This is a genomic window from Chitinophaga sp. SVR4-12A (assembly GCF_056754765.1).
Genome location: NZ_JBPGWP010000001.1, coordinates 5282154 through 5397496 on the forward strand (window position 1 = coordinate 5282154; position 115343 = coordinate 5397496).

General features: G+C 48.0%; 96 protein-coding genes and 1 tRNA gene (1 of these 97 only partly in view). 64 read left to right on the plus strand and 33 right to left on the minus strand.

Annotated features, from left to right (window positions below):
* Nucleotides 1-42: 42 nt before the first annotated feature.
* The 3 genes from ACR9Y8_RS21470 (at nucleotide 43) to ACR9Y8_RS21480 (ending at nucleotide 3739) form a co-directional block, all read left to right on the plus strand.
* Nucleotides 43-2040, plus strand: a complete 1998-nt coding sequence (locus ACR9Y8_RS21470; protein WP_481215307.1) for a beta-L-arabinofuranosidase domain-containing protein — start codon at nucleotides 43-45, stop codon at nucleotides 2038-2040.
* A gap of 45 nt (nucleotides 2041-2085) precedes the next feature.
* Nucleotides 2086-2910 carry a hypothetical protein gene (locus tag ACR9Y8_RS21475; protein WP_481215308.1) on the plus strand — a complete coding sequence of 275 codons (825 nt, stop codon included), beginning with the start codon at nucleotides 2086-2088 and terminating at the stop codon, nucleotides 2908-2910.
* An 85-nt stretch (nucleotides 2911-2995) separates the two neighbouring features.
* The gene (locus tag ACR9Y8_RS21480) at nucleotides 2996-3739 is read left to right on the plus strand and encodes a hypothetical protein (protein WP_481215309.1); all 744 of its coding nucleotides are present in this window, start codon (nucleotides 2996-2998) and stop codon (nucleotides 3737-3739) included.
* 20 nt (nucleotides 3740-3759) lie between these two features.
* Here ACR9Y8_RS21480 and ACR9Y8_RS21485 read toward each other — a convergent pair whose 3' ends face one another.
* Complete coding sequence (locus tag ACR9Y8_RS21485; protein ID WP_481215310.1) at nucleotides 3760-4731, minus strand: aldo/keto reductase; 972 nt, start codon at nucleotides 4729-4731, stop codon at nucleotides 3760-3762.
* Between the two features lie 214 nt (nucleotides 4732-4945).
* Between ACR9Y8_RS21485 and ACR9Y8_RS21490 the strand changes: the two genes are divergently transcribed.
* Nucleotides 4946-5638, plus strand: coding sequence for an outer membrane beta-barrel protein (locus ACR9Y8_RS21490; protein ID WP_481215311.1), 693 nt, complete (start codon nucleotides 4946-4948; stop codon nucleotides 5636-5638).
* Between the two features lie 3 nt (nucleotides 5639-5641).
* On the opposite strand, the gene ACR9Y8_RS21495 is transcribed toward ACR9Y8_RS21490, so the two are convergent.
* Nucleotides 5642-6406, minus strand: a complete 765-nt coding sequence (locus ACR9Y8_RS21495; protein WP_481215312.1) for a DeoR/GlpR family DNA-binding transcription regulator — start codon at nucleotides 6404-6406, stop codon at nucleotides 5642-5644.
* A 402-nt stretch (nucleotides 6407-6808) separates the two neighbouring features.
* Between ACR9Y8_RS21495 and ACR9Y8_RS21500 the strand changes: the two genes are divergently transcribed.
* From ACR9Y8_RS21500 to ACR9Y8_RS21535, 8 genes are read left to right on the plus strand one after another with little or no spacing between them, the layout of a single operon-like run.
* Nucleotides 6809-10039 carry a SusC/RagA family TonB-linked outer membrane protein gene (locus ACR9Y8_RS21500; RefSeq protein WP_481215313.1) on the plus strand — a complete coding sequence of 1077 codons (3231 nt, stop codon included), beginning with the start codon at nucleotides 6809-6811 and terminating at the stop codon, nucleotides 10037-10039.
* Between the two features lie 7 nt (nucleotides 10040-10046).
* Nucleotides 10047-11783: a RagB/SusD family nutrient uptake outer membrane protein gene (locus ACR9Y8_RS21505; RefSeq protein WP_481215314.1), complete on the plus strand. Its 1737-nt coding sequence runs from the start codon at nucleotides 10047-10049 to the stop codon at nucleotides 11781-11783.
* A 30-nt stretch (nucleotides 11784-11813) separates the two neighbouring features.
* Nucleotides 11814-13106 carry an MFS transporter gene (locus ACR9Y8_RS21510; RefSeq protein ID WP_481215315.1) on the plus strand — a complete coding sequence of 431 codons (1293 nt, stop codon included), beginning with the start codon at nucleotides 11814-11816 and terminating at the stop codon, nucleotides 13104-13106.
* Nucleotides 13075-14079: a 2-hydroxyacid dehydrogenase gene (locus ACR9Y8_RS21515; protein WP_481215316.1), complete on the plus strand. Its 1005-nt coding sequence runs from the start codon at nucleotides 13075-13077 to the stop codon at nucleotides 14077-14079. Before ACR9Y8_RS21510 ends, ACR9Y8_RS21515 begins: the two co-directional genes overlap by 32 nt.
* Nucleotides 14076-15521, plus strand: coding sequence for an FGGY-family carbohydrate kinase (locus ACR9Y8_RS21520; RefSeq protein WP_481215317.1), 1446 nt, complete (start codon nucleotides 14076-14078; stop codon nucleotides 15519-15521). The genes ACR9Y8_RS21515 and ACR9Y8_RS21520 overlap by 4 nt, the downstream gene beginning before the upstream one ends.
* 19 nt (nucleotides 15522-15540) lie before the next feature.
* Nucleotides 15541-17004, plus strand: coding sequence for an FGGY-family carbohydrate kinase (locus ACR9Y8_RS21525; RefSeq protein WP_481215318.1), 1464 nt, complete (start codon nucleotides 15541-15543; stop codon nucleotides 17002-17004).
* Entirely contained in the window at nucleotides 16997-17593 is a 597-nt protein-coding gene (locus tag ACR9Y8_RS21530; protein ID WP_481215319.1) for a histidine phosphatase family protein, read from the plus strand. The genes ACR9Y8_RS21525 and ACR9Y8_RS21530 overlap by 8 nt, the downstream gene beginning before the upstream one ends.
* A gap of 1 nt (nucleotide 17594) precedes the next feature.
* Complete coding sequence (locus ACR9Y8_RS21535) at nucleotides 17595-18530, plus strand: glycerophosphodiester phosphodiesterase family protein (protein ID WP_481215320.1); 936 nt, start codon at nucleotides 17595-17597, stop codon at nucleotides 18528-18530.
* 10 nt (nucleotides 18531-18540) lie between these two features.
* On the opposite strand, the gene ACR9Y8_RS21540 is transcribed toward ACR9Y8_RS21535, so the two are convergent.
* Both ACR9Y8_RS21540 and ACR9Y8_RS21545 read right to left on the minus strand, forming a co-directional pair.
* A complete protein-coding gene (locus ACR9Y8_RS21540; RefSeq protein WP_481215321.1) occupies nucleotides 18541-18975 on the minus strand; it encodes an OsmC family protein in 435 nt (144 codons plus the stop codon).
* A 10-nt stretch (nucleotides 18976-18985) separates the two neighbouring features.
* Nucleotides 18986-20008: a zinc-dependent alcohol dehydrogenase family protein gene (locus tag ACR9Y8_RS21545; protein ID WP_481215322.1), complete on the minus strand. Its 1023-nt coding sequence runs from the start codon at nucleotides 20006-20008 to the stop codon at nucleotides 18986-18988.
* A gap of 65 nt (nucleotides 20009-20073) precedes the next feature.
* Here ACR9Y8_RS21545 and ACR9Y8_RS21550 point away from each other — a divergent pair, with 65 nt between their 5' ends.
* Both ACR9Y8_RS21550 and ACR9Y8_RS21555 read left to right on the plus strand, forming a co-directional pair.
* Entirely contained in the window at nucleotides 20074-21036 is a 963-nt protein-coding gene (locus ACR9Y8_RS21550; protein WP_481215323.1) for a helix-turn-helix domain-containing protein, read from the plus strand.
* A 93-nt stretch (nucleotides 21037-21129) separates the two neighbouring features.
* Nucleotides 21130-22197 carry a fatty acid desaturase family protein gene (locus ACR9Y8_RS21555; RefSeq protein ID WP_481215324.1) on the plus strand — a complete coding sequence of 356 codons (1068 nt, stop codon included), beginning with the start codon at nucleotides 21130-21132 and terminating at the stop codon, nucleotides 22195-22197.
* Nucleotides 22198-22228: 31 nt separating this feature from the next.
* On the opposite strand, the gene ACR9Y8_RS21560 is transcribed toward ACR9Y8_RS21555, so the two are convergent.
* Nucleotides 22229-23374, minus strand: coding sequence for a GNAT family N-acetyltransferase (locus ACR9Y8_RS21560; RefSeq protein ID WP_481215325.1), 1146 nt, complete (start codon nucleotides 23372-23374; stop codon nucleotides 22229-22231).
* Between the two features lie 214 nt (nucleotides 23375-23588).
* Between ACR9Y8_RS21560 and ACR9Y8_RS21565 the strand changes: the two genes are divergently transcribed.
* The 6 genes from ACR9Y8_RS21565 (at nucleotide 23589) to ACR9Y8_RS21590 (ending at nucleotide 33445) form a co-directional block, all read left to right on the plus strand.
* Complete coding sequence (locus tag ACR9Y8_RS21565) at nucleotides 23589-24158, plus strand: RNA polymerase sigma factor (protein ID WP_481215326.1); 570 nt, start codon at nucleotides 23589-23591, stop codon at nucleotides 24156-24158.
* Between the two features lie 66 nt (nucleotides 24159-24224).
* The gene (locus ACR9Y8_RS21570) at nucleotides 24225-25184 is read left to right on the plus strand and encodes a FecR family protein (protein WP_481215327.1); all 960 of its coding nucleotides are present in this window, start codon (nucleotides 24225-24227) and stop codon (nucleotides 25182-25184) included.
* Nucleotides 25185-25294: 110 nt separating this feature from the next.
* Nucleotides 25295-28813 (plus strand): SusC/RagA family TonB-linked outer membrane protein, encoded by a 3519-nt coding sequence (locus ACR9Y8_RS21575; protein ID WP_481215328.1) that lies wholly within the window; start codon nucleotides 25295-25297, stop codon nucleotides 28811-28813.
* Nucleotides 28814-28822: 9 nt separating this feature from the next.
* Entirely contained in the window at nucleotides 28823-30337 is a 1515-nt protein-coding gene (locus ACR9Y8_RS21580) for a SusD/RagB family nutrient-binding outer membrane lipoprotein (RefSeq protein WP_481215329.1), read from the plus strand.
* Between the two features lie 24 nt (nucleotides 30338-30361).
* Nucleotides 30362-31885: a DUF5689 domain-containing protein gene (locus ACR9Y8_RS21585; protein WP_481215330.1), complete on the plus strand. Its 1524-nt coding sequence runs from the start codon at nucleotides 30362-30364 to the stop codon at nucleotides 31883-31885.
* Between the two features lie 72 nt (nucleotides 31886-31957).
* Nucleotides 31958-33445 carry a calcineurin-like phosphoesterase C-terminal domain-containing protein gene (locus ACR9Y8_RS21590; RefSeq protein ID WP_481215331.1) on the plus strand — a complete coding sequence of 496 codons (1488 nt, stop codon included), beginning with the start codon at nucleotides 31958-31960 and terminating at the stop codon, nucleotides 33443-33445.
* Nucleotides 33446-33489: 44 nt separating this feature from the next.
* Here ACR9Y8_RS21590 and ACR9Y8_RS21595 read toward each other — a convergent pair whose 3' ends face one another.
* The 10 genes from ACR9Y8_RS21595 to ACR9Y8_RS21640 all read right to left on the minus strand — a co-directional run bounded on the left by ACR9Y8_RS21595 (nucleotide 33490) and on the right by ACR9Y8_RS21640 (nucleotide 47705).
* Nucleotides 33490-34017, minus strand: coding sequence for a DUF5063 domain-containing protein (locus ACR9Y8_RS21595; RefSeq protein ID WP_481215332.1), 528 nt, complete (start codon nucleotides 34015-34017; stop codon nucleotides 33490-33492).
* Between the two features lie 694 nt (nucleotides 34018-34711).
* The gene (locus ACR9Y8_RS21600) at nucleotides 34712-35014 is read right to left on the minus strand and encodes an immunity 53 family protein (protein WP_481215333.1); all 303 of its coding nucleotides are present in this window, start codon (nucleotides 35012-35014) and stop codon (nucleotides 34712-34714) included.
* 10 nt (nucleotides 35015-35024) lie between these two features.
* Nucleotides 35025-39527: a DUF6443 domain-containing protein gene (locus ACR9Y8_RS21605; protein ID WP_481215334.1), complete on the minus strand. Its 4503-nt coding sequence runs from the start codon at nucleotides 39525-39527 to the stop codon at nucleotides 35025-35027.
* Between the two features lie 5 nt (nucleotides 39528-39532).
* Nucleotides 39533-41890 (minus strand): RHS repeat domain-containing protein, encoded by a 2358-nt coding sequence (locus tag ACR9Y8_RS21610; RefSeq protein WP_481215335.1) that lies wholly within the window; start codon nucleotides 41888-41890, stop codon nucleotides 39533-39535.
* A gap of 387 nt (nucleotides 41891-42277) precedes the next feature.
* A complete protein-coding gene (locus ACR9Y8_RS21615; RefSeq protein ID WP_481215336.1) occupies nucleotides 42278-43030 on the minus strand; it encodes a hypothetical protein in 753 nt (250 codons plus the stop codon).
* A 15-nt stretch (nucleotides 43031-43045) separates the two neighbouring features.
* The gene (locus tag ACR9Y8_RS21620) at nucleotides 43046-43987 is read right to left on the minus strand and encodes a hypothetical protein (protein ID WP_481215337.1); all 942 of its coding nucleotides are present in this window, start codon (nucleotides 43985-43987) and stop codon (nucleotides 43046-43048) included.
* 109 nt (nucleotides 43988-44096) lie between these two features.
* Nucleotides 44097-45554: a hypothetical protein gene (locus ACR9Y8_RS21625; protein WP_481215338.1), complete on the minus strand. Its 1458-nt coding sequence runs from the start codon at nucleotides 45552-45554 to the stop codon at nucleotides 44097-44099.
* A 596-nt stretch (nucleotides 45555-46150) separates the two neighbouring features.
* Nucleotides 46151-46336: a hypothetical protein gene (locus ACR9Y8_RS21630; RefSeq protein WP_481215339.1), complete on the minus strand. Its 186-nt coding sequence runs from the start codon at nucleotides 46334-46336 to the stop codon at nucleotides 46151-46153.
* Nucleotides 46337-46508: 172 nt separating this feature from the next.
* Nucleotides 46509-46808 carry a hypothetical protein gene (locus ACR9Y8_RS21635; protein WP_481215340.1) on the minus strand — a complete coding sequence of 100 codons (300 nt, stop codon included), beginning with the start codon at nucleotides 46806-46808 and terminating at the stop codon, nucleotides 46509-46511.
* 6 nt (nucleotides 46809-46814) lie between these two features.
* Nucleotides 46815-47705 (minus strand): hypothetical protein, encoded by an 891-nt coding sequence (locus ACR9Y8_RS21640; protein WP_481215341.1) that lies wholly within the window; start codon nucleotides 47703-47705, stop codon nucleotides 46815-46817.
* A 208-nt stretch (nucleotides 47706-47913) separates the two neighbouring features.
* Here ACR9Y8_RS21640 and ACR9Y8_RS21645 point away from each other — a divergent pair, with 208 nt between their 5' ends.
* Together ACR9Y8_RS21645 and ACR9Y8_RS21650 are read left to right on the plus strand one after the other, a co-directional pair.
* Nucleotides 47914-50316, plus strand: a complete 2403-nt coding sequence (locus ACR9Y8_RS21645) for an ABC transporter permease (RefSeq protein ID WP_481215342.1) — start codon at nucleotides 47914-47916, stop codon at nucleotides 50314-50316.
* A gap of 679 nt (nucleotides 50317-50995) precedes the next feature.
* Nucleotides 50996-51475, plus strand: a complete 480-nt coding sequence (locus ACR9Y8_RS21650; protein ID WP_481215343.1) for a hypothetical protein — start codon at nucleotides 50996-50998, stop codon at nucleotides 51473-51475.
* On the opposite strand, the gene ACR9Y8_RS21655 is transcribed toward ACR9Y8_RS21650, so the two are convergent.
* The 3 genes from ACR9Y8_RS21655 to ACR9Y8_RS21665 form a co-directional block, all read right to left on the minus strand.
* A complete protein-coding gene (locus ACR9Y8_RS21655; protein WP_481215344.1) occupies nucleotides 51472-52701 on the minus strand; it encodes an RNA polymerase sigma factor in 1230 nt (409 codons plus the stop codon). The genes ACR9Y8_RS21650 and ACR9Y8_RS21655 overlap by 4 nt on opposite strands.
* On the minus strand, nucleotides 52702-53061 hold the full coding sequence (locus tag ACR9Y8_RS21660) for a YciI family protein (protein ID WP_481215345.1): 360 nt from the start codon (nucleotides 53059-53061) through the stop codon (nucleotides 52702-52704).
* 92 nt (nucleotides 53062-53153) lie between these two features.
* Complete coding sequence (locus tag ACR9Y8_RS21665; RefSeq protein WP_481215346.1) at nucleotides 53154-53705, minus strand: carboxymuconolactone decarboxylase family protein; 552 nt, start codon at nucleotides 53703-53705, stop codon at nucleotides 53154-53156.
* Nucleotides 53706-54121: 416 nt separating this feature from the next.
* Here ACR9Y8_RS21665 and ACR9Y8_RS21670 point away from each other — a divergent pair, with 416 nt between their 5' ends.
* Together ACR9Y8_RS21670 and ACR9Y8_RS21675 are read left to right on the plus strand one after the other, a co-directional pair.
* Nucleotides 54122-54361, plus strand: a complete 240-nt coding sequence (locus tag ACR9Y8_RS21670; protein WP_481215347.1) for a hypothetical protein — start codon at nucleotides 54122-54124, stop codon at nucleotides 54359-54361.
* On the plus strand, nucleotides 54358-54792 hold the full coding sequence (locus ACR9Y8_RS21675; protein WP_481215348.1) for a hypothetical protein: 435 nt from the start codon (nucleotides 54358-54360) through the stop codon (nucleotides 54790-54792). Before ACR9Y8_RS21670 ends, ACR9Y8_RS21675 begins: the two co-directional genes overlap by 4 nt.
* Here the strand turns inward: ACR9Y8_RS21675 and ACR9Y8_RS21680 are convergent.
* Both ACR9Y8_RS21680 and ACR9Y8_RS21685 read right to left on the minus strand, forming a co-directional pair.
* Nucleotides 54760-55326, minus strand: coding sequence for a hypothetical protein (locus ACR9Y8_RS21680; RefSeq protein WP_481215349.1), 567 nt, complete (start codon nucleotides 55324-55326; stop codon nucleotides 54760-54762). The genes ACR9Y8_RS21675 and ACR9Y8_RS21680 overlap by 33 nt on opposite strands.
* Nucleotides 55327-55690: 364 nt before the next feature.
* Entirely contained in the window at nucleotides 55691-56206 is a 516-nt protein-coding gene (locus ACR9Y8_RS21685) for an OsmC family protein (RefSeq protein WP_481215350.1), read from the minus strand.
* 112 nt (nucleotides 56207-56318) lie between these two features.
* Here ACR9Y8_RS21685 and ACR9Y8_RS21690 point away from each other — a divergent pair, with 112 nt between their 5' ends.
* The 7 genes from ACR9Y8_RS21690 (at nucleotide 56319) to ACR9Y8_RS21720 (ending at nucleotide 62908) form a co-directional block, all read left to right on the plus strand.
* Nucleotides 56319-56777, plus strand: a complete 459-nt coding sequence (locus ACR9Y8_RS21690; RefSeq protein WP_481215351.1) for a hypothetical protein — start codon at nucleotides 56319-56321, stop codon at nucleotides 56775-56777.
* A gap of 96 nt (nucleotides 56778-56873) precedes the next feature.
* Nucleotides 56874-57122, plus strand: coding sequence for a hypothetical protein (locus tag ACR9Y8_RS21695; RefSeq protein WP_481215352.1), 249 nt, complete (start codon nucleotides 56874-56876; stop codon nucleotides 57120-57122).
* 14 nt (nucleotides 57123-57136) lie between these two features.
* Nucleotides 57137-58003 carry a hypothetical protein gene (locus ACR9Y8_RS21700; RefSeq protein ID WP_481215353.1) on the plus strand — a complete coding sequence of 289 codons (867 nt, stop codon included), beginning with the start codon at nucleotides 57137-57139 and terminating at the stop codon, nucleotides 58001-58003.
* A gap of 22 nt (nucleotides 58004-58025) precedes the next feature.
* The gene (locus ACR9Y8_RS21705) at nucleotides 58026-58703 is read left to right on the plus strand and encodes a response regulator transcription factor (RefSeq protein ID WP_481215354.1); all 678 of its coding nucleotides are present in this window, start codon (nucleotides 58026-58028) and stop codon (nucleotides 58701-58703) included.
* Between the two features lie 2 nt (nucleotides 58704-58705).
* Nucleotides 58706-60058, plus strand: coding sequence for a sensor histidine kinase (locus ACR9Y8_RS21710; protein WP_481215355.1), 1353 nt, complete (start codon nucleotides 58706-58708; stop codon nucleotides 60056-60058).
* 67 nt (nucleotides 60059-60125) lie between these two features.
* Nucleotides 60126-60611: a (2Fe-2S)-binding protein gene (locus ACR9Y8_RS21715; protein ID WP_481215356.1), complete on the plus strand. Its 486-nt coding sequence runs from the start codon at nucleotides 60126-60128 to the stop codon at nucleotides 60609-60611.
* A complete protein-coding gene (locus tag ACR9Y8_RS21720) occupies nucleotides 60608-62908 on the plus strand; it encodes a xanthine dehydrogenase family protein molybdopterin-binding subunit (RefSeq protein WP_481215357.1) in 2301 nt (766 codons plus the stop codon). Before ACR9Y8_RS21715 ends, ACR9Y8_RS21720 begins: the two co-directional genes overlap by 4 nt.
* Before the next feature lie 50 nt (nucleotides 62909-62958).
* Here ACR9Y8_RS21720 and ACR9Y8_RS21725 read toward each other — a convergent pair whose 3' ends face one another.
* A complete protein-coding gene (locus ACR9Y8_RS21725; RefSeq protein WP_481215358.1) occupies nucleotides 62959-63825 on the minus strand; it encodes a sugar phosphate isomerase/epimerase family protein in 867 nt (288 codons plus the stop codon).
* Between the two features lie 17 nt (nucleotides 63826-63842).
* Nucleotides 63843-65339 carry a Gfo/Idh/MocA family oxidoreductase gene (locus ACR9Y8_RS21730; RefSeq protein ID WP_481215359.1) on the minus strand — a complete coding sequence of 499 codons (1497 nt, stop codon included), beginning with the start codon at nucleotides 65337-65339 and terminating at the stop codon, nucleotides 63843-63845.
* Between the two features lie 87 nt (nucleotides 65340-65426).
* Here ACR9Y8_RS21730 and ACR9Y8_RS21735 point away from each other — a divergent pair, with 87 nt between their 5' ends.
* From ACR9Y8_RS21735 to ACR9Y8_RS21755, 5 genes are all read left to right on the plus strand, one after another.
* On the plus strand, nucleotides 65427-66251 hold the full coding sequence (locus ACR9Y8_RS21735; RefSeq protein WP_481215360.1) for an MOSC domain-containing protein: 825 nt from the start codon (nucleotides 65427-65429) through the stop codon (nucleotides 66249-66251).
* A gap of 205 nt (nucleotides 66252-66456) precedes the next feature.
* Nucleotides 66457-67212, plus strand: coding sequence for a M57 family metalloprotease (locus ACR9Y8_RS21740; protein WP_481215361.1), 756 nt, complete (start codon nucleotides 66457-66459; stop codon nucleotides 67210-67212).
* A 137-nt stretch (nucleotides 67213-67349) separates the two neighbouring features.
* Nucleotides 67350-67646, plus strand: a complete 297-nt coding sequence (locus tag ACR9Y8_RS21745) for an ArsR/SmtB family transcription factor (RefSeq protein ID WP_481215362.1) — start codon at nucleotides 67350-67352, stop codon at nucleotides 67644-67646.
* Between the two features lie 12 nt (nucleotides 67647-67658).
* Nucleotides 67659-68075, plus strand: a complete 417-nt coding sequence (locus tag ACR9Y8_RS21750) for an ester cyclase (protein ID WP_481215363.1) — start codon at nucleotides 67659-67661, stop codon at nucleotides 68073-68075.
* Nucleotides 68076-68368: 293 nt separating this feature from the next.
* Nucleotides 68369-68998 carry a hypothetical protein gene (locus ACR9Y8_RS21755; RefSeq protein ID WP_481215364.1) on the plus strand — a complete coding sequence of 210 codons (630 nt, stop codon included), beginning with the start codon at nucleotides 68369-68371 and terminating at the stop codon, nucleotides 68996-68998.
* Between the two features lie 4 nt (nucleotides 68999-69002).
* Here ACR9Y8_RS21755 and ACR9Y8_RS21760 read toward each other — a convergent pair whose 3' ends face one another.
* The gene (locus tag ACR9Y8_RS21760; RefSeq protein WP_481215365.1) at nucleotides 69003-69848 is read right to left on the minus strand and encodes an NAD(P)-dependent oxidoreductase; all 846 of its coding nucleotides are present in this window, start codon (nucleotides 69846-69848) and stop codon (nucleotides 69003-69005) included.
* A 146-nt stretch (nucleotides 69849-69994) separates the two neighbouring features.
* Between ACR9Y8_RS21760 and ACR9Y8_RS21765 the strand changes: the two genes are divergently transcribed.
* Together ACR9Y8_RS21765 and ACR9Y8_RS21770 are read left to right on the plus strand one after the other, a co-directional pair.
* Nucleotides 69995-71014, plus strand: a complete 1020-nt coding sequence (locus ACR9Y8_RS21765; RefSeq protein ID WP_481215366.1) for an SDR family NAD(P)-dependent oxidoreductase — start codon at nucleotides 69995-69997, stop codon at nucleotides 71012-71014.
* Between the two features lie 34 nt (nucleotides 71015-71048).
* Nucleotides 71049-71852: a helix-turn-helix domain-containing protein gene (locus ACR9Y8_RS21770; protein ID WP_481215367.1), complete on the plus strand. Its 804-nt coding sequence runs from the start codon at nucleotides 71049-71051 to the stop codon at nucleotides 71850-71852.
* Between the two features lie 6 nt (nucleotides 71853-71858).
* Here ACR9Y8_RS21770 and ACR9Y8_RS21775 read toward each other — a convergent pair whose 3' ends face one another.
* Together ACR9Y8_RS21775 and ACR9Y8_RS21780 are read right to left on the minus strand one after the other, a co-directional pair.
* Nucleotides 71859-72914, minus strand: coding sequence for an alpha/beta fold hydrolase (locus ACR9Y8_RS21775; protein ID WP_481215368.1), 1056 nt, complete (start codon nucleotides 72912-72914; stop codon nucleotides 71859-71861).
* Between the two features lie 23 nt (nucleotides 72915-72937).
* Nucleotides 72938-73351, minus strand: a complete 414-nt coding sequence (locus ACR9Y8_RS21780; protein ID WP_481215369.1) for a DoxX family protein — start codon at nucleotides 73349-73351, stop codon at nucleotides 72938-72940.
* Nucleotides 73352-73528: 177 nt separating this feature from the next.
* On the opposite strand from ACR9Y8_RS21780, the gene ACR9Y8_RS21785 reads away from it, so the two are divergent.
* The 8 genes from ACR9Y8_RS21785 (at nucleotide 73529) to ACR9Y8_RS21820 (ending at nucleotide 82172) form a co-directional block, all read left to right on the plus strand.
* A complete protein-coding gene (locus tag ACR9Y8_RS21785; RefSeq protein ID WP_481215370.1) occupies nucleotides 73529-74092 on the plus strand; it encodes a Crp/Fnr family transcriptional regulator in 564 nt (187 codons plus the stop codon).
* Nucleotides 74093-74193: 101 nt separating this feature from the next.
* The gene (locus ACR9Y8_RS21790; protein WP_481215371.1) at nucleotides 74194-74583 is read left to right on the plus strand and encodes a RidA family protein; all 390 of its coding nucleotides are present in this window, start codon (nucleotides 74194-74196) and stop codon (nucleotides 74581-74583) included.
* Nucleotides 74584-74696: 113 nt separating this feature from the next.
* Nucleotides 74697-76715, plus strand: coding sequence for a serine hydrolase (locus ACR9Y8_RS21795; protein ID WP_481215372.1), 2019 nt, complete (start codon nucleotides 74697-74699; stop codon nucleotides 76713-76715).
* A gap of 674 nt (nucleotides 76716-77389) precedes the next feature.
* The gene (locus ACR9Y8_RS21800; protein WP_481215373.1) at nucleotides 77390-78466 is read left to right on the plus strand and encodes an AAA family ATPase; all 1077 of its coding nucleotides are present in this window, start codon (nucleotides 77390-77392) and stop codon (nucleotides 78464-78466) included.
* A 41-nt stretch (nucleotides 78467-78507) separates the two neighbouring features.
* Nucleotides 78508-80325, plus strand: coding sequence for a glycoside hydrolase family 2 protein (locus ACR9Y8_RS21805; RefSeq protein WP_481215374.1), 1818 nt, complete (start codon nucleotides 78508-78510; stop codon nucleotides 80323-80325).
* Between the two features lie 104 nt (nucleotides 80326-80429).
* Entirely contained in the window at nucleotides 80430-80612 is a 183-nt protein-coding gene (locus ACR9Y8_RS21810; protein ID WP_481215375.1) for a hypothetical protein, read from the plus strand.
* Nucleotides 80613-80974: 362 nt separating this feature from the next.
* Nucleotides 80975-81496 carry an RNA polymerase sigma factor gene (locus ACR9Y8_RS21815; RefSeq protein WP_481215376.1) on the plus strand — a complete coding sequence of 174 codons (522 nt, stop codon included), beginning with the start codon at nucleotides 80975-80977 and terminating at the stop codon, nucleotides 81494-81496.
* Nucleotides 81483-82172 carry a hypothetical protein gene (locus tag ACR9Y8_RS21820; RefSeq protein WP_481215377.1) on the plus strand — a complete coding sequence of 230 codons (690 nt, stop codon included), beginning with the start codon at nucleotides 81483-81485 and terminating at the stop codon, nucleotides 82170-82172. The genes ACR9Y8_RS21815 and ACR9Y8_RS21820 overlap by 14 nt, the downstream gene beginning before the upstream one ends.
* Nucleotides 82173-82356: 184 nt before the next feature.
* Here the strand turns inward: ACR9Y8_RS21820 and ACR9Y8_RS21825 are convergent.
* Nucleotides 82357-82429: transfer RNA gene (locus ACR9Y8_RS21825), tRNA-Lys, on the minus strand.
* A 121-nt stretch (nucleotides 82430-82550) separates the two neighbouring features.
* Between ACR9Y8_RS21825 and ACR9Y8_RS21830 the strand changes: the two genes are divergently transcribed.
* The gene (locus tag ACR9Y8_RS21830) at nucleotides 82551-83729 is read left to right on the plus strand and encodes a thiolase family protein (protein ID WP_481215378.1); all 1179 of its coding nucleotides are present in this window, start codon (nucleotides 82551-82553) and stop codon (nucleotides 83727-83729) included.
* A 254-nt stretch (nucleotides 83730-83983) separates the two neighbouring features.
* Here the strand turns inward: ACR9Y8_RS21830 and ACR9Y8_RS21835 are convergent, their stop codons facing one another.
* A complete protein-coding gene (locus ACR9Y8_RS21835) occupies nucleotides 83984-84835 on the minus strand; it encodes an MBL fold metallo-hydrolase (RefSeq protein ID WP_481215379.1) in 852 nt (283 codons plus the stop codon).
* 133 nt (nucleotides 84836-84968) lie between these two features.
* Here ACR9Y8_RS21835 and ACR9Y8_RS21840 point away from each other — a divergent pair, with 133 nt between their 5' ends.
* Nucleotides 84969-85346, plus strand: coding sequence for a winged helix-turn-helix transcriptional regulator (locus ACR9Y8_RS21840; RefSeq protein WP_481215380.1), 378 nt, complete (start codon nucleotides 84969-84971; stop codon nucleotides 85344-85346).
* Nucleotides 85347-85358: 12 nt separating this feature from the next.
* On the opposite strand, the gene ACR9Y8_RS21845 is transcribed toward ACR9Y8_RS21840, so the two are convergent.
* A complete protein-coding gene (locus tag ACR9Y8_RS21845; protein WP_481215381.1) occupies nucleotides 85359-86120 on the minus strand; it encodes an SGNH/GDSL hydrolase family protein in 762 nt (253 codons plus the stop codon).
* A 197-nt stretch (nucleotides 86121-86317) separates the two neighbouring features.
* Here ACR9Y8_RS21845 and ACR9Y8_RS21850 point away from each other — a divergent pair, with 197 nt between their 5' ends.
* The 4 genes from ACR9Y8_RS21850 to ACR9Y8_RS21865 all read left to right on the plus strand — a co-directional run bounded on the left by ACR9Y8_RS21850 (nucleotide 86318) and on the right by ACR9Y8_RS21865 (nucleotide 94480).
* On the plus strand, nucleotides 86318-88783 hold the full coding sequence (locus tag ACR9Y8_RS21850; RefSeq protein ID WP_481215382.1) for an ABC transporter permease: 2466 nt from the start codon (nucleotides 86318-86320) through the stop codon (nucleotides 88781-88783).
* 229 nt (nucleotides 88784-89012) lie between these two features.
* Nucleotides 89013-89462 carry a DinB family protein gene (locus ACR9Y8_RS21855; protein ID WP_481215383.1) on the plus strand — a complete coding sequence of 150 codons (450 nt, stop codon included), beginning with the start codon at nucleotides 89013-89015 and terminating at the stop codon, nucleotides 89460-89462.
* Between the two features lie 222 nt (nucleotides 89463-89684).
* Nucleotides 89685-92699, plus strand: coding sequence for a SusC/RagA family TonB-linked outer membrane protein (locus ACR9Y8_RS21860; RefSeq protein ID WP_481215384.1), 3015 nt, complete (start codon nucleotides 89685-89687; stop codon nucleotides 92697-92699).
* An 11-nt stretch (nucleotides 92700-92710) separates the two neighbouring features.
* Nucleotides 92711-94480, plus strand: coding sequence for a RagB/SusD family nutrient uptake outer membrane protein (locus ACR9Y8_RS21865; RefSeq protein ID WP_481215385.1), 1770 nt, complete (start codon nucleotides 92711-92713; stop codon nucleotides 94478-94480).
* Nucleotides 94481-94570: 90 nt separating this feature from the next.
* On the opposite strand, the gene ACR9Y8_RS21870 is transcribed toward ACR9Y8_RS21865, so the two are convergent.
* The 3 genes from ACR9Y8_RS21870 to ACR9Y8_RS21880 all read right to left on the minus strand — a co-directional run bounded on the left by ACR9Y8_RS21870 (nucleotide 94571) and on the right by ACR9Y8_RS21880 (nucleotide 97075).
* Complete coding sequence (locus ACR9Y8_RS21870; RefSeq protein WP_481215386.1) at nucleotides 94571-95524, minus strand: nucleotidyl transferase AbiEii/AbiGii toxin family protein; 954 nt, start codon at nucleotides 95522-95524, stop codon at nucleotides 94571-94573.
* A 15-nt stretch (nucleotides 95525-95539) separates the two neighbouring features.
* Nucleotides 95540-96112: a DUF6088 family protein gene (locus ACR9Y8_RS21875; protein ID WP_481215387.1), complete on the minus strand. Its 573-nt coding sequence runs from the start codon at nucleotides 96110-96112 to the stop codon at nucleotides 95540-95542.
* A gap of 246 nt (nucleotides 96113-96358) precedes the next feature.
* Entirely contained in the window at nucleotides 96359-97075 is a 717-nt protein-coding gene (locus ACR9Y8_RS21880) for a hypothetical protein (protein WP_481215388.1), read from the minus strand.
* Nucleotides 97076-97855: 780 nt separating this feature from the next.
* On the opposite strand from ACR9Y8_RS21880, the gene ACR9Y8_RS21885 reads away from it, so the two are divergent.
* The 5 genes from ACR9Y8_RS21885 to ACR9Y8_RS21905 all read left to right on the plus strand — a co-directional run bounded on the left by ACR9Y8_RS21885 (nucleotide 97856) and on the right by ACR9Y8_RS21905 (nucleotide 106213).
* On the plus strand, nucleotides 97856-99517 hold the full coding sequence (locus ACR9Y8_RS21885; RefSeq protein WP_481215389.1) for a DUF1800 domain-containing protein: 1662 nt from the start codon (nucleotides 97856-97858) through the stop codon (nucleotides 99515-99517).
* A 21-nt stretch (nucleotides 99518-99538) separates the two neighbouring features.
* Entirely contained in the window at nucleotides 99539-101128 is a 1590-nt protein-coding gene (locus ACR9Y8_RS21890; protein WP_481215390.1) for a DUF1501 domain-containing protein, read from the plus strand.
* A gap of 88 nt (nucleotides 101129-101216) precedes the next feature.
* Nucleotides 101217-101534: a hypothetical protein gene (locus ACR9Y8_RS21895; RefSeq protein ID WP_481215391.1), complete on the plus strand. Its 318-nt coding sequence runs from the start codon at nucleotides 101217-101219 to the stop codon at nucleotides 101532-101534.
* Between the two features lie 85 nt (nucleotides 101535-101619).
* Nucleotides 101620-104070 (plus strand): TonB-dependent receptor, encoded by a 2451-nt coding sequence (locus ACR9Y8_RS21900; protein WP_481215392.1) that lies wholly within the window; start codon nucleotides 101620-101622, stop codon nucleotides 104068-104070.
* 253 nt (nucleotides 104071-104323) lie between these two features.
* Nucleotides 104324-106213: a beta-N-acetylhexosaminidase gene (locus ACR9Y8_RS21905; RefSeq protein ID WP_481215393.1), complete on the plus strand. Its 1890-nt coding sequence runs from the start codon at nucleotides 104324-104326 to the stop codon at nucleotides 106211-106213.
* Between the two features lie 50 nt (nucleotides 106214-106263).
* Here the strand turns inward: ACR9Y8_RS21905 and ACR9Y8_RS21910 are convergent, their stop codons facing one another.
* Complete coding sequence (locus ACR9Y8_RS21910) at nucleotides 106264-106710, minus strand: DUF983 domain-containing protein (RefSeq protein WP_481215394.1); 447 nt, start codon at nucleotides 106708-106710, stop codon at nucleotides 106264-106266.
* Between the two features lie 101 nt (nucleotides 106711-106811).
* Nucleotides 106812-108602 carry an ABC transporter ATP-binding protein gene (locus tag ACR9Y8_RS21915; protein ID WP_481215395.1) on the minus strand — a complete coding sequence of 597 codons (1791 nt, stop codon included), beginning with the start codon at nucleotides 108600-108602 and terminating at the stop codon, nucleotides 106812-106814.
* A 276-nt stretch (nucleotides 108603-108878) separates the two neighbouring features.
* Between ACR9Y8_RS21915 and ACR9Y8_RS21920 the strand changes: the two genes are divergently transcribed.
* The 7 genes from ACR9Y8_RS21920 to ACR9Y8_RS21950 all read left to right on the plus strand — a co-directional run.
* Entirely contained in the window at nucleotides 108879-111008 is a 2130-nt protein-coding gene (locus ACR9Y8_RS21920) for an elongation factor G (RefSeq protein WP_481215396.1), read from the plus strand.
* 166 nt (nucleotides 111009-111174) lie between these two features.
* On the plus strand, nucleotides 111175-111723 hold the full coding sequence (locus tag ACR9Y8_RS21925) for a hypothetical protein (protein ID WP_481215397.1): 549 nt from the start codon (nucleotides 111175-111177) through the stop codon (nucleotides 111721-111723).
* Between the two features lie 14 nt (nucleotides 111724-111737).
* Complete coding sequence (locus tag ACR9Y8_RS21930) at nucleotides 111738-112217, plus strand: hypothetical protein (protein ID WP_481215398.1); 480 nt, start codon at nucleotides 111738-111740, stop codon at nucleotides 112215-112217.
* 205 nt (nucleotides 112218-112422) lie between these two features.
* Nucleotides 112423-112818 carry a DUF4377 domain-containing protein gene (locus ACR9Y8_RS21935; protein ID WP_481215399.1) on the plus strand — a complete coding sequence of 132 codons (396 nt, stop codon included), beginning with the start codon at nucleotides 112423-112425 and terminating at the stop codon, nucleotides 112816-112818.
* A gap of 106 nt (nucleotides 112819-112924) precedes the next feature.
* Entirely contained in the window at nucleotides 112925-114034 is a 1110-nt protein-coding gene (locus ACR9Y8_RS21940) for a M12 family metallopeptidase (RefSeq protein WP_481215400.1), read from the plus strand.
* Nucleotides 114035-114106: 72 nt separating this feature from the next.
* Nucleotides 114107-114985 (plus strand): hypothetical protein, encoded by an 879-nt coding sequence (locus tag ACR9Y8_RS21945; protein WP_481215401.1) that lies wholly within the window; start codon nucleotides 114107-114109, stop codon nucleotides 114983-114985.
* Between the two features lie 61 nt (nucleotides 114986-115046).
* Nucleotides 115047-115343 carry the start of a helix-turn-helix domain-containing protein gene (locus ACR9Y8_RS21950; protein WP_481215402.1) on the plus strand. Its footprint extends 654 nt past the window's final position, so 297 of the gene's 951 nt are visible here — the first part of the coding sequence; its start codon is at nucleotides 115047-115049; its stop codon lies beyond the right edge, outside the window.

The window sequence follows — 115343 nt, forward strand, 5'->3', positions numbered from 1 at the left end:
TAATATCATTTATTATCTTGTCTGATCATATTGCTAAATTCCATGAAAAAATTATCTGTACTCCCAGCGCTCCTGCTATGCTTTGCCGTTCACGTTCATGCACAAACCCAAACAGCTGCCCGCACATCGCAGCACCAGCATCCTTACAGCCAGCTTCCCTTAGGCGCCATTCAGCCCCAGGGCTGGCTGCGCGAAATGCTCATCCGCCAGAAGAACGGCGCCACCGGCCACCTGGACGAGCTCTACCCCCTGGTGATGAACCAGCGCAACGGCTGGTTAGGCGGCGATGGCGACCAGTGGGAGCGTGGTCCCTACTGGATAGACGGCCTGCTGCCACTGGCCTATATTCTTCATGACACGGCGCTCATCGCCAAGGTGAAGCCCTGGGTGGAATGGACGATCAACAGCCAGCAACCCGACGGCTACTTTGGCCCCTCAAAAGATTATAGTCCCGAACCTGGCGTGCAACGCGATAACAGCCACGATTGGTGGCCCAAGATGGTGATGCTGAAAGTGCTGCAGCAATACTACTCCGCCACGGGCGACAAACGCGTGATCAGCCTCCTCACCAATTACTTCCGTTATCAGCTGAAAGAGTTGCCCGCCAAACCACTCGACCACTGGAGCTTCTGGGCGCGTTACCGCGCTGGCGATAACCTCCTGGTAGTATACTGGCTGTACAACATTACGCATGAGCCCTTCCTCCTGCAGCTGGGCGATCTGCTGCACAAACAGACCTTCGACTTCACCAACGCCTTTTTACATTCAGATATGTTGTCTACCGCAGGCAGCATCCACGCCGTAAACCTGGCGCAGGGAATGAAAGAACCCGCTATCTATTACCAGCATCATCCCGATAAGAAATACCTGGATGCCACCAGAAAGGGCTTTGAAGACCTGCGGAAATTCAACGGTATGGCCCATGGTATGTATGGCGGAGATGAAGCCCTGCACGGTAATAACCCTACGCAGGGATCAGAGTTCTGTTCTGCCGTTGAGATGATGTACACGCTAGAAAATGTACTGGAGATCACTGGCGATGTATCCTATGCAGACCAGCTGGAAAAGATCGCCTTTAATGCCCTGCCCACACAAGCCACCGATGATTTCATGGGCAGGCAGTATTTCCAGCAGGCTAACCAGGTTATGATCTCGAGGCACCAACGCAACTTTGATGTCAACCACCACGGCACGGATGTATGTTACGGACTGCTCACCGGCTATCCTTGCTGTACGTCCAATATGCACCAGGGCTGGCCTAAATTCACACAGAACCTGTGGTATGCCACGCCTGATAAAGGACTGGCTGCACTGGTCTACGCGCCCAGCGAAATAAAAGCAACGGTTGCCAACGGCGTTCCTGTGTCTTTCAAAGAAGAAACCAATTATCCCTTCGAAGAAAGCATCCGCTTTACCCTGAGCGCGGATAAAAAAGCGGCTTTCCCCCTTCACCTGCGCATTCCCGCCTGGTGTAAAAAAGGCATTGTGAAGATCAATGGTAAAGTATGGCAGGAACCTTCCGCTGGCGCTATCGTTAAGATCAGCCGCGAATGGCAGCCCGGCGATGTAGTAGAACTGACATTGCCCATGCATATCTTCCGTAACAGCTGGTATGAGAATTCCGTATCAGTAGAACGCGGGCCCCTCACATATGCCCTGAAGATAGGAGAGACCTCCAAAATGATAAAGAACGACAAAGACCCTATTGACTACGGCGATAGCTACGAGGAAATATATCCCACCACTCCCTGGAACTACGGCCTGATGGAAATGCCGGAAAATGAACTGGCCGGGAATTTCCAGGTAGAGAAGAAGGAGACAGTGGCCGCCTATCCCTGGAATCCTGAAAATGCGCCGGTCATTATAAAGACAAAGGCTAAACGAATTCCTTCCTGGGGCTTGTATAACGAGATGGCCGGGCCCATTCCCTTTAGCTACACCTTCCAGCTGGAAGTGGCAGAAAAGGAAGAGGAAGTTATCTTGATACCATATGGATGCAGTAATCTAAGGATCTCGCAATTTCCGGTAATAAGAAGGTAGAGTTATACTTTTTTCGTACCTTGCGGCCCATTTTTAACATTACCTATGCAAAGATCTATTAGTTTACTCCTGCTGGTATTCACGGCAGGTGTGGTAAAGGGACAGAATATCTACAGCGCCCTGCAATTAAATGAGGAAACACAATACAAAACGAAGCGCCCTAAACAGATCGCCGAAACCAAGACCTTCTATGGCCTGGAAGCTCAGAAGATAGAGAAGTCTGTCAAGGTTTTCGACGCTGCCGGAATGCTGCTGACAGAAGAACGTTTCGATGAGAATGGCAACCGTACTGCCAGGCTGACTCACAAAAATGATACTGTTAACCGGCGATGCCTGGAAAGAACCTTTGAAAGATGGGGCAAAACAGGAAATGGCAAGGAAACAACGATCTACACCTATGATGCCAGTCATTTTCTGACCCGTGTAACAGACCAGGATGCGAATGGAGCCACCATGCTGATCTCAAAGATCACAAATGATGAAAAGGGACATCCTGTTGCGCTGTCATTGGAAGATGGACAGGGAAACGCAATCGGTAAAGAAACCGCTACCTATTTGTATGATCGTAACAGCGTTGTTACAACGGTGCTGGATAACGAGGGGAACAAGGTTTCAACTGATACGCTGAAGATCAGCTTTAAAGATGCCCGCTTACACCCGGCAGAAGGAACTGTTTACAATGAGCAGGGCGATGTGGTAAAATGGACCAGCAAACAGGCCAACGGCCCCCTGGACGTTTTTGAAGCAGAGTATCTATACGATGCTTCAGGCAATTGCATTGATGAAACTATCTACAAGGTAGAGGTTAAAGGCGCCGCTAAACCAAAAAAGAGACGGGAAAAGCGTTTCGAACGGCAATACACTTATTAAAATACGATACGTATACTATGGTGATGAGCGCGAAGAAAACTATATCTTCGCGCTCTCCTTTTATCCAATAAACCCATAGCGCTATATGAGAACAACACCCGCCATTTCAACCATGTTTGTGGCCGCTTTTTATTGTTTATTTTCCCTGTCCTGTAAAAAGGATAACGACAACAAAGGACCGGATGATGACGGCTACGGCACTGAAAACTACTCTCCCGCCTCCACGCTCACGGCAGAACGGCCGGTGATGTATACTGGTACAGACACCATCAGGGACACGCGTCGGATCACCGAGTACTTAACCCGAAGGAACATACTGGACAAGTTTACTTTTATATCTCCTGTTCCGGGAGACAACTTTAGTTCCTTTTCCATGCACTTTAAAGAAGGAAATAAGATCCAGCTGGGCTTCAGGAACGCCGAGATCATAGAAAAGTCCGCCTCCCAATTGCTGATCGCCGAAATAGATTCGTCTGTCAGCCAGCCTGTCGGTGACGGGAAAGCCAAACGGCTGATGAGCCTCGTGCCGCTGCACAGCCCAAGAACAGTATGTTCAGATTTTTATAACACGCCCTGCAAATATCGTGAGCTGACCCCCGTAATGGTGGCAGATGGTAAATATTCCATCCCTTATGTGGTAGCTTATGTATCGGTAGATGAAATGGTCCCTACGCCATTTGGAATGGCCAATTCAACTACCTATAGTTCAACACAAGGTATCATGCTCTTTAACAAGGCGATGATCTCCGAACTGGATGCTGATGGCGGTATTAATCGCCATGATACACTGGTGGTGCAGGTATTGAAACGTGCAATGGTAAAACAGTAAAAAATATTTATTCTTTTTACTTATTGCGACCATTTTGTAGGTGTTCTATCCCAACGATGGCCTTTCAGCTCTTTCAGTAGCTCCGCCGGCAGCCCTTTGCCATCACTGCAATTCATATTCGATTCCACATTCCTTATCTTCCTCATACCCGGTATGGTGGTCGCAATATCAGGATTGCTGAGGATAAAGCGTATAGCCATTTCCGCCATGGTCATCCCTGCAGGGATCAGTGGTTTCAGCGCATCAGCATGTTCAACGCTGGAATTGAGATTTTCCGGAACAAAGTAAGTAGCCCTCCAGTCGCCCTGGGGGAAAGTGGTTTCCTTGGTAAAGGTACCTGTCAGTGTGCCTTCATCAAAAGGTACCCTGGCAATTACGCCAATATTCTTTTCGCGGCACAGTGGCAGCAGGTTATCTTCGGGGTTCTGGTCAAAGATGTTGTAGATCACCTGTACGGCGTCTATGAGCCCCGTCTTTAATGTATTCAGGCAGTTATCCGGTTCCCAGCGGTTTACGCTGATGCCCCAGGCCTGTACTTTTCCTGCTTTGGTTAATTGGGTAATTGCTTCCTTCCACTCATCCAGCTGGGCCCAGTTGTCTTCCCATACATGGAACTGCTGCAGGTCAATAGTTTCAACACCCAGGTTCTTCAGGCTCTTCTCCGTGTATTCCACAATATGATCTGCCGGGAATACCTCTTCCAGTTTGAATTCCGGTTTAGAAGGCCATGTAAAGTTCTTCGGCGGTATCTTGGTGGCTACGTATAAGCGTTTACCGGGATGCCTTTTGATAGTGTTATTCAATATCTGCTCACTAAGGCCTTCCCCATACCCCCAGGCAGTGTCAAAAAAGTTGCAGCCTAATTCAATGGACCTGTCCAGTGCATCGTTCACTTCCTTTTCTTCCGAGCCTGTCCAACCAGCCATTCCCCACATGCCATAGCCTACTTCACTCACTTTCCAGCCAGTTCTGCCAAATGTTCTGTATTGCATAAAAAATCTGGTTTTGTAATGTGGAATTTAAAGATATCCTGCATCTAAAGTAAACATAGTTTACGGAATTGCTGCCTGCTATGTTTTAACATAGTATATAATTAATTATATATCTTTGCGACAATTAAGCGTCGAAGTTGAAAGCTGACCCCGTGGCAACCAGACAAGATTAGTACAACACAAGAGCATGTCCCTATAAAACCAATGAAATAATATGAAACAAATTTTTATTGCAGCAATTTTCCTGGTAACATGTATTACCTCCGTGCAGGCCCAGCACAAAGATGACGATCTTCCGCGCTTCCGCGTCTCCTTCCAGGGGGGATGGAGCTACCGCTTAGGCAAAACAGCTGATGTAGGAGAAGCTTATCTCAAAGAGTATATCAAAGGATTGAAGTCCGGCATTCACCTGGGTGTGGACGGCGCTTACTTCTTTAGCCAGAATTACGGCGCTGGTCTGAAGTACGCGTACTTTCATGCAAAAAATGAAATAGACAATGTAACCGTTACCACCACCAGCGGGCAAACGAAGACGGGTTTGATGCAGGACAAGATCAATATTCATTACTTCGCGCCGGAGTTCTGGTCAAGGCAAGCCTTTGCCGATAATAAGCTCGTTTTAGTTGGCGGGATTTCCATCGGCTACCTGCGCTATGTTGACAACGGAGTGCTCGTAGACCCGCTCACCATTACTGGTGGAACGGTTGGTTTTGGATTTGACCTAGGCCTGGATTATATGATTACCCCGCATTTTGGCATTGGTGCCAACCTGGGCCTTATAGGAGGATCGCTCAGCAGCATGAAGTATAATGATGGTACCGGTGAAACAGAAGTGAACCTGGAAGACAACCAGCGCGAAACCCTTACCAGGCTGGATGTATCCGCTGGCGTAAGATGGTGCTTTTGATAGCTAATCTGAAATGATCACCTTCACACCACGGTCGGTCACCATTTTTACCGTATCGGGCGATACCAGGTTATCAGTAATGATATAATCCACCTGTTCCAGGCTGCAGATGCGGCCAATGCCCCTCCGGTCAAACTTGGAGCTGTCAGCCATTACCACTACCGTTTGTGCGAGGGTGATCATTTTCATTATAAGACTGGCCTCCGCCAGGTTGGAAATAGATAAGCCAAATTCAGGATCAATCCCATCTACCCCTATAAATAATACCCCACAGGATATATCATCCAATAACCTTTCTGCAAAAGACCCCGCGGCAGAAGAAGAGCTTTGATGAATAAGGCCCCCTATCTGCAATACATCCACATGCGGGCGGTTGCAAAGTTCCAGCGCCACTTTCAGCGCAGGGGTGATCACCGTAATATGTTTGGAAGGATACAGCGCGCGGGCCAGCTCAAATGTAGTGGTGCCTGAGCCTACAATAATAGAATCATTCATCCCGATCAGGTTCATGGCAGCCTTTGCTATCTTCTTCTTTTCCTCCGTTTTAATAAACTCCTTTTCATTGATCGGCTTCTCGATCGTATACGGGTTTTGAGTAGAGCCACCACCTTTGGTACGGAACAGCAGCTTCTTTTCTTCCAACAGCTTCAGGTCTTTCCGGATGGTCACACCGGATACCTGCAGGGAGTCGCTCAGCTCCTGGATATCTACTCTTCCATTCTCCTGCAGCTTCTGTAAAATAAGCTGATGCCTGTCTGTAATATTCATAAAGGATCCGTGGTCTTATTTATGTTAAAAAAACTTTCACCAAATATAAAGATTTTATAAGCAGAAAAAGGGATTATTCTCTTTCATTCCCCAGCAGTAAGCCTATCCCGGTAGAGATAACAGCTGATGGGTGGGGTAGATAGCCCCTTTACCACTGAAAGAAAAAATATTTAATAAACTTTACTTTTATTAAAACTATTACTTAACTTTAATTTAATTTACTTTAATAAACTTTAAACTCTACTTTCGCACCAACGCTTTAAAGTAGTTCAATTAGTACTGTATGGATTCCACGACTGATAGGAAATAACAGCCGGAGGCCCTGGTGTACACAGGCCCTGACTGAAATGCTATCATACCTTAAAAACGATCAGAAAAACACACAACAAACCAGTTTAAAACATGAACAATCATAGCTGCACTAACATGCGCCTCAGGCACGTGCTGGGACTACTGCTGCTTGTACTGCCGTCTGTACTGTTCGGACAAACGCAGCGAACCGTGCGGGGATTGGTAACCAATGATAAGGGGGAACAACTCATTGGTGTGAACATAAGAGTAAAAGGCACCAGCACCGGCGCTGTATCCGGCATAAATGGACAATACCAGCTTACCGTACCCGGTAACGACGCCATCCTTGTATTTTCTTTTGTAGGCTTCGCCGAAACGGAAACACCCGTAGGCGAACGCAATACCATCAACATTCAGCTGAAACCCAGCGCCCGTAACCTGGACGACATCGTAGTGGTAGGCTACGGCACCCAGAAAAAGGTAAATCTCACCGGTGCAGTAGACCAGGTAGGCAGCGAAGTATTCGAGAACCGCCCGCTTACCAACGTCACCCGCGGCCTGCAGGGCGTTATACCCAACCTTAATATCCGCATGACGGATGGTAAACCTACCAGGGGCGCAGAGTATAACGTGCGCGGCACAACGTCGATCGGAGCTGGGGGCAGCGCATTGATATTAATAGATGGCGTTCCCGGAGACCCTAACCTGGTAAACCCGAACGACATCGCCAGCGTTACCGTGCTGAAAGATGCCGCGGCAGCAGCTATCTACGGCGCCCGCGGTACCTTCGGCGTGATCCTCATCACCACTAAAAGCCCTGCAAAGGATAAGACAGTAGTCAACTATTCAGGCAACTTCTCCCTCAACGAACGTACCATCAAACCTAAGATGGTCACCAACGGCTATCAGTGGGCCAAAACATTCGACGACGCCTTCACTTCCTGGAACGACTACACCGCCCATGCCCAGAAGGTGAACTCCGTGTTTCCCTTCTCCCTGGATTACCTGGATGAGCTCAAGCGCCGGAATGACGATCCCAGCTTGCCTAAAACAGATATCAATCCCGCCACCGGCGATTATGTATACTACGGCAATACAGATTGGCTGAAAGAGCTCTATGCAGATAACAATCCTTCCATGGAGCATAACCTGAGCGTATCCGGCAGCAGCAAGAATGTAGGATACTATCTCTCCGGCAGGTATATGTCGCAGCAAGGCATCTTCCGTTATAATCCTGATAACTTTAAAACCTACAACCTGCGGGCACGGGGCTCCGTACAGGCCTTTCCCTGGTTAAAGATTGAGAATGACCTGAGCTTTACACAAACCAATTACTTTTATCCTATCCTGAACCATCCCGGCAATACACCGGTATGGAGAAGGGTATCCGACGAAGCCTTCCCGATCGCCATGCTGCGCAATCCTGATGGCACGCTTACTGAGAACGCCTCCATCGTATTCGGTAGCTTCATCAGCGGTAACAACCAGTCAGAACTGAGCAGGATGCAGATCCGCAATACTTCCCGTTTCACGGCAGGCCTGTTTAAGAACAGGATCCACCTGAATGGAGACTTTACTTTCTGGCGCCTCAATGATGTGGAGAAACGTATATACACCCCCGTTCCCTACAGCAAAAAGCCCGGCGCCATGCTGGAGCGTGGCGAAAGCAAGCTGAATGAGGATGACGATAAGACCAATTACCTGGCGGCCAACCTCTATGCAGATTATGAGCAAACCATCCGCAAACATTATTTCAAAGCGATGGTGGGCTATAACTACGAGAACTCCAAGCTCACCAGCAGGTACATACAGCGCGATGGCATCATCAATAATGAGCTCCCTGATTTCTCCCTCACCAACGGCCTTAACTTCACCTTACGTGGTGGTGGCAATGAGTGGAGAACGATCGGCGGCTTCTTTCGCCTGAACTATGTATTTGATGAACGTTACCTCCTGGAAGTGAACGGCCGTTACGACGGTACTTCCAAGTTCCCGCAAAACCAGCAATGGGGCTTCTTTCCCTCTGCTTCCGCGGGTTGGCGTGTATCTAAAGAAAAGTTCTGGACCTTGCCCTACAAAATCTTCTCCGATCTTAAGCTCCGCGCTTCCTATGGTACACTGGGCAACGGTAACGTAGATCCATACCAGTTCCTGGAATCGATGGGGGTAAGCCAGGCCGCGCGTATCGTTAACGGCATCCGTCCTGACTATACACAGCATCCCAATGTGATCCCCGATGGTCTTACCTGGGAAAAGGCCACTACCCTGAACTTTGGGGCGGATATGGTGTTCCTGGACGATCGTTTGACGACCACATTTGACTGGTATACCCGCAAAACAAAAGATATGTTCACTGATGGTTTGCCCCTGCCTGGCGTATTCGGCGCAGCCGAGCCTAAAGGCAACTATGCAGACCTCGATACAAAAGGCTGGGAGCTCTCTATCGGATGGCGTAACAAGCCGAAAGACCGGAATGCCTTCAGCTACGATCTTCGCTTCGTGCTGTCGGATAATCAAAGCACCATCACCCGTTTTAACAATCCCCTGGGCCTGATCAACACTTACTACGCAGGCCAGAAGGTGGGCGACATCTGGGGCTTTGTAACAGATGGATATTATAAAGACCAGCACGAGATCGATACCCGCGGTATCGACCAGAGCTTTATCCGCGTATCTGCCCTTAACAAGCCGCTGCCCGGCGATATCAAGTTTGCAGACCTCAACGGCGACGGAAAGATCGATGAAGGTGCAGGCTCCTTGTCCAACCCCGGCGACCGCAGGGTGATCGGCAATACCACACCGCGTTATACCTATGGCTTTAACTCCAACATGGAGTGGAAAGGTTTCTTCCTGTCCCTCTTCCTGCAGGGCGTAGGCAAGCGCGATTTCTGGCCCGGTACCGATAACTCCCTGATCTGGGGACCTTACAACCGCCCTTACAGCTGGCAGCCGGAAGATGTAGTGAACAACATGTGGTCTGAACAGCACCCGGATGCCTACTTCCCCCGCCTGCGTGGCTATACAGCGCTGAACTCACGTGCAGAGCTCACGGTGCCGCAAACAAAGTACCTGCAGAACGTAGCCTATATCCGGCTTAAAAACGTAAGCCTGGGATACAACCTGCCTGCACGTTTGATCTCAAGGGCAGGTATGTCTAACGTGCGCGTATATCTCAGCGGACAAAACCTTTGGGTATGGAGCCCCATGTATAAGCATATCAAAACAATGGACCCTGAAGTGATAGAAGGCGCCGATCCGGAGCTCGCTTCCGGCGCCGGAAACGGGATGAGCTACCCGATGCTGAAAACCTATACGTTTGGGATCAATGTCACATTCAAATAAAATGAACATGCAACGTCTTTTATATATACTCATCGCGATGGTCATGCTCACCGCCTGTGATCATAACCTGGACCTGAAACCGGTGGATAAGCTCTCACCAGAGAACGCATTCAACACCGAGAAGGATCTGCAGCTGTATGCCAATTCCTTCTACCTCGATCTGCCCGATGGCAACGATATTGTAAGGGGAGATGAGCTCAGTGATTACCTGGTAGGCAGAACGCCTTCCACTTACATCTACGGCAGCTTTGGCGCCACACAAGCTACTGGCTGGAGCTGGAGCGCTTTACGGAAAGTGAATTATTTCCTGGAGCATGCGCCTCATGCCAAAATAACGGCAGAAGCCATGAATCACTACCTGGGCCTGGCCCGCTTTTTCCGCGCCTGGTTCTACTTCGATAAAGTAAAGCAGTTTGGCGATGTGCCCTGGTATGGCAGAGCCCTCGAGGTCAATGATCCTGAATTGTTCAAGCCCCGCGATCCGCGTACCCTGGTGCTGGACAGCATCCTGGCCGACCTGGATTTTGCCTGCGCCAACCTTCGCAGCACGAAAGACAAAGATGCCTCCACCGTAACCCGTTGGGTGGCCCTGGCTTTCAAATCCCGTGTATGTTTGTTTGAGGGTACCTTCCGCAAATATCAAACGCAGCTGGGATTAGCCGCTACCGCCAATAAATGGCTGGATGAATCTATCAAAGCAGCAGACGACCTGATGAAAAGCAACCAGTATAAACTGCTGACCGGCGCTCCCGATAAGAACTACCGCGACCTCTTCACCCTGGAAGTGCCCAACACCACAGAAGTGCTGCTGGCCGCCGTGAACAGCAAAAGCCTCCGCGTGTTCAACGATGCCAACTGGTACTGGACCAGCGCCACCTATGGCGGCCGCTTTAGCTTCATCAAAAAGTTCATCAACACCTATTTAAAGATAGACGGTACTCCGTTTACCGCACAGGCAGGCTATAATAACATTCCCTTCAACGAAGAAGTAAAGAACCGCGATCTCCGCCTGAAGCAATCCATCCGCATGGGCAACTATACCCGCGACGGCGCCATCGCTCCACCTGATTTTACCTATACCTACAGCGGTTATATGCCTATCAAGCTCACCCTGGATTCCAAGGCTACGGATGGTGTGGCCGAGAACTTCAACTCCCTTCCCATCATCCGCTATGCAGAAGTGCTCCTGAACTTCGCTGAGGCAAAAGCAGAGAGAGGCACTTTCACCGCTGCCGACTGGGATGCCACCATTGCCTTACTACGTAAGCGCGCGGGCATTACCAACACACCTTACCCTGTTACAGCAGATACCTATCTGCAGCAGAACTACTATCCTGACATCTCCAACCCGGTGCTGCTGGAGATCCGCCGCGAGCGTGGCATAGAGCTCTCGCTCGAAGGTTTCCGTTATGACGACCTGAAACGTTGGCGCGCTGCCAAGCTCCTGGAGAACCAGTACGACGGTATGTACGTTCCCGCGCTGAATACACTGATAGACCTGAACGAGGACAACAAGATGGATGTGTCTTTCGTGGAAAGCATCCCTGCTACCAAAGTGCCGGGCGTATATTACTTCCTGGTAGACAATGTGCAGTATAAGCTGAGCGGCGGTACCAGCGGTAACCTGGTGCTCTTCAGCAACCTGGTGCGTAAGTTTGAAGACTATAAATATTTCTATCCTATCCCTTATAATGAGATTATTTTGAACAGCAACCTGGAGCAGAACCCGGGATGGTCTAATTAACGACTATGATCACAAACAACTGATACATTCATGTCAACCAACAACACTTCCACGCTTCCGCCCACCATCTTTGATAAAGCGGGCATCCCTCAGCAGCTGCTGTGGGGATACATCGGTATCATGATCTTCATGATGGGCGATGGCATTGAACAGGGCTGGCTGAGCCCATACCTGGTAGACCATGGTATGACCGTACAGCAGTCCGCCACCCTGTTCACCGCCTACGGTATTACCATTGCTATCTCCGCCTGGTTTTCCGGCGTGCTCGCAGAAGGCTATGGCGTAAAACGAACCATGTTCGCTGGCCTGCTGCTCTACATAGCAGGTACCATCGGCTTTGTTGGCTTCGGTATGCCGGAGCTGAACTTTCCTGTAATGCTGCTCACCTATGCACTACGTGGTTTCGGCTACCCGCTCTTTGCCTACTCTTTCCTGGTATGGATCGCGTATAGCAGTCCGAAACATCAGCTGGGCCGCGCCGTAGGATGGTTCTGGTTTGTGTTTACCGGCGGACTGAATGTATTGGGCGCCTATTATTCCAGCTGGGCCATACAACGCTTTGGCCATCTCAATACGCTGTGGACCTCCCTCTTCTGGGCCTTGCTGGGCGCTTTTTTTGCATTGGTATTAAACAAGGGATCTATTAAAGGAACAGCTGCAGCGCAATCAAAAATGGAGGAGCTCATCAAAGGCCTTACCATCGTAAAAGAAGAACCGAAAGTATTATTGGGTGGCATTGTGCGGATCATCAACACCACCGCACAATTTGCCTTCCCGGTATTTCTGCCCATGTATATGGCCCGTCATGGTTTTGATACTACACAATGGCTGCAGATCTGGGGCACCATCTTCACCGCCAACATCGCTTTCAATCTCATCTTCGGTTTTGTAGGCGATCGCCTGGGTTGGCGCAATACCGTAATGTGGTTCGGCGGCATGGGATGCGCTGTTACCACCCTGCTCTTTTATTACGCGCCGCAGATCTGGGAGAACAGTTTCTGGATGACGATGACAGCCGGTGTGCTCTGGGGCGCCTTCCTGGCGGGCTATGTGCCTTTATCTGCACTGGTGCCATCACTGGTAAAGAAAGATAAAGGCGCCGCCATGGCCATCCTGAACCTGGGCGCAGGCCTGCCAGTATTTGTAGGCCCTGCTATTGTTGGCTTGTTCATCGGCATTGCGGGAGAAGCCGGTGTGATCTGGATCCTCGCGATCCTCTACGCCATTAGCGCCCTGTTAACCCGCTTCATCACCCTGCCTGATAACGCAAAGACAAACATAAACATATCACATGCGAGTATTGATCACAGCGCCGTATCATGAGAGCGGTCTGAAAACGTTAGAGCAACAATTCGGAACAATTATTTACCGGTCCTGGAAACCCAACGGCAGGGCCTATAATGAAGAAGAGATCCTGCAGCTCCTGCAGTCCTCCGGCGCAGAAGCGCTGATCACCGAGCACGATCATGTAACGGCTAAGGTAATACGTGCCGTACCCGGACTGCAGTTCATCGGTGTATGCCGCGGCACGCCTTCCAATGTGGCGGTGTCAGTGGCTACAGAAATGGGGATCCCCGTATTTTTCACGCCCGCCCGCAACGCACAGGCAGTAGCGGAGATGTTTATCTCTAATGTGATCATGCTCCTGCGCAACACCATCCCCGGTATCGATTGGCTGAAAGGCCGCGGCTGGAAGGAAGGCGCGCATGATTCTTACCTGCATTTCAAAGGCAACGAGCTGGCAGGTAAAACCATCGGCATGGTAGGCTTCGGCGCTATCGGCCAGCTGATCGCCCGCCTGCTGAAACCATACCCCTGTAATATTCTTTTCTACGATCCATATGTGGCAGACTATGATAAAAGCTACCAGCAATGCGGCCTGGAAGAAGTGTTCTCCAACGCTGATATCGTCTCTGTACATCTGCCTGTAACAGCAGAGACCAAAGGCATGATCAATGGCGCCTTATTGAAAAAGATGAAAAAAGATGCCATTTTTGTTAACACGGCCCGGGCTTCCGTTGTAAAGCGGGAAGACCTGCTGGAAGTGCTGGAAAGCCGCTCCATCCGCGGCGCCGTGCTGGATGTGTTCGACAACGAACCGCCGGATGTACTGGACTACCGCATCATTGATCTCCCGCATGTGATCGCCACACCGCATATCGCAGGCGCTACCTTCGAAGTGGAAGACCATCACGTGGAGATCATGAACAGGGCATTGTTACAATGGTATGCCGAAGGCAATAAGCAGATTGCCGAACTGGCCAATAAGGAAATACTTAAAGTGCATATCCAATGAGCTTAAGCGCCACCTATATTATTGTAGATATCGGCACCGGCAACGTGCGGGTAGCTGCCGCTTCATCTGAAGGCAAGGTACTCGGCGTGGCCCGCGAAGACATCAGCTATGTAAAAGACCCGCTGTATCCGGATGCGTTATACTTTAATCCGGACCAGCTCTGGCAGCAGGTATTACGCCTGGCAGCCTCCGTCTTGTCACAAGTGCCCGCCGCTACGGTAAAAGCCATCACGGCCACCAGCCAGCGCGAAGGCATTGTACTGATCGATGCCAAAGGCGGATCGCTGATAGGCCTGCCCAATATCGACCACCGCGGGCGGGAATGGGAAGATCTGATCACGGATAAAAGCAGCATGTACCAGCTCACCGGCCGCTATCCCACTTCGTTATTCTCCGCCCTCAAACTGGTAGGGATCCGTGAGCGCAAACCGGAGCTTTGGAAAGAGCTGGCCACTTTCCTGAGCATCAGCAACTGGATTGAGTACAAGCTCAGTGGGCTCGCGCGTTATGAGCACTCCCAGGCATCGGAAACCTTATTGTATGATGTAGCGCAGCTGCAATGGTCGCCCGCGCTCTGCAAAGTGTTCGGACTGGATCCGGCTATTCTGCCGGAACTGGCTGCATCCGCCACTGTACTGGGCGAGATTCTCCCCGCAGTGGCACAGCAATTGGGCATCCCTGCCGATACGAAGATCATTGTCGGCGGGGGAGATACGCAGCTCGCCATTAAGAGTACACGTCCCGCTGTAAATGATATGGTGATCGTATCCGGTACCACCACCCCCATCGTTAAACTAACGGATACCTATACACTGGATGAAGACGAACGTACCTGGACCAGCCGCGATATAGAAAAGGAACGCTTTGTATTTGAAGCCAACGCGGGTGTAACAGGCCTTAACTACCAGCGCCTGAAGGAGATCTTTTATCCCAATGAAGGCTATGAGGTGATTGAGAAAGAGCTGGAAGAAAACCCGCATAACCTGTGCATGGCCTCCCTTGGTTCCCTGTTGGCGGATGAAGAGGTATCGCTTACCAGGGGCGGCTTTATATTTCACGCGCCCGTATCTCACCTGCTTACCCGCAGCGCTTTTGTATGGGCTACCATGTTAGATATTGCCTGTTCTATCGTTAAGAACTATCGCATATTGGCGGAGGTGGCCGGTCATCAGCCTGACTATATCTGGGGCTGCGGCGGCGGTTTGCAAAGCCGCGTGCTACGGCAGCTGATCGCCAACCTCACCGGTAAAAAGGTACAGATGCGCTACGAATTTCAGCAATCATCCGCGGTAGGCGGCGCCCTGATCTGCAATGAAGCGCTACAGGTGAACACAAAAATAGACGACCGTATAGAAGTGGTACATCCCGTTCAAACGGAATACTACGCCACATTATATGCGGAGTGGGAAAAGACCCGCAGTTATTTCAGGAATATGAACTGATCATCTTCAATTTTATTTCATGCGAGATAGCAATGCATGCTTTATAGGGATTGACGTTGGCACACAGGGAGAACGGGTGGTATTGCTGGACGCCCGCGGCAACCTGCTGGGTAGCGCCGAAGAGACTTTCCCCCTCAGCGGGCAATCCAGGGAAGAGCAGTCGCCCATCACCTGGTGGGATGCCTGCCTCCGTTCCCTGCAGCAGCTGCTGAAACAAGCCTCCCGCGAAACAGACCTGCGGCATATCCGGGCCATCTCGGTCACTTCTACCTCCGGCACCATCATCCCGATAGATCATCATTATCAGCCTTTGCACAATGCTATCATGTATAGTGATACAAGGCAGGAGCAGGAGGGAAGGGCTTGCCGCGAAGCAGCACTGACCCATCACCCAAATGGATACACGGCTTTCAATACTTCCAGCGGCCTGCCTAAAATGGTATGGTTCATTCACCACTACCCGGAAAAGGCAGCGCAATTATACAAGTTCATCCACGCGGCAGACTTCATCACCGGCAGGCTTTCCGGCCGCTATGATGTAACAGATCTTACCAACGTATTAAAATCCGGCTATGATGTGCAGCAAGGCCGCTGGCCGGAATACATCTGGCAGCAGTTATCGGTACAACAGCAATGGTTGCAGCAGGTAACGCCTTCCGGTACGCCTATTGGCGGCATAGACCCTGCACTGGCAGCCCAATTAGGGTTATCTGATAATGTACTGATCGTCGCCGGTATGACAGATGGCTGCGCTTCGCAGATCGCTTCCGGCGCGGTGAACCCCGGGGACTGGAACACTACGATCGGCACCACCCTGGTAGTAAAAGGCGTTACCACGACTGCCATCCAGGACCCTGCAGGAAGGTTGTACAATCACCGCCATCCCGAAGGATATTGGATGCCCGGCGGCGCCAGTAATACAGGCGCCGACTGGATCACCCGCGATTTCAAAGAACAGTTGTCCGCTCTCGAGCCACAGGCGGCCGCCATCATTCCCACCGGGCATTTGTCCTGGCCGCTGATGCAGCAGGGAGAACGCTTCCCATTCATTGCGCCCCAGGCCAGGGGATTTGAAGACCCCGGCCTCACACCGGCACAACGTTTTGCTGCTGGTATGGAGGGCGTAGCCTACATAGAACGTTATGCCTATACCATGATAGAGCAGCTGAGCGGCGAGCCCGTAAAAGCTGTGTATACAGCTGGCGGGGGCAGTAATAGTGCGAGCTGGCTAAACATCCGCAGTAATGTGCTGAACCTGCCGCTGTATAAAATGAGACATATCACCGGCGCAGTGGGCGCGGCTATACTGGCCGCCTCCAACAGCTGCTTCTCCAATATCATGGAAGCAGCTGCCGCCATGACACAAGTGGAAAAGGAAGTACATCCTGATCCAGCCCTGGTAGCAGCTTACAACGCTCACTATGCCAGGTTTATTCAAACACTTAAACAAAAGGGATATATCCCTGAACAGATCTATGCTTAACGTTTTTCTACTACGGCACGGCCAAACCGCCTGGAATGAGGATAATAACCGCTACTGCGGCCGTACCGATATTCCCCTTACGGAGAAAGGCATACGCCAGGCAGAAGCGGTGCGCGAACAGCTGAAGGGCATCTCCTTTAACGGCGTTTATTCCTCTCCCCTGGAAAGGGCCTATAACACCGCTTCCATTGCCACCGGCGCCTCCGTCATCAAAGACGATCGCCTGGTAGAAGCCGACTTCGGCAACTGGGAGCGCAAAACAAAGGAAGAGTTCATTGCAGAAGACCCGCTGTCCTGGGATAACTGGATGGCGGATCCCGCAACGCACAGAGCCGGCGCCACGGGCGAAACAGGCATGGAGATCGTAACCCGCGTAGATAATTTCTTTCGCGAGCTGCTGCTATGGCATAGCTCCGGCAATGTACTGGTAGCGGCGCACAACGGTGTGAACCGTTTGTACCTGGCTTATAAACTGGGCATGCCTTTGAAGAATTACCGCATGCTGGTGCAAGACAACGCCTCCGTTACCGTATTCACCCTTTCAGCTAAAGGGGAATTTACATTACAACACCTGAATTCAAAGTTCTGACATGTATAAGAGTCTGTTGGCGCTGACAGTCGCCGTTTCCATTAACCTATCATCTGTACTGGCCCAAAAGGGCAGGCTGCATGTACTCAACATTAAAAGTGCAGCAGAATTACGGGCATTCTTCCACTACACCGGGAAGGATGTCCCTTTTATCAGCGGGCATCGGGGCGGGGTGAACAAAGGCTTCCCGGAAAATAGCATTGAAGCTTTTGAAAACACCCTGCTCCATACGCCCGCTACTTTTGAGATCGATCCGCGTCTGACAAAAGACAGCATGATCGTCCTCATGCACGACGCTACTTTAGACCGTACCACCACCGGTAAAGGGAAAATCGGAGATTACACCCTGGCCGAGCTGAAGCAGCTCCATCTCAAAGATGTGGAAGGCAATGTTACGCCTTACCGCATCCCCACTCTCGAAGAAGCTATCCGCTGGGCCAAAGGTAAAACCGTGCTCATACTCGATAAGAAAGACGTGCCCTTTGAAATGACTGCCAGGCTCATTAAAGATCTCCGGGCTGAGAGCCATGTTATGGTAACCGTGCACAATGCCAAAGAAGCAAAGTTCTACCATGACCGTAACCCGGAGATCGTATTTGAAGCGTTTGTAAAAACAACGGAAGCTATGCAGGAATATGAAGCGATGGGCATTCCCTGGACACACGTCATGGCCTATGTAGGTCCTGATAATAAAGCGGAGCTGAAACCCTTATACCAGCAGTTAAATAAGCGCGGTGTCATGTGCATGATCTCTACGGCGCCTGGTTACGACAAGCTGCCTACTTCACAGGAGCGGGAAGCTGCCTATAAAGCTATCATCACCAACGGCGCCAGCCTCATAGAAGCAGATCGTTCTATTGAAGCAGCGGCTGCTATACAACCGCTGATACCGGGAAAGAGTGATAAACGGCGGTTCTTTGGAGAAATAGCATGGTAAGTGCTTACGCTTACCCTGCTATAAATTTACTTTCCATACTGATCTCCGCCTTGATCAGCTTTGAAACAGCACAACCTGTTTTCGCCATTTCCGTATACGCCTTAAACGCACTTTCATCAATCCCCGGCACTTTCCCGGTAACCGCCAGGTGCACTGCCGTGATCTCAAACCCTTGTCCAACCGCTTCGATAGTAACCGTCGCGGTAGTGTCAATTACTTCTGATTTGATGCCGTCTTTGGCAAGGATAAAGGAAAGCGCCATGGAATAACATCCTGCATGAGCAGCAGCTATCAGCTCTTCGGGATTAGTGCCGTCTCCGGATTCAAACCGTGATGGAAAGGAAAATGCGCTGTTGTTAAGCGTCTTACTATCCGTGGTAAATGTACCTTCGCCTTGCCTGGCAGAACCCAGCCAATGGGCTTGTGCAGATCTTTTAAGTTGCATGATAATATGTTTAATGATGAATAACTACTTTACCTGTATGTTGCCCCACTGCGAAATAGCGGTAAGCTTCCCGCGCTTCCTCAAAGGGAAATACACGATCGATCACCGGAACGATCTTATGGAGGCTGAGCGCGGCGTTCATGGCTTCAAAATCAAGCCGGTTGCCTACAAAGTGCGGCTTTAACGATATCAGCTTTGCAAACAGCGGCGTCAGTATCTTATTAAGGTCCATTACGGCCGCTGTACTGATGGTACCACGATAGCTCAGCAGCGTGATCTGGCCACCCAGCGCCGTAGCCTGTATGGATTGCTCCAGCGTATCAGTGCCGCCGGTTTCCATTACCTGCGCCACTCCACGTCCTCCTGTTAGCGCCAGTACCTCCTCACTCCAATTCGGATGGGCGAGATAATTCAGTACATGACTGGCGCCAACAGATTGCAGCAGTCCGGCATTCTCATCTCTCGAGGTAAGCGCGATCACTTTCGCACCGAACACGCTCGCAAACTGGATAGCAAATAAAGACACCCCTCCGCTGCCAATAGTAAGTACCGTACTCCCGGGGATAACAGGCCCCGCCGCCAGTGCAGACCATGCCGTAACTGCCGCACAAGGCAGCGTAGCCGCCTGCTCATACGAAAGATGCTCCGGTATATGCACCGCCCCATCCTCCGGCAGCACTACATATTCCGCCAGCATACCATCTATCGTGCACCCGGGCTGATCCACAATATCATACCCGATGCGGCCGTCGCGCCATCTTGGAAAGTAGGTGCCCGCTACCCGCTCGCCTGTTTTAAACCGGCTCACCGCATTCCCGGTGGCCACTACTTCGCCTGCACCATCGCTTACAGGTATCACCCCTGGCTTCGCAGGAAGCGGATAGCTCTCCTGCAGTATAGAAAGATCCCGCCGGTTCAGCGAGGTAGCATGCACCTTCACCAGGATCTCATGAGGCCCGGGAACAGGCATGGCATGCTCACGGACCACAATACCGTCCGTGCTGTGAAATGTTTCAATGTGATACGCTTTCATGTGTTGAAATTGATGTCACAAAGCTATATTTGCCAAAGAGGGATGAATTGATATATTGCGACAAAATGAAAATACTCGCCCGCCATCTTAACAGCTTCATCGCATTTGCGCGTGTAAGAAATATACCCGCAGCAGCCTTGATGGAAGTAATGGAAAATCCGCCTGCCGATTGGCAGGACGAGGCAGCAACAGTGGATGCGGGAGATTTCTATAAAGTAATATCCTTTATTTACAACGCACTGGAAGATGAACTGCTGGGCATACACGTAGGCAATTTCATCCACCTGCAGCATTTAGGAGCCATCTACCAGATCTCTGTAAAATCCACTACCGTAGATGAAGCGCTGTTTTACTGCCGCAGCTACCTGTCGCGTACTTATCCCCTGGTGCGTGTGATGATGACCACCATTGGAACCCTAACCACCATTGACTTAAGCATCGATGATGATCCCGGCCCGGTGCACCGCATCATACTGGAGCACATGGCCACCCTCATAGCAAGAGAGATCCGCGCAATCTCAGGGGAAGATGTTGATCTGTGGGTCACATCCCCTTTCCACAGCCCTGATCATCCCGGCTCCTGGAAAAAGGGCCCGCGCTTTACGGTCGTTTTTTCAGAAACCGTGCTGAAGGCCGCCTTAAAGGATAACAGCCACTGGGGATTCGATGTCTTAATACCTGCTTACCTCAGCCTGATGGAAGCCCTGGATCCGGATACCTCATTTGCCAACAAGGTAAAATTAACAGCACTGAACATGGCAGATCCATGTCTGCCCGATCAGCCGATGATAGCAGACGCTTTTAATATCACCCCCAGAACACTGCAAAGAAGGCTCGCGGAAGAAGGTACCACCTACCGCAAGATCAGCGAAGACCTGAAGCGGAAGATCTGCGACTTGCTCATCAGGCATGACCGTTATTCTATTCTTGATATCTCCCATATTTTAGGCTATTCAGAACCTGCCGCATTCATACATTCTTTTAAGAAATGGCATGGCGTGCCCCCACGAAAACGGCATGTAATTTGAATAACTCAGCTGTCGTAAATTTATACTGACTTTTCCAAGACCTCAACTGTTACCGCAATTGTATAGCAAGGATTTGATCTAAAAGCTTGAATAATGGAAAAGACATTGAAACCACGCTTTGCAAAAAGCGGTGAAGAGACTATTTTTCATCAATTACGGCTGGATGTCAATGCCCTCGTCCGGCAGCTGGAGCCCAAACGGAGACGTAGCATTATTTTAAAAGCGGTGTTGTTTCCCATATTGTATGTCCTCACCTATGGGCTGATCCTGTCTGCAGGGCATCACCCCGGCATCTTCTACACAGCTTATTTTTTACTCGGCGTATGGCTTGTCATGATCTTCCTGAACACCATTCATGATGCCGTGCACGGTACTATTTTCAACAGCAAACGGCTGAACGATTGCTACGTGTACCTGTTCGACCTCATGGGGGCCAACAGCTACATATGGAAATTACGGCACGTACGTTTCCATCACAATTACCCTAATGTGGACGGATGGGATACCGATATCGAGCAAAGCAGCCTGGCCAGGATCTTTCCCAGCAGCAAGTCCCTGCCTTTTCACCGGTATCAGCATATCTACCTGCCCCTGCTGTACCCCTTGTACCTGTTCAACTGGCTGCTGATACGCGATTTTAAAGACTTCTTTAATAAGCGTAAAACGATCTGGAAGCTGGCTAGCATTCCCCGTAGGGAATATATAAAGCTGTTTTTCTTCAAGGCTTTCTTCCTTTTTTACCTCATCATATTGCCTAAGCTGGTATTAGGTATTGCATGGGCCCAGGCGATCGCCGGTTTCCTGCTCATGTTACTCACGGCCAGCATCTTTTCGCTCATGGTGCTGTTAAGCCCGCATGCCAATACGGATTCCGTATTTCCATTACCGGATCAGGGCAACCAGATGCCGCACGGCTGGATGATGCACATGCTGCTCACCACCAACGACATTTCCCATGATAATTGGTTCACCCGTTTCTTTATGGGCTGTTTTAATTTCCATGTGGTCCATCATCTGTTCCCGAATGTCAATCATATCTATTATCCGGAAGTAACAGGGCTGCTCAGACAGTATGCCGCCAGGTACAGCTGGCCTTACCGTGTATGCACGCTGGGCGGCTCGCTGGCCAGACATTACCGCTTGCTGAGGAGAATGGGGTAACAGAAGATCTTTTTGAAGAAACAATGTAGGCTTAGCTCGTTATCTTGCTGCCATTAAAGATATAACGGTAAGTTCGGTGTATCTTATCCTGTGTGGCGCCGGTGGCTTCGTGTAAGGCCAGCATTTTGTCGTTGAAGTCACCCACCCAGGCCAGCTCTACCCCCTTGATCACATTGCGGCGGGGCAGCACTTCATTCTGCAAACAGCGGATCAGGGCCGATTCAATGCCATGGTTCTGGAACTTTCGCTTACAGCCCATCACAATGATCCGCAAGCGGTCTATGGTGGTGGTTTTAGAGTACCAGAAGAACTTCAGCTTACCCCACAGGTCCAGCTTACCGTTCACATGTTTCAGCAGCTGGTTCACATCCGGCAGGCATAAGATCGCTGCAATGGGCTCGTCGTTATAATAGGCAAACCAGATGATCTTCTCATCCATGATCGGCTTCATCTGCCGGAAAGATTCTTTTACAGTGCCTGGCTGTAAAGGAGCGAAGTTCTCAAAAGTGCTCCAGGCATCGTTATAGATCTCGATAAAATCGGCCGCGAATTTATCGAACTGCTTTTTGTCAAAATGGCGGAAACTGTACCCCGGCTTCCGCATCGCCCAGTCAGAGATCTTGGTGAACCGCTCCGGCAGGGGTACGGTCGCATCCAGGAAATTGGTGAACTGGTCGTACAGCTTCTGGAAACCGTAAGACTCGAAAAATTCCTGGTAATAGGGAGGGTTATAATTCATGCCCAGGCTGGGCGGCTTAAACCCGTGCACCAGCAATCCCCAGAATTTGTCGTTCTCGCCAAAATTAACCGGGCCATCCATCGCCTGCATACCTTTCTCCTGCAGCCAGGCTTTCGCGGTGTCAAACAGTAAATGGGCAGCCTGGCGGTTGTTCACGCATTCAAAGAATCCTATGCCACCGGTGGGCTGGGGGTTCTTATCTGATTTTTCATAATTAATAAACGCAGCGATCCTGCCTATGATCTGGCCGTCGCTATCCTGTAACAGCCAACGGGTACAAACACCATGGGAAAAGAAAATGTTGCGGGAAGGATCAAATACCGCTTCCACGTCAGCTTCAAGGGGGCATATCCAGTTCGGGTCACTTTTATATAATCTGGCTGGCAGTTCGATAAAGGCCCGGGCTTGACGACTATTCTCAATTTCTATCAGATCCATGGAACGAACTTAGGAATTATTCGTCATTTATTTTTATCCAGAGCATTTTTATAATATGAAAAAACTGCTGGTTAACAGCACAATGGCCCTGCAATCATCCGTAAAAACTTAATAATCGTTTAATATGAAATTTCTGGCGGACTTCTCTACTTTTACGCGCTGTAGCAGGGACACGATAATTTTACTCACGACTGTTTAATTGGCATCCAACAACATGAGTATCAGCGAGCTTACCGACGACCAACTTTTGCAGCGCATTCAACAGGACGATGTACAGGCCTTTGAGGCACTCTATCTGCGTTTGTGGGAATCACTGTTTGTATTTGCCATGAAGCGCCTCGGCTCCGAAGACGATGCAGAAGACGTAGTACAGGAAGTCTTCGCCAGCCTCTGGGCGCGCCGCCACTCCCTCCAGGTCAAAGACACCTTCCAGGGATATCTCTTCTCCGCCGTTAAATATAAAGTGATCAACCAGGTCTCGGCCATGATGCAGCAGCCCGAAAAGCTGGATCATGTCAGGGAGACACTCTTACCCGCTGTAAACAATATTGCCGAGGGAATGAATTTCAACGAATTGCAGGGCGCCCTGCAGCAGGAAGTAAGATCCCTCCCTGCCAAAATGCGCGAGATCTATCTCTTATACATAGAACAACACCGCTCCGTAGCAGACATTGCCGTCCTCTTGTCCCTCTCAGAACAAACCGTGCGCAACCAGTTAGGCCTGGCCAGAACCCGGCTCAGGAAATCTCTCCAGCACGCCATGATGTTCGTTTTCTTTTGTTAAAGATTCCTTAACATTCGGGTATGGTTAAAAGCTCCATTTACCAGACATATAGGTAAAGACGCTTTGATGGACATAAACGGATTTGAAAAAGTAATACAACGCTATCTCAACGGTCAGGCTACCGATGAAGACCTGGTATTGATAGAACAATGGTTCCAGCAAACAGGATCCAATGATTACCAGCTCACGGAAGAAAGAAAGAACATCGTTGCAGGTAGATTGCTGCCCAGGCTCCGCGCCATCACTGCCGGGCAGGCAGCCACCCCGGTGAAGCCCATCAGCCGTTTACGTACTTTTACCCGTATAGCCGCCGCTGTGATAGTGGTGGTAGCCACCGGCGGACTGGGATGGGTATTCCGCTACCAGCTGCAGGACACCATCGCGCCCATCGCAAAGCAAACCATCAAAGCGGGACCTTACGAGATCAAACGGGTACAGCTGCCGGATCAAACCATGGTGACCCTGAACACCGGCGCCTCCATTACTTTCCCTGTTGTCTACCGCCGCAATGAACGTACAGCCACCCTCGAAGGAGAAGCCTTCTTCGAAGTGGCAAAGAATAAGCAACCTTTTATTGTACATACACACTCGCTGGATGTAACCGTGTTAGGAACTTCCTTCGTGGTAACCGAACAAGCGGCCTTTGCCACCGTCAGCGTAGTAACGGGGAAAGTGAAAGTAGCTGCGGACGAACAGCAGCTGGGCGAATTACGCCCCGGTGTGCAGGTGCGTTATGACAAGCAGGCACGCAGCTCGGGCAGGCAGTCCTTCGATATACCACAGCTGATGTCCTGGACACAGCACAGCCTTTCATTCACTGCAGTGCCCCTGGAACAGGTATTAAATGTTATTGCAAAAAAGTGGAGTGTACGGCTCATCATGCCGTCAACTGCCTCCGGCAAACAGTTCTCCGGCGATTTTGCGAACGATGATAATTTAGATGATATGATGACCGCCCTCTCCCTGGCCACAGGCGTCAATTGGGAAAGAACAACCGAAGGAGCCATCAGCATAACATATCCATAAACACGAACGGTCACCTTTTAGTGTGAAATTTTTCATTGCTGTTAATGAGAACAGGTACCTCATTGCCATAACAAACAGGAAGTAAACAATAAGATTATAAAAACAGATACATGAAAAAAGCTGTACTTACCAATGGGGGCAATAGCATGCAACGAAAACTATGCATGCTGATAGCGGCATTAATGATATGTCTGCCACCGGTTTGGGCATTCAGTCAGAAAGAAAGGTTGATAGAAAAGAAAATATCGCTGGAGCTGAACAATGAAGACCTGACCGGAGCTTTACACAAGATCGAAGAAAAGATCAATGCACGTTTCATGTACGATGCATTGGAGCTGAAAAGAGCAGACAAACGCATCAGCGGCGTTTACAACAATGAAACAGTAGCAGCTGTACTTAGCAAGATCCTGTCTGGTACAGGTTTCAGCTTTGAGCAGCTCAAGGAAAAGATCATCATCCATCGCGGTCAGTCCAACCAGTGGACAGGCAACATCGCCGCGGCCGCAAACGAAGATATCGTGGTGCGTGGCCGGGTGACCGATGAGAACGGAGATCCTTTACCTGGTGTGAACATCAAGGCGAAGAACAGCAACAGGGGTACCGTAACAGATGCAGACGGCAACTATCTCATCGTCCTGCGTTCTGAGAACGCCACCCTCATCTTCTCCTTTGTAGGATATGCCAGCCGCGAAATACCGGTGGAGAAAACGCAGATCCTGGACATGAAAATGCAGCCCGACTCCAAAATGCTGAACGAAGTAGTCGTAACTACTCCGCTCGGTATCAAAAGAGAACAAAGAGGATTGGGTTATGCTGCTACCGTGATAAAAGGGGAGCAGCTCACCAGCGCTCCATCCGCCAACTGGATGGATGCATTGTCTGGCAAAGTGCCTGGTCTGAACCTGGTCCGTTCAAACGGCGGGCCTACCGGTTCCATCAAGATCATCCTGCGTGGCGAAAATAACCTCACGGGTAATAATGAAGCGCTGGTGGTAGTAGATAATGTGGTGGTGAACCAGGGCAGTGGCCGCCGTACCGCCGTAGACGGAGAATCTGCCTACGGTACCAGCAGCGATAATATGCCTGCAGACTATGGCAGTGGTTTGAACGATATCAACGGGGAAGATATAGAAGACGTATCTATCCTGTCAGGACCTGCAGCAGCAGCATTGTATGGTGAACGCGGCGCTAACGGTGCGGTCATTATCACTACAAAATCTGGTAAGACCAGCAAGAAGAAAGGACTGGGCGTTACACTGAACTCCAATGCCTCCGTAGAACAGCCCAACCGCTGGCCCGATCTCCAGTATGAATATGGACAAGGCCTCGACGGCGCCGACTATTATTCCTTCGGCGCTTCCGCAGACGGCGCCAGTACCAGCGGTACAAGCTCCGCTTACGGTCCGCGCTTTGAAGGACAAATGTTCTATCAATACGATCCCGTAACGCAAACAGTAGGAACACAGAGAACGCCCTGGGTACCTTACAAGAATAAGCTCCGCAACTTTTTTAATACCGGGCAAACCTATGCCAACACGATCTCCATAGATGGTAGTTCAGAGAAGACATCTGCCCGTTTCTCCTTTACCAACGTGCATAACAAGTGGATCATACCGAATACCGGGTATGACCGCAACACCATATCCATGTCTGTCAACTCCAAGGTAAGCGACAAACTGCAGATCTCCTCCAAGATCAACTATACCAATAAATGGAGCGATAACCTTCCCGGTAATGGCTATGGCAACCAGTCCATCATGTACTGGTACATCTTCTGGCAGCCCAATGCTGATCCGGATTGGTTAAAGAACTACTGGGCTAAGGGACAGGAAGGCCGTGTGATCAAATATCCTTTCAGCTCCTTCCCCGAAAACCCCTATGCCATCGCCAATGAATTTATTAACCGTTCCAACCGCCACTCGCTGACCGGTAACGTACAGGCGCTCTATAATTTTACCAATGAGCTGAGCCTGCAATTACGCGCCTCTATGGACTTTGGCTATGAGCAGCGTGCACAGGAACGTCCGTTTGATGCAGGCGCTAAATATCCGAAAGGCAGTTACCGCACACAGAATATTTTCTCTATGGAAGCCAGCTCCGACTTCCTGCTGCGATATCACAAGAAAGTGGGCCACGACCTGGAGATCACTGCCACAGCCGGTGGTAGCGTCTTAAGAAATACTTACAACAAGGATGAGGTGCGTGCAGACTCCCTCACATATCCCGGCATCTATACCATGTCTAACGCTGCCGGTCCGCTGGTAACCATGCCGTGGAAAAGCAAATACGGCATCAACAGCTTTTACGGGTTGTTTTCTATCAATTATAAAGAATACATCTACCTGGATATCACCGGCCGCCAGGACTGGAACAGTACCCTGGCCACACCTGCCCGTACCGACAATGCAGGTTTCTTTTATCCTTCCGTCAGTACAGCCTGGATCATATCAGATATGGTCAAGCTGCCATCTTACATCAATTTTGCAAAACTGCGTTTCTCTGTTGCCAGCGTAGGTAGCGGTACCACCACTGCTTATCAGACAGCCTATAATTATCCCTCTGCCGGTAGCCTGTATAATGGCGGCCTGGAGAATCCCTCCACACTGGCCAACCCCAACCTGAAGCCGCTCAGGACCATCTCCTACGAAGCCGGTACCAATGTGAAGATGTTCAACAGCCGTTTCGGGTTGGATGTCTCCATCTATACCGGTATCACCCGCGACCAGATCCTGAGCCGTACCGTAGATCGCGCCTCCGGTTACCAGTATGCCGTGATCAACGCTGGTAAAGTGAACAACAAAGGCCTGGAAGTGGCGCTCAACGGCAACCCTGTAAAGGGCAAAGATTTCGAGTGGAATGTTGATTTCGTCGCCTCTACTAACAAGAACACCATCAGGGAACTGGCGGATAGTTCCGTTGTGCTGAAAACGGGCCCTGTAGGCGGCGGGCAGCTCGTTGCAATGGTAGGCGGCAGCATGGGCGACCTCTATGGAAGAGGCTATCAGCGCTCTCCCGACGGACAGGTAGTATACGATTCCAAAACAGGCTTCGCGCTGCTCACACAGGATGTGAAGTACCTGGGTAACACTATCCCTAAATGGAAGCTCGGTTTCGGTAATGATTTCCGTTACAAACAGTTCCACCTGAACCTTCGCTTCGATGCACAGTTTGGCGCCATAGCGCATTCGCTCATGCACTACAAGCTGGCAGAACAGGGTAAGCTGACCAAGACACTGCCCGGCAGGTACAGCGGCATTATCGGTAATGGCGTGGTACAGGATGGTGATGGTAAGTACCGTCCCAACGACGTGATCGCAACCGATATCGACGAATACTACCGTTCTCACTACGGCGTAGACAACGCAGAAGGCAGCACTTTCAGCACCGACTTCCTGAAGTTCCGCGAAGCACGCCTGGATTATACCCTTCCACCGCAGGTAGCTAAGCGACTGGGGCTGCAACGCGCTTCTCTCGGCATCTACGGCCGCGATCTGTTTATCTGGTCGCCCTGGCCCATCTTCGATCCGGAGTTCGGTACCTTGTACGGAACCGATATCGTAAGAGGCTTTGAGATCGGCCAGTTCCCATCTACCCGCACCTTCGGCGTTAATTTAGTTGTTGGCTTTTAATACTTAAATATGAAGAGGATCATATATAAAATCAGTGGTGCCCTGGTGATGTGCAGTATACTGTTCACGTCCTGTACCAAAAATTTCCAGGAGATCAATACCGACCCGAATAATACACCCTACGCGCTGCCGCAGCAATTGTTGGCGCCCGCGCTGGTGGGTACGATGACGGTTAACCAGATACGTAACCGCACCTTCAATAACGAATTGATGCAGGTGACCGTGGATGTAAGCGATGCAGAAGGTAAAGTGTTCCGGTATGATTACCGCTCCACCTGGTCAGATTATCTGTATAACGGCTGGTACGCTGAGCTTACGAATTTCAAGGATATCTACAAAGGCGCCAGCAATGAGATCACCTATAACAAATCATACCTGGGCATATCGCTCATCTGCCAGGCATGGATCTATTCCATGTTGACAGACTCCTATGGTGATGTTCCTTTCACCGAGTCCAACCTGGCAAAAGACCAGGATATCATCGAGCCTAAGTTTGACAAGCAGAAGGATATCTACATGGGCCTTTTTAAAATGCTGGAAGATGCGAACACTTTGCTGAGTGCCAATACCGCCATCACAGGCTCCAGCGACCCAATATACTATGGCGATGTGGCCAAATGGCGCAAGTTTGGCAACTCACTGTATTTAAGATTGCTGTTGAGGATCTCCGGTAAAGCAGAAGTAACGGATACCTGTATTGCCAAGATCCGCGAGATAGTAGAAACAAAAGCCAGTACTTATCCTATCATTTCCAGCAACGACGAATCTGCCATTTTAAGATGGACAGGCGCAGGGCCTTACGTGTCTCCCCTGATGACGGTAAGGGAGCAGGACTTCCGTGCACCCGGTATTGCCAGCTTCTTTATAGATCACCTGGCCACCTGGAATGATCCGCGTATCGATATTCCTACTTACGGCACCAGCAGCATCAACCGCTGGTGTATTGCACCTTCTTCAGGCGCATATGTAGGAGTGCCCAGTGGCTATGCTCCCGGGGAGAACCCGGTAAAGCGATCTTACTTCTATTCTACTTCTTCCGCCCGCACACTGATGAATGATCCGCTTACGGGCATGATCCTGAATTATGCTGAAGTGAATTTTATCCTCGCAGAAGCAGCCGCCAAAGGGTGGATCAATAAGTCTGCAGAAACCTATTATAATACCGGCGCACAGGCCAGCATTACCCAATGGCTGCCTAACTGGACAGAGTCTATTACCGACTTCCTAGCTGCTGCAGATATCCAATGGCTGGAAGGCGAAACGCTGGACCAGAAGATGGAGAAGATTCACCTGCAGAAATACTATGCGCTCTTTCTTACCGACCTGCAGCAGTGGTTTGAATATCGTCGTACAGGTCACCCCGTATTGCCTAAGGGCGCTGGTCTGCGAAACAATGGGGTGATGCCCGCCAGGATGACCTACCCGGTGTATGTACAATCTACCAATCCCACTAATTACAAAGCGGCGGTAGCGTCCCAGGGGCCAGATGTAATTGCTACCGAAGTATGGTGGCAGAAAAAATAATTCAAGGTTAAAAATAGGAGCACAATGAAAAAGTTAACTATATATTCCGTTCTGTTGTCGTTGGTGGCTTTTATGTGGGGCTGTGAAAAAGATAACTACCCTGGTGGTGTCATCAGCCCCTACATAGCCATCTTTGATATCAGGCATTTGTACACGGGGAGCGATGTTACCCTTACCGTAGAAAATATGTACGGTTCCAGCAAGCTCGCCGCCATGGTGATATCAGATCACTCCGGCGGCAACCTGCCCGAAGGTTTGCTGTTTGTACAGGACAGCCGCCGTTTATCACAGCTGCGTGGTATCGCCATTCCTATCGGCGCTGCTGCAGCCAGTTACGTGCCAGGTGATTCCGTGATCATCGATGTGGAAGGTGGGGTGCTGAAAAGGGTGAATGGCATCCTCCAGATCACCGGTATCCAGCAAAGCGATATCACCAAAGTGTCTTCCGGCAATGCGATTCCTATCAACCGGGTGTCTAATAATCTTATCCTCGCTAATCCTGATAAATACGAAAGCACTTTGGGTGTAGTCGTAAAGGGAGGCTTTGATCCCTTGCCTGGCCCTAAAGATGTGTTGGGTGGAGACAAAATACTGAATGACGGTTTTGGCAACATCACCCTGCATACGGAAACCTCCGCTGCTTTTGCAGACAGCCTGCAGCCTGTTATGGCCAACTTTTCCGGTATTATTCTCAATACGACGGGCGCCGATGGTCAGCTGGTACCGCAGCTGCGCCTGCGCAAAGCCTCAGACGTGACCATACTGAGCTCCGTGATTGAGATCCCGCCCTGTGTGATCACCGGCTTTATGAGCGATGTGAAAGGCAGCGACGGTAACTACGAATATGTACAGCTCCTGGCTACCCGCGACATTGATTTTAAAGCGACTCCTTTTGCAGTAGTAGTGACCAATAACGCCAACGCTTCTACGCCTACCGGCTATCCTGCTAAAGGATGGGCTACCGGTGGCATGCGTACCTTCAAGTTTAGCCTATCATCCGGCTTTGCAGCCAAAGGCAGCTTCTTTTATGTAGGAGGTACAGGTAAAATGATCAATGGTTCTTCTTCCACCAGTATGAGCACTTCCAACTGGATCAGGACCTTCAACTACACTACCCAGGACGGCGACGGCTTCGGTAACAAAACCGGCGGCCTGTTTGCAAACAGCGGTAATGCCTCCGGTGTAGCCGTATTTGCTGACTCCACCGTAACCGTTGATTCCAGGCCTGTAGACGTAATCTTTGTAGCCACCGGTGGGAGCCTCTTCACTGCAGGTCCGCCCGCTGCGGGATACCGTATTACCAACACAGACTGGTACGACGTAAAAAATCCTATTACACTGCAAGACCAGCCTTTCTACCGCGCCGGTTCCAATACCCTCAGCCTGGTATACAACACTGCCGACTTAGGGTATTTTAACATGCTGGGCGGAGAATACAACCTGGCCCTGGGCAGATGGACCAAAGCCAGGATACAAAATAACGTACTGCTTACGAAAACATCAGCCATTACTGAAATTGAAGGTACAGGGGCCACTATACTGAAATAATGCTTAACGCTAAACGCCTAACGCATAACGCAGGCAGCGTTCAGCGTTAAGCACTCAGCCTAACTATATATTATGCTTAACAGAAGAAGTTTTCTGAAGAACCTGGGATTCACCGGGCCATTACTGACGATGCCTGGCGCATTGCTGCAGGCTAAGCCATTCGCTAAACGCAACAATACCGACCTTTCCCTTATTACCTTAAAAGGTAAAGTACATAGCAAAGGAAAAGGTATCGCCGGCGTGTCTGTAACAGACGGGATCAACATCACACAAACAGATAAGAATGGACAGTACGAGCTGGAAAGCAATGCCACCGCCGCATTCGTATACATCAGCGTACCTTCCGGCTATGCCTTCCCTGAAAAGAAAGGTATTGCTGCTTTCTATCGTCCTATCTCAAAAGGCAGCAGCACTGTCAATAACGATTTTGAATTAACCAAGCTGGAAACCGATGACCGCAAACATAATTTCGTGGTATGGGCGGATACGCAGATGATCTCCAAGAAGGACGTAGAGCTGCTCATGAGCCAGTCTGTTCCCGACCTGCAGGCACTTGTGCAATCCTATCCTAAAGGCACCCTCTTTCATGGTATTGGCTGTGGCGACCTGGTATGGGATCATTTTGAATTATTCGACGATTATAAACGCGCTGTTGAACTGAGCGGTATTCCCTTCTACAACGTGATCGGTAATCATGATATGGACTTGGAAGCCCGTTCTGATGACCAATCCGCCAATACCTTCAAACAGCAATTCGGTCCAACTTACTATTCCTTTAATCGTGGAGAGATCCATTACGTAGTGCTGGATGATGTTTTCTTCATCGGCGCTGCTAAAAAATACATCGGCTATATCACCGAAAACCAGCTGCAGTGGCTTGAGCAGGATCTTGCCCGGGTGAGACCCGGCAGCACAGTGGTGGTAAGCCTCCACATTCCCACCTTCACAGGCGCTTCCAGAAGAGCCAATAAAGAAGAAGAGCCGGGTGGGGTAGTGGCCAACAGGAAACATCTGTATAAACTGCTGGAGCCTTTCAAAGTGCACATCATGAGTGGTCATACCCATTTTAACGACAACTGGGAAGAAGGCGATATCATGGAGCACAACCACGGCACTGTCTGCGGCGCCTGGTGGACGGGCCCCATTTGTGGCGACGGTACGCCCGCTGGCTATGGTGTATATGAAGTGGATGGCTCAGATATCAAATGGTATTACAAATCCACCGGTCTGGCTAAAGAGAAGCAAGTCAGGGTATATCCTAAAGGTCATATCAAAGAGCTGCCTGATGAAATTTCCGCCAATGTTTGGAACTGGGATAACAAATGGAAAGTAGAATGGTATGAAGATGGTGTACTGAAAGGCAATATGGAACCCCGGGTGGCCTATGATCCCTTGGCGGTGGAATTATACGCGGGGCCATCGCTGCCTAAAAAACACAAGTTCGTAGAACCAACTTTGACTGATCATATGTTCTTTGCAAAACCATCGCCGGAGGCTGAGAAGGTTACGGTGAAAGTGACAGATAGGTTTGGAAATGTGTATGAGGACATAGTTGGATAAGATAAAGGAGGGCACCTCAATGAAGAGGTGCCCTCCTACTTATTTTACTTTCTTAAAAAATAATGGGACGCGTAAATAGCGTCAATACAATGATCTCCCCAATGACTATCAAAGTTAAATTTGAACTGCCAGATGGCCTCCTTTTTTGCTGCGTCGGTACCAATATCAAAGATTAATACTGACTCCTTTAAATCTTTGTAGATATCTCCAAGGTCATCAAGGAGATCGCCGTAACAAATATCTCTGTCGCTTTCATCAGTAGGGTTAAATAAATGAAGGTAATACCGATTATCCATTAACCGCTCTGCGATAAACTCAATTATTCTTTTTAAGAAATCGCTATCTATATCTCGGTTCGATTCCATGCTGTTTTCTGGATAAGTATCAGGTAATTTATTGGCAGCCCGGTAAAGGGCCAATAAATTAGTTTGTACTACCAATAAAAATTCTTTACCATTTCTGGTCTGATAGCCCTCAATACACGCACAATAGGATTTTGCAGTGGTTATAAAAGTCAAAACGTCTTGAGAGTCTTGGGTCTGTTTAATTGGATTGTCTTCTGATAATGACATTGAACTATTCTTATTTATCGCTTCTTATTGCTATTTGATTTTTGGCTATTTTGATTCAGAACATTAATTGCCTGCATTAATGCCATGTTCCTATTTCCTAAATCCAAGTACAAAAGATATTCTACTAACAAAAAGCCCTATAGTCTTTTCTAATATTCATGTGATAAGCATGGCTTCTCTAAAGATAAGCTGCATTTGTGGCCAATAACGTTATACAGAATACTAGGGATAAAAAGGCACCTAACTCTTAAAATGACCTTTAAAAATTATTTACCTAATAACCTTTTATTATAATAGTCAGAAGCTTCTTGAATATCTTCCTTCAATATGGGAAGACTCCGACCAAGTAATCTTCAAAGAACTGTTATTGTCCCTAAAATAAGGCTTCCTTTTCCAATTGCACAAAAAATCGCATAGGTGAAGATGAGGGAGAACGTACGGGGCATAGATGAAGTGGCGACTATCGCTCAGATATGGGGTAATACTGCTGATCCTACGGTCTGCTGTCGGATGATGTGCTGATGCCAGGCGCCTCGTCTATGGCCGCAAACGCGCCAAGATAGTACGAACGGGAGGAAGTGAAGCGTACTCTTAATGTGTTAAAGATATTGCTAAGGTACTTTAAGCTTAAGCAAATGTAAAAAAGCCGCAAGCTAATGCCTGCGGCCACACTATTAATAGCATTAGCTGTTCGCTAATGCTTTACATTTGATTCAACTAACTCCCTAAATTTACTTAGCAAAAACTGCAACTTACTTAAGTCCCCGGCGGCGGTAAATTCGCCATTATGCACCTTATAAAAATACCAATCGTTCTCGCTACTTTCAATTGCATCCATATTAAATTCTACATTCTCCAATTCTGTATCAGACAGTCCAATTGTAATAAACCAGCCTGGATTACTCGTGGCTTCAATTCTTAGAATATTCTCGTGTTCCCAATCGCCATCACAATGGGAGGCAAACCAGTTTGCGATCCAATTAATTATTCCTTCCATGAATTAAATTTTAAATAGTTAACCCTCCAGGTTTAATAAATCTGCTATTATTAGGCAGTTCATCAGGTGTTGGAGCTCTTACTCCTCCAGGTATATTCCTCCCATTAACATGTGGTGTAGGTATTTTGTCCTGAGTTATTGTATTAGTGTGTGGGTTGCCAGGTTGGCCATTCCCCTGTCCTCCATCAAATCTTTTTCCTGAGTCGAACCCTTTTGGATTCCGAGGGTTTTGAGTAAATTCTTCATATTTGTAGATGTCACCATTGCTGTCTCTCCTAAAAGATGTATGATCACCTGGTGGACCTTCATTTGTGTTAGGATCTGGTTTATAAGCTTCTAATTTATTATCACCTTTTGCATAAACCCTACCATTTTGTGAAGCTAAATTAGCAGTTCCGTTTCCATTTAATATAGTGCCAATTACCGAGATACCTAAACCGCCCAGTGCGAGCGGTGCACTACCTTCTAGTGCCAGACCACCGCTTGCTATAGTTACTGTTGCTGCTGATGCCGTCATCGCACTACCACCCACTTGAGCACTCCGGCCACCTAACATAGCTCCAACATCTGCAACATCTAATCCAGTGTTCCAACCAGACGCAATAGATGGATCTGAAATATTGGAGGCAACAGCACTTCTAAAACTTGCTCCACTGAGATTATCGACTGTACCTATAACTGTCCCACCAACACCTCCTACAAGGGCTTTCCCTGCGTTCTTGACATCGTTCCATGTAGGCCAATCCGGCCACATACCATCTGGATCGATAAACCTTGCCGGATTATCAAAGGCATAAACATATGGACTCCATCTCCTGCCTTTCTCACTCAAGGGGTCTATTGTGTGCCATCTTCCTATTTGTGGATCTTGTAGTCTTGCACCATAGTCATACCATTCCAAACCACTACCATCACCGAACTCCTTGCTCTGTAATTCCTTTCCATTATATTTCAACCTGTTCTCCTGATAATTCATTCCCTTCAGCGCATTGCTACTAATCCCTGCCATTGTAAGTCCATACGGATAATAATGCGTCTCCTCCAACAACGGCCCATTCACCGCCGCTACCGTTACATTATCAAAGAGCACATCTTGTTCCGTCTCATTGCTGGTATACACATACAAGAACCCGCTTTTCGCAATCGGCATCTTATCCACCGCCAGCGTCTGTAAATCATCCGGTTCTCCTTTTACCTGCCTTACACCACTATTCTCCTCCACTAAGTTAAACTGATCATCGAATAATACAAAATTCAGATACGCTTTCGGTTTATCCTGCTGGTTCTGGTCCGCATCCCTTTCCTTTAACCGCTGGTAATCACTGCCATTAAAGTTGCCAAAGGGTAGCACCCTATCGGCTTGCCCATTACCATGGGTAGCATCCCCTCCAGCAACCCCGCCAAACGCCTGCAGCAAATTCGCGACCATATCCTCTGGACTAACAGATTTATTATCCTTCGGGCCATTCGATTTATAAAATGCCCTGGCACCAATCTGTATCGTATCTCCCGCCATTACTTTCAACACCAGCGAAGGACCAATCTTCTTACCATTCTTTGCATTCAGCTTCGCCACGTACTGGTTACTGTCAACCATCTGATCCTCCGGATACCCCGCCGGCTTTTCCGCCCTGGTCTCTTCCACGTTACTGAATAAGGCAACTTCTGTAGGCGCATTAGCCGTCTCCATCGTCGCAGTATACATAGAAAGATTCGTCTGGTCGGTAAGTACCGTCCGCACGTTACCCAGGTGATCCTTCAGGAAATAATCATAGTAATATTTAACAGGCTGTCCCGCCACGTACACTGGCCGTATCCGTCCTTCTTCATGCCCTATCAGCTCCATGGTATCATTCCGGTAAACGATACCACCGATATAATCAGTGGTAGTGATCTTAGCCGGTGTAGCGGTATTATCGGTAACAATTTTCCGTAATTTGGTCCCGGCGGCATCATATAAATACCTGATAACGCCTTTTCCAGTAATGGCAATGCTATCCGGCAGGTTCAGGTGATTGTACCTGATAGCAGCGATATTTTTATTCAGGTCCTTAATTAAATTACCACTGGAATCATAGGCATAGTCAGCCGTCTCATTATTATTGATCTCTTTAAAATCACCCAATTGGCTGGCAGTGTTGTTCTTTCTATCTGTTACAAACGACAGTTTATTACTATTCAGCAGGTAACCATACTTCAAACTGTCTATAGTTTGAATGCTGGTGGCATTCATCCCCTTTTGCCGCATGGAAAGAATATTGCCATTTGGATCATACGCCAGCTGGTCAACAGTGAAATCCAGCTGGGCCCTGTCCCAGCTATTGCTTCCTGCAGGATTATTCTGGGTAAAGTCAGCTGTAGTTAACCGGTTTGCATTATCATAGGTATAACCATAGGCTCGCCCTTTACCATCACTGCCGCTCTTCCATTTAATACCTGTAATGTTACCGTTTACCTGCCTATCCCGGAAGCCGTAATCATAGCTCAACTCCTGACCAAACCAGCTATTATAGCTGATAGGTGTAATTACAAAGCCTTTATTAATGCTTTTCAGCCAGCCACGGATATTGTACTCATAGCGGAGGGTTTCCAGCTGACCGCTGCCCTTTACATGCAGACGTTTGGTTTGTAGTTGACCCAGTTCATCATAGGCATTCTTGGCTATTGTCAGCTGCGTACTGTCGTTCAGTTTTTTCATCACATCTGTTACCCGACCTGCCGCATCATACAACATTTGAGTGATCAACCTCGTTTCGGGTGTGGTACCGCTGCGTACGTTGGTGTGCCGCTGAAAGGTCCTCAGCAATTTTCCGCTAAAGTCATAAATATTGCTCACCACATCCTTGCCTCCGCTGACATTATCAGCAATTACCTGCAATACACGCCCTTTATCCGTATAGTAGGTAGTTGTAGTCAGCCACTGATCTGTACCAAGCACCCTTACTTTGGTTCCGGTTACCAGTCCGCGTGTCATATTGCTGGTGCTGCTTATTATTTCTGCATAGGGACTACCAGAGAATGTTGGCGTAGTAAGATCGCCTGTTATGGCATTATGTTTTCCAGTGAAACTATAATCATCATAAAAAGTATAGGTCAATGGCGTTAGTGCGCTGGCGGCAATATTAGGCAGCGGGTTTATTGCTACAATACTAAATGTATCCTGGTTCGCTGCCGGATCAATGAGCGCATCTGTTGTCCCGTTTATGCCCGTATCAAAGCTTCCATCAAACGTAATACTTTTCCGGGCAGTATATTTCGCGCGGCCATCAAAATAGCCGAACTCCAGGTCTGCCTGTTCGGCAATGGGATGCGCAATGGTCTGAGTATTGGAAGTTGCCGTATTCATGCTGGTCTGTAGCGTGTCCCTTGTAGAAGCTGAGCTATATAATGCCGTCATGGCTGGCCTGTTCAGCGCATCATAGAATGTAACCAGCCATTTCTTATCCGCAGCATTCCGCATATTCTCGTCTCTGGTAAACACCAACCTATCCCGCATATCATACACCATCTCCGTAGAATCTGCTCCCGGCACTTTTTTCATGATCATCCGGTTACGGCCATCATAACGGTAAAAGAAACAAAGCTCTCGGGCGGTGACCGCATCGATCGTCCAGGCGGACCTGATCAGTTCTACCGCCTTAGGAGGAATGACACAGCGCAGATTTCCCAGGTCATCATAAACGTAATAAGTACAAAGCCAGCCCACATGACCATCCAAGGCGTTAGTCGTGAGCTCCACTTTCTTCAGCACTGTGCGGTCGTCTTTATCCTTGTACTCAATCACCCGCATACCCCGCTCGTCTTTGGTTACATTTTTATATAGCGTGCCTACTCCATAAATGCGACTGGCACTGCTGCTTGGAATAATACCTCCATTAGACGGCATATCCCAGATATGCACGCTATCTGTTAAACCATTTACCAGGTATTGCTGTTCAACAGGCTTATTGCCACCTTCCTTTGCCCACGTATTGCCAGGGGCAAAAGCTTTTAATACCCGGTTCAGCGGGGAGGCTTCATATTCTGTCTGACTATAGTACACCGCTTCACCAGCTGCCCCTGGAGTAAGATTCCGATCCTGGTAAAATGCCTTTTGTCCATTGAAAGGATCCGGCTTAAAGCTGCCGTCATTTACAATTCCCGTTTTAGGCACATAAGGCAGGTATTTAAATTGTTCCCGGCCATAAGCATCATATACAATAGGTGCCACCAAATCTTTAAGGCCTGGTGTGATGCTTCTGCTAACAGTCTGTAAGGGCCGTCCTAATCCATCAAAATATTGTGTGGTCTGCCTCACCTGGTTTACGTCGGTGTTAGCTCTCACTGCCACCGGATCGGAGCTGGGCATACTGGGTTCCCAGGTACGGACATAATTGATCTGGGTGTTAGTGTAGGCAGCGGGTGTTGTTACCGCCGCTGCCGCGGGCCGGATATTATTTGTGTCAGGTCTGTTCTGAGCCTGCAATGAGATGGCATAACCCAGTAAAAAAATAAGTGCATTAAGTTTTTGCATATAATTTATTGCTGGTATTGATATTCATATTGTTTCAAGATCTTCCCATCCTGGTCTTTCGCCAACTTCAGACGTCCAAGACCATCATATTCATAATAGATGATCTGGTTGTTGGCATCACATTGAGAGGTGGTTCCTACCTGTGGGGTATAAGTGTAGGTGGTCATCTGGGCGTTTAACGGGTACAGACGTAGTTCATCAATATAGCCTGTGCCCGATACTGTAACGCTTTTAATGCCTTTAAGGTAATGTTCAAAATAAGTCCAGCTGTTAACTGTCTTCCCTTTCAAAGGTGTTCCCTGCGTACCGGCAATTGTATATGCAACGGGATTTCTCGTCCAGTAGGAAAGAACGTATTCTTTTGACGAGTCGAGGCCTGTTTTTGATATACCACCCTGGGCCATCGTGCCAACACCGGATAAAGCATTGAGATTCAGCGACCATCCACCCGTAATGGAACTTGTGCGATCCCGGGTCCCGGTATATACAGACCAGTTGCCACTGCCATCTGCTTCGAAGCTTGTGTAGGCAATGTCCTGCTGCGCAGCATTGTTCGCTGCAGCGATAAGGTTACAACTGTTGTAATCCCATAAAAAGCTTGTCAGTTGCTCTTTAGCCTTAACCTCAATAACATTCCCGTAGCCATCAAATTTTGTCTTTTGTGTCACGCTAGGTGGACCGCCGAGGGCTGTTGTTTCCAGGTACAGAAATGGTTCAATGATCCTGTTCTGGGCATCTGTATATGTATAAGTAATGTTGTTCCGGTGGGCAAATCTGCTGTTTACAAATTCGGTTACTTCTATAGGGACAATTTTGTTCTGCGTCAGTAGCGGGTTGTAAAGACTATTAGATGGATCATCAAAAAAATATTTAAACGACTGGCTGCGCAATTCTCCCTTGCTATTGCCAGAGCCAGACACGCGGAGCGTAGTAAATGGCGTGTCTGTATAGCTACTCAATGTGTAATTTGCTATATACGGAAATCCGGTATTAGCGTACAAGGTATCATAGGTCGCAGTCAGCAAGTTCTTCTGAAAAAAAATAGGATATGAATTTATATTGTAGGCGCCCATTTCTACTTCTGTAACCGGGGTAGACATACAAGGAGACTCATAGATCTGCACAACATTAAAATTGTTGACGATCAGGCTTCTACTGCTTGTATATGTTCTGTCAACCTTTCTATAAGGAATTGTTTGCCTTGTCCGCCTATTATACGAATAATAAGATGTGCTGACCTCACCGATTAGCAGATCGGGATAAATGCCATAAGGAGTGTTAGGTATCATCGCCCCGTTCTGAACGTCGCCGGTAAATGTCTCATTATAAGCGAACTTATGCAAAACGGCTCTGTCGATGGAGTCGGGTCCGGTAGTCGCCTCAATAACGGAACGGTGATAAAAGAAATTACCACCGATCATTGATTCCGGTTGAACCATTGAATTGCCATGAACAAGGTAACTACAATATGTTCCGCCCACGCAGTCTGTAAAGCGATCACAATTTACGAATCGCTTAACATCGTTCCTGTATACATATTTTGCATCTTCTACCAAGGGGAAAGTCGAGTAATCACCATCTTCTTTATCTTTATATACATAGGTTTTAATCGTAACATTTTTAGCGACAGGATCTGTACTGACTATTTTTGATACGCTGACACCACCTATCGGAACAGCCCTGTACAATGTATCAGGAGGCATCTCCTGGTATTTCATATTGGAATAGCCGCAGATGAACCGTCCTTCAGTTCGTTGGATAATTTTATACATACCCGCATTTAAGGCCAGGTCTTTTGTGAATTCTCCATCGTTCGATGCGAGGTTTAGCCGCGTAGTATATATTACCTGGTTATTGCTGGCCAGCTTGATCGTAAAGATAGTTTCATCGTGGCCTTCATATCCTGGTTCGCGCGGAGTGACCAGTAGACGCATGTTAACGGTCTGATTAAATGGAATATCGAGCAGACTGCTGTCGGTAATGCCTGCACTGGTAGGAGCGCACTGATCAAATCCAAAATCTTTATAATGGTATACGATATATTGCTCCAGCTTCCTGTTCCAGTCGTAAATAATTGAGTCATAGCCACCTGTAGGATATACGACCTTGCTTAATAAACCGGCCCTGATAAAATTTGTGTCTATTGTCCTGTTACCATAGCGTCGTTCATATCCCAGCGCATAATAATTTAGCGTTGGATATTCATCTTCCAGGCTGGTAAGCAGGTATCTATTAGACTTGCCATTGGGAAACCCATACAAGTCTTGCGAAGTAGATGTTCTTGCAGGTAGGGAGTCCTCTTTCAAATAAGAGAAGCCGTACTTATAAGATATGACAGATGTTTTTGGATCAATTACATTCACAGCTCTTAAAGTAAGGCGATATATCTGAGCGTTGTATCGTTCGTACTTAGAAGCAAGCCGTCTGAATAACGATTATTATTCTGAACAAAGGTGATTTTCTTTATGGTATCAGTAGTGTTTAACACACTCATTGACGTTAATGCACTTCCCCCTGTCAGATCTTTTCTACCTGCTGTATAGCCGAAGACCAATCTGCCATTTTTGAAAATAACCTCTTTCAATGCATTGCCCTGTACATTCTGCGAGGTGAAACATTTGCTATAAGTACCGCTGAAAAGCGGACAACCTCCTGTTGGGGAAGCGTCTACACAACCGCCTATACCCGTAGTAATACACACAGATTCGTTTTCACTGATATCAGAGAGGTAAGAATAGTTGTCGTCAACATTAATTAAAATAAATGGTGTCCTGGTAAGGTTTTATGATTTGCGCTAGCTGCCAGGAATTAACCACTTTCTGAGTACGGTCATTTCTCCCTCCGCAATCACCGCGTTCATAAGTTGATGTGTCAGCTACATTGAATATAAACACGGTTCCTTTGTCATCGATGATCTGAAAACCGTCAGCTATCTTAGCAGACAGCATGCTGATCTTATAGTTACTCTCATTTAACAATTTAGGCTTCATATCCTGGTCCAGAATAAATTTCCCCTGAATGAAGCCGTTCACCGAAAAGCTAAAGATATCAGACTCGCGGTCCCGTTTATACTGGAGGTATGTCATTGTTGGCCTGTCCAGATTACCCGTTCTCAATGAGGTTTTTGTGAAGTTGGTAAAATCAGTGTTGTAGGAGCTTCTTTCTTCGTCAGGCAAGCCAAGCGTAGTTCTTGTTACAGATCCACCGCAATTCAGGCTCCATCCAAGCCCTATATTTGAAGCCAATTCATTTACTCTGATGCCGTTTGATGCATAATTGATCGATACGGAGAAGCCCAGGAAACGGGATTTAACTTCAGCTAGGGGAATATTGACACTAGGGGTCCCGCAAGATAAGTTAACACTCACATCCCCGCCTTTATTAATATTAGCTGCGTTTACAGGAGGAGGCAAAACAGCGGTGGGAACGAAATTGTAGTCACTGCTCTGGGCAAAAAGGCAATATGTCCTTAACAGTAATAGAAACAAAAGTAACTTCTTCATGACGTCGCTTACTTTTTATTTTTTGCTTGTACTGATGGATGACAATTGAGCTTGTAGCTGTTTGATTTGTTTTTGCTGTTCTATCAAATACAACGTCAACTCCTCCACCTTCTGCATCAGCCTTTTATTCATCTCCCCCACATCCGATCCTTCCTTCTCCACCTCCGCCGCAGCCGGAATACCCGGAAGATGCTGGTTACTTTTAATATACTTTTCCACATCCTCCAAAGAAGACAACTCATAATCCGGAGCAAACACATAATCCGGCCAGCCCGTTTGCATTACCTTCACCCGCTTAGAGAAAATATCCCCATTTACCGATAATTTAGCTTGCGGCGTCGTTGTCCCAATGCCCACATTCCCAGCAAAATAATTATTACCTGTTCCATTAAAGTAAGCAGTATGCATATAGCTCATCCCTGCCTGGTTTACATACCCGTCTACAGCTGTTTTGTAAGTGTATGACGGCCCACCGCCCGGTTGCAGGTAAGGTAGCGCATTCTGTACGCCGTCATAAATAACAGGAAGTACATTATAATTGGCACTCCAGTAGTAAGTTGTATTACCTCTCAGCCAGATGATAATTCTGCCACCAGTATTGTTGGTGCTCGCGTCTTTCCAGCCGGCTATGAATTTGCCCAGCGTGGTGTCAGTTAAGTTAGCTTCCCTGATGTCAGCATCAATAAAATCTGATGCATGCCCCCAGTTATGCGCATGAAACCTGAATTTGGCGATTAGGGAACCCCGTTTTATGCTGCCGCCTCCATCCGTAAATACGGAAGAACGGCCTAATTCCAGCTCGGTGGCTACACTCCTGATATTAGCCGCGTCAAGAAACGTCACCGGGTAGAACTTGTCCAGGTCTCCTTTCACAAATATGGTATCTGCTACCTGTGCATAGATACTGCCTGCACTGAATAATAAAAAGAACAAAAGAAACGCGGTACGGGATCTCATTTTTTAAATGTGTTTAAGATGATTGTTAAATTAGGTGGTTAGTTATTCTACAGAGAAAAGCAAAGATGTTTGTTAAGTGCGTACTGTATCTGCATAGTTGAACAATGCTTTAAAAATTATATCCCAGCCTTAGCTTTATAGGATCTGTTCTCGGTACGTGTTGATTGTGTAAGAAATCATACAGCAGGATAATATTACCCTTCAGTTTACTGCTTACTTTGTACTTCTTGCTGATACCGAGCAACGCGCTTCCCTGCCAGTTATCTATATTTTTGAGCTGGTCGGTATTAGTAAAGACAGCATTATAGTTCTCTTCAAAACCTCCGTTAACATAAAACGAACCTTTTAGCTTCCAGTCCAGGAAAGAACGCAGGCCAACACCCTGGTGACTAAACCGGATATTATTGAACCCACTGCCCAAACCAAGCTTATAAGCCGCCCCTAATCCCGCGCTACCGCTTTTATGGAACTTATAAGCCACCTGGCCTGCTATATCGCTGGTGGTAGGAAAATATTGAGTAGACCGTGCAAACTGCATATTCCCTCCAAATTCCAGCCTTTGTAAAAAGCTTTTAGTTTTCATTTCATTCGGCTTAAATCCCGGCATATCAGCTGCATTGTCCACATCCGGGAATTTATCTTTCAGCTCGTTGAATCTTTCCCGTGCCGCTGACATTTGCTGACTAACCGCCGCCTGCGCATTCGGGCCTCCGCCACCCAACCGCTGCTGAATGAGTTGTTCCACCTGGGTACGGGTTTGCAACCCTTCCAGGTTCGGTGCAGCACCGGCAGCAGAGAAATTGAATAAGCCTGCCAGCTGCGAGTTCTTTTGCAGGAAATTGTTATAAGCCGGTACTTTCTTCAGCATCTCCAGGGCTTTGGCCTCAGCTTTCTTTTTATCCTTCAGCAATGCTTTATATTCCTTGAGCTGTTGCCCATAGTAATAAGCTTCCTTATTGAATTGCTCCAGGTCTTTCGTAAAGCCGGTATATTGTGCCAGCTGTTCTTTAAGCTGCTGCTTCCGTTCCCGGATATAAGCTTTGATCTGTTCCGCCTGTTGCAGCTGCGACTGCAGCTGCTGTACGCTCTGCAGGGATCCATTTACCTTGTCTTGCAGTGCTTGGGATTGTCCGCCTAATGATTTGGCATCTTTAAGAAAGGAGAGGGAATTTTGCAGCGTATCCAGGTAACCGTTATAGCCGGCGCCCAGCTTGGAAGGATCATATTTTCCCGCTTTTTGTTTAAGCCTGGCCTGCAGGCTGCCCATAGAATCGATGGAGCGGGAAAAGATATTCTTCGCCGCAACAGAATCTATCTTTGCCAGCTTCGCCTGCATTTTTTTTTCCTGCCGTGCGAGACGTTCCAGCGCTTTCTGCGAGCGCTTGTTCACCTTCTTTTCAAAGAGGCGGGATTTACCACTTACCTGCGAAAAATATTTTTCAGGGAATTGGTGTAAAGCGTTGTTGGCGCTGTCTGGCTGGTTATGCTCCTTTGCAGGTAAGTCCTGCGCATACAAATGCTGCCACTGTAACAGCAATGCCGTCATAAGTAGATATGCTATACGCATACGGTAGGGAATAAATGTTATAAAATTTAACAGTTGGAGACAGTTAACGCATAGGATGGTGTAATACACTGAGCATGAAAATTCATTTGCAGCCTTGCACCTGCATCATCTTGGGATTTCGATCATGTAGTTCGAAAAAATGGTCACTGCCTTGGGCCAACTCAATTATGTACTCCTGGAAATTTTCAATTCATCGGTCGCTAAATTAGATATAGGAAAATATGCTTTAGTTCATAGCATTTTCAAACATAGTGGAACAAAGAAAGAATATTTTTTTCAAATAGGGGTAAATTTTTTTTGATAAACAAGCGGGGAGAATGCAAATACGTTGCGTGGAAACAACTGTTAACACGTCATATTTTCGTTAAATATATTTAATGCATTTTTTATGTCGCCACTACTGCTGCATATCGGCCATAGGAATATTTTCAGTTTGCTCAATTCGTTATTCCTGAAGGGAATAAAATAGTTTCTCTCAATTAATAATCAAAATCTTACAATGATTCTTTAACAGTTATTTAAACGCAGTCCAATAAAACGAATAAGCCGCTTCGTACTATGAAGCGGCTTATTCGTTGTCATGTTTTCAGTGATCCTTAACACTCCAGGAAAGTGGGTACACAATCACCGCAAGTGTTATAATGCGTAGGGAAACAACCGCCGCCCTGCGTATTACAAGCAGCTAATATGCTCGCGCCTTTACCGGCTTTCTGCTGAGGCGCGCTCAGGGCAGCAACTCTGATCTTACCAAGATGCAGCTTTTTCTTGTTGTTCTTTTTCATAGTTTGCTACAGTTTAAAAGTGAGGAATGGATGATTACAGGCCATATAATCTATACTAACTAAAAATACACAGAAACTCATATTGCATGCTTCATGCAAAAAGGGGATTTTTGGACCATAATGCAACTTTGACAATTGGACTGCCGGTTGATAGATGTTCACTTACCGCCTGTCATGCCTGATATTTTAGTTTTTCTTTAGTCTCTATGATTTTTTGTTTCAGATCGTCCGCAGTAAAAAAGGCTCGTTGATATAATTTGTGATCTTCTTCGTATTGGGAGAACCTACTTGCTACTTTGCTAAGTTCTCTAAATAATTTTGTTTCATTCTCTGTAAGTGAGCTGTGATCTAATTCCAGATCGTACGAATAGTAAAACTCGTCACAAAAAGTTGACGCGCTGATTTTTCCTGATAAATACATATCAATCAGCCAGTACAATCTTTGCTTGTCGTTCTTATCGTACTTACTCATATAGGTTTATATCCCTTGTTTTATTACCCTCTCACTCACCCCGTCCCATTCATAAACTACACTCTTCTTATCCGTTACCTTCATAATATTGTTACCATCCTTATCCATATCATCCGTCGCCTCTTCTGTAACCGTATTCCAGATAATTTTATCAGCCTGGCCATTCTTCTCATTAGGAAAGGTCAATGTCTCCGCCTGGTAAAAGGCCCCTGCATCGCTGACGCTTACTTTCCCGGGCAAAGGTACCAGGTGACCGGTATGGGTCCACGCATAATAATAGTCATAGGTAGGAATGGCACAAGCCTCCCCACTGAAGGTAATCACAACGATCTGCTGCACATTGCTCAATCCCATACCACTCATTACCCTGCCACCACTAAAGTTCGCAGTTTCATCATCAGGGGTGATGATCGATGTTTTCCCTATAACAGCCCCTTTCTGAACCACTTTGAGAACCACAAGAAATCTCCGTATAGTATCCCTGTTTGTTCCGGATATAGCAATACTATCTGCCCGCCGTTCTATCCCATACACAAATTTCGTTTCACCCCGGCGAAGCGGTGCACAGCCGATAAGTCCCTGCCAGATATACCCACTTTTCTGTTCTCCGTTCTTCGCATAGTTTATTTTTAACCACGGTCCTTTGAGCCCGCGAATAGTAAGGCTTTTGGGGATGATCTCCGTTACGGTAATATTATCTCCGGCAAACAAAGTATCTGCAGGCGCCTCTTTCGTGCCCGGAGAAATACGTATAAAAGCAGTATCAGCAAAAACGTAACGCTCAGTAGTATCGCCAGGATACATCACCCAGCTGCGCATATCTGGGTAATCGGGTGTGTCTTGCGCATGGAGGGAATGAACGATCAGGATAAACAGGAACGGTAATAGCTTTTTCATGATGTGCAAAATTAAGCTAATTTGTCACTTTGTTCCCCCGATATACGCACTTGCCTATGCCCAGGCCTGGCGGCTGTCCGAAAGCGGACATAATAATGCCGAAAGCGGACATCTTCATTGATTGGTTGTATTGTAAATGACTGAAAATGAGCTGTTACCATTTTTGTATTGTTTTTGTGACACGCACTTGCGATAATACCCCTCCTGTATGCTTAAGAACTATCTTAAAACGGCTTTCCGAAGCTTGTGGCGCAACAAGCGCTATGCATTTCTCAACATCATCGGCCTTACCCTCGGCATCGCCGTTTGCCTGGTGATCTATGTGATCATTCAACACGAGGAAAGCTTTGACATGTTCCATACGAAGAAAGACCGTATCTACAGGGTCCTCACGGTAATGCCCCAGGAAAATGGCGACACCAACTACACACAGGCAGTTCCCTTTCCTGTGCCAACTGCCCTGCCAAACGATTTTCCTGAATTCGAGCAGGTAGCCGGTATTATACAAATGGGTAAAGCACTGGTAACACTGGAAGACAGGCAAGGCAATATTCAAAAGAAATTTAAACCACTGGTATATTACCTGACACCTTCATTCTTTAATATATTCGATTACAAGTGGCTTGCAGGCAATAAAGCCACCGCATTGAACGACCCTAATTCCACCGTGTTGTCACGTTCCACTGCAGAGAAATATTTTGGCGACTGGCACAAGGCCCTGGGGCAGGTCATCAGGCTCGATCAGCACTTCAACCTGACAGTAACAGGTATACTGGATGATCCGCCTAAGAATACAGAGTTCCAGTTTGATATGGTGGCAACTTATGCCCTGCTTAAAATAAATGAGATAAAGGATTGGGTAACGATAGACGACGTGCATAATTGCTATGTGCTGCTGCGCCCGGGGCGCGACGTAGCGAAGATTAACGAGCGGCTGATCGCTTTTTCGAAAAAATACAAAGATCCGAAGAACAAGGCCACACATATGCTGCAGCCCCTGGCTGGCGTGCATTCGGATAAACGCACCGGCAACTTTATTGGCCGGGTGGTATCACCTGAACGGATAAGGATGCTGTGGATGATCGCCGTGTTTATTTTGCTCATTGCCTGCGTCAACTTCATCAACCTCGCCACCGCACAGGCGGTGAACCGCGCCCGTGAGATCGGCGTGCGCAAGGTGCTGGGCAGTAACCGCTGGCAGCTGAAAATACAGTTCCTGTCTGAAACTGCCATGCTGGTGTTTACGGCACTCCTGCTGGCCGTGATATTGGCATTATGTGCGCTTCCGTTCATCAGCAGGGTGATGGCGCTGCCATTGGAACCGGCTATGCTGGCTGCCAGCAGCGTGTACATATTACTGTTCGCCATCTTCCTGGCCGTCACCTTACTCGCGGGCTTCTATCCTTCCATGGTCGTGTCAGCTTTTAATCCGGTCAACGCTTTGAAGAGCAAAATAGCCGCCAGCAAAAGGAGCGGCGGCGTATCCCTTCGCCGTAGCCTCGTGGTTTTCCAGTTCATTATTGCACAGGCACTGATCATTGGTACACTGATCATCCTACAGCAGATGAATTATTTTCACAATCAATCCATGGGTTTTACCCGGGATGCCATCGTGAATGTACCTTTCCAGAACGACAGCGCAGGCAATGCAAAGATCGCTTATCTCCGCGATCAGCTGCGGCAGATCAAAGGCGTCCGGGAGCTGAGCTTTTCCAATTCCGCCCCTTCCAGTAATGGTAACTGGTGGACTGGCTTTAAATTCGATCACCGCGCAGAAGAAACCAAATTTCCATCCATCACGCGCTGGGTGGATCACAACTTTCTCACCACCTACGATATCAGGCTCGTAGCAGGCCGCAACCTCACCAGCACAGATTCCGTACGCGAGTTCCTGGTGAACGAAACCCTGGTTAAAAAATTAGGCTTGCAACCAGCAGATGTGCTCAATAAAGAGATAGATGTATGGAACGGGCAGATCAAAGGACCAATTGTAGGCGTGGTGGGAGATTTTGCTGCCGGTACCTTGAAAGAAGCGGTGGCGCCCGTATTTATCAGCAACATTAAACGGCGTTTCAACAGTGTGGGCGTAAGACTGGCCGCCGGTGCAGATGTACAGGCTTCACTAAAAGCGATTGAAAAACTTTGGAACGCAAACTTCCCGGAACAGATCTTCGAATACCAGTTCCTGGACCAGCAGATAGCGGACTATTACAAGGAAGAACGCCAGCTGGCGCATTTGTACGAGATATTTGCAGGCATCGCCATATTCCTCAGCTGCCTGGGTCTATACGGTCTGGCATCGTTCATGGCGGTGCAGCGTGTAAAGGAAGTAGGGGTGCGCAAAGTACTGGGCGCAACGCCGGCTCATATTGTGTACCTTTTTTCGAGGGAGTTTATCCTGCTCATAGGCATCGCCTTTGTAATAGCAACGCCCCTGGTATGGTATTTTATGCATAACTGGCTCAATAACTTCGTGAACCGGGTGGATATCAACTGGGGAGTGTTTGTAACCGGCGGTATGGCGGCACTGGCGATAGCGCTGATAACCGTCAGCTCACAAGCCATCAGGGCAGCCATGATGAATCCCGTAAATAGTTTGAAAGCAGATTGATAAAATTCAGCAGATGCGCTGATAGCAAAGGCTTCCAGGAAACGTTTTGCCTTCCGCAACCGGACCTCCATTAACACGGAAAGGGCTATCTTCTCCACCAACAATCAAGGGTCTTCCTCGCCGTCATTGCGAGGCGCCGCAGGGCCTCCAGCGCGGCGCGACGAAGCAATCTCCCAAACGGCAAACAGGTCTCCCTTCTCCGGCAACAACCACGGGTCATTGCGGGAATCCGACAGCCCCGCGTAGAACCGGCCTGAAGCAATTTCCTCAGGATCTTCAACCTCCGCCTTTCCTTCCCCGAGCGCCAGCTCTCCAACCCTCATATCCCTACTTCCCCCAATCACCCATTTTTATATAAAAAAATCCTCCATTCACGCCAGATCCCTTCAAACACTCCAACTTTTAACCCCTCAAACCCTCAAATCCCCTCCTAACCACCTCCCAAACCCCTCCGCATCAACCCCAGCTGAACTCCCGATCAAGTCCACCTCAGGTCCAATTACCCTTGTGTTCTACTATACGCCTACTATACCTTTACTATACGCCTACCTAAGGGTTTAGCTTAGTCCATGCTTAGACCCTTCTTAGTTATTGCCTGGTAAGTGCCTGGTAAGTACTTACTAAGCACTTCATCCCTTTCTCCCTTATTTTTCATACCTTCACCACATTCTTTATACCTATGTACGAATCCCAACGTTTCTACAACGAAAAGCTACCTACCCGCGCTGAGTCCCTTTTCACGATATTGTTTATAGTGATGTTTATTTTCCTTGCAGCAATACTTGCACCTTACTTAAAGCCCCGCAGATATTCAACGGCAGGTATTAACTGGATATTTGCATCAGCCCTATCTGTCATATTCATATTGATTGCTCTTTTCGAGAAGATCTTCGTCAGTATCCATTTTGACTATGAAAACAAACGGGTCAACATAACATCGAAAACAATATTAGAGAGCGATAAAATACATGAAATTCCCTTCGCCGAATTAAAATACTGGGAAGGGAAATTAGGCTCCATGAGAGTGAAGCCAACCAAAGTAATAGAGTTATTCAATGGAAAACACCGGGTCATCAAACTGGAAGCAAAGAACATCGGCGAATATACTTTTGACGAGATATCCAAAGCACTAAGCATCCTCGATACCCTCGATACCTAAATCCCCGCTATCCGCTCCCTAATCCCCTGCCTCTCCGTCTCCGTCTTCGCCATCGCATACGCCTTCTCAAAATTCACCTTCGCCTGCTGCTTATCTATATGACTATACAATTCGCCCAGCAGCATATAATAAAAATGATTATTCTCCAATTTCAATTTCTCCGCCTCCACCAACGCCACTTCCGGGCCATCCGCCTTATACAGCGCAAAGGTCCTGTTCAAAGCAACACTCGGAGAATAATTGATCGTCAGCAGCTGGTTATATAACTGCAAAATATTTTCCCACTTCTCCTGCGTATCTTCTTTGATACAATGCCAGTAAGCGATCCTCGCCTCTAAATGATAAGACGTGATTTCATTGCCTTCTGCCGACTGCAGCAAAAAATGCACGCCCTGGTTAATCAGCGCCGTATCCCACAGCTCCTCATCCTGCTGCTCATACAATACAACCTCATCGCCGTTTGCCTGCCTCGCATTAAACCGCGAAGCATGAAAACACATCAATGCCATCAACGCATTCGTCTTTGGTAAATTAGTCCTTTCATATTCGATCAGCATCATCCCCAAACGCAAGGCTTCAAAGCACAACTCCTTCCGCAGTATCTGGTTCTGTGTTTTAGAATAATACCCCTCGCTGAACAGCAAATAAATAATATGCAGCACATTATCCAGCCTGCTGCTGATCTCAGCCTCCGGCGGCAGCTCCATCTTAACATCCTCTGTGCGCAGCTTTTCCTTTGCCCTGAACAATCTTTTATTGATCGTTTCCTTATTCGATAAGAACGCCTCTGCAATTTCATCTATACCAAAGCCGCAGAGGATCCGCAATGCCAGGCCTATCTGCGCTTCACTGGCAATAGCTGGGTTACAGACTGCAAAGATCATCTGCAGCTGGCTGTCTTTTATATTTTGTTGTGAGAAGTTCAATTCAGGTTCATATTCTTTTTCCTGTCCGGAAGCTATTGCAGGCAGCACTTTTTTCTCATAGATCTTATTCCTCCGGAAATGATACAATGTTTTCTGCTTGGCCACTGCATACAGCCATGCGGTAGGGTTAGGCGGTATGCCTTTGATCCCCCAGGTCTCAGCAGCCAGCAGGAATGTTTCACTCACGATGTCTTCCGCTATCTCGATATGCTGTAAGCCGAAGAGCTTACTGATAACGGCCACCATTTTGGAAAATTCCTGCTGGAAGAGTTGCTTCAATGATTCAATGGTCGTGCTCATTTATTTCTTTTCCGGTGTCGGATAAGCCATAACAGGCCGGATCTCTACGCTGCCGTCTGCATCCAGTGCCGGGCAACCATGCGCCAGTGTAACCGCATCTTCCAGGCTCTCCGCCTTCACAATAGCGAAGCTGCCCAGGCGCTCCCGGATCTCTACAAAGGGTCCGTCTGTTACAACGCCGCCTGCTTTCAATACTTTACCCTCAAAGGAAAGGCGTATGCCATTGCTGACAAATTTTCCCTGCGCCGCGATACCGCCTACCCAATCCTGCCACTTCTTGGCAAGGGCCTGCATTTCACCGGGTGATGCATTGCTGTAATCATAACTGGGCTGGCGGAAAATTAACATGAAGTCTTGCATTGTGTCTGATGTTAAATAGTGATTGAATGTATGAATTTCATTTAAATAATGACCGGCTTTCTGAAAACTGGACAGCCCGGTCAATATTTTTTTTATTTTCTTTTGCTGATGTCGCACAGCATATCAGAGTGGATGTTCAGCCCTATATTGGTGAGGTTGTAAAGGTGCTCGCTGGCTACGATATACACAATCTCGCAGATCTCCCTCTCAGAATAATACTTCGCCATGCGGGCAAAAGTATCAGGATCCACCTGCTTGTTTTTGGTAAGATCAGTCACATAATCCAGCAGGGCCCGTTCCCCGGCACTGAAGATGGGGTCGGTAGCATAATTATCCAGTGCTTCGAATTTGGCCGTGTTCATGGATTTTTGGATAGCATCCCAGCGGCTGGCGTCGATACAGAACAGGCAGATGTTAAGGCGCGCCACCTGCTGGCGGATCAGCGCAGCGGTTTCCTGTGGCAGCTGTAATTTCTTATCCAGCTGGCTCACCTTGCCATAGAACATGCCAAAGGCAGCAGGCAGGCGGGCTGAATGTACTTTCAGCGGCATTAGCACTTTCCCGAACTGCTTACGGGTAAAGTAATAGGCCAGTTTCATAATCAGCCCCCGCGGCTTCTCTATTGGTGCAAGTAAAGTGTCCATAGTGTCTGTTTTCCTATATAAGGATCGACATTTTCAAAATTGGACACTCCGGCAGAAATTTTTTACAGTCGACAGTCGTCAGTCGACAGTCGTCAGTTGACGGTCGTCAGTTGTCAGTGATTAGAGCTGAGATGATAAGTTCTTCAATCACTGACAGCTGACAACTGTCAACTAATTCGCTTCCCGAGATGTACCCATCAGTTACCGCCCCGGCAGCAAAAGGCTTTCCGGTTAAGCAGGGAAGAAGGCCTGCATCACGAGGCCATGTTTTAGATGGAAATGCAAAAAAAACTTCACTTTTTGACAGTATGAAACCCTGGGCACATCCGTATTATATTATTGCGTTTCTAAAATATCCGTTAATATTTTAATTCATTTAATGTGTTTGGAGACGTCGTCATACACCAACATAAATTATGGCAATGGTTTCAGCAGAAGAGCCTATTGATTTATTTATATGTAGTGATGAAGAATGCGAAAAGCATACTCGGGGAATTGGTTTTGAACAAATAATCCGCCTGCTCGGCATTTATGGTATAGAGCCGGGATTTGATTTTCATACAAGTGCGTTAAACAAGAAGTTGTCCGTTTTATATTACAGGAATGGAGATATAATAAGGATCAAGTTAAAAAACAAAATATTTATCAAAGTTTGAAGTTCAAATACGTATATCGGGTAAACGAATGCACAATTTGTAATATAGAAAAAAAGCCGGAGGCCGGTAGTTGTATTGCACTAAAATTGCTGGTGGAAATGCTTAATACTGCTGCCAAGCTAGACTTTGAGGGTATCGATTTATGGGCATTGGGGGGAAAGCACTATGATGGCGTTGTTGTATGGGGGTTGTTGGGATTTACACCTATTGATTATAAGATCCTGGATATTTTGAATGATCTAAAAAAGAAAACCGGTGCCGCTAGCCTCTATGACTTGCTCATTACAGACGAAGGACGAAACCTATGGGTTACCCATGTTACAGATTGGGATGGTGAATTTCTACTTAATGATCCCTTAAACGTAGAAAGCCTTAAAAAAGCTATTACAAGAAAAGGCTTAGATGGGGAGGGAGTAAAACTCTTTCTTTAATGACTCAACATACTTTTCCCTCTCTTCATTAGTTGCAAAATCATGATATATAGCAAGGAGTTCCTTCTCATCATCTGTACATACATTAGCAGCGGTCTCCTTATACTTATATATTAACCGGTTAAAGAAATGTATTTTTGAATACAACTCAGACTTCCTTCTTGCAATATTTTCCTCCTCTCTGATTTGCGTTCTTGCTCCCTGCATTTCATAATTCTTTCCCTTACTATTTTTTTTATTTGTAAATAAGGAAAGTAGAAACTTAATTGATCGGAATAGATAGTTTGGTTCTCCTCTTTGACGTTGATGATGAAGGCTACCTTCTATTTTTTCCCGTAAAAGATCTAACTCGGCTCCCTTAACTGCAGCCCAGGCTTTCTTAATTTCTTCATCACGGCTCAAAATATTGTTGAAATATGCGAGATAATCATTCTTAGATATCTTCACGATATTCGGATCGCGATCTATGATTAGATCTGCAAGATGTTCTATTGATGAGTTTATATCACAATGTCCTGAATGATCCCTTCTCATATAATTGAATTTTTCTGTATCGGAAAAGGATAAAATTTAATAGGACAGGTGTCGCAGTTCATATTGGGATACACGATAACGTTCTGATACTAACTAAAAAAATATGATACAATCCGTATTATCGACTTTAATACAATGGGTTTGTTTTAACGCAAAACCCTATCATAACAAATGTAGTAAAAAAGTTTACTTATTGATTTAAAATTAAGAGTAAATTAAAAAATCATAATTGATTATCTGTTATTATTATTTAACAGAAAATATTAATGTATCTGCCAAGACATTTAGTTTATTTCGCCCCCCGCCCCCGGCTATTCATACGTTCGGAGTATATAAGCAGCAGCTGCCGCAATAACAATATTTTTTATTGCTCCTCCATCCGGCTCATGCCAGGCTCCATCACCGCGCCCGATTTCAATGTCTGGTACACCACGCAATACCGCTCCGTTAGTTTCAACAGGCTGTCCAGTTGTTCTGAAGACGCCGGACTGTCAACAATGAACTGTAATCGTATGGCACTGAACCCGACCGGTACTTCTTTTGAAACACCCAATGTTCCCCTGAAGTCCAGGTCCCCTTCCGCCAGTACAATCGCATCATTGATTTCTACACCAATAGCCGTGGCCACGGCCTTTAAGGTAACTCCTGCACAGGCCACCAATGCTTCCAGCAGTAAGTCGCCCGAGCAGGCCAGCAACCCGGTTCCCCCGGTGGCAGGATGCAGCCCTGCTTCTACCAGCTTACGTCCGGTGTCTACTTTGCAGGAGATCTGCTCTCCTGTTTTCCCTGCTGCTTTCAATGTAATAACGGCGGCGGATGGATCATTCCTGTACTGTTCTTTCAGCGGCGCCTGTAACGCTTTTAATGCTTCAGCATCCATAATGGGGTAGTTTATATAATAAAGGTAAATACTTTCCCGCTTTTCATTTTCCCTTCATCTTCCGGTCCTAGCTTTGTTTCATCATAAAAATTTTTAACCATAAAGCTTGATTATGAAAACAAAAGGATTAATGATCGCCGCCTTGTTCATTTCTGGCGCAGCATTTGCTCAGACAGCCACTGTAAAACAGGACCAGCAGGTAAAAGTGAGCAGCAATGCCCAGCAAAGCCCTGCTGAGGATAAGCAACCGGCCAATGTACAGGCCAATGCCACTGCACAACAGCAGAGCGCTGTAACAGTAGATCCTTCCGCAGCAACCGCCGCTAAAGGCGCCGTAAAAAGTAATGCGGAAAGCAGTGTGAAAGCGGTGAAAACAACAGGGGATCACCTGCAGGATCAAACCGCACAGACCAGCAAAATGGCTGTACAACAGGTGAACAATGTAACGGCAACGGCAGCCCGCAGCACCCTGCATGCGAACAGCGCAGTCAGTAACTCGCTGAAAATAAAAGCTGCCCCGGTGAAAGTGAATGCACTAAGCTCCGGAGCACTTGGGCTCAAAAGCCTTTAATTTATAGAATACGGGTTTTTGTCGGAACGGACAGCGGCAAAAACCTGTATTTTTATCTCAATGAAGCAATTTCTTACATACCAGCTAATAATCATCATGATACTGGCAATCGCTAAGCCGCTTGCAGGTTTTACGCGTGGTGTGCCTCCGTCAACAGATACCATACCCGCCCAGGCAAAACCAGGCGAAGTACGGGAGGAGGTAAAAGCGCCGGATCTTATTAAAGAAGTGCCAAAATCACGCAGACAAATAAAACCTGTTCCCGTGCCTGTGCCGATACCGGTTAAACCTATCAGGGTCATCAAACCTAAAGTGATCCGGCCTAAAGTGGGTTTAACCCTTTAGTAAAGAAATAAAATATGGGCAAATACATTGTAACGCTTCTTATGGCATGGCTATGCAGCCGGCCGGCGTTTTCACAAACCGATACTACAACTGAGGACACTAAAAAAGTTACACTGACAGCCGGGGCCACCTACGCCAACGATGTCAGCTACTACGGCCAGAAAGCAGAAGAAAGCATGCCTTACATCGCGGCCAGCGCTTCGCTTCGCCTTCCCTTCGGACTTTATTTCACCGGTACCGGGTACCGGCTGTTGAACGACTCCGGTAGAGTGGTCTCCGCCACCGCCGCCGGTATTGGTTTCGCATTCAACCTCAGTAAAAAGCTTACAGCAGATCTTAGCTACAGCCATACTTTCTTTCCAAAGTATTCTCCTTTTCTGCAGGCAGCCAACCCGGATAACGCCAGCGCATCCCTTAAGTACGAATACTGGATGAGCACCGGCGTGAACGTGGATTACCACTTCGGCAAACAGCAGGACGTATTTGTTACACTGAGCACAGAAAAGCAGATCAACCTGGGAAGTATTTTTAAAGGAAAAGACCTGGTCACGCTTACGCCTTCGGTTGAAGTCATCGGTGGGACGCAGCGCTTTTACCAGACCTACATCAAAGAAAAGTTGCTGCGCGACAGCCTGCTGGGCATAATACCACTCCCAGGCGTCGGCGGCATTGGGGGAGACAGAACGGAAAGCCAAACTACTACTACCAGTACCACGCAGTTTAACCTGCTGTCCTATAACCTGAAACTGCCCCTGGCGTATAACCGTTCGCATTACATGCTGGAAGTAGCTTACCAGGCCTCTTTATTGAGTTCAAAAGCGGAAACAGGCGCAGGAAAGCTGAACTCGTTTTTAAATTGTAGTTTTTATTACCAGTTCTGATGACAGAAACCGGGCATGATATATGAAAGTCCTGATCGTAGAAGATGAAAGAGCAATGGCTGCCGAAATGGAGGCCTTCCTGGAAAAGGCATTTTATTTATGCGACCTCGCTTACACCGCCAAACAGGGATTGGAGATGCTGGAAGACAACCAGTATAATTTCATCCTGCTGGACCTCGGCCTGCCGGATAAAGATGGGCTCCTGCTGCTGCAGGAGGCCAGGAAGCACTGCCCGGATGCTTCCTGTATCATCCTCTCAGCCCGCGGACAACTGGAAGACAGGATCAAAGGGCTCGATCTCGGGGCGGATGATTACCTGCCTAAACCCTTCTCCCTGCTGGAGCTGCAATCAAGAATGCAGGCAGTGGCCCGGCGTAAATTCGGCCTGCAGGATGCCGCTATCCCTATTGGCGATTTCAGGGTAGATCTGAACAAAAGACTGGTCATATATAACAGCGATACGGAAATTGAGCTGTCCAGGAAAGAGTTCGACCTGTTGAGCTATCTCCTGCTGCACAAGAACAGGCCTATTACCAGGATGCAGCTGAGCGAGCATATCTGGGGCAGCTATGCAGATGATGATTATGACTCTAATTACATCGATGTGCATATCAAGAACATCCGGAAAAAACTATCCGCCTGGTCTTCGGTAGAATGGCTCCAGACGGTACGCAGCATAGGTTATAAAGTAAAGATCTGAAGGTGAAGCTTTTTACCAAACTCACACTGTTTATTACGCTTTCCAAGCTGGCTATCGTCATACTCTTCGTATGGCTGCTGCCATTCCTGGTAAACAGGATCGCTTACCAGTACAACGACTATTACCTGAAACAGCAAAAACGGAAGGTGCTCAACGTGATCGGCAAAAGCGGGATAGACGCTTACCTGCAGGGAGAGCCGAGCTACGGCAGCTACACCATGCTGAAAGAGGAGTATATCTCTCTCGAGCCCGCCGGTAAAACTGTTCCACGCGATACCATCGCTACCCTGCAAAGGGTAGTGGAAGGTGATACGCTCACCTACCGGGTGTTGAGCCATACTTTTAATTATAGTCACCGGAACTATATCCTTGAAGTAGGTAAAACAACCGCCACCATCGGCCAGTACAATCAGCCCTTGCAGCGTATGGCCCTGTACGTGCTCATCGCCCTCATCGTAAGCTCCATTGTAATAGACCTCATCTATACCCGCCTGCTGCTACGCCCTTTGTCCGTCATCATAAAGAACCGGTTGCTGAAAGCGCGTTTTCCCTTCCGGGACATCCCCCCGGCTGTTCACACATCTACCTCAGATTTCAAATACCTGGATAGTTCCCTCACAGCCTTAATGGGCCAGGTAAGAGAAGCGTTTGAAAAGGAACGGGAATTTACTTCCAATGCTTCGCATGAGCTGATGACCCCCATCAGCATCCTGCAGAGCAAACTGGAAAACATGATGGTAGACGATGAGCTGCCGGAGGAACAGTATCGCAAGATCATGGACCTGATGAAGACACTGAACCGCCTTAAAAAGATCGTTCATTCACTGCTGCTGATCTCCCGTATAGAGAACGACCAGTTCCCCAAAGCCGGTAGCGCTCCCGTTCGGGCCCTGTTACAGGAAGTGATGGACGAACTGGATCATCGCCTGCAGGAACGTGGACTGTCCTGCAGCCTGCGGGTTTCTGGCGATGTCGTATTGCAGGGCATCAACCACGACCTGATCTTTCAGCTGATCTATAACCTGCTCAATAACGCCATCCGTTATAACAAACCAGCCGGCAGCATTACCATCTGTGATCACCTTATTCCCGGGAAAAATTATCAGCTCTCAGTTATTGATACAGGTATCGGCATCCCCGAAGGGGCAATGGGCGCCATATTCGACCGCTTTAAGAAAGTAGAGAAGAAAGAGAATGAAGGATATGGCCTGGGCCTTTCCATCGTACGTACCATTGCGCAGTATCACGGTATTAAGATGGAAGTCTCCTCCGGCGTGGACGCAGGAACCGAATTTACCCTGGTCTTCCCCCTGGGAATGATCACAACAGCAGGGGAACAAGCCGCTATTTATTAAGTTAGTATTCGCTTTGTTGGTCACATCCGGAAACCATCTTACATTTAGATAACAAACACATCAATCTATGTCTAAGTACTCCATCCAGGTAAATGGCAAAACACATGAAGTGGATGTCATGGATGACATGCCGCTGCTATGGGTTTTAAGAGATGTACTGGGAATGAAAGGTACTAAATTCGGCTGCGGTAAAGCCTTATGCGGCGCCTGCACAGTGCATCTGGACGATGTAGCAGTGCGTTCCTGCAGCGTCCCTGTATCCGCTGTCGGTAAAGGTAAGGTTACTACCATCGAAGGCCTCTCAGAAAATGGCGACCATCCCTTACAGCAGGCATGGGAAAAGCACATCGTACCACAATGCGGCTATTGCCAGGTGGGCCAGATCATGAATGCCGCTGCCCTGTTGAAAAGCCATCCCAAACCCACCGAAGAGCAGATAGAGCAGGCCATGCAGGGAAACCTCTGCCGCTGCGGTACCTATAACCGTATCAAACAGGCTATTATTACTGCAGCCGGAGGCAGTAATGTCATCTTAAATAAAGGCAACCAATGAAAATATCATCACCTTTTCATAAGAAGATAGCAAAACAGGAAGATGTGAGCTCCGAGCTGTTTAAAGCTTCCCGGAGAGACTTCCTGAAAATAGGCGGCGTGCTGGCCGGTGGACTGGTACTGGGCGTCAGCTTCTTTAGCTGCAATGAGAAAGGAAAGAAGGTAGCCACCCTCGCTCCCAACGTGTACCTCACCATCAACGCAGACGGCGAGGTGATCATCGTAGCGCACCGCTCTGAAATGGGTACCGGTATCCGTACCGGCCTTCCCCTGATAGTAGCCGATGAGCTGGGGGCCGACTGGAGCAAGGTACGCATCGTACAGGCAGAAGGCGACGAAAAGAAATACGGCGATCAGAACACGGATGGTTCCTTCTCCGTTCGCATGTTCTACATGCCCATGCGCGAAGCAGGCGCCGCTGCCCGCTACATGCTTATACAGGCCGCTGCCAAACAATGGAAAGTATCCGCCGACGAATGCGATACAGAAAACGGCCAGGTTGTGCATAAAGCCTCCAATAAGAGTGTTCCCTTTGGCGAGCTGGTAGAAGCTGCCAGTGCACTGGAAGTGCCCAAACCCGGGCAGCTCAGGCTGAAAGACCGCAGCCAGTTTAAAATGATCGGTCATGATACGCCCATCTACGACCTGCACGACATCGTAACCGGTAAAGCAGTTTTCGGTATCGACGCGCATGTGGAGAACACCAAAGTAGCCGTGATCAAACACTGCCCCGTAGTAGGCGGGAAAATAAAATCCTTTAACGATGCCAAAGCGAAAGCCATCCCCGGTGTCCTGAAAGTGATTGCCATTAAAGGGGGCGATACCCCGCCTACCATCAACAAGCCTCTGAGCGGGGTGGCGGTGATCGCAGAAAATACCTGGGCCGCCTGGAAAGGCCGCGATGCCCTGGAAGTGGAATGGGACCTCGGCCCCAACGCCACCTACGATTCCGCTAAAGAGCTGGAAGAGCTGGCAGAAAAAATAAAGCACGACGGTACCGTAAAAAGGAAACGGGGTGATTTTGGCAAGGCCCGTTCCGGCGCTAAGAAAGTGATAGAGCATACCTACCTGGCGCCTCACCTGGCGCATGCTACCATAGAACCACCCAGTGCGCTGGCCGTTGTAAAGGATGGCAGCTGCGAAGTATGGGCCTGTACCCAGAACCCGCAGGGCGCCCGCGATGCCATCGCCGAAATACTCGGTATGGACGCCGCCAAGGTAAGAGTGAACGTTACCCTCTTAGGCGGTGGCTTTGGCCGTAAATCAAAACCTGACTTTATCGTAGAAGCAGCCCTGCTGGCGAAAGAGTCCGGCCTCCCTGTAAGGGTACAATGGACCAGGGAAGACGATCTTCATCATGATTTCCACCATTCGCTCAGCGCACAACGCATCGTTGCCACCATCGACGCTAACAATAAGCTGAGCGGCTGGAACCATCATATCGCCTATCCATCTATCGGTTCCACCTTTGATGCCAAAGTGATCCAGCCTTCGGACGGCGAGCTGGGACAGGGCGCTACAGACTTTCCCTACGATGTACCCAACATCCAGGTAGAAGCGCACGATTGTGAATCACACATGCGCATCGGCTGGCTGCGTTCCGTGCGTAACATCCCTCAGGCCTTTGCCATACAGACCATGCTGGATGAAGTGGCAGAAGCGCGCGGTATGGATGCCATCGCCAATGCGCTCGACTTATTAGGCGCTGACAGGAACATCACTTTTAACGAAGAGCTTATAAACGGTAAGTATTCCAATTATGGCGAAGATATCGCTGCATATCCCTGGAATACCGGCCGCATGAAGCGTGTAATAGAACGGGTAGCCAAAGAAGCAGGCTGGGGTAAAAGAATGCCTGCTGGTTCAGGGCTTGGCTTTGCCGCGCACCGCAGCTTCTTAACATATGTAGCCTGCATCGTGGAGGTAAATGTAGACAGCAACAACCGGATCACCATCCCCAATGTGCACTACGCCATAGATTGCGGTACAGCGGTCAATACCGATCGTATCCGGTCCCAGTTTGAAGGCGGTGCACAGTTCTCCACCAGCATTGCACTGAAGAGTGCTATCACGGTAAAGAATGGCGCCGTAGAGCAGAACAATTTCGACTCTTACCAGATCATCCGCATGCCGGAGTCACCCAAACAGATCCATGTACATATCATGGAGAGTGAGGAGAAGCCCACCGGAGTGGGCGAACCGCCGGTGCCGCCTTATACGCCGGCCCTGTGTAACGCGATCTATGCCGCCACTGGTAAAAGGATCTATAAATTGCCGGTGGATCTCACCACGGCTTAATGATAATTGCTTTCCATTAGCGGAAGGCCCGCTAATGGAAAGCTGATAATTTATAAAAGGTGTTGCTTCAGTAAAGCAATACCTTTTTTTATTTCTTCTCTTCCGCTGGACTCTATACCATACCAGCCTTTATACCCGCCTTGCTTACTCATACCGATCATCTTAATGGTCAGCGCATCCTCGGGCTGGTTACGGTAAGACATGCCCTTTGCATAGGGCAGTGTTTTCTGCAGGTAAGTGAAATTGTCGAAATCCGGGGCAGGCTTTCTCCAATCAGGATAAGTGCCGAAGGCCGGGTTATTCACGGATTTCATCAGCGATACCATCCAGTCCGGGTCATTCGACACACCGCCGTGATTCTCTATGACAACACTGATATTAGCCGGCTTCGCATATTCCAGCAGCATGTTGTATGATTCCGTTGCCCATTTTAATGCCTCCTGTTTATCCACTCCCTGTGGTCCGCGGCAATTGGTACGGATGGCATGACAGCCCAGGTAATGGGCAATATCGATCCATTTGCGGTGGTTGATGTCAAACTGTTTGCGCGCTGCTTGGGTGGCCCCGCAGCCATCGCCTTCGTCATCCACCATGATCAGCACCATGGTCACGCCCTGGTTGGCTGCGTTCTGCTTCAGCTGTTTAAGATAGCCTTCTGTAGGCACCTCAAACAAGGTGTTAACGAATTCGATCCCGTTCAGCCCGAAATCTTCGCGGGCAATGCGTGGAAAGTCCAGGTTCTTCCATTTGCCTGCACGGATCTCTTCTACCAGCGCCCACTGCGCCAGCGAGATATCATCCTTTACAGCTGCTGTGCTGCCCGCAGGCTGTGCTCCAGGTATATTCATCATAGCGGGTGTGATTAAGGTGGCGACGCCCAGCGTCATTGATTTTTCGAGGAAATTACGTCTGTCCATTGGGGTAGTTTTAGCGCTTATAATTCCCAGCCGGGGCGGTATTCACGATGGAAATATTTATTCGCCTGCTCGTCGTTGGTGATCTTCATGTTACGGGAATCATATTCCAGCCGCTTTTTGGATCGCAGCGCCACGCCCCCCAGCAGGATGGTTTCGGTTACCGGGCCTGCTAACAGGAAGCTGCCTGGTGATTGTGTCTTATTTTTGAAAGCGTCTATCCAGTACTGATCATTACGGTCTGCATCTCCTCTTTTGGGCGCCTGTGCAGCTTCCGTTTTGGTATCGCCCAGCAGCCTGGGATTATCACAGCGGAAGTCCGCAATGATCTTTCCTTTATCGCCCACAAACATCATCCCTTCGCGTGCCAGCGCGCCATTGCCCAGTTCATCTGGTGTGTTGGGGCGCATACCGCCATCATACCAGAACAGTTCAAAAGGAGGAAGCGTAGCTTGCTGCGGGAATTTAAAACGCACCATACAGGAGTAGGGGAAGGCCACATCATTCTGTACGCCATGGCTCACATGATTATCTATCGCGCTGGTGGTAGTACCGCAGGCCTCTGCAAAATAAGGCGCGGTATTGATGCCGAGCGTTAAGAACAGCGGCCATAAACTATAATGCCCCATATCTGCAATGCTGCCTGCGCCAAAGTCATACCATCCCCTGAAAACATTGTGTGTATAATTGGGATGATAAGGTCTGTCGGGCACAGGGCCCAGCCACAGCTGCCAGTCAAATCCTTCAGGAACAGGCGGTGTATCGGTAGGGTTGGAGGTCCACTGCGGCCATACGGGGCGGTTAGACCAGTTATGGATCTCGCGCAGTTTACCGATACGCCCTTCGGCGATCCATTGCTTCACCTGTTCTGCTCCCGGTCGTTTGCTCCAGGCCAGCAGGTGGGTGCTGACACCTGTCTTACGCGCTGTCTCTATCACCTGGCGGGCCTCATACATGCGGTTGGCCAGCGGTTTATGGATCACTACATGCTTACCTTTCTTCATGGCCGCAATAGAAATATAGCCGTGCAGGTGATCCGGCGTCATGATCTTCACGGCGTCGATATCCTTTTCTTTTTCCAGCAGCTCACGGAAATCAGCATAGGAGGTGCAGCCTTTGTAACCTGCGCTGCGTTGCTTGCTGTAATACTTTTCCACCAGCTCTTTCCCGATATCGCGGCCGCCGGGAATACCCTGGTAAGCTGCGCCCCAGTTAGGCTCGTTTAAAGTTTTACGGATGTCGTCCCGGATCCCGTTAGGCGACCAGTCCACATAATTGGTGCTCATTTTATTCGGATCGCATACAGAAACGATCTGCAGTTCAGGCTGGGTGATCAGCTCGCACATTTCACGTAATCCCTGGGTGCCGCAGCCGATATACGCGATGTTGAGCTTATCGCTGGGAGCAATGTAACCGGGACCGCCCAGTACATGACGGGGCACAATCGTAAATGCAAGAGAGGCTTTGGCAGCAGAATCAATAAATTGACGACGGGTGATGCTGTTCTTGGGTTTCATTTCGTGGAATTGTTTTTGTGGGTTCAAATATTGACAGAAGATACAAAAAAACAGGATACTTTTGCTACCGCACATCAAGCTTTGCCGATGCTGACCATAAGCGAATTAAATATTTATCCAATCAAATCTCTGGGCGGCATATCGCTTAACTCCGCCGTAGTAACTGACCGTGGTCTCAAATACGACCGCCGCTGGATGCTGGTGGATGAACATAATCGTTTCATCACCCAGCGCGAATTCCCGCAGCTGGCTTTACTAAAGGTGCAATTGGAAGAGAATGGCTTGCGGGTCACGCATCCCGACAAAGGCGCTGTACACGTCCCTTTTGAACAGCCTGGCCTGTCCGCACAGGAAGTGGTGATCTGGGACGATACCTGTACAGGCGTATTCGTCAGCAAAGAACTGGACCAATGGTTCAGTGACGCCAGTGGCCTCAAATGCAGGTTAGTGCACATGCCCGAAAGCACCCGCCGCCAGGTAGATCTAACCTATGCGCCCGAAGGCTTCATTACTTCTTTTGCAGATGCCTATCCTTTCCTGCTCATTGGCCAGGCCTCATTGGATGATCTCAATAGCCGCATGGCCGAGCCCTTGCCCATGAACAGGTTCAGGCCGAATATTGTTTTTACCGGTGGTACATCCTTCCAGGAAGATCTACTCAAACAGATCCAGGTAGCAGGCATTAACTTCTATGGCGTTAAGCTTTGTGCCCGTTGTGTGCTCACTACAGTAAATCAGCAAACCGGCAAAAAAGGTAAAGAACCTTTGAAAACCCTCGCTACCTATCGTTCAAAGAATAATAAAATATTGTTCGGGCAGAACCTGATCCACGAAGGCACAGGCGTACTTACAGTAGGAGATCCCATCTCTGTTTTAGCCACGCACCAGGAAGACCGCTTCATCGTCAGCTGATCAAAAAATAAATTATACAGATACAGAATTCCCCTGCAGCGCGAAAGCAGTTGAACATTGTAATATCGCGCATACCAAAATCTGTAATCCCTTTTATCCATAGATAAAAAGCAGCTTAGCGAAAACCTTATTGAGAGCACGAACAATTTTCCTATGGCCCTAATGAAGCGCCACTTACCATTCTTTCACCCTAAATTAAACGCACATGAAAAAGAGCACAGTTTTTCCTTTGGTAGCCCTGTTGATCATCCTTTTTACAGCGTGTAGCAAAACAACCGATGCGCCTGCCGATCCTGCCACTAACACCCCGCAGGACAATGCAGCCAGAGTTTTAGCTTACATCAAAGACCTGGGTTTCCCCGCCGGCAGTATTGTTGAAAAACCTACAGAATTTATTGTAGAGGAAGACATCAGCTTCCCCAAGAACATGCAGGTGCCCGAAGGCAAGCCTAAAACTGAACAGTTTTATACCGGTAGCCTGGTATCTGCAACCAATGTGACGAACATCCGCCTTTTCGTGGATCCGTCTATGACTTCCATGCTGTCAGAGATCAACTCTGCTATCAGCCAGTGGAATAACATTTCCGGCTGTACTATTCACTGGACAGTGGCCACGTCCTCACCCTATGACGTCCGGATCGTTGACGCTAATTTAGGTACCGGCGTTTGTGGCGCAGGCACCTTTCCCTCAGGCGGCCTGGCCGGCAGCCTGATCCGGATCAATAAGGCCTATATCGCTGGTAACAGCTTTGCGCAACGCGCCCGTACCATCTGCCATGAAATGGGACATAACGTTTCCTTCAGGCATACCAACTGGCAGGCCATCGGCGAGTCTGCTGCCACACCAGTACCCGGTGTAGGCGGCACAGATGCTAATTCCCTGATGAACGGTGGACAATGCGGTAGCGGAGCCACGGTTTTATCTACCAAGGATAAACAGGCAGCCGCCGCTTTATATTGATCGCAGATCAGCAAAAAGAGGCCGTCTCCAAAGATTTTTTGAGGCGGCCTCTTTCTTTTATTAATTTGTTATCAATCACTTAGTGATGGATATAACTTATATATCTGCATATCGGGAATTACCGATATATTTGCGGGGTGAATACTATTGAGGTTTTTAAGGCGCTGGCCAATCCAACCCGTCTCCAGATATTAGCATGGCTCAAAACCCCGGAAGCTTTCTTCCCGGAGCAACAAGAACCATTGAGCACCGGCGTGTGTGTAGGGCAGATACAAAAGATAAGCGGCCTCACGCAATCCACCATTTCGGAGAGCTTGTCGCTCATGCAGCGTGCGGGACTTCTAACGTCCACGCGTAAAGGTCAGTGGATCTATTATAAAAGGAACGAGGACGCGATCAGGCAGCTGAGCGCCTACATAGCTTCTGAAATTTAAACTGAGCAAATCATGGAAGTAGCAGCATTATCTCCCGTAGAGAAAGTTCTTTGTCTTTGGAACAATGTTTGGAGTCATCCCTATAACCTGGACCTGATCGATGAGCTGATGGTAGAGGATTTTATCATCACCAATGCAGGCAAGGAGATCCGGGGGCGTGACAATTTTAAGCAGTGGGTGGTATCCTTTCTTGGGGTACTTAACAACTGCCATTTAGAGAATATAGATATCTTTGAAAGCAAGGATGGGTCAAAAGTAGTGTCCCGGTGGAAACTGACTGGTTTTAATAACGGGCTGATGGGACTTGAGCCCAGGCAGCAGCCCATCTCCATGACAGGAACAGCTGTCTGGGAGATCCGGGATAACAAACTGGCCCATAACTGGGTGGAAAGGAGCGCCTGGGAATTATACCAGCAGCTGACACAGTAAGCAACGTATTGTTACATAAAATTCCTCCAATGAGATCTGTAGCCATCACCTGTTTCATGTGCTTATTTACTGTCTTATATTGCAGCGCACAGTCCGCAGCCGGGATCCCATATCCGCAGCCATTGCCTGATTCTGCCGCGCTTCGCTTTTTACCAGGCATCGTTTCATCAGACTCGATGGAGTTTAATGCCTGTTTTTCCCCGGATGGTCAATCCTATTACTTTAGCAGGTTAATAAATAAGCAGACTAAAATTTATGTCACACATCATGACGGTGCTAATTGGTCAGCGCCCATGATCGTGCCATTCCTGGATAGTAAATACTCAGAAGCAGATCCTGCTTTTTCTCCTGATGGCAAGCTGTATTTTATTTCAGACAGGCCGCTGACGGCATCAGATACCCTGAACGATTTTAACATCTGGTTTGTGAAACCCTTGCCAGGTGGCAGCTGGTCCGCCCCGGAGGATCTGAAGATCATCAATACTGACAGCAGCGAATATTATATTTCCTTTTCTAAGAATGGCAATCTCTATTTTGCCTCTTCCAGAAAAGGTGGATTTGGTGAAGAAGATATTTATGTAAGTAAACTGGTAAATGAAAAGTATACAGAACCTGTCAATCTTGGTGCCACAGTGAATACTTCAAAATCTGAATTTGATCCCGGTATTTCCCCCGATGAGGACATGATCATTTTTGCATCTTCCAACCGGGAGGATGGTTTTGGCGGTGCAGATCTTTATTACTCCAGAAAAGAAGGAGAGAAGAACTGGCTGAAAGCAGCTCACCTGGGAAGTAAATTAAATACCAGGGCGAGAGATTTCTGTCCGTACTTTTCTCCGGATGGAAAATATTTCTTTTTTAGTAGCGAGCGTGATGTGAAATGGATGGGGATGGAGTGGCTGAAGAAGGAGATAGGCCGTTAAAGACTTACTTCCCACTCCCAATCACCGTCCAATCCTCATTCCCGTGTCCACGTGCAATCCACTTATCCATCTCCGCAGCAATAGCCGGGACCACCGCTAACGTACTACCTCCTGCTGCCGCAGCATCCATAAACAGCTGTGTATCCTTCCTGGCCATCGCCAACTCCCAGGACGGCTGATCATAATTCCCGCTGGTCATCCGCTGTAACCTGGCTTGTATCGCTGCGCCGGGGTTCCAGGAACCAAAAAGCGTCGCCAGATCATCGGCCGGGATATTCAACGCCTTCGCTAAAGAAAGCGCATCTGCAAGGCCTGCCGTCATGCCCACGAGGAAGAGATTCCCGATCAGCTTCATTCCTGCAGCCTTTCCCGTTTCATCGCCGAAGTTGATCACCTTCCCCGTCATCGCCGCCAGTTCAGGTTCCAGTTGGCTGATAACAGCCTGATCTCCGGATACCAGCATAAAGCCGGTGCTTTCCAATGCATTCTGCGGTCCCATAAAAACAGGCGCATGCTGATAAGTGAACCCGCGTTCCTTCCATTCCTGCGTTCTTTTTACAGCCCCTGCCGCAGAAGTAGTAGTATGATCAATAATAATAGCACCGGGTTTAAAACCATCCGCCGCCATCGCCAGCACTTCATCTACGGTATGATCGTCTTTTAATGTAAGATGGATGGTATCCGCATTTCGTACAGCCTCCGCAGGGCTGGAAAAAGCTTTTGCCCCCACCGCTTCCAGGGCACTGGCCTTTGCAGCGGTCCGGTTCCATACCTGTACCTGATTACCTTTTTGGATCATTGCTTTTACAAAGTTCGAGCCCAAGAGCCCCATACCCAGGAATGCTTTCATACATTATGCTTTTTGAATGGAAACTGTATTACAGCTATAAAAATACATCCTGCGGATGACATTTTAAACAAAGTAACAATGACACGCTAAACAAAGCCGCCCATCCACCCACTTCCTAATTTTGTTCCATCAAAACGATTGTAAAAATGAAACAGAACAACTACCAGGGTGCACTGCAAAAACCAATACCTTCAGGATTCAATGCAAGGTCATCCGCCAGTGATGTTATAAAAGGAATCGATCTCTCCGGTAAAACAGCCATTATTACAGGCGGTTATGCGGGCATCGGACTGGAAACCACCAAAGCCTTCACCGCCGCCGGTGCTACGGTGATCATTCCTGCCCGGGATCCGGAAAAGGCAAAGAAGAATCTAACAGGGCTCGCTAACGTAGCGCTATATACGATGGACCTGATGGACCCTGCCTCCATCGATGCCTTCGCAGAAAAATTCCTGGCTTCCAACAGACCGCTTCATTTACTGATCAACAACGCCGGTATCATGTGGGTACCCTTACGCCGCGACCAGCGCGGTTATGAATCACAACTGGCCACTAACCACCTCGGACATTTCCAGCTCACCGCCAGGTTATGGCCTGCCCTTAAAAAAGTAAACGGCGCAAGAGTAGTAAATGTGTCTTCCTTTGGCCATCAAATGGCGCCCTTCAATTTCGATGATCCCAATTTTGAGCACCGCGACTATGAAACACTGCAGGGTTATGGCCAGTCCAAAACAGCGAATAATTTATTTGCCCTTGAGCTGGACAGCCGTGGCAGGGCTTCCAATATCCGCGCTTACGCGGTGCATCCCGGCGCTGTTAACGGTACCGATCTTGGAAGAGAAGCTCCAATAGCACTTTTTAAACAGATGGGCACATTTGATGCTGATGGTAAGCTTCGCCCGGAAGTAGCGGAGAAACTGAAAACCATACCCCAGGGCGCCGCTACCACCGTTTGGTGCGCCACCAGTCCTCAGCTGAATGACATAGGCGGCGTATATTGCGAAGATGCCGACATTGCAGAACTGGACCAGGGAAACATTGAGCACAGGTATGAAGACCCTTCCACCTTGCGCGGCGTGCTGCCCTATTCATTAGACGAGACCAGTGCAAAACGCCTCTGGCGCTTAAGCGAGCAAATGACCGGCATCGAATTCAACGCTGATTAATGAATGATTTATCTTTGTAGTATGCTGCAGTAATATGGACTTCAAAATACAGTATATCACGCCGGATATCAAACTCTCCTGCTACGACGATAAGCCGTTTAAAACAGAAGTGCTATTTGATCAACACATGCTGGTGTGGTTTATATCCGGCGAAACAAAGATCATCCAGGGAGAAGCCAGCTACCTGTTCGGACCAGGGGATATCTTTTTAATCCCGAGAAACCAGTTAGCTACGGTTATTAACTACCCTAAAGACGGCCTTCCGCACAAAACGGTGGTCATGCACCTCTCCGCCGATCGCCTCAGGGAATTCTATGCCAACCTTGATATACAACCTAAGGCAGCGGTATGCGCTAAGATCCGCTGCTTTAACAATCATCCGCTGCTTAAAAGCTGCCTGGCTTCGGTGATCCCTTACTTCGACATGCAGGAACCATTCCCGGAGAACATCGCGGCCATAAAGATCAACGAAGCCATCAGCATATTGCGGGCGATAGATCCTGATATTGACCAGCTGCTGGCGAACTTCGAAGAGCCAGGCAAAATAGACCTGGTCACTTTTATGGAAAAGAACTTTATGTTTAACATGCCCCTTGCAAAGTTTGGTTATCTCACCGGCCGTAGCCTCTCTACTTTCAACAGGGACTTTAAGAAGCACTTTAATGTCTCACCCCAAAAATGGCTTACACAGAAAAGGCTGGAACTGGCACATTACGAAATAGGGGAGAAGAAAAGGAAGCCGGTTGACGTATACCTCGAAGTCGGATTTGAAGACCTCTCTCATTTTTCCTATGCTTTCAAAAAGCATTTTGGATATTCGCCAACCGGGCTGCAATAACATCGCTTATTTGGCAAAACCGTCTGCCTCAATGATAGCATCTGCAAAAGCTTTGGGCGCTTCCTGCGGAAGATTATGCCCGATGCCGCCTGTGATCGTGTGATGCGCATACTTACCGGTAAATTTAGCCGCGTATTTGGAAGGGTCCGGGTGAGGGGCGCCATTGGCGTCGCCTTCAAGGGTCACAGTAGGCACCGTGATAGCGGGCGCTGTTGCCAGTTTCTTTTCCAGCGCATCATACTTTGCCTCTCCGTGAGTGAGGCCCAGGCGCCAGCGGTAATTATCGATCACGATAGCCACATGATCAGGATTGTCAAATGCAGCAGCTGAACGGTCAAAGGTAGCGTCGTCAAAATGCCACTGTGGTGAAGCCGTCTGCCAGATAAGCCTGCTGAACTCCTTCCTGTTGGCGTCATACCCCTCACGGCCACGTTCAGTGGCAAAGTAAAACTGGTACCACCATGACAGCTCCGCTTTAGGTGGCAGCGGCGCTTTATTAGCCTGCTGGCTGCCGATCAGGTAACCGCTGACAGATACCAGGGCCTTCACACGCTCCGGCCATAATGCAGCTACGATGTCTGCATTGCGTGCACCCCAGTCAAACCCACCGAGCACCGCCTTGTCAATTTTCAGGGCATCCATGAAAGCAATAATATCTGCTGCCAGTGCGGATTGCTGTCCGTTTCTTGGCGTCTCGGCAGAAAGGAAACGGGTAGTGCCATAACCGCGCAGGTAAGGCACGAATACATGGTAACCCTTGGCGGCCAGCAAGGCTGATACTTCAGTATAACTATAAATATCATAGGGCCAGCCATGCAGGAGAATTACAGGCGTTCCGTTTGCCGGACCCGCCTCGGCGTAACCCACATCCAGTACACCCGCTTTGATCTGTTTGATCGGTCCTAATGGAGCAGGGCTCACAGGAGCGCTTTGATTTACAGTGTCGGTAGCTGTCATACCTTCAGCTTTTAATGGATTTGATATACTAAAGAAGCTTGCTGCTATTGTGAGGGCGGCTACGCTCAGAAAGCGACGGCGGCCGGTAGTTTTATTATTTTCCATGATCATATACGTTTTAACTTTTTTTAAACATTAGCCGGGTTAAATTCAGTAGCGGGATGGGTGTAGGTGGCAGGATACAATTTCCTGAACATGGTGTAAGTAACTGTTACCATAGTAAACGCAATAATTGCATCAATGGTTGACAGGAAATTCAGTACAGCCAGTTTGGAGAAGAATGCAAAGATGATGTCGAAGAAGATCCCTGCAAATACCCATTCCTTTAATCTGAGCAGCCGGTTAGGCGTTAAAAGCACGATGATACCGGAAAGCTTGGCAACACCAAGAATATAGATAAAGTGTGCGGGGTAACCCAGCTTTACAGTGATATCCCATACAACAGGATTGGTTGTAAGCTCGAAAAAGCCGCTTGCGCCAAACCATAATGATGTTAATACAGCGCCTGTCCAGTAAATTGCTTTTGTTGTTCTTAAGTTCATATCTCGTAGGGTTTTAAGTGATTTGATAGAACAAAGCTATTCTAAACCCTTCCGGTGGTCCAGCGGTAAAGGGTGAAATAGACAATTTGGAACCTGGAACGGGCAATTCCTGATTTTACTTAACTTCCATAAATCCCCTTAGCGGGCATAATGATGGAATTATAAACAAGAATATCAATGCTGGAAAAACTAAGAGCGCATATAGAAGAAATAGTGCCCCTGACGGATGATGAGTTTGCGCTTATAAGCCCTCACTTTACACCGAGGAAGGTAAGGAAGCACCAGTTCCTGATCCAGGAAGGCGATGGGGTGCACTACGCTTATTTTGTAGTGTCCGGCTTATTAAAGCTGGCGCATATTGATGCCAACGGTAAAGAGCACATATTGCATTTTGCCACGGAAGATTGGTGGGTGAGCGATTACCAGGCCTGGTTCAGGAAAACGAACGCTACCATGTCATTAGACTGCCTGGAAGATGCCGAAGTGCTTTGTATTTCACTGGAAGGGCATAAGCAGCTGATGGCCGCCCTCCCCAAGCTGGAACATTTCTTCCTGGAGAAATCGCATCTTAGTTATATAGCATCGCAGCAACGCATATTGTCTCTGCTCAGCACCAGCGCCAAAGAACGATACGAGCAGTTCCTGCAGCAGTATCCTTCACTGGTGCAGCGCGTGAACAAAACCCTCCTCGCTTCCTACCTGGGCATTTCCCGCGAAACGTTAAGCCGCTTATCGGTGTGATATATATCACGCCAAATTTGTGAGCCAGGTCCTGTCCGGATGATGGCGCGCTTCCCAACTTTGCGGTGAAGATTTTAAACAGCTTAAAAACACAAAGCAGTATGGAAAAGCGAATCATTAATCCCTGGCAATGGCAGGATGAACGCAGTTATGTACAAGCCGTCGAAGTGAAAGAAGTAACGAGCACGCTCTATTGTGCCGGACAGGCCGCCGTGCACGCCGATGGACGTTCAAGTACCGGCGACATGAGAACGCAATTATTACTGGCCATCCAAAACCTGGAGCAGGTGATCACCCAGGCGGGTTACGAATGCCGGAATATCGTACGGTTAAATATCCTCACCACTTCTTCAGAAGAGTTTTTTACCTGCTTTGATGCTCTCCAGGATTGGATAGCTCAACATGGCATTAAGCAGGCAAGTACTTTCTATGAAGTAAAGACCCTTTTTGAAACATTAAAAGTGGAACTGGAAGCTACCGTAGTGAAATAATGATGTAAAAGAAGTTATCAGGAGGCCTGGCACAATACCGGGCCTTTTGTACGTTTTACTGGACAGTTTTTGTAGTTTTGGTAAAGTGATCCGCTTTGATTAATCCTAAAACTATGCATACATCCAGTTTAACCACCAAACTTGTCATCCTTTTTTCCTGCTATGTTCTATTGAGCCAACAGCTCCTGGCCCATAATGGCACGGTAGGTTATGCCTACCCACTCGGAAAGATAACGGTGGACGGCAACTTCTCCGACTGGCCCAAAGATATCATGCAGTACAAGCTTGGGGTGACCGCTTCAGACACTAAACCTGTCAGCGACGCTGATTTCAGTGGCTCCTTCCGGATAGGTTATCGTGCAGAGGACCGTTCCCTATACGTAGCCCTGCAGGTAACCGATGATGATTTTATAGAAGATACCTCCGCCAATGTGCGCTGGAACTCACAGGACGGCCTTGAAATTTACCTGGATGCCCGCCACCTGCCCTTTGGGTCAGGCGTTGCTTCCTTTATGTACAGCAAGAAGCTGCGGAATACAAACAACGCTTATTACGATCCCTTTGCAAAAGATGCGAAGTGGAATATCATAGAAGTGGCCTACGTGAAGAAGGGAACTACCCGCTATTACGAGTGGCGCATCAACCTGGGAGACCAGTTCAAGGTGGGTAAATCCATCGGTATCGACTTCCAGGCCTTTGACCTGGATGCAGACAAGAGCTTTTCTTTCAATTCCTGGGGCGCCGGCGACATGAAATATGTAAACCCGCGCAGCCTTTCAGATGTGATATTGATGCCTGCCAAAGGCCGGCTCGCCACGCTATCCGGCAACATCGCATGGGATCATAAAATGAATGTACCGCTTCCGGGGAGGATCCGCCTGGTTGATACAGAAGATCCGCAATGCTGGGTGACCGCCGCTGTGGACAGCCCTGGCAATTACGCCGTACAAGTGCCCGCAGGAAAATATGCCATTGACTTTCCCGAACCTTATTTCCAACGACATGATACCGTATATGCCACAAAACAGGACAAGCAGGTCCTTGTTACTGTCCCTGCCGGAGGAAAGGCAACGGCATCAGCGATCATTCTTCCTGCTGCGCCTGCGCCAGATCTGATCCCCGGGAAAGGGGTGGCGCTGGATGGTTTTAATGAAGGGGTTGCCAAACAGATCGATCATTTTATCGAAACCTATCAGCAATATTATGAGATCCCCGGTGTTTCCTTTGCTTTGATAAGGGATGGAAAGCTGGTGTATCACCAAACCTACGGTGTTCGCAATACGTTTACCAAAGAACCGGTAGACAGCAATACCCTCTTTGAAGCCGCATCCGTTACCAAACCCGTGTTCTCTTTTGCGGTGCAACGCCTGGCGGAGCGCGGTGTGATCGATCTTGACAAGCCGCTATACCTTTACCTCCCTTACCCGGATATCGCATACGACGAGCGTTATAAGCTGATGACAGCCAAACATGTGCTGACCCATCGCACCGGCTTCCCAAACTGGCGGTCTATGAACCCCAATGGTAAGCTGGACCTGAAATTTACACCAGGTACAGATTACAACTATTCCGGTGAAGGTTTCGAATACCTTAAAATGGTGATCGAAAAGATCACCGGCAAGAAAGTGGAGCAGGTCTTACAGGAAGAAGTGATCCAGCCCATAGGGCTTTACCACACCTTCTTTTCCCGCAACGATTCACTCCGCCGCATGGTAGCCAACGGCCACTTCAACGGTCTGCCCAATTACGATGAGCTTCCCGAATCACCGGGCATGGCTTATTCCATGCATACAGAGGCAAAGATCTTTACCCGCTTTATGCTTTACATGCTCGAACAGAAAGGTCTGAAGCCTGCAACCTATGACAGCATGTTCACCAAACATTCCGACTTCCATTTTGATCCGGGAGAAGAAAAGCCTAAAGTACCCACCTACATGGGCATCAGCCTGGAAATACGGGAAACGCCCTATGGCAAATCTTTTGGCCACGGAGGAAATAACGGTGATTTTAAATGCAAGTTTGAGGTTTATAAGGATCTGAAGATGGGGTATGTGATCTTTACCAATTCTAATACTTCAGATGTGTTATTGAATGCGATCAGGCAGTTTTTAGTGGAGGGAAAAGAAAAATAGGTAAGCAGTCTCAAAGGCCCATGGAGATAACCTCTGAGACTGTTTATCTTCATTTGTTAAATGCAATCACAAAGCGTTTCTGCACGGGAGCAGGTAGAGCAGCTGGTCTCAGCGAGGGATGTTACACAAATGCGGAGCCCTTTTTCTTCTCTTGTCTTGGTTAAGCTTGCAACTTTGATTTTTGTCAGTTGGAGTTTTTTCTGTTTTTGAACCTTTTTCATAATGGATAGTATTTAAATAGTCCTCTCCTGTCTTCAGCCTGGGAAGCTATGCCGTGGAGTGGTTGTTCAGCATATAACAAAGGGTTTAACGTATATTTTCCTTCAGCAAGGTGTTTGTGGGTTAAGGAATTAACTGGTATCTACTAATTTATCGAATTTTCTTCAATATTAGAAAAAATATTTGGCCATTAAAAAACATCTTTATAGGTTTGCAGCGCAAAAAGTAATTCTAATATTCTCATAACAATAAAAATGCCTCGCTTTAAAAAATACAACGGATCAACAGCTTGCATGGCGCGTAGTCGCTATGTCAATTGCGGGGCTTCCTGGCTATTTTCCTGATAAAATTCCTATCAACAATATTAGCTCGAACCCCGCTCCAGCGGGGTTTTTTGTTGAAACAGATCCCCGCCTGCAGGGAATTTATACCCTACAATTAATACCTAAACAACAATGGACAATTTATTTACACGGCCCATAATGGCTGCCGATAAACTATTCGACACTCACTACATCGATATACGTAACCTGTACCTGCAAATGTTCCAGCAGCTACCGGACTTGCATTTTATGAATTCCGTAGATGGAGAAAAGGCTTTTGCTGCTTTCTGTGAAAAGTATCAAAGCATGATCGAAAGCATTCATACTTATCGCTGGTATAAACGAACAAAGAAGAAGTACCTGTTCGACAGGACCATCCTGATACTGAAAAATAACAGCATTGTAGAATTTGATGACAACTACTGCGAGATACTGCACAATGGCCGTCAGCCAGATTTTGTACAGGAAGTAACGGAGCTGGTCAACCAGTATAAAGAGAAACAACGCAAACAGCCTTTTGAGATCAGCCTGATCGTAAAAAAACAGGAGGGCCTCGTTTTGAAACCCATGGAGATCAAACGCACCCGGCTGGATCTTTCGTTGTTCTACCCGGACGACTTTATAGCTACCGATGAGATCATCCGCAAAAGGCTGAGCCAGAAAAATGATAAGGGCATTGTACTCTTACACGGTTTACCCGGAACAGGGAAAACAACCTATTTGCGCTACCTCATCGGGAAAATTAAGAAGAGGGTATTATTCTTATCGCCTAATACAGCTGGCGACCTGATGGATCCCGGCTTCATAGAGCTGATGATCGCCAACCCCAACACGGTGGTGATCGTGGAAGATGCGGAGAATATTATCATGGACCGCAAGCTGAATAGCAGTTCCGCAGTATCTAACCTGCTGAACATATCTGATGGCTTGCTGGCAGACTTCCTGAACATACAGCTGATCTGTACCTTCAACAGTTCGCTCACCATGATAGATAGCGCACTGCTGCGGAAAGGCCGCCTCATTGCCAGGCATGAATTCGGCAAGCTCCCGGTTGATAAGGCGCAGCGCCTCAGCGATCACCTGGGCCATAACACCATCATAGACCAGCCTATGACGCTTGCAGAGATCAGCAACCAGAAAGAAAGAACGATGAGTCAACAGCCAAAAGAAATCATAGGGTTCAGAAGAGCAGGCCTGATAGAGGCGTAAAAAGAGTGAAAATATTCGTATTATAACGGAATAGATTTAATATGAATTATTGTAGCACTTTATTGATCGTCTTACTTTGCACAGCCCGGTATTTTAATGTCTCAGCGCAGGTTGCACAATTGCCTACGCCATGGACAAACGAAGCAACGCAGGCAGCTGTTCCGCTGTCCGAATATCCCAGGCCCCAGTTACAAAGGGACGAATGGATGTGCCTGAACGGCAAATGGGATTACCAGGGCGGTAAAGGAACGGCTGCCGGGCTTCATCCACAGGCGCCTGCGTCATTTGAGAATGTTCATGAAAAGATCCTGGTGCCATATTGCCCTGAGTCTTTTTTATCCGGTATCCAGCGGAAGCAGGAGATAAATATGTGGTACCGGAGAACATTTGAGATCCCCGCAGCCTGGAAAGGCAAACAGATCATTCTGCACTTCGGTGCCGTTGATTATAGCGCTACGGTGTTTATAAATGGGAAAAGAGCCGGAACGCACGAGGGAGGCTACGATGCATTTAATTTCAACATCACGCCGTTTTTAAAAAGCGGATCCAATACGCTGATTGTTGCAGCACAGGACCTGAATGATGGCAGAACTCCTTCGGGAAAAAATGGCCCCCGTGGCGACTATACCTTTACTTCCGGCATTTGGCAAACAGTATGGCTGGAGCCTGTAAGCAACAACTATATAAAGAACATCCGCCTACTTCCTGATGTGGATGGCAAGCGTTTAAAAGTACTCGTTAACAGTGATAAAGCCACCAAAATAGTAGCAACGGCTTCCGACGGCCATAAAACGGTTTCCCAGGCAGACGCTGTGGCAGGCACTTATTTTTATCTGCCCATCGAAAAACCCTTATTATGGTCGCCTGATACACCTTTTTTGTACGATCTTAAGTTAACATTGTACAATTCCGATGGTAGCATCGCAGACGAAGTAAAAAGCTATTTCGGAATGCGTGATATAAAACTTGGTAAGCTAAACGGTGTTATCAGGCCGCTTTTAAACGGCAGATTTCTTATGCAGTTGGGGCTGTTAGACCAGGGCTACTGGCCGGATGGGGTACTGACGGCGCCAACCGAAGACGCACTGAAGTCTGATATTTCATTCACAAAGAAAGCAGGCTACAACCTTATCAGGAAACATATGAAAACCGAACCGCAACGTTTTTATTACTGGGCCGACAAGCTCGGGTTATTGGTTTGGCAGGATATGCCCGCTATCTGGTATCAGCATGAAGACACAGCGGTTGCCCGGAAAGCCTTCCGCCAGGAGCTAAAAGCAATGATCGATGAACATTACAATTCTCCCTCCATTATCACCTGGGTACCTTTCAACGAGAACTGGGGCGCATTCGATGTGAAAGAAATCACCGATTGGGTGAAAGCCTATGACCCCTCCCGGCTGGTGAACGGCAATTCAGGATTTAATAATAATCCAGACTATCAAAAGCCTTATGGTGATCCGGGTAACGGCGATTATGTAGATACCCATATTTATGTAGGCCCCTACAAAGCATCCGTACCAGACGATAAGCGGGCAGCCTCACTAGGTGAATTTGGCGGCGTTGGATTGTTTACCCGCGGACATATGTGGCCTGTTGAGAATAATGCCTATGCTTATGAACCCACCCAGGCTGCGCTGACAGACCGCTACGTTCTTTTACTGGAGCAGGTGGAGCAGCTGATGAAATACAAAGGGCTCAGCGTTGCCATTTATACCCAGACAACAGACGTGGAGCATGAAGTGAATGGCTTGCTGACCTATGATAGAAAGGTGGAAAAGATGCAGCTGGATAGGATAAAGGAGATTAACCAGGCGGTCATAGATGAATCCAGGAAAATGAATAACCAGGATCATTAAACGCTCAAAAATCCCCTTTTGCCATGAAAAGGGCTGCCGGATTTCTGATTACCTTTAAAGATAACAGCCAGATATGTTTTATTTTCTAACTTAAAATTCGCATCATGAAAAAAAGAACGGAAAAGAAACTGACCTTAGGCAAGATCAAGATTGCTCACCTGAGCGCTTCTGCTCAAGCTGTACCGGTAGACGGTAATAAAGCCCCTACCAACGGTGTCAGTGTTTGTACCTGTACCTTCTATAAGTGTTCAGGAGCGCCGGCTTGCGATACGGACGCCTGTATGTAGCGTATGACATTAGAAAGCCGGGCACATTGTGCCCGGCTTTTTTATGCCGATATCTTTCCTGTGACCCCACAGGTACGTTTTTCGAACTTTTTATGGAATATTTAAAGGGGCTTGCAAGTATAGCTGTTTGATAGCTAGTTATTTACGAGCCTTTTTGTGCATGAACGCCCCTGTATAATTATATTGAATAACCGAAGCTCAACATTCCCGCGACGGTGGATCACACAGATTTGCATTGCCGGTTTTGTGTTTTTGTCTGGCGCTCCGGTTTATCTGCCCTCTTTTTTCAGAAAAAACAGTTAAAACTGTGATTTTTTGGATCTCACGACGAATCATGAGTAAAGCACGTCAACCAGCAATAAATGGACACAAAGCCCGATAAGGAGAAGTTCATGGAGCTCATGGAGCAAAATAAAGGGATCATTTTCACGATCTGTAACTCCTATTGCAAGAACAGGAATGATATCGATGATCTCTCGCAGGACATCGTTTACAACTTATGGAAGTCGTTTAACAGCTATAACACTGATTTAAAGTTCAGCACATGGATGTACAGGGTTGCGTTAAATGTGGCTATTTCATTTTACCGGAAAGGAAAAAGGCTGGGAAGTAAAGTTGTTTACAATGAACAGCTCATCCAGTTTGAGACAGATAATGGTTACGAAGAAGCGGAGGATCTAACGCTGTTGTTCAATTTCATTAGCACGTTTAAAGACACGGACAAATCGATCATTTTACTGTACCTCGAAAACAAAACTTATAAAGAAATAGCTTCTATTGTCGGTATCTCGGAAACAAATGTCGCCACCAGGATAGGCCGTATCAAAGAGCGACTAAAATCTGATTTTCAAACTGCTCAAAACAAAGATTATGGAACTAAATGAAATCAAATCTATGTGGCTGTCTTATGAAAATAAACTCCAAAGCGCGCTGAAGCTTAACCGGCATTGCCTTGAATTCATTCTGACCCAAAGACTGCGTTCACAACTTATCCCTTTGCTTTGGCATCGGATCATAGAAGTTGCATTACACATATCCGCAGCGGCGCTGCTACTCATATTTATCATCAAAAATTTATCCGGTCCTCTTTATGTTATGTCGGCAGGCATGTTGCTGGTATTTTATACAGTAGCAATAGTTATGTGCTTCAAACAAATTAAGGCGATAAGAAGGATCGACTACAGTAAAGATATCGTGACCATTCAAAGTTTGCTGGCGATGCTGCAGACTCATTTGCTTAATCATGCACGCGTGGCAGCACTATGTATTCCTGCTTTTCTTGCATATCCAATGGTAGTGTCCAAAGCGATCAGGGACTTTCATCTTACCGGGCTGCAATTTATGGACATTCAAAACGGCTATACGGGCGACTGGTGGTCGGTTCAGTTTAAGATCACTATTGTGCTCATTCCGCTTTGTATCTGGTTCTATCGCGAAACATCATACAAAAATATTAATAAGCATTGGGTAAAGCTGTTCATTCAAAAAACATCGGGTACACGCGTGCGAAAGGCAATAGAGTTTGTAAACGAAATTGAAGAACTGAAGCGCGAAGCGTAACGCTATTGAAAGCCAGAAGTTGGGAACATGCTTGTTAAACGGTTAAGTTGGGGGGTAAGGAATTAATTATGCTTACTAATAAAAATTCGTTCAGTGTTGAAGATTCCGTCGCAGAAAATAGGGGATAGTGGACGTATCGCTGGAAAAAATGGGACAAGCTTCTGTCGAAGACTTGTCCCACTAGTGACCCTGTAGGGACTCGAACCCTAGACCCGCTGATTAAGAGTCAGCTGCTCTACCAACTGAGCTACAGAGTCTTAACTTCCCGTTTACATTCAAACAGGGTTGCAAATTTAATGCGTTGATCTAAAATTCACAAAAGTTATTTAACTTAAATAAAAAAACCGGACTTTTTTTCTGGAAAAAGGAGCATAAAGCATGGAAACAGCATATATAGTCGCAGGATACCGCACCGCTGTCGGCAAAGCCAAACGCGGCGGATTCCGTTTTTACCGGCCGGACGACCTGGCCGTAGACGTCATCACCGGTCTCCTGAAAAGCGTTCCCCAGCTGGAACCTCATCGTGTAGACGATCTCATTGTAGGTAACGCCGTTCCCGAAGCCGAACAAGGCCTGCAAATCGGCCGCATGATATCGGTAAGGGCCCTCGGCGAAGGTGTTCCGGGTATGACCGTTAACCGTTATTGCGCTTCCGGCCTCGAAACCATCGCTATCGCTACGGCCAAAATCCAGTCAGGCATGGCCCATTGCATCATCGCCGGCGGTACAGAGAGCATGAGCCTGGTGCCCACGGTTGGCTGGAAAACCGTTCCCAACTACACGGTAGCCAGCACCACGCCCGACTACTACCTGGGAATGGGCCTCACCGCTGAAGCCGTAGCCAAGGAATTCAATGTATCCCGTGAAGATCAGGATGCATTCGCCCTCAGGTCTCACCACCGGGCCATCGAAGCCATCCGGAACGGCTACTTTAAAGAAGGTATACTCCCCATCAACGTAGAAGAAGTATACGTAGATGAGAAAGGCAAAAAACAAAAACGTACCTACACCGTAGATACCGACGAAGGCCCCCGTGCAGATACATCGCCCGAAGCCCTCGCCAAACTGAAACCGGTATTCGCTGCCGGTGGATCGGTAACAGCAGGTAACTCTTCCCAGACATCCGACGGCGCCGCCTTTGTGATCGTCATGAGCGAAACCATGGTGAAAGAGCTGGGCCTTAAACCTATCGGCCGCCTCGTAGCTTGCGCATCCGCAGGCGTACATCCCCGCATCATGGGGATCGGCCCTGTGGCCGCTGTGCCTAAAGCCCTGAAGATCGCGGGCAAATCCCTCCAGGATGTGGGCCTGGTAGAGCTGAACGAAGCTTTCGCTTCCCAGTCCCTTGCCGTGATCCGCGAACTGGGCATCGATCCCGAGATCGTAAATATCAATGGCGGCGCCATCGCCCTGGGGCATCCCCTCGGTTGTACCGGCGCCAAACTCACTGTTCAGATCCTGAGCGATCTCAAACGTCTGAACAAAAAGTACGGCCTGGTAACGGCTTGTGTAGGCGGCGGACAAGGCATCGCCGGATTGATAGAACGCATTGATTAATACTAGTGAATAAAATCAAGAGGGTGTGTATTGACACACCCTCTTTTATTTGAATATCTTCCATACCTTCCCTTCAGCAACTGCGGTAAATTTTACTCACACACCTACATTATCCCCCCGGATATCGTCTAAATAACGTGTAAATAACGTATCGATATAGTATCTCTATAAAGAGTTACTATATCGATACTATATCGTTACTATATCGTTACTTTATCCGGGAATGTAAGTGCAATTGTCCGGTCCTGAACCAGCTATTTCTGCGTGTATTCCGCACCCGCCCCTAACTGCAAGATCACCTCCAGGCCCAGTGCCGGATACTTTTCCTTAATCTTCGCCACAAACGCCTCCTTATCAGCCGATGTAGCCCTGGCTTCATCATAAAAATGCAGGTAATCCTTCATAAACGCCAACGCAGCTGCATCATCCTCTTTTGACGGATCTTTATGCCCCGCCACTACCTTCGCAGGATGCAGCGCCGCAATCTTGTCCAGCACTTTTACCCATTCCTGGCGCTGTGCTTTATTCGTCTCCCTCGTCCACGGATAGATGCCGTTGTAAACAACGTCACCTGCCACCACTGTTCGAATAGCAGGGATATATACGTAAGAGTTATGCGTATCATCCCCCTGCACCGGGCCATAAATTTCCAGCTTCTTTCCTTCCAGCAGAATGGTATTCCCTTTTAAAGCCTCCGGTATCACCACGGCATCCGCTAAATTATCCTTATACATACCTTTCCATTCCTTCACCTTTTCCTGCCATGACTCCCTGATCTCTTTAACCGTAGCGGGTAGCGCTACAAATTTTGCGTCCGGGAAAGCCTGCTGGATGATCGTAGATCCAAAGATATGATCCGGGTGCCAGTGCGTAATATATACGGTGGTAAGATGCTTGCCGCTTTTCCTGATTTCCTCAACCACCTTTTGTGCTTCAGAGACCAGGAACTGTGCATCTATCAATACCGCATCCTTTTCGCCGCTTACCAGGGTAGAAGTTACCCGGAAACCGGCTCCAGACCCTACAATAGGTTGTACCTGCAACTGTGCCCTGGCTGTAACGCCAGAAAATGCGATCAATCCCGTCAGTAATAATTTTGTCTTCATTGTTTGTTACTGTTTTGTAGTTAGTTACTTTTGGAGAGTCAAAGGTAAAAGGCTACTGGATTGCTGACAAGAAGGCACTTGAAGATCAGTCACTTACCTGCAAGTGACTATTGTTGATTATCAACATGATGACATGATAAAAAGTTTAGAAATATTTGCACAGGCAGAGAATTGCCCCGTTCGTAATGTACTGGACCGCTTCGGCGATAAATGGTCCATCCTCGTGATCATCATCCTTGGAGACTATGGTCCCATGCGCTTCAACGCCCTCAATAACACCATCGGCGATATCTCCCAGAAAATGCTCACTGTTACCCTCCGTACCCTGGAAGCGGACGGGCTGGTACTTCGTACGCTCTATCCCGAGATCCCGCCACGGGTGGAATACGAGCTGACAGACCTGGGGAGGAGCCTGCTGCCCCTCATTGGGTCGCTGCAGCAATGGGCCCTGCAGCATATGCCTGCCATCATGGAGAACAGGAAAAAAGCGGCAATGAAAACGGCACAGTGAAAATAAGCACTATCACTGCAGACAATCTATCCACGCAGAAGAGAGTAAGGTTAATCCCTTTGGGGTATCCGGGTGAATGCCATCCGGCATCCAGTTCGCCAGCGCATCATCTTTACTCGCATCCAGGAAAAGCTGGTAATAGGGAATAAAAGTGGCGTTGAACTCTTTGGCCAGCAGCCTTACAATTTTCCTGTATTCGTGAAACCTCGTCTGCAGGCTGGAATAATTAGCAATATTGGATAAAAGGAATGGTTCGCAGATCACCAGCTTTGCTTTAGGAAGACCGCTCCTGGTACTGGTAAGGATCTTGCGGTAATTTTTATAATAATCGGCAGGGGTGAGCCCAACCTGGAGATCATTAATGCCGATCAGGATATTGATCACATCAGGCTTTAAGGCCAGGCAGTCTTCATGCCACCTGTCTACAAGATTAAATGTTTTATTACCGCCAATGCCGCGGTTGTATATTGACAGGTTTTTATACTCATCCTTAGAGAAGAAATAATCCGCCGTTTTTCGAACAAACCCCGAGCCCAGCCCTGTATTAGGCAAAGGCGTATTCCTGTCCCGGCCCGAATCCGTGATCGAATCACCTATGAATAAAACAGTATCACCGGGAAGGAGCGTGAGATTTGTATTAAAGCTTTCTGTGAATATAGTTTCGGAGCCGTCATATACTGGCTTGACAGCTGTCTTTCTTTTCGAACATCCAAGCAGGATCATACCACCCAACAACATTGTTTGCTTGACAAAAACACGGCGTGACGGGGACATTGTTTGTGTTTTGAAATATTATACTTTTTTTAGTGCTGCTTCGCTATGTGTCACTAAGTTAGTTAAATTATTGAAGTACCCCTAAAACCGGACACTCTTGTACGAAAGCGGACAATCCATCATCTAACAGAAATGTATATTATTTTGATTATCATTCCTGTATAATTCTGGCACTTCCTTAGTGCAGCCATCATATTATGCTCAGGAACTACCTTCAGATCGCCTTGCGGAATCTGCTTAGGAACAAGCTCTTTTCCGCCATCAACATATTCGGACTGGCCATTGGCCTTACCTGCTGTATGCTGCTCTTGTTATACATCCGCAGTGAGCTCATGTTCGACAAACATCACCAGCATGCATCCGACCTCTATTTGCTGAAAAGCACCGCAAGCCCGGCTTCCGGGGGCGACAAGCACGACTACATTACCATCTCGGCGCCCTATGCCCCCACCCTGAAAGCTACTTACCCGGAAGTGTTGGAAGCCACCAGGATCTGGGAGAACGTGGTGGATTCCAAAACCCTCCTGCAGATCCGCGAACCGGGTAAGCCTGTCCGTTCCTTTTATGAAACCCGCGCTTTCCAGGCAGACTCCAACTTCTTCGACGTCTTTACCTACCGATTCATTGAAGGCAGCGCCCATACCGCCCTGCGTGAACCTAATGCCATCGTGCTCTCTGAACCCGTGGCCCGTAAGCTGTTTGGTAATGCCCCGGCGCTGGATAAGACCATCTCCGTAAGCGGTAATACCGGTAACGGTGAGGTGTTTAAAGTAACAGGCGTATATAAGGATGAAAGCCATCGCTCGCATATAGACGCCCGTATTATTGTACCGATGTCCGCTGGCTGGGTAGGCGGTTTCCTGCGCAAAGGCTCCCTTAATTTTTCCTTTAACAACATGTTTGTTACCTATCTGCGTCTGCGCCCCGGCACCGATCCTAAACAGCTGGAACGCAAGTTCCCGGCATTCATGGAGCAATACGCCAACAAGGACCTGAAAACCGCCGGCTTTAACAAAACCATCTCGCTGTTACCCATCACGGCTATTCATCTGTACGACAAAGTGAATACCATCGTTACCCCCACCAGCAGTAAAACGTACCTCTACATATTGGGCAGCATTGCCGTATTCATCCTGCTGATTGCCTGCATTAATTTTATGAACCTGGCCACCGCACGCTCCGCCAGACGTGCGGCCGAAGTAGGTATCAGGAAAGTCATGGGTGCAGAAAAAGGCGCCCTGGTAAGACAGTTCCTGGGAGAATCTGTTATACTTGCTATGATCTCATTGGTACTGGCCCTGGGGCTGGTGGCAGTAGCCCTGCCTTTATTCAATCAGCTTACCGGTAAAACGCTGGCCGCAGGCACACTGCTGGAGCCTGGTATCATCAGCGCATTCATTGGCCTGGCGTTAATTACAGGCCTGCTTGCAGGCAGCTATCCCGCATTTTATCTCTCCGTCTTTAAACCGGTGGAAGTATTAAAAGGCCGCTTCGTGAATTCCATTTCTGCGATCGCATTACGCAAGGGATTGGTAGTATGCCAGTTCGTTGTGTCAATAGGACTGGTACTCGCCACGCTGATTATCCAGCAGCAGATGGAGTACCTCCGTAACCGTCCCCTGGGATTTAATAAAGATCAGCAGGTGGTTATTCCCCTGCGTACAGACGAATCACATAATGCCTACGCTACGTTGCGCCAGGAGATCCTAAGCAGCAACCTGGTACAGGGCGCCGAAGGAACAGGATATTACCCCGGTATTTTCAACGCTTCCGACTTTACGCTGCACCGGCCCGATCAACCTGTAGATGAAGGGCAAACAGTAAAAACCAACTGGGTGTCTCCCGATTACCTGCAGATGATGGGCTTCGAGTTAAAAGCCGGCCGGCTGTTCTCCCGGCAGTTCATGGGCGATACCGCCAACAGGATGGTGGTGAACGAAACTACGCTAAAGAAGCTCGATATCCCCCTGGATAAAGCCATCGGCCAAAAGCTGATGTGGAACCGCCCCGGGCAGGATGAGCACGTGGAGACATTTGAGATCGTTGGCGTTGTAAAAGATTTTAACTTCCAGGATCTGCATCATCCTATTCAACCCTTTACCTTTTTCCTTGGCGCCGGCGATTATTATAATTACCTCATTGTGCATGTGAACAGCGCTAATATGGAAAAGGCCCTGAGCTTCCTCAACCGCAAGTGGAACGCACTTTGTCCCAATGAGCCGTTCGAATACACGTTCCTGGATGAGGACTTCCAACGCAACTATCACGCAGAATCCCGTACGGCTGCCATCGTTAGCTGGTTTACGGGTATCTCCATATTCATCTCCTGTCTGGGCCTCTTTGGCCTCGCCGCCTTTGCTGCACAGCAGCGTACCCGCGAGATCGGTATCCGCAAGGTACTGGGCGCTTCTATCATGAATATCACTGCTTTGCTGTCCAAAGATTTTGTAAGACTGGTGATCATCGCCATGCTTATTGCCAGTCCTTTAGCCTGGTATCTTATGCACCGCTGGCTGGGCGCATTCGCTTACCAGGTAAGCATCAGCGCATGGATCTTTGTTGCCGCAGGCGCCTTTGCCGTTATCATTGCCCTGGCTACTGTAAGTACACAGGCCATCCGGGCCGCGGTCATGGATCCTGTGAAAAGTTTGCGTTCAGAATAATAAATAAGCACAAGCATATAGGGAGGGCCGGGAAATGCATGCGAAACGGATAGCTGAATCCTGGAATCAGCGTTAGCACACTGGAGCGTTTTAAAAGTATGAGCGCGTAATTGATCTGTATATTGATTAATAAAAAATGGCTTTAGCGAACTGGCTAAGCCTGATCTTGCCAGGAATATTCCTAAGAATAAATACTTACCGTATATTTGGTGCTTATTATCCACCTCTTATGCTAAAACAAGTACTTAGAGAACTATTCCACAGAGACCTTGGCAAACTAAAAAACGAGATTGGCGCTTACAAGAATGAAGAAAAACTTTGGTACATAGAAAAAAACATCGCCAATTGCGGCGGTAACCTTTGCCTGCATCTTATTGGTAACCTGAATGCCTATATCGGGGCCGAGCTGGGTAAAACCGGCTATGTGAGGGACAGGCCCCTTGAATTCTCCGCTAAAGATGTACCACAATGGCAACTACTGCAGATGATCGATGACACGGCAGCGACAGTAGACACAGCACTTGAAAAACTAACAGATCAGGATATGGAAAGTGAATATCCGCAACTCGTATTTGAGCAGAAAACCTCTACCGGGTACTTCCTGACACACCTGGCCACGCACCTGACTTATCATCTCGGACAGATCAACTATCACAGAAGGTTGTTGGATGAAGCGTGAGCTTTTATCAGGGCAAACATAACTTTAAATTAATAACCAAAATCAAAAATACGCCTTATCATTGCGCCCGATTTCATAAGAGTTGGTAGCGAAAGCTGCCCTGTTCTATCAAAACTATATGGGGATTAATGTCATGAAAAGCAATGTCCCGGGCCTTTTACATTTATCGCGTCATCGTTATTTGCACAAAAATTTTTACACTAAGAAAAATTGAATTTGCCTATGAACGTTCGTTTTCTCTTTATGGTAGCTGTATGGCTTTCCGTCGTTAGCCTCTCCATGGCTAATGCGCCATACCATAGCACATATGAACAGGCTGCCCAGCAGGAGCCTGTCAAGGGAGTTGTTGTCGGTACAGACGGCACGCCCATTCCTGGTGCCACTGTCAGGTCGCTTTCCTCCAAACGTGTAGTGACCACCAACGAGCGTGGTGAGTTCACTATTGAAGCGGCCAAAGGCGAAAAGCTGGCTATCTCATTTATTGGTTACGACCAGCAGCAGGTAACCGTTAGCGGCTCATCCCTGCGCATCACGCTGTCAGGAAGCAGCAGCCAGCTCGGTGAGGTAGTAGTAGTGGGTTACGGTAGCCAGACCAAAGCCGACGTAACCGGCGCATTAACCCAGTTAAAAGCAGATAACATAAAACAGGGGGTAAATATCTCCGTAGATAACCTGCTGCAAGGCAAGGTATCCGGCGTACGTATTGCCCAGTCCAGCGGGGAGCCTGGCGCCGGTGTGGATGTGTACATCCGCGGTGTAGGTTCTATCCGCAGCGGTAGCACGCCGCTCTTCGTAGTGGACGGTGTGCCCCTGTCTAACGATAACGTAAGTGCTGCCGGTCCTAACTTCGGCCTCGGCAGCTCAGAGCCTAAGAACCCGCTGAACTTCCTCAATACCAGTGATATCGAGACCATTACCATCTTGAAAGATGCCTCTGCCGCAGCAATCTACGGCGCCCGTGGCTCTAACGGCGTGGTATTGATCACCACCAAACGCGGTAAGAAAGGAGATCCTACCCTTACATATGATATGTACGTAGGCACTTCTTCCGTTATCAAAAAGATGGACGTGCTTTCTGCAGACGAATACCGTAAGGCAATTAAGAACCCTGCCTATGACCACGGTGGCAATACCGATTGGCAGGACGTGATCTATCGTAATGGCTTTGTACAGAACCACAACCTGTCTTTCGCCAAGTCAACCAACACAGGTAATTACCTGGCTTCTCTTTCCCGTCTCGACCAGGACGGCATCGTAGAAAAGAGCAGCTTCAAAAGAACGACCGCCAGGCTCAATGCCGAAGAATCTTTCTTCGACAACAAACGCCTGGTAGTTAAAATGAACCTGACCGCCAGCGACATCCAGGAGACTTCCATCCCCAACGGCAATACCGCTGGTTCAGACGGTCAGCTAATCATCCACGCCCTGATGGCTAATCCTACCAGGTCTGTGTATGACTCAACCGGTAAGTATACCAACTTCAACATGAATGCGCACTATAACCCGGCTTACCTGCTGAGCATTTATGATGATAAGACCAATACCTTCCGCGTATTAGGTAATATCGAAGCTACCTTGAGGCTGTTACCCGGACTGACCTACCGCTTTAACTACGGTGTAGACAAGTCTACTTCAGAGCGTAATTCCACTATTTATCCCAATATCACAGACCGTACGCCGCTGGGCGCTTATGTACAGAACAACCTGTCATCATTAACCACATTGGTGGATCATTACCTTACCTACAATAAGTCCATCAACAAACATCAGTTTGAAGTGCTGGGAGGTTTCTCTTACCAGAAGTTCTCTTTCTCTGGTACAGCCTTCGGTGTACAGGGTATTGCAGCACAGGGTACCGGTGTTGCGCCTGAATATAATCCCGGCTATTCCGGAACATCCAGCGCTCCAAGCGGTTATGCCCAGGAGAATGAGCTGCAATCCTACTTCGGCCGCGTAAACTATAACTACGACAACAAATACCTGTTGACGGCCTCTCTCCGTGCAGACGGTTCTACCCGGTTCGGTAAGAACAACAAGTACGGTTACTTCCCATCCTTTGCATTGGGTTGGACCCTCTCCCGTGAAGATTTCATGAAGGACCTCAAAGCCATCAGCGATCTGAAGCTGCGCGCCAGCTGGGGACAAACCGGTAACCAGGAAGTGCCGAATAAGATTACACAAGCCAGCTATTCATTATCAACCGGCTCAGGTTATTACATGTATGACGATCACACCATCATTAACGGCGTGACTGTAAACCGTACCGCCAACCCCGATCTGAAATGGGAACTGGTAGAGCAGTACAACATCGGTGTAGACTTCGATTTCTGGAGCAGTAAGCTCTACGGCTCACTGGAGTATTACAACAAAACCACCAAAGATCCCATTCTGAATATTCCTTCTGAACCGCTTAGTCCTACCACCACTGTATGGAAGAACGTTGACGCGCGTATTATCAACAAAGGATTTGAATTCATGCTGGGATCCCGGCTGATCAACACCAAAGACCTGACCTGGTCTGTTGACGTGAACGGATCTACACTGTCTAACGTTATCAAAGATCTTCCGGTTTCTGAGCTGTACTCAGGCAGCATCTCCGGTCCTGGTCTTTCCGATGTGAATGCCAATATCTATAAGAATGGCTATGCAGCAGGTTCTTTCTTCATGCTGAAACACCTCGGTTATGACAAAGATGGTAAAGACATCTTCGAAGATAAAAGCGGCGATGGCCTTATCAACGCAAACGACAGGCAGATCTTCCAGGGCGCTCTTCCCAAATTTAACTTCGGTTTCAACAGCCAGCTGCGTTACAGGAAGTTTGACCTTTCTGTTTCGATGATCGGCCAGACAGGTGGATACCTGGTTAACAACACCGCGCTGGACCTGAACATCAACAGCCTTGCATCAGACCGTAACGTGCTGAGGAAGTATTACGCCGCCAAGGCAAATATTGCCAATGCTGTGCAGCTGTCATCACTGTACCTGGAGAAATCTGATTTCGTTCGCCTGAACAATGTTCGCCTGGGATATACCTTCTCTTTCCAGCAGGTACCCTGGATGCAGTCTTTCAATTTATATGTAAGTGCACAGAACCTCGTTACCCTCACTGGTTATTCCGGTTACGATCCGCTGGTGAATACCACGAAGACGGTAGGAGGGAACCAGTCACTGGGTGTTGACTACGCCACTTATCCGGCTGCAAAAACATTCCTGGTAGGCGCAACCATTAAATTCTAATCCATCGAGCTATGAGAATTAAGACAACACAACTACATAAAATAACTTGTGCATTCCTCACCCTTGCTATGGTGAGCTGTACAGACCTGAAAGAAGACGTGATCGACGAAGTGCTGGGTAATAACAATGCCAACCCGGAAAACGCACTGGCCGCAGCCTACGGACAAATGGGCGACGGTACTTTTGTGGATCACGGCAGCGTGTTCGCCCTGCAGGAATATACCACCGACGAAGCCCTGTTGCCTACCCGTGGCAGCGACTGGGGCGACGGCGGTAAATGGCGCGCCATCCACGAGTTTACCTGGGCGCCGGACAACGCGGTGGTTACTACCACCTGGAACCAGCTGAACGCCGGTATCACCAAATCACTGACAGCTATCACCACCATTAATAACGCCGGTGACGTAGCCAACAAAGCGCAGCTGATGGCGGAAGCCAAAGCCATGCTGGCATTCTACACCTACCACACGCTGGACCTTTTCGGCCAGGCGCCTTACCGCGACCCGCTGAAGGCCGACGCCCCGCTGGAACCAAGGGAAGCAGCTACCGCCATCGATGAGCTGATCAAGGAAGTAGAATCGCTGATCCCGGATCTGGCTGACCTGGGGCAGAACCGCACCCACAACGGACGTTTCACCAAACAGGCTGCGCAGGCCTTCCTGGCAGATATGTACCTGAACCGTGCTGTATTCAAGGCCCGTTACTTTCCTGGTTTCAACTTCTCTGAGCCAGCAGTTGACAACAGCGGCACTGATATGGACAAGGTGATTGCTTACACTACACAGCTCATCAACTCCGGACGTTTCAGCCTGGAAACAAACTATTTCAGGAATTTCGATATCGATAATAACGGCAGGCCCGAACTGATCTTCGTCGTTTCCCAGGACATTAACAACGTGCGTAACAGCGATAACGACTTCGCCTATATGCCGATGGAGCGGAACCAGAAGCCTTCACCCTTGAACCGCGGTACCAACGCATCCTGTATCACTCCTGAGTTCTACCACACCTGGGATGGTAATCATGATGATCCCCGCTTCCACCGTTGCTACCAGTACGACGATGGCACCTGGTTCAAGAACGATGGTACAGACGTGAGCGTGCCCGCTACCAGCTTCGTAGTAGGCGGTACCAACCAGGTATGGTTCCACTTTAACCGCGGCATGCAGGACAGTGTGCAGTACGGTCCCAACCTGTTATCATCTACCAACACCTTTGAACGTACGCCCGATGGCCGTATCAAAGTGGTAAAGCTGTATTGCGAGAAGAATACTTCGCAGGTAATGGACTTTACGCCTGAGCTGAATTTCGATAATCCCAGCCAGGCGGTGTTCACACAGGCGCAGATCAACCGCGGTGTTCGTCCTTTCAAATATGAGTTTGATCCGGAGAAAGATAATGGTACCAGCAATGTAGACATCCCGCTGTATCGCCTGGGTGGCATTTATTGCATGCGCGCTGAGGCTTATTTCCGCAAAGGCCAGGTTGACCTGGCGCTGGCGGATATTAACAAGCTGCGTACTACCAGGACCCGCGAAGCGTTGTATAATAACGCTCCGGGTAAGGCACTCACTGGCCCGCTGACAGCACAGATGCTGTACAACGAGACAGGTTTTGAGATGTATTGGGAAATGTATAGAAGGAAGGCGGCGATACGCTTTGGTAAGTTTGAGGCGGCGTGTACGGCAAAGCCGGTGTCACAGCCTACGCGGAGGGTTTTCCCGATCCCGCAGTCTACGATGGATGCGACGGATATTTTTGTGCAGAATGAGGGGTATTGAGCCTGAAGCAGGTACATGATCAATAATGTAAAGAAGCCGTCTTGGAAGAGACGGCTTCTTTGCGTTTGGGAGCCAAAATTTCTATAAACGTTATAATCGCTCTATATTCTCTTGAATTCGCTGGAGTAAGTCCTCAAAAGGTGGTTGGCCTTTGTAATAAAGGCTTTTAGTAGCCTCGTATCGTTCTTTAAACCTTTTGCGCAGCTCTGGTGAGCTAAGATGAAGTGCTTCACTCTCAGCAATAACTGCTCCTTTGTCCTTGCCAATAAAACGAGCCTGTTTATGTCTTATATACTCTTCAGTATCAATAAATTCCTGTACTAATGGGTTGTTAAGCAAACAATAAATATCATAGTATTGTCGCATTAAATTAGGTTTCTCTTGTCCCTTTTCCTGTTCAACGCGAAATTTTGTTACGATAGTCTGTAGCTTTTCAACAAAAGTATATCCAGGATGATAGCAAGCTACATCTACAGCCCGGTTATCATCAGTTATGATATTGCTGCCGGCAGCACGATCATATGCCCATGAACTGATAGTTAAACTGGTATTAGGAGTTACTGTATCAAATCCGACTTCGAGAAGAATGCCTTCTTTCGCTCCTTTTACTTTGTCGCTAAAACTTTCATAAAACAATCTAATCCCGCCGCTATTATAGGTCTTTTCATTGTCAAAGGCAGTATCGCGCACGACCGAGCTAATTCCCTCAATTTTGATTTGCTCAGCAAGCCAGTTATAGTATTGTTTCCTTGATTCCACCGCATCCTTTTTGATATTCTTTGGATCACTTGTGACTCCTAGATCATTTGGTGGATATATTTGAATGTCGATATCTTCTGAAAATCTGTCAATGATACCATAGCCTTTAGATAATGAAGTTCCTCCCTTCATTACAAATGAAAAGCCTTGCTTTTTCAAACCATACAAAACATGCATGATCCAATAGTCCTTTTCAATAAGACCAGCATAAATTCCCGTTTCTGCTTCTAATATCCTTAAGAGGTCTGGAAAATTTGTATGTGTATGAAGAAACTTAGGGGCCATGAGCAATATTTTCTGCTAGTGTAACATGGGAGCCAATAGAGCTTTAGCTTTAGTACTACCGTAACTATTTAAAGACTGCTTTAGATGTCTGGCATCCATTGATGTTACTTTTGTCAAAATATTTTTTAGAAGCTGCTCTTTATCCTCTGCTAAGCTATCCAAGTTATTGAGCAAATCTACTAGCAAAAATTCTTGAGTGAGCTTTTTAGGAAAACGATGCTTGGCATGGAAAAAATAATTTCTGCCGCCTAATTGAAATTCGCCATGCCTTTTGTGATTATACACAATACGCTTATTGTACAATTGAGTTGTTCCTACTCCCAGACTATTATAGGCATTGGGAGAGGTAAGCAAAAATTTATCGTCTTTTAGAAAAGAACGAACTACCGCCTCTTCATCGGGAGGAGCGGCACCAAAGACGGTTTTTTTTGGAACATAATATAAACCAGGAGCCAACTTTTCGAGAAATCCTTCATCTAGGAGTGTGGCAAGATGACGATCAACAGCACTGGTCCATTGAGCTAGTTCAGCACGGCGATAAACCCTACCTTGCTTTAAATGCTTTTTAAGCTCTTGTAACTTTTTCATTTTCTCTTATCTCCTATTACAAATATAGTGTAAAATGTGCCATTTTGCAAGAAAATGAATTTAATATTCATGCAATTATGCTTCATAAAATATTGATTTGTAATAACTTTTCATCCATCGCTCTGTATCCAAGGGGCAAATATCGATATGACACATTGCATGCCAAAAGGGTTGAAACTATATCAGAATACGTTTTATATGCTCCATTTCAATTTTTACCTGTTAACCTCCTTTTATTGCACCAGGTCACACCGGAACATTATGGTTAATCGAGGCCTCACCTCTATAGTGGCCAACTACTTTATAAATCCCTTGTATCGCATCATCCATGAAAGTAATCGGATTTGAAGGAGTGTTTACCTGAATAAAGGAAATACCGTTCTCCTCTTTTTCCGCTTTTCCGATTTGGAATTTAGGTCTTGTCTCATCATCCAAAGACAAGAGGTAAAGCAGTCCCGGATCAATATCCCTAATAGTTAGTAGATCCCCACAGAACAGGTAATCCCCCTTCATAAAGCTTGGTTCCATACTTTGATCCACGATTTGAATCCCGAATTCTCCCGCCGGACATATGTCTTTTGGAAATAAAAGAACTGGCTTCGGATACGTTTCCTGGCTCGGAAAAGGAAGGGTTATATTGTCAAAGACTGGTATATGAGAAATATAGACGCCTCTTTCTTTAAATAGCATAAGTTGCTCAGGAGAATATTTTGTGGGATCGACAATAACAATCGGCTCTAATTTTGTTGAGGTGAATAAATCAATGCCTAGTACAGCTTTACATGCTTCATAAAATTCAATTGGCCCCTGCCTTCTTTCTGATTCATAACTTCCATAGGTTACTCTTTTAAAACCTAATTTGTCAGCGAGGTCCTGTTGGCTTTTCTTCCGGCTTTTCTTGACAGCCTTGTCTTTTAGCACTTGCTCTCTAACAAATGATAGGATGTCTTTAACTGAGGGCATTGAAAAGCAATACGATACGATATAGTTATTAAAATATGTTACAATTGTAACATTTGTCAAACCATTAGGCTATATTTGTGTAGAACCAAATAGACTAAGCCGTACAAAGCTATCAAAATGATAAGATAAATATCAGTTTGCGGCTAAGAAAGTTTGGATTATTTTTATTCGAGGGTATGCTTTGGCTGCTTTAATGAGGACAATCGGAAAACTATAAACGAGAAAAGTCCCGGCGGTTAAACCCGCCAGGACTTTCTAACGTCACATGAATAAAGATTACTTACCGTAAAGTCTGATCTTAAACTTTACATTTCGCCCAATGATGGCGTCAAGAGAAAATAATGGCCGCTTTTTGCGGCAAGACTTAGTGTCACGTCTCATAAATCGAAGATTTGTGATACTTTAAAGAGAGGGACCTTCCTGGCTGAAATATGGAGGTCCCTTTTCACTTAAAGCATCGGGTTAAAAAATTAAAGTATCTCTATAAAGATAAGTTGTTGTAAGTGTAATGCCAAAAAAGTGTGTATTGTAATTTATTGATTTATAGTATATTATTGATAATTCGCAGATTGATTTGGTCTTGTTAGTGCATTAGTGATCATCTATGATTCATTTTTAGTCAGATAATTATTCGAGGATCATTTCATTGTTAAGAAAAAATTTTCATTTTCATTTAGAGCCGCTAAATATTTTTCCCTCTATAAATTAAAAAATTTACTAATTTGGCTCCGTTATCTTTTCGATTTTAACCAATCCGCCTATAACCATATCCTATACAATATGGATCGCAGACAATTCCTAACCTTATCCCCTGCACGCCGCAAAACGGTGAAAGCTCCCTATGGCCGCACACTGTCAGGTATCAACGCATACACAGGAACATGGGGTACCGCACAACAGGTACACCTCCTGAAACGTGCCTTGTTCGGCGCCTCCCCAGCAGACCTGGCCTGGATCAAAGGGCTTACCATGGATCAGGCAGTAGACGCCCTGCTTACACCACTCGCAGCAGCCAACTACCCCCAGCCCCCGGTAAATAACTATGGCGACGATGCCACCGGTATCGCCCCCGGCGCTACCTGGGTGAACTCTGCTCCTTACACAGATAACGATGACCTGGACCGCGGCCGCCGCAACTCCTACAAAGCATGGTGGCTCGGCGTAATGCTCAACCAAACCCGAAGCATACACGAAAAAATGGTCCTCTTCTGGCACAACCACTTCGTAACAGAAACACAAACGGTAACAGACCTCCGTTATGTGTATAAATATAACACCGTCCTCCGTCAACACGCGCTGGGCAATTTTAACGCGCTTACAAAAGCGATCACGCTGGACCCGGCGATGCTCATCTATCTTAACGGTTATCTCAATGGAAAGGAAGCCGCAGATGAGAACTATGCCAGGGAATTGCACGAGCTCTTCACCGTTGGTAAAGGGCCCGATTCACATTATACGGAAGAAGATGTACGCGCTACCGCCCGTGTACTCACCGGCTGGCGGGTAAATCCAAACACTATCACCAGCTATTTCGATGCTACCCAGCACGACTTCAGCAACAAGGAGTTTTCCGCTTTCTACGGCGAAAAACAGGTGTCCGGTCAGTCAGGTCCTAACGGTGGTCTGATGGAACTGAATGATCTGATCGATAACGTTATCTTCAAACAACCGGAAGTATCCAAATTCATCGTACGTAAGATCTATAAATTCTTTATCTACTACCAGATCGATGATGCTGTAGAGCAGAACGTGATCGGACCGCTGGCAGAAATATTCCGCAACAACAACTTCAATATTCTGCCCGTGCTTAGTGCCCTGTTCAGGAGTGAGCACTTCTACGATCCGCTGAATATGTCCTGCCTCATTAAAAGCCCTATCGAATTCTGCGTAGGCCTTTGCCGCGAATTCAGCGTGGCATTTCCGCCCGCTGCCAGCTACGACATGGCATATGAGAAATGGGACTTTGTACGGCAATACGCAGCCTCCATGCTGCAAGACATCGGCGATCCCCCGCTGGTAGCCGGCTGGGACGCCTACTACCTGGAGCCGCAGTGCCATGAGCTGTGGATCAATACAGACACCTATCCCAAACGCAACCGCTTCTCAGATGCACTGGTAAGCGGTCAGGGAGGAGCCATGGGCCTTACCATCGACGTGCTGGCCTTCGCAGATCAGCTTTCAGACCCGTCTAACCCCGTTACACTGGTGAACGATTCATTAGACCTGTTATATCGTATAGACGTGTCCACTAACCTGCGCGCCTGGCTGAAGAACCAGATCCTTTTGAGCGGACAAAGCCCTAACAGTGATTATTACTGGACCGACGCCTGGAATGCCTACAAGGCAAGCCCTGGCGATGCAAACCTGAAAGCAGTAGTAGAATCACGCCTCCGGCTCCTGTACAAATACATCATGAACCTGTCCGAATACCAATTATCCTGACCTTACTGAAAGACCTCCCATATGCGTAGAAGAGATTTTCTCAAACATACAGCATCGGCAGCCGTACTGCCATCCATCATTGATGGGTTCTCTGTAAAAGCATTTGCCGCATCCCCGATGCTGGCCGCGCTGCAAGGCGCTGCTACAGATACTGACCACGTACTGGTCATGATCCAGCTTACCGGCGGTAACGACGGTCTGAACATGGTAATTCCCCTGGATATCTATGGTAAATACCAGGCGGCACGTACCAACATCGCTATCCAGCAGGGTCAGGTACTGCCCCTCGCCAATAATATTAAAACCGGGCTCCACCCCGCTATGACAGGTGTACAACAACTGTATAACGACGGAAAGGCCTGTATCATACAAAGTGTGGGCTATCCCTCACCAGACTATTCCCACTTCCGCGCTACGGATATCTGGCTCACAGGCGCCAACTCCAACCAGGTGCTTCCCACCGGGTGGGGCGGCCGCTATCTCAACTTTGAGTATCCCAACTTCCCGGAAGGATTTCCAAATACAGAAGCGCCCGATCCGCTGGCCATCCAGATCGGGTCGCTCATATCGCCCGCTTTCCAGGGCCCTAACGCCAACATGGCGGTAGCCATCACCAGCGCTACAGATTTTTATGACCTTCTGGATAATCCGCAGCAGGATCCTGCGCCGGATAATATCCACTGGGGCGTTGAGCTGAAGTATATCCGCCTGATCGCGAAACAGTCGGATAAGTATGCCGACAGCATCAAAGCCGCTGCCGCCAGGGTAACACGCCAGGGCGCTTATCCGGATAGTAGCCTGGGCCGCCAGCTCAAGATCGTAGCCCGCCTCATCGCCGGCGGTTTAAAAACCCGCATGTTCATGGTGAGCACCGGTGGCTTCGATACGCACGCCAGCCAGGCACAGGCAGGAGATACCTCCAAAGGTTATCATGCCCAGCTGCTGGGCGACGTAAGCGACTCCATAAAGGCTTTTATGGACGATCTTACCCAGCTTAAAGCTTCCCGCCGCGTAGTAGGCATGACCTTCTCCGAATTCGGCCGCCGTATCAAATCGAACGGTAGTATGGGTACAGACCACGGCGCCGCCGCTCCTATGATCGTCTTCGGCGATTATGTGCTGCAGGGCGTACTGGGTAACTCTCCCAACATCCCCGACGCTTCCAGCGTTGCTGATAATATCCCGATGCAGTACGACTTCCGTTCTGTATACGCCTCCATCCTCGAACAGTGGTTCTGCGTAAAAGAAACAGACCTGAAAACCATCCTGCTCGAAGATTATCAGCGCCTGCCCATCGTCTCCGGCCTCGCCTGTGGCGTGATCACCGGTACAGACGATATCAACCAGAACGCTGGCACCAACTATATCACCAATTATCCCAACCCATTCGTGGAAAAAACCTACCTGAAGTACAAAACCAAAGGCGGGCATACCATGATCCAGATCTTCGATACCACCGGCCGCCTCATCCAGGTGCCCGTGAATAAAATACATACCCCCGGCGAGTACACCATCCAATTCGATGGAGAAGACCTGCCCACCGGTGTGTATTACGCCCGTTTCCAGAACGGTCCCGTACAGCAGGTACGCACCATGTTGAAGGTGAGATAGTTTCCGCAACTCTGTTGCAAATCAGTGTTTTTTCCTATCTTTGGTGCTCACGATACCTTGAGTGAAAAAGCACTGGCTACATAAAATATTGGCTATCATACTCCTGGGTGTGTTTGCATTGCATACAACACCCAGGGAGTTCCTGCACCAGTTCGCACCTCACCAGGATACCAAAGACCAGGATCAGCACTCCTGTACTGATTTCGACGGCCTCGCTTTTTCCGTTAAACACAAACACTGCGAATTCCTGCAAATAGCGGTCGAGCCCTATGAGCAGGCAAACGCGTATCATCCCAAGGTTGCCCGTTCCCTGCGGTGGATCTATGCATTGCCCTATGTTCCCACCGTTACTAAGATCAGCCGCGCAGATGCTTCCCTTCGCGCACCCCCGTGTTCCCTTATTTGATTACCCGCTCCCATCACTAACAACTGTCAACTGGCAACCGTCAACTGACAACTCATTTCGTTACACATCTCTCATTAAGAAATTTATGCAAACGCTGCGTATACTTATTGCCGGAACACTGTGCCTACTGCTCTCTGGCCTTTCATCCTTCGCTCTTCCAATAGATGAAGGCTATGATAATACTTTAAAAGGGAAGATCACCGATAAGAACAGCCACGGTCCTTTGCCTGGCGCTACCATATACCTGCCCGATCTGCATGTAGGCGCTTCCGCCGACGCCCAGGGCAACTATGCTATCAAAAACCTGCCGAAAGGAAGATTTGTAGTGGAGATCCACTATATAGGATACGCCGCCTATACTGCCTCCATCAACATTAACGGCGCTACCACCCAGGACTTTGAACTGTCCGAAACACTGATCGAAAAGAACGAAGTAGTGGTAACAGGCGTAAACCTCGCCACTAACGTGAAGCAGAATCCTGCACCCATCAGCGTGATCCGCAGGGATTACCTCGATCAGCATATCTCCACCAACATCATCGATGCGATCGCTAAGATACCCGGTGTCAACCAGCTCACCACCGGTCCGGCTATTTCCAAACCCTACATCCGCGGCCTCGGATATAACCGCGTAGTAGTAATAGGGGATGGAATCCGCCAGGAAGGCCAGCAATGGGGCGATGAGCACGGTATCGAAATAGATGATTACAACGTAGGAAAAATAGAAGTGCTGAAAGGCCCGGCCTCCCTGGTATATGGCTCCGATGCATTGGCAGGTGTAGTGAACATCGTACCGCCATCTGTCCTGCCCGAAGGAAGCGTGAAAGGTAATTTCGCCGCCAACTATCTTACCAATAACGGCCAGGTAACCTACCATGCAGACCTGGCAGGTAACCAGAACGGCTTTAGCTGGAGCGTATACGGTACCCAGAAATGGGCGCACGATTATAAGAATAAATACGATGGTTATGTGTTCAACTCCCGCTTTAAGAACACCAACTATGGAGCCAGTATCGGACTGAATAAACAATGGGGATACTCGCGCCTGAGCTTTACTTCCTTTAACCAGAACCTCGGCCTGGTAGAAGGTGACCGTGATAGCCTGGGCCGCTTTACACAAGTGGTGAACGTTAACGGTGCAGCCGAAGAAAAGGTGGCGGATAATTTTAAGTCCTACACCATGAACATGCCGCAGCAAAAGATCAATCACCAGAAGATTGTGTGGGATAATAATCTCTACCTGCATAACGGCGGCCGTCTGGGCATTACCCTCGGCTACCAGTATAACCAGCGCCGTGAGTATGAAGACGTGCTGGCCCCCGACGAACCGGGCCTCCGCCTGCAGCTGAAGACTTTCAACTACAGTCTGAAATACTTCCTCCCGGAAATGGCGGGCTGGCAAACAACTGTAGGTGTAAATGGAATGCAGCAAACGAACCGCATCTCCGGCGATGAGTTCCTCATACCCGATTACGATCTCTTCGATTTCGGCGCCTTCGCCATCACCCGCAAAACCTTTAATAAACTGACCCTGAGCGGTGGCTTCCGTTTCGACACCCGCTCACTGAAAGGAAAAGCTTTATACCTGGATGAAGAAGGCGCTCCCAGCCAACAGCCTAAAGATGGCGGTACTACCAAGTTCGCCGCTTTCGACCGCAACTTCTCTAATGTATCTGCCAGCGCAGGGATCAGCTATGAAGCCAGCGACAAGGTGGTGCTGAAGCTGAACGCTGCACGCGGTTTCCGCGCTCCCAATATTGCTGAACTGGCCGCTAATGGCGTGCATGAAGGCACTATCAAATACGAATACGGTAACAACAACCTGAAGCCGGAAGTAAGCACACAGGTGGATGGCGGCGTAGAGTTCAACACGCAGCACGTGTCTCTCGGCGCTAATGTATTCTATAATCACATTAGTGACTTTATCTTTTCCCGCAAGCTGCTCAGCACCGCAGGTACGGACTCTATTCCTGCAGAGGATAATGACGAAGGATTTTCCGCCTTCAAATACCAGCAGGCCAATGCCAACCTGTACGGCGGCGAATTGATGCTCGACATCCACCCGCATCCGATCGATTGGCTGCACTTTGAGAATACCTTCTCTTATGTACGCGCCACCGCCAGCAATGCTACAGACTCTACCAAATACCTGCCCAACATTCCGGCAGCCCGCTGGCTGAGCGAATTGAGAGGTAATTTCAAGAAAGTAAACGGCTGTATGCGGAACGCTTACATCGGCCTGCAGATGGACATGAACTTTTCACAGAACAACGTGTTCAGCGCCTACGAAACCGAAACACCCACAGACGGATATACCTTATTGAATGCAAACCTTGGCACAGATTTCGTAAACAAGAACAACAAAACCCTGTTCTCTTTGCACTTCGCCGTGAACAACATTGGCGACATAGCCTACCAAAGCCACCTGAGCCGCCTCAAATACGCGCCCGTTAATGAGCTTACGGGCCGTTCCGGCGTATTCAACATGGGCCGCACTTTCAGCGTGAAAGTAGCGGTACCGATAGATTTTAAATAATGCCCCTCACCCGCGTCATTGCGAAGGAGCAGTAGAGGAAAGGAGCGTGGGGCGACGAAGCAATCTCACAAACGGCAAACAATAAGCAACAAACGTAGTCATCACCATTTGCCGTTTGTGAGATTGCTTCGTCCTGGCTCCCCGCAGGGCTCCGTAAGTCCTCGCAATGACGGGAATGAAGACCCTCCCATCAATAAAACTTGCTTTCTCCTCCCCATCCCCCTATTTTTGTTAGAATCGCAAACACTCACCAATGCAAAAAATATTTCTCCTCACCTGCGCCCTGCTGGCGCAGCTCTTTGTATTCGCCGCAGATTCCACCAGGATAAAGCTCATCCCCGAACCAGTCTCCCTGAAAGAGCTGAAAGGAAGCTTTACCCTCAGCAACTCCGTAGGTCTGGAAGTAAGCAGTGCCGATAAAAAGCTCGAAGGCACCGCCCAATGGTTTGCAGACCAGCTGAGATCCATCACCGGTATCCAGCTAAAACGGAAAGGCTTCGGGAAGATGAGCATCATTAACCTGAGCTTATTGCAGCAGCCTGATAAATCCCTGGGAGAAGAAGGCTATAAGCTTACCGTTAATACCTTCCATATCAGTTTAACCGCCAACACCCCCGCTGGCATCTTCTACGGCATGCAAACCCTCCTGCAGATGGTCCCGCTACGCGACACCGCCCGTCACAACACTGGGACCGTTCAGATTCCGTGCGCCGAGATCACCGACTATCCCCGCTTCGGCTGGCGGGGCCTCATGCTCGATGTCAGCCGCCATTTCTTCACCAAAGAAGAAGTAAAGCGCTATATCGACGAAATGGTAAAGTATAAATACAATACCTTCCACTGGCACCTCACTGACGACAACGGCTGGCGTATCGAAATAAAAAGCCTGCCCGAGCTCACCCAAAAAGGCGCCTGGCGCGTGGAGAGGGTAGGGCGTTGGGGAACTTTTGCTCCCCCGCAACCCGGTGAAGATCTTCCCTACGGCGGCTTCTACTCCCAGGAAGATATCAAAGAGATCATCCGCTATGCCGAAGACCGATACGTAACCATCCTGCCCGAGATCGATGTCCCCGGCCATAGTTTATCCATGATCGTAGCTTATCCTAACTTGTCCTGCACACAGCTGCAGTACATGGTAGGCCCGGGCGACAGCCTCCGTAGAAAGAACGATAATGTACTCTGCATCGGCAACGATTCCATCTTCACGGTATTGGATAAAGTATTCACTGAAGTTGCAAACCTCTTTCCCAATAAATACATCCACATCGGTGGCGACGAAGCCTACAAAGGCTTCTGGGAGAAATGTCCCAAATGCCAGCAACGTATGCAGACAGAACATCTCAAAGACGTGCACGAGCTGCAAAGCTGGTTCGTAAAACGGATGGAGAAAATGCTGCTGTCTAAAAACAAAAAGCTGATAGGCTGGGACGAAATACTGGAAGGCGGCCTGGCGCCCGAAGCCACCGTAATGAGCTGGCGCGGCATGCAGGGCGGTATTACCGCTGCGCGTATGAACCATCATGTGGTGATGACGCCCTGGGACTTCGTGTATCTTGACCTCTACCAGGGAGAGATCCCGGCAGAACCGCCTACCTATGGTATGTGCCGCCTCAGCGATTCTTATAACTATGATCCGGTGCCGGATAGTGTAGATGAAAAATATATCCTCGGCGGACAAGGCAACCTGTGGACAGAATCCGTGAACACCTTCTGTCATGCGCAGTATATGACCTGGCCGCGCTCCCTGGCCTTGTCAGAAGTATACTGGAGCCCTAAATCCAAACGTAACTGGGATGATTTCATCAACAGGCTGGAAGCACAGTTTCCCCGCCTGGATGCCGCCGGTATAAAATACGCCCGCAGCGCCTACAACGTGATCGCCACGCCCGCAAGGGATAATAACGGTGTGCTCAACGTTCGTTTGTCTACTGAGATCAAAGGGCTTGATATCTATTACACTTTCGATAACTCTGATCCCGATCCCTTTTATCCCCGCTACAACGGCCAGCCTTTAACCTTTCCCAAAGGAGCTGCACAGATCACGGTGGTGACCTACCGGGATGGTAATCAGGTAGGCGATCTGTTCGCGATCAAAAAAGAAGACCTGGAAAAACGCCTCTTACAGGGACGTCATATCTACTAAGCACCTTATAAAAGCAAAGCGCCCGGGTATTGCCCGGGCGCTTTTTATATTTAGTGAATTGTTTTGGTTTCATGTCCGTTTACCGGATCAGGTATCTGCTCCGTATTTTCATCATAGTATACAAAAAAGTAGAGGTAGATCACTCTGCTGATACGCATCAGCCAGGGCTGGAACACCACCAGTATCAATCCATTTACTCCCAGCCAGATAAAAACGCTGTTATCTTTCCACGACAGTCCGAATATTAGCCAGAACCAGATCAGGTTAAACACCGAAAAAGCTACCCCCAGCGCATAACTCACATAACCCGTTCCGAACCAGAAGCCGGTCTCCAGCTCAAACTGCTGTCTGCATACCGGGCACTGCTCATACATGTTGAAGATCTTCGAGAACCGCCAGTGAAAGGGATTTTTATCCCTGTACATGTCCCCTCTTCTGCAGTGAGGACATTTCATCTTCAGTATGCTTAGAAAATAATTCGGGCGCTTTCTTTTCATAGGGCGAAGGTAGTAATTAAAGTCGTAAGTCATAAGTCGTTAGTCGTTAGTAATATAATCAATCGATTCAAACACTTACTTTAATTACTTACGACTTACGACTAACGACTTGCGACTGATATTTCTCTCTTCTCTCCGATCTGCTGTCTCCACATCGCATAATACAATCCCTTCTCCGCCAGCAGGCCGCTATGGGTACCGGTCTCAATAATACGACCCTTCTCCAGCACATATATGCGGTCTGCATGCATAATAGTAGACAAGCGGTGTGCGATCATCACCGTAATATGTTCACGGCTGGCGGTCACCTGCCTTACTGTCTGGCTGATCTCTTCTTCTGTGATAGAGTCCAGCGCAGAAGTGGCCTCGTCAAATACCAGCAGGCGGGGGCGGCGCAGCAAAGCGCGTGCGATAGAAAGCCGTTGCTTTTCTCCACCGGAGATCTTGATACCGCCTTCGCCGATCACGGTATCGATGCCTTTATCCGCGCGTGCCAGGAGGCTTTGGCAGGAAGCCTTGTGCAGCACTTCCATGATCTCTTCATCACTTGCGCGCGGGTTCACAAATTGCAGGTTCTCTTTGATACTGCCCGAAAACAGCTGCGTATCCTGTGTAACGAAGCCTATCTGAACACGCAGTTCTTCGATATCTATTTTCGTACTATCCACGCCGTTATACAGGATCGTGCCTTCATTCGGTTTGTAAAGTCCTACCAGCAGCTTTACCAAGGTGGTTTTACCGGAGCCGGAAGGCCCTACAAAAGCGATGGTTTCGCCAAGGTTCACAGAGAAGTTGATATCATCCAGCGCCTTGTTCGCAGCCGTGAGGTGTTTGAAACCAACACTGTCAAAGGTCAGCTCTTCAATCTTATGAACAGGCACCGGTTTTTCAGGCATTACTTCCACCGGGGTGTTCAGGATGTTCTGGAAGTTTAGCAGGGACACCTGCGCTTCGCGGTAGGACAAGATAATGTTCCCTAATTCCTGCAGCGGTCCGAAAATAAAGAAGGAGTACAGCTGCAGCGTGAATAGCTGGCCTATAGAAACGGTGCCCGGGTACAGCAGGTACAGCAGCAGGAACAGGATGCTGGAGCGCAGCAGGTTCACAAAGGTGCCCTGTACAAAGCTGATACTCCTGATGGTGCGCACTTTCTTCAGTTCCAGCATCAGGATCTTAATAGTGGTAGAGTTCAGCCGCCGTATTTCCTGGTTGGTCAGCCCAAGGCTTTTCACCAGCTCTATGTTCCGTAATGATTCTGTGGTAGATCCCGCCAGCATGGTGGTTTCTTTCACGATGGTCTTCTGTACTATCTTGATCTTCCTGCTCAGCACATTCATGAGGAAACCCAGCAGAATACAGCCGCCAAAGTATACGAACACCAGCGACCAGTGTACTTTGAAAGCATAGATCATTACAAACACAACACCTACCAGTGATGTGAACAGTACGTTGATAAAAGAAGTGATGAACTTCTCTGAGTCGGTACGTACTTTCTGCAGTATGGCCAGTGTTTCGCCGCTGCGCTGATCTTCAAACTGCTGGTAGGGCAGGCGCAGCGAGTGCCGCAAACCGTCGGTATATACCCTGGCTCCAAACTTCTGGATGATCACATTCACGAAGTAATCCTGGAAAGCCTTGGCGATACGCGATACCATCGCCACGCCAATAGAGGCCAGTATCAGCATCAATACCCCGTTCAGGTATTGCGGCATGGTACGGGCAATTTTTGTTCCGTCAACGGTGTGCACCTGCGGATGTGATGCAAAACGGTCAATGATCAATCCGAAGATATATGGGTCCAGCAGGGAAAATACCTGGTTGACCGATGCCAGCAGCAAAGCCAGCATTATAAGCCATTTGTAAGCCTTAAGATAATGAAGGAATAATTTCATGGTGGTAATGTGCTAAAAGCCAATGCTAAATATCAAATGCCAGCTGCCAGCAGCCAGGTGCTAAAAGCTAACTCCGTACAGTTCGCAAAGATACGATAAAAGCCTCATTCGATGTTGCAACATCTTTTTATAATTGCTGCCAAGTTTACGTAAAATATGTTAACTTAATAGTAACTAGTTCCACTTATGAAACCACGAGGCTCCGTCCGGCCATGCAGCACTTCCCGGTCGAGCCCCTGAGGTTCCATCCGATCTTCACTCTTAAAACAATAACGGATGAAAACGTATGATGAAAAACACATTAAAAACATCGTACTGCTAGGCGCCGCCAAAAGCGGAAAGACTACCCTCAGCGAAACCATGTTATTTGAAGCCGGCATCATCAATAAGCGCGGCTCGGTAGAAGAAGCCAACACAGTATCCGACTATCACGAAATAGAATATGAAAGGGGAAGCTCCGTCTACGCCACCAGTCTGCACACAGAATGGAGGGATTATAAGATCAATATTATTGATACCCCCGGGCTTGAGGACTTTATAGGGGAGGTGATCGCCTCTATCCGTGTATGCGATACCGCCCTGCTGCTTTTACATGCCCAGTACGGGGTGGAAGTAGGTACAGAGCTGATCTGGGATTATGTGGATAAATACCGGAAGCCTACTATCCTGGCCGTGAACCACTTAGATAATGAAGAAGCGAATTTCAACAAAGTAGTGGAAGACGCCCGTCGTATACTCGGTCCCGCCGTTACTATTATGCAATATCCTGTTAATCAGGGTATTGGTTTTAACTGCGTGATAGACCTGCTGAAGATGACCATGTACAAGTTCCCCGCGGACGGTGGTAAGCCGGAAAAGCTTCCCATCCCCGACAGTGAAAAAGAGCGGGCAGACCAGCTGCATAATGAGCTGGTAGAAAAAGCCGCCGAAAACGACGATACCCTCATGGAGCACTATTTCGACAAAGGCAGCCTGGATGAAGACGAAATGCGGGAAGGCCTCAAAATAGGTATGCTCAAACACCAGGTGTTCCCCGTATTCTGTTTATCGGCCAAAAGGAACATGGGCAGTGGCCGCCTTATGGGGTTTATAGACAATGTAGCGCCCTCCGCCGTAGAAATGCCCCCGGAAACGACAGAAGACGGTCAGCCTATTCCCTGCGATCCCGCTGGTCCGGCTTGCCTGTTCGTATTCAAAACCCTCCTGGAGCCGCATATCGGGCGCCTGTCCTTCTTTAAGGTGCTGTCGGGAGAGGTGAGGGCCGGGATGGAACTGGTCAACGAAAAAGGCAATACCACCGAACGCCTGAACCAGCTCTTCATCGCCGATGGCAAGAACCGTAACCCGGTAGACAGGCTCCGTTCCGGCGATATCGGCTGCAGCCTTAAACTGAAGAATACGCTCACCAATCATACACTGAATGATAGATCCTTTACCGGGCAGGTAGATCCCATCCATTTCCCCACACCCAAAGTACGTGCTGCCATCGAAGCCCGGAATAAGGCCGATGATGAAAAGCTCGGAGAAGTGCTGGCGGAGATCCACATGGAAGATCCTACCCTGGAAATAGAGTATAACCGCGAATTGAAGCAGGTCATCCTGCATGGACAGGGAGAACTGCACCTGGCCGTTACCAAATGGCGCCTGGAAAACATCTACAAGATGCAGGTGGATTACCTGCCCGCCAAAATACCCTACCGCGAAACCATCCAGAAACCCGCGCTGGCCTCTTATCGCCATAAGAAGCAATCAGGCGGCGCCGGGCAGTTTGGCGAAGTGTATATGAAGATAGAGCCTTACTACGAAGGCATGCCGCAAACGAAGGAATACCCCGTTCGCGACACGGAAGAAATAGCCCTTAACTGGGGCGGTAAGCTGGTGTTCAACAACTGTATCGTGGGCGGCGCTATTGATGCCAGGTTCCTGCCCTCCATCCTCAAAGGTGTGATGGAAAAGATGCAGGAAGGTCCCCTCACCGGCTCTTATGTCCGAGATGTACGGGTGAGTGTATACGATGGTAAAATGCACCCGGTAGACAGTAACGATATCTCTTTCAAGATTGCCGGCATGATGGCCTTTCGCGACGCCTTCCACCAGGCCGCTCCCCAGCTGCTGGAGCCTGTTTACGATATTGAAGCCACAGCACCAGACTATATGAGCGGCGATATCATGAGCGAACTGCAAAGCCGCCGTAGCATCATCACCGGGATGGATTCCGTGAACAGCAACCAGGTGATCAAAGCCCGCACCCCGCAGGCTGAATTGGATAAACTATATGCCGCCCTGCGAAATATCACCCAGGGTAAAGCCAAAGTAAAAGCCAGCTTTGCAGAGTACGCGCCTGTGCCCATGGAAATGCAAAAGAAACTGTCTGAAGAGTATAATAAGGTGGCAGTCAGCAGTTAGCCCGCCAGTAACTATTACGATAACACGTTGGTTTTATTGATCGCTCTGACAGGGCGATCAGGCGATTCCTATCTGCAGCGATATTTATATGTTTTAATATTATATGCTGAAGCGTTTGTGATATTCCACAAAAAAATATTGTTTTGTGCTGTATTGTAGCACTACTATGGAAATAGCCGCCCTGGAAGAATTGAAACATTATGTTGATGATGCAAAGATAACTGCACCTGAATTTGAGTTCAACGGAGGGCAGCTTATCCTGACTCCCCATCCCGTGAATTTCAGTATCATTATGAGCTTCCTTATGTTGCCTCTTAGTATAATATTGATACATAAGCAAGAAGATGCGGGACAACCCTTATTATCGACCGCATTAATAGGAATGGCCCTTTACTTACTTTGGTTTGAATACACTGCAAGAAATAAAGTGAAGATCGATTTTGATAACGATCAAATATTGGTAAAATACCAAAGCCCATTCAGGCTGTTGCTGTCTTTCATGAAGGAGCATCGGCAAAGATCATTCCCCATCACCAGCTTGAGTGGATTTCTATATAAAAGAACAGCGCAAAGATCTTCACGATATAGACTATACGCAGAGCGTAAAGATCAACCAGATGTATTACTGATTGATTTTTCATCTGAGGAACATGCCGCTAAGGTGGCAGACTGTCTAAATAAAGCGATGAGAGAAACGGCTAAGAAACAACGTTAAATATATTTTACAGGATGACAAGACCATTCTTGCTTTTATTGCTGCTCACTACCATGTGCAAACCTCAGACAACTGAGGAGAAGGTGAGACAAACCACTTCCGAAGCGATCAGCGCCTTGCAAAATGGCAACACACAGGAGTTTGTAAACCTGCTTGGCGTTGAGTTAGACGTAATAAGTAAAACCGAGGAAATGATAGATTATGATGTGAAAAAGATCCAGCGCCTCTTCCGCGAAAACTATGGTGACAAACCGCCCCGACCTGAAATTACAGACCTATATAACTTCCTGGGAAAACGTTTGATCAGGATCCCATTAAACAACAAACCTTCTGATCTCCTAACAGTAAAGGAAATGCACCTCAACCTGTATGTAGGCCCGCCCAATTTTGTTTCACTACGAAAGCTATCAGGCTACGAACTGATAAGGAATAATTCAGATTCCGCTGCGTTCTACCCCTTGTCACACTGGAAGGAAGCAAGGATCGCAAAATAGGTGCGCTGCAATTATATCGCATGTCTCCCTGACACTTTTCCCCTCATCACAAAAATTTCCTTGTTTTAGTATTATTTTTTATTTTAGGTGTAATTTAAACAAGTAATGTTGCGTTAATCTATAGCGAGTATCAACTGTTCTGTAACTGAATTATCAAACCCTCTTATAACCCAGGATCACAATGCCTTTCCACAAACTATCGTCTATGAAATCCCTGAGCAAGCTTATGCTGCGGAGATCTTTTATTATGCTGCTTGTATTAGCCTGCAGCAGCCTTCTCTTCGGAACCGCCTGCAAAAAAGATAACAACGGACCGGAAGAACTTACCATGAAAATAGATGCTACATTGGACCAGGGAGGACCAGCCCCACCGGCTACCACCGATAACCCCGCCGTGATATACTATATGAGAGCAACTGTGCAGGGCACCAATGAAAAGTTCGGACTGGCTTTAGGAAGAATTGAAGGATTCGAGTATGAAGCAGGAAATGAATACCTGCTCAAAGTCTTAAAAACACCCATAGAAAATCCAAGAGCGGATGGTCATACCGCAACGTACAAGCTGATCGAGATTATATCAAAGACAAAAGTGGGTAATTAAGTACTGAGCGTCTCACTTTTGATGATTGTTAGCATCAGGCAATAAGATTGCCTGTTAACCCTTTATTGTCCTATGTAGACATTCTCTTAACCCAAAAATAAACACTATGAAGAAGCATCTGTTTTATCTGCCCCTTTGTTTAGCCCTTATTATGTTTTCCTGTAAAAAAGAAGCTGATAAACCCAAAAGCCCGCCGGGCGCTGACGGAAAATCTGAGTTAGTTACCCTCAAATCCGGTGTAGTTGTAGAAAAGAAAGGAAACAAATATGTATGGGGAGGTGATATGACCCTGTCATCCACCCAGCTGAAATCCCTCGATGAAAAAGGCACTATCATCCCCGAATCAAGCACTAAGCCGGGACCGGACCTTTCCATCCACCCCGTTTACAACATCCCCATGAAAGCAGGCGCGAATGGTACCGCCGTTCCCCGCGCGCTCAGTATCTATCCCACACCTTACAACATGTGGGCAATGGTGCGCTTTGTTTACAACGCAAACCTGCCATGGATCATGAGAATGTCAATCAGCCAGGCACTCCATGATATTGAAGCGGTGTCCAATGTAAGGTTTTACAATGCCACAGGCCAGCCCACAGTTGACCCTGTATATGGTTTTGAATATCCCTACATTGATTTCGTTTATGTAGGCGCTGCCGATGTAAGCGAATCTTATGTTGGCCGTATCGGCGGACGCCAGGAAATATCACTGGCCGATTTCGCTGCCTGGCAGCCCGGCGCCATCACACATGAAGTTTGCCACGCTATCGGTATGTTACACGAACAGCAGCGTCCTGACAGGGATAATTTTGTTACTGTTAACTGGTCTAACCTGACAAGTGATGGGGCGGCGCAGTTCCAGAAAAGGACCACCAATTATCTCTACATGGGCGCCTATGACTTTAACTCTGTAATGGGATATTCTTCTTTTACAACAAGTACCAGTGCCGTGTACGATGTTAACCAGCCGATGTATACAAGGCTTGACGGTAGCGAGATCAACCAGGGTTGGCAGATGTCGGATAACGACAGGGCATGGGCCAACTATCTCTATATCCCTTACATCGCCCGCTCAGATGTGTACAGGGAATTAGCTGATATTGTTTACAAACCGGATAACACTATTATGTCGCCCCAGGAAAGACTTGACTTCCAGGCCTACCTGAATAATGGCGATCCTAATCCTCCTCCCGGTGGCCGTATCCCAAATGATTTTTAAACAAATTCATTTCACCTGGTTGTTAGGCGCCGTACTAACAACCAGGTTATTTTCATTTCAAAATATACACCGGTGTTCAGATTGCTTTTTTGCTTTATTACCCTCCTGTTGAATGTCGCCATTGTCCATGCACAGGAGCACAGCTTTACTATTTCCACCGGGGGAGCGGCCGATATCAGTGATTTTAACTGGTCCATCGCAGGCAATATGCAGGGGGAGTCGCCCAACGTCTTATCAGAACTGCATTTTAATAAAGTAACATCCCTGGGTATGTATATAGAAGGCAGTTACCGCCCCCTCAAATGGCTGGAACTAAACGGATCCTGGCAGAAAAATGGAACGGTCAGCGGCGATGGGGTAGATAACGATTATGAGGGCGATAACCGCACGCACCCCAGCTATGATCAAACTTTTACCAGCAACAGGGGATGGCTGGAAACTTTTACGGCCGGAGCGCATGCCTTTTTTCTTTCCAGGGAAATATATCGCCTGAAGGCGGGCTTATTTTACACCTCCTCCACGCAAAACTATTACCTCCTCAATCCCGATCTCGAGGAGCTGCGAAGCACCTATACCGCAAAATGGTATGGCCCTAAGCTTTCAATAGGCGCAGATTACAGCTGCAGTAAAAAATGGAGGCTTACTGCCGCCTTTGCATATTGCCTGGTAAAATATAAGGCAGAAGCCAACTGGAACCTGATAGCCGCATTAATGCACCCGGTGAGTTTCAGGCAAAAAGCGAACGGCAATATGTTGGATGGACAGCTGGGACTTAGCTACGCACTCAACTCTTTTTGTTCCTTGTCGCTCACTGGCCTCATCGGTAGGGCGGAAACACGTAAAGGTCTTGATGTTACCTATATGAGGAATAACAACCAGATCTCCACCCGATTCAATGGCGCACACAACAATTACTACGGGCTGAGAATAGGAGCAGGCATCAGCTTCTAAAAATGTCTTACCTTTGAATTATATAAGCCCCTTGCAGGGCATTCAAGGTAAATACGGGAACATGGAAAAGGGAATACCAACGGAAAGCCTCCTGCAGTTCTATGAAAGAACAGGCATGGAGATCCCGCAGGACCTGCTGCGGGGCGCGCCTACCAAAGGCCATTTTAACGCCAAGACGGCTCAATGCCCCCTGCCTAAATCGCCCTTTAACCGGAGGGATTATTACAGGATCTGCCTGAGCAGTACGGGGATAGGCAATACCAGGGGCATACTGGTATATAATGACCAGGAAATACCCTTAGACCAGCCATGCCTGATCCTGACCAACCCCGCCATACCTTCCTCGATTGAAATCACT

Excerpts from the sequence above, each read along its gene's own strand:
- ACR9Y8_RS21470 (WP_481215307.1), top strand. The coding sequence starts at position 43 with ATGAAAAAATTATCTGTACTCCCAGCGCTCCTGCTATGCTTTGCCGTT.
- ACR9Y8_RS21475 (WP_481215308.1), top strand. The coding sequence starts at position 2,086 with ATGCAAAGATCTATTAGTTTACTCCTGCTGGTATTCACGGCAGGTGTG.
- ACR9Y8_RS21480 (WP_481215309.1), top strand. The coding sequence starts at position 2,996 with ATGAGAACAACACCCGCCATTTCAACCATGTTTGTGGCCGCTTTTTAT.
- ACR9Y8_RS21485 (WP_481215310.1), bottom strand. The coding sequence starts at position 4,731 with ATGCAATACAGAACATTTGGCAGAACTGGCTGGAAAGTGAGTGAAGTA.
- ACR9Y8_RS21490 (WP_481215311.1), top strand. The coding sequence starts at position 4,946 with ATGAAACAAATTTTTATTGCAGCAATTTTCCTGGTAACATGTATTACC.
- ACR9Y8_RS21495 (WP_481215312.1), bottom strand. The coding sequence starts at position 6,406 with ATGAATATTACAGACAGGCATCAGCTTATTTTACAGAAGCTGCAGGAG.
- ACR9Y8_RS21500 (WP_481215313.1), top strand. The coding sequence starts at position 6,809 with ATGAACAATCATAGCTGCACTAACATGCGCCTCAGGCACGTGCTGGGA.
- ACR9Y8_RS21505 (WP_481215314.1), top strand. The coding sequence starts at position 10,047 with ATGCAACGTCTTTTATATATACTCATCGCGATGGTCATGCTCACCGCC.
- ACR9Y8_RS21510 (WP_481215315.1), top strand. The coding sequence starts at position 11,814 with ATGTCAACCAACAACACTTCCACGCTTCCGCCCACCATCTTTGATAAA.
- ACR9Y8_RS21515 (WP_481215316.1), top strand. The coding sequence starts at position 13,075 with ATGCGAGTATTGATCACAGCGCCGTATCATGAGAGCGGTCTGAAAACG.
- ACR9Y8_RS21520 (WP_481215317.1), top strand. The coding sequence starts at position 14,076 with ATGAGCTTAAGCGCCACCTATATTATTGTAGATATCGGCACCGGCAAC.
- ACR9Y8_RS21525 (WP_481215318.1), top strand. The coding sequence starts at position 15,541 with ATGCGAGATAGCAATGCATGCTTTATAGGGATTGACGTTGGCACACAG.
- ACR9Y8_RS21530 (WP_481215319.1), top strand. The coding sequence starts at position 16,997 with ATGCTTAACGTTTTTCTACTACGGCACGGCCAAACCGCCTGGAATGAG.
- ACR9Y8_RS21535 (WP_481215320.1), top strand. The coding sequence starts at position 17,595 with ATGTATAAGAGTCTGTTGGCGCTGACAGTCGCCGTTTCCATTAACCTA.
- ACR9Y8_RS21540 (WP_481215321.1), bottom strand. The coding sequence starts at position 18,975 with ATGCAACTTAAAAGATCTGCACAAGCCCATTGGCTGGGTTCTGCCAGG.
- ACR9Y8_RS21545 (WP_481215322.1), bottom strand. The coding sequence starts at position 20,008 with ATGAAAGCGTATCACATTGAAACATTTCACAGCACGGACGGTATTGTG.
- ACR9Y8_RS21550 (WP_481215323.1), top strand. The coding sequence starts at position 20,074 with ATGAAAATACTCGCCCGCCATCTTAACAGCTTCATCGCATTTGCGCGT.
- ACR9Y8_RS21555 (WP_481215324.1), top strand. The coding sequence starts at position 21,130 with ATGGAAAAGACATTGAAACCACGCTTTGCAAAAAGCGGTGAAGAGACT.
- ACR9Y8_RS21560 (WP_481215325.1), bottom strand. The coding sequence starts at position 23,374 with ATGGATCTGATAGAAATTGAGAATAGTCGTCAAGCCCGGGCCTTTATC.
- ACR9Y8_RS21565 (WP_481215326.1), top strand. The coding sequence starts at position 23,589 with ATGAGTATCAGCGAGCTTACCGACGACCAACTTTTGCAGCGCATTCAA.
- ACR9Y8_RS21570 (WP_481215327.1), top strand. The coding sequence starts at position 24,225 with ATGGACATAAACGGATTTGAAAAAGTAATACAACGCTATCTCAACGGT.
- ACR9Y8_RS21575 (WP_481215328.1), top strand. The coding sequence starts at position 25,295 with ATGAAAAAAGCTGTACTTACCAATGGGGGCAATAGCATGCAACGAAAA.
- ACR9Y8_RS21580 (WP_481215329.1), top strand. The coding sequence starts at position 28,823 with ATGAAGAGGATCATATATAAAATCAGTGGTGCCCTGGTGATGTGCAGT.
- ACR9Y8_RS21585 (WP_481215330.1), top strand. The coding sequence starts at position 30,362 with ATGAAAAAGTTAACTATATATTCCGTTCTGTTGTCGTTGGTGGCTTTT.
- ACR9Y8_RS21590 (WP_481215331.1), top strand. The coding sequence starts at position 31,958 with ATGCTTAACAGAAGAAGTTTTCTGAAGAACCTGGGATTCACCGGGCCA.
- ACR9Y8_RS21595 (WP_481215332.1), bottom strand. The coding sequence starts at position 34,017 with ATGTCATTATCAGAAGACAATCCAATTAAACAGACCCAAGACTCTCAA.
- ACR9Y8_RS21600 (WP_481215333.1), bottom strand. The coding sequence starts at position 35,014 with ATGGAAGGAATAATTAATTGGATCGCAAACTGGTTTGCCTCCCATTGT.
- ACR9Y8_RS21605 (WP_481215334.1), bottom strand. The coding sequence starts at position 39,527 with ATGCAAAAACTTAATGCACTTATTTTTTTACTGGGTTATGCCATCTCA.
- ACR9Y8_RS21615 (WP_481215336.1), bottom strand. The coding sequence starts at position 43,030 with ATGAAGAAGTTACTTTTGTTTCTATTACTGTTAAGGACATATTGCCTT.
- ACR9Y8_RS21620 (WP_481215337.1), bottom strand. The coding sequence starts at position 43,987 with ATGAGATCCCGTACCGCGTTTCTTTTGTTCTTTTTATTATTCAGTGCA.
- ACR9Y8_RS21625 (WP_481215338.1), bottom strand. The coding sequence starts at position 45,554 with ATGCGTATAGCATATCTACTTATGACGGCATTGCTGTTACAGTGGCAG.
- ACR9Y8_RS21630 (WP_481215339.1), bottom strand. The coding sequence starts at position 46,336 with ATGAAAAAGAACAACAAGAAAAAGCTGCATCTTGGTAAGATCAGAGTT.
- ACR9Y8_RS21635 (WP_481215340.1), bottom strand. The coding sequence starts at position 46,808 with ATGAGTAAGTACGATAAGAACGACAAGCAAAGATTGTACTGGCTGATT.
- ACR9Y8_RS21640 (WP_481215341.1), bottom strand. The coding sequence starts at position 47,705 with ATGAAAAAGCTATTACCGTTCCTGTTTATCCTGATCGTTCATTCCCTC.
- ACR9Y8_RS21645 (WP_481215342.1), top strand. The coding sequence starts at position 47,914 with ATGCTTAAGAACTATCTTAAAACGGCTTTCCGAAGCTTGTGGCGCAAC.
- ACR9Y8_RS21650 (WP_481215343.1), top strand. The coding sequence starts at position 50,996 with ATGTACGAATCCCAACGTTTCTACAACGAAAAGCTACCTACCCGCGCT.
- ACR9Y8_RS21655 (WP_481215344.1), bottom strand. The coding sequence starts at position 52,701 with ATGAGCACGACCATTGAATCATTGAAGCAACTCTTCCAGCAGGAATTT.
- ACR9Y8_RS21660 (WP_481215345.1), bottom strand. The coding sequence starts at position 53,061 with ATGCAAGACTTCATGTTAATTTTCCGCCAGCCCAGTTATGATTACAGC.
- ACR9Y8_RS21665 (WP_481215346.1), bottom strand. The coding sequence starts at position 53,705 with ATGGACACTTTACTTGCACCAATAGAGAAGCCGCGGGGGCTGATTATG.
- ACR9Y8_RS21670 (WP_481215347.1), top strand. The coding sequence starts at position 54,122 with ATGGCAATGGTTTCAGCAGAAGAGCCTATTGATTTATTTATATGTAGT.
- ACR9Y8_RS21680 (WP_481215349.1), bottom strand. The coding sequence starts at position 55,326 with ATGAGAAGGGATCATTCAGGACATTGTGATATAAACTCATCAATAGAA.
- ACR9Y8_RS21685 (WP_481215350.1), bottom strand. The coding sequence starts at position 56,206 with ATGGATGCTGAAGCATTAAAAGCGTTACAGGCGCCGCTGAAAGAACAG.
- ACR9Y8_RS21690 (WP_481215351.1), top strand. The coding sequence starts at position 56,319 with ATGAAAACAAAAGGATTAATGATCGCCGCCTTGTTCATTTCTGGCGCA.
- ACR9Y8_RS21695 (WP_481215352.1), top strand. The coding sequence starts at position 56,874 with ATGATACTGGCAATCGCTAAGCCGCTTGCAGGTTTTACGCGTGGTGTG.
- ACR9Y8_RS21700 (WP_481215353.1), top strand. The coding sequence starts at position 57,137 with ATGGGCAAATACATTGTAACGCTTCTTATGGCATGGCTATGCAGCCGG.
- ACR9Y8_RS21705 (WP_481215354.1), top strand. The coding sequence starts at position 58,026 with ATGAAAGTCCTGATCGTAGAAGATGAAAGAGCAATGGCTGCCGAAATG.
- ACR9Y8_RS21715 (WP_481215356.1), top strand. The coding sequence starts at position 60,126 with ATGTCTAAGTACTCCATCCAGGTAAATGGCAAAACACATGAAGTGGAT.
- ACR9Y8_RS21720 (WP_481215357.1), top strand. The coding sequence starts at position 60,608 with ATGAAAATATCATCACCTTTTCATAAGAAGATAGCAAAACAGGAAGAT.
- ACR9Y8_RS21725 (WP_481215358.1), bottom strand. The coding sequence starts at position 63,825 with ATGGACAGACGTAATTTCCTCGAAAAATCAATGACGCTGGGCGTCGCC.
- ACR9Y8_RS21730 (WP_481215359.1), bottom strand. The coding sequence starts at position 65,339 with ATGAAACCCAAGAACAGCATCACCCGTCGTCAATTTATTGATTCTGCT.
- ACR9Y8_RS21735 (WP_481215360.1), top strand. The coding sequence starts at position 65,427 with ATGCTGACCATAAGCGAATTAAATATTTATCCAATCAAATCTCTGGGC.
- ACR9Y8_RS21740 (WP_481215361.1), top strand. The coding sequence starts at position 66,457 with ATGAAAAAGAGCACAGTTTTTCCTTTGGTAGCCCTGTTGATCATCCTT.
- ACR9Y8_RS21750 (WP_481215363.1), top strand. The coding sequence starts at position 67,659 with ATGGAAGTAGCAGCATTATCTCCCGTAGAGAAAGTTCTTTGTCTTTGG.
- ACR9Y8_RS21755 (WP_481215364.1), top strand. The coding sequence starts at position 68,369 with ATGATCGTGCCATTCCTGGATAGTAAATACTCAGAAGCAGATCCTGCT.
- ACR9Y8_RS21760 (WP_481215365.1), bottom strand. The coding sequence starts at position 69,848 with ATGAAAGCATTCCTGGGTATGGGGCTCTTGGGCTCGAACTTTGTAAAA.
- ACR9Y8_RS21765 (WP_481215366.1), top strand. The coding sequence starts at position 69,995 with ATGAAACAGAACAACTACCAGGGTGCACTGCAAAAACCAATACCTTCA.
- ACR9Y8_RS21770 (WP_481215367.1), top strand. The coding sequence starts at position 71,049 with ATGGACTTCAAAATACAGTATATCACGCCGGATATCAAACTCTCCTGC.
- ACR9Y8_RS21775 (WP_481215368.1), bottom strand. The coding sequence starts at position 72,914 with ATGGAAAATAATAAAACTACCGGCCGCCGTCGCTTTCTGAGCGTAGCC.
- ACR9Y8_RS21780 (WP_481215369.1), bottom strand. The coding sequence starts at position 73,351 with ATGAACTTAAGAACAACAAAAGCAATTTACTGGACAGGCGCTGTATTA.
- ACR9Y8_RS21785 (WP_481215370.1), top strand. The coding sequence starts at position 73,529 with ATGCTGGAAAAACTAAGAGCGCATATAGAAGAAATAGTGCCCCTGACG.
- ACR9Y8_RS21790 (WP_481215371.1), top strand. The coding sequence starts at position 74,194 with ATGGAAAAGCGAATCATTAATCCCTGGCAATGGCAGGATGAACGCAGT.
- ACR9Y8_RS21795 (WP_481215372.1), top strand. The coding sequence starts at position 74,697 with ATGCATACATCCAGTTTAACCACCAAACTTGTCATCCTTTTTTCCTGC.
- ACR9Y8_RS21800 (WP_481215373.1), top strand. The coding sequence starts at position 77,390 with ATGGACAATTTATTTACACGGCCCATAATGGCTGCCGATAAACTATTC.
- ACR9Y8_RS21805 (WP_481215374.1), top strand. The coding sequence starts at position 78,508 with ATGAATTATTGTAGCACTTTATTGATCGTCTTACTTTGCACAGCCCGG.
- ACR9Y8_RS21810 (WP_481215375.1), top strand. The coding sequence starts at position 80,430 with ATGAAAAAAAGAACGGAAAAGAAACTGACCTTAGGCAAGATCAAGATT.
- ACR9Y8_RS21815 (WP_481215376.1), top strand. The coding sequence starts at position 80,975 with ATGGACACAAAGCCCGATAAGGAGAAGTTCATGGAGCTCATGGAGCAA.
- ACR9Y8_RS21820 (WP_481215377.1), top strand. The coding sequence starts at position 81,483 with ATGGAACTAAATGAAATCAAATCTATGTGGCTGTCTTATGAAAATAAA.
- ACR9Y8_RS21830 (WP_481215378.1), top strand. The coding sequence starts at position 82,551 with ATGGAAACAGCATATATAGTCGCAGGATACCGCACCGCTGTCGGCAAA.
- ACR9Y8_RS21835 (WP_481215379.1), bottom strand. The coding sequence starts at position 84,835 with ATGAAGACAAAATTATTACTGACGGGATTGATCGCATTTTCTGGCGTT.
- ACR9Y8_RS21840 (WP_481215380.1), top strand. The coding sequence starts at position 84,969 with ATGATAAAAAGTTTAGAAATATTTGCACAGGCAGAGAATTGCCCCGTT.
- ACR9Y8_RS21845 (WP_481215381.1), bottom strand. The coding sequence starts at position 86,120 with ATGTCCCCGTCACGCCGTGTTTTTGTCAAGCAAACAATGTTGTTGGGT.
- ACR9Y8_RS21850 (WP_481215382.1), top strand. The coding sequence starts at position 86,318 with ATGCTCAGGAACTACCTTCAGATCGCCTTGCGGAATCTGCTTAGGAAC.
- ACR9Y8_RS21855 (WP_481215383.1), top strand. The coding sequence starts at position 89,013 with ATGCTAAAACAAGTACTTAGAGAACTATTCCACAGAGACCTTGGCAAA.
- ACR9Y8_RS21860 (WP_481215384.1), top strand. The coding sequence starts at position 89,685 with ATGAACGTTCGTTTTCTCTTTATGGTAGCTGTATGGCTTTCCGTCGTT.
- ACR9Y8_RS21865 (WP_481215385.1), top strand. The coding sequence starts at position 92,711 with ATGAGAATTAAGACAACACAACTACATAAAATAACTTGTGCATTCCTC.
- ACR9Y8_RS21870 (WP_481215386.1), bottom strand. The coding sequence starts at position 95,524 with ATGGCCCCTAAGTTTCTTCATACACATACAAATTTTCCAGACCTCTTA.
- ACR9Y8_RS21875 (WP_481215387.1), bottom strand. The coding sequence starts at position 96,112 with ATGAAAAAGTTACAAGAGCTTAAAAAGCATTTAAAGCAAGGTAGGGTT.
- ACR9Y8_RS21880 (WP_481215388.1), bottom strand. The coding sequence starts at position 97,075 with ATGCCCTCAGTTAAAGACATCCTATCATTTGTTAGAGAGCAAGTGCTA.
- ACR9Y8_RS21885 (WP_481215389.1), top strand. The coding sequence starts at position 97,856 with ATGGATCGCAGACAATTCCTAACCTTATCCCCTGCACGCCGCAAAACG.
- ACR9Y8_RS21890 (WP_481215390.1), top strand. The coding sequence starts at position 99,539 with ATGCGTAGAAGAGATTTTCTCAAACATACAGCATCGGCAGCCGTACTG.
- ACR9Y8_RS21900 (WP_481215392.1), top strand. The coding sequence starts at position 101,620 with ATGCAAACGCTGCGTATACTTATTGCCGGAACACTGTGCCTACTGCTC.
- ACR9Y8_RS21905 (WP_481215393.1), top strand. The coding sequence starts at position 104,324 with ATGCAAAAAATATTTCTCCTCACCTGCGCCCTGCTGGCGCAGCTCTTT.
- ACR9Y8_RS21910 (WP_481215394.1), bottom strand. The coding sequence starts at position 106,710 with ATGAAAAGAAAGCGCCCGAATTATTTTCTAAGCATACTGAAGATGAAA.
- ACR9Y8_RS21915 (WP_481215395.1), bottom strand. The coding sequence starts at position 108,602 with ATGAAATTATTCCTTCATTATCTTAAGGCTTACAAATGGCTTATAATG.
- ACR9Y8_RS21920 (WP_481215396.1), top strand. The coding sequence starts at position 108,879 with ATGAAAACGTATGATGAAAAACACATTAAAAACATCGTACTGCTAGGC.
- ACR9Y8_RS21925 (WP_481215397.1), top strand. The coding sequence starts at position 111,175 with ATGGAAATAGCCGCCCTGGAAGAATTGAAACATTATGTTGATGATGCA.
- ACR9Y8_RS21930 (WP_481215398.1), top strand. The coding sequence starts at position 111,738 with ATGACAAGACCATTCTTGCTTTTATTGCTGCTCACTACCATGTGCAAA.
- ACR9Y8_RS21935 (WP_481215399.1), top strand. The coding sequence starts at position 112,423 with ATGAAATCCCTGAGCAAGCTTATGCTGCGGAGATCTTTTATTATGCTG.
- ACR9Y8_RS21940 (WP_481215400.1), top strand. The coding sequence starts at position 112,925 with ATGAAGAAGCATCTGTTTTATCTGCCCCTTTGTTTAGCCCTTATTATG.